The 115,343-nt window shown below is 45.0% G+C and carries 105 protein-coding genes, 1 pseudogene and 2 riboswitches (1 of these 108 cut by a window edge); of the genes and pseudogenes, 90 read left to right on the top strand and 16 right to left on the bottom strand.

The features are described 5' to 3' along the window. Positions 1-68 precede the first annotated feature (68 nt). The 14 genes from MKY97_RS16895 to glnA all read left to right on the top strand — a co-directional run bounded on the left by MKY97_RS16895 (position 69) and on the right by glnA (position 19,532). Positions 69-629, top strand: a complete 561-nt coding sequence (locus MKY97_RS16895) for an outer spore coat protein CotE (RefSeq protein WP_123065763.1) — start codon at positions 69-71, stop codon at positions 627-629. A 217-nt stretch (positions 630-846) separates the two neighbouring features. Further along, positions 847-2,097: a hypothetical protein gene (locus tag MKY97_RS16890; RefSeq protein ID WP_342551494.1), complete on the top strand. Its 1,251-nt coding sequence runs from the start codon at positions 847-849 to the stop codon at positions 2,095-2,097. 201 nt (positions 2,098-2,298) lie between these two features. After that, positions 2,299-5,145, top strand: coding sequence for a DNA mismatch repair protein MutS (mutS, locus tag MKY97_RS16885; protein ID WP_342551493.1), 2,847 nt, complete (start codon positions 2,299-2,301; stop codon positions 5,143-5,145). A gap of 22 nt (positions 5,146-5,167) precedes the next feature. Then, positions 5,168-7,510, top strand: a complete 2,343-nt coding sequence (gene mutL, locus MKY97_RS16880; RefSeq protein ID WP_342551492.1) for a DNA mismatch repair endonuclease MutL — start codon at positions 5,168-5,170, stop codon at positions 7,508-7,510. Between the two features lie 18 nt (positions 7,511-7,528). After that, a complete protein-coding gene (locus tag MKY97_RS16875; protein ID WP_342551491.1) occupies positions 7,529-8,314 on the top strand; it encodes a class I SAM-dependent methyltransferase in 786 nt (261 codons plus the stop codon). Beyond that, complete coding sequence (miaA, locus tag MKY97_RS16870; RefSeq protein ID WP_342551490.1) at positions 8,295-9,257, top strand: tRNA (adenosine(37)-N6)-dimethylallyltransferase MiaA; 963 nt, start codon at positions 8,295-8,297, stop codon at positions 9,255-9,257. Before MKY97_RS16875 ends, miaA begins: the two co-directional genes overlap by 20 nt. 559 nt (positions 9,258-9,816) lie before the next feature. Next, positions 9,817-10,059, top strand: coding sequence for an RNA chaperone Hfq (gene hfq, locus MKY97_RS16865; RefSeq protein WP_090916826.1), 243 nt, complete (start codon positions 9,817-9,819; stop codon positions 10,057-10,059). Between the two features lie 165 nt (positions 10,060-10,224). After that, complete coding sequence (locus MKY97_RS16860) at positions 10,225-12,882, top strand: PBP1A family penicillin-binding protein (RefSeq protein ID WP_342551489.1); 2,658 nt, start codon at positions 10,225-10,227, stop codon at positions 12,880-12,882. Between the two features lie 306 nt (positions 12,883-13,188). After that, positions 13,189-13,752, top strand: a complete 564-nt coding sequence (locus MKY97_RS16855) for a DUF402 domain-containing protein (RefSeq protein ID WP_342551488.1) — start codon at positions 13,189-13,191, stop codon at positions 13,750-13,752. 113 nt (positions 13,753-13,865) lie between these two features. Further along, positions 13,866-14,837, top strand: coding sequence for an AAA family ATPase (locus tag MKY97_RS16850; protein WP_342551487.1), 972 nt, complete (start codon positions 13,866-13,868; stop codon positions 14,835-14,837). A 113-nt stretch (positions 14,838-14,950) separates the two neighbouring features. Beyond that, positions 14,951-16,237, top strand: coding sequence for a GTPase HflX (hflX, locus tag MKY97_RS16845; protein WP_342551486.1), 1,287 nt, complete (start codon positions 14,951-14,953; stop codon positions 16,235-16,237). Between the two features lie 85 nt (positions 16,238-16,322). Further along, the gene (locus tag MKY97_RS16840; RefSeq protein ID WP_342551485.1) at positions 16,323-17,576 is read left to right on the top strand and encodes a methionine gamma-lyase family protein; all 1,254 of its coding nucleotides are present in this window, start codon (positions 16,323-16,325) and stop codon (positions 17,574-17,576) included. A gap of 83 nt (positions 17,577-17,659) precedes the next feature. Next, positions 17,660-18,073, top strand: a complete 414-nt coding sequence (locus MKY97_RS16835; protein WP_056689944.1) for a MerR family transcriptional regulator — start codon at positions 17,660-17,662, stop codon at positions 18,071-18,073. Positions 18,074-18,203: 130 nt separating this feature from the next. After that, positions 18,204-19,532: a type I glutamate--ammonia ligase gene (gene glnA / locus MKY97_RS16830; protein ID WP_342551484.1), complete on the top strand. Its 1,329-nt coding sequence runs from the start codon at positions 18,204-18,206 to the stop codon at positions 19,530-19,532. A gap of 69 nt (positions 19,533-19,601) precedes the next feature. Here the strand turns inward: glnA and MKY97_RS16825 are convergent, their stop codons facing one another. The 3 genes and pseudogenes from MKY97_RS16825 to MKY97_RS16815 form a co-directional block, all read right to left on the bottom strand. Further along, positions 19,602-20,333 carry a site-specific integrase gene (locus MKY97_RS16825; RefSeq protein WP_342551483.1) on the bottom strand — a complete coding sequence of 244 codons (732 nt, stop codon included), beginning with the start codon at positions 20,331-20,333 and terminating at the stop codon, positions 19,602-19,604. 379 nt (positions 20,334-20,712) lie between these two features. Further along, positions 20,713-20,868 (bottom strand): annotated as a pseudogene (locus tag MKY97_RS16820) (IS3 family transposase); the annotation flags it as partial. Positions 20,869-21,247: 379 nt separating this feature from the next. Next, a complete protein-coding gene (locus MKY97_RS16815) occupies positions 21,248-21,805 on the bottom strand; it encodes a hypothetical protein (protein ID WP_342551482.1) in 558 nt (185 codons plus the stop codon). A gap of 145 nt (positions 21,806-21,950) precedes the next feature. Between MKY97_RS16815 and MKY97_RS16810 the strand changes: the two genes are divergently transcribed. The 3 genes from MKY97_RS16810 (at position 21,951) to MKY97_RS16800 (ending at position 23,274) form a co-directional block, all read left to right on the top strand. Continuing rightward, positions 21,951-22,337 (top strand): hypothetical protein, encoded by a 387-nt coding sequence (locus MKY97_RS16810; RefSeq protein WP_342551481.1) that lies wholly within the window; start codon positions 21,951-21,953, stop codon positions 22,335-22,337. Beyond that, entirely contained in the window at positions 22,282-22,902 is a 621-nt protein-coding gene (locus MKY97_RS16805) for a metallophosphoesterase (protein ID WP_342556368.1), read from the top strand. The genes MKY97_RS16810 and MKY97_RS16805 overlap by 56 nt, the downstream gene beginning before the upstream one ends. 108 nt (positions 22,903-23,010) lie before the next feature. Then, the gene (locus MKY97_RS16800) at positions 23,011-23,274 is read left to right on the top strand and encodes a hypothetical protein (RefSeq protein WP_342551480.1); all 264 of its coding nucleotides are present in this window, start codon (positions 23,011-23,013) and stop codon (positions 23,272-23,274) included. Between the two features lie 1,536 nt (positions 23,275-24,810). Here MKY97_RS16800 and MKY97_RS16795 read toward each other — a convergent pair. Genes MKY97_RS16795 through MKY97_RS16785 form a run of 3 tightly spaced genes read right to left on the bottom strand, consistent with a single transcriptional unit; the run spans position 24,811 to position 26,057 of the window. Beyond that, positions 24,811-25,389 (bottom strand): TetR/AcrR family transcriptional regulator, encoded by a 579-nt coding sequence (locus MKY97_RS16795; protein ID WP_342551479.1) that lies wholly within the window; start codon positions 25,387-25,389, stop codon positions 24,811-24,813. 13 nt (positions 25,390-25,402) lie between these two features. Then, positions 25,403-25,714, bottom strand: a complete 312-nt coding sequence (locus MKY97_RS16790) for a multidrug efflux SMR transporter (protein WP_123067281.1) — start codon at positions 25,712-25,714, stop codon at positions 25,403-25,405. 1 nt (position 25,715) lies between these two features. Then, positions 25,716-26,057: a multidrug efflux SMR transporter gene (locus MKY97_RS16785; RefSeq protein ID WP_248064771.1), complete on the bottom strand. Its 342-nt coding sequence runs from the start codon at positions 26,055-26,057 to the stop codon at positions 25,716-25,718. A 370-nt stretch (positions 26,058-26,427) separates the two neighbouring features. On the opposite strand from MKY97_RS16785, the gene MKY97_RS16780 reads away from it, so the two are divergent. From MKY97_RS16780 to MKY97_RS16725, 12 genes are all read left to right on the top strand, one after another. Then, entirely contained in the window at positions 26,428-27,270 is an 843-nt protein-coding gene (locus MKY97_RS16780; RefSeq protein WP_123067279.1) for a PRD domain-containing protein, read from the top strand. A gap of 105 nt (positions 27,271-27,375) precedes the next feature. Further along, a complete protein-coding gene (locus MKY97_RS16775; RefSeq protein ID WP_342551478.1) occupies positions 27,376-29,319 on the top strand; it encodes a beta-glucoside-specific PTS transporter subunit IIABC in 1,944 nt (647 codons plus the stop codon). Between the two features lie 29 nt (positions 29,320-29,348). Next, complete coding sequence (locus MKY97_RS16770) at positions 29,349-30,779, top strand: 6-phospho-beta-glucosidase (RefSeq protein WP_342551477.1); 1,431 nt, start codon at positions 29,349-29,351, stop codon at positions 30,777-30,779. 31 nt (positions 30,780-30,810) lie between these two features. Then, positions 30,811-32,241, top strand: coding sequence for a glycoside hydrolase family 1 protein (locus MKY97_RS16765; RefSeq protein WP_342551476.1), 1,431 nt, complete (start codon positions 30,811-30,813; stop codon positions 32,239-32,241). Between the two features lie 272 nt (positions 32,242-32,513). Continuing rightward, complete coding sequence (locus MKY97_RS16760; protein ID WP_342551475.1) at positions 32,514-33,092, top strand: TetR/AcrR family transcriptional regulator; 579 nt, start codon at positions 32,514-32,516, stop codon at positions 33,090-33,092. Between the two features lie 98 nt (positions 33,093-33,190). Further along, positions 33,191-34,306, top strand: a complete 1,116-nt coding sequence (locus MKY97_RS16755) for an FAD-dependent monooxygenase (protein WP_342551474.1) — start codon at positions 33,191-33,193, stop codon at positions 34,304-34,306. 199 nt (positions 34,307-34,505) lie between these two features. Further along, positions 34,506-35,336, top strand: a complete 831-nt coding sequence (locus MKY97_RS16750; protein WP_342551473.1) for a MerR family transcriptional regulator — start codon at positions 34,506-34,508, stop codon at positions 35,334-35,336. 67 nt (positions 35,337-35,403) lie between these two features. After that, a complete protein-coding gene (locus tag MKY97_RS16745; RefSeq protein WP_342551472.1) occupies positions 35,404-36,582 on the top strand; it encodes an MFS transporter in 1,179 nt (392 codons plus the stop codon). Positions 36,583-38,126: 1,544 nt separating this feature from the next. Beyond that, the gene (locus MKY97_RS16740) at positions 38,127-38,264 is read left to right on the top strand and encodes a hypothetical protein (RefSeq protein WP_342551471.1); all 138 of its coding nucleotides are present in this window, start codon (positions 38,127-38,129) and stop codon (positions 38,262-38,264) included. A gap of 166 nt (positions 38,265-38,430) precedes the next feature. Continuing rightward, positions 38,431-39,012 carry a hypothetical protein gene (locus MKY97_RS16735; protein ID WP_342551470.1) on the top strand — a complete coding sequence of 194 codons (582 nt, stop codon included), beginning with the start codon at positions 38,431-38,433 and terminating at the stop codon, positions 39,010-39,012. Between the two features lie 132 nt (positions 39,013-39,144). Beyond that, complete coding sequence (locus MKY97_RS16730; protein ID WP_342551469.1) at positions 39,145-39,474, top strand: hypothetical protein; 330 nt, start codon at positions 39,145-39,147, stop codon at positions 39,472-39,474. 296 nt (positions 39,475-39,770) lie between these two features. Continuing rightward, positions 39,771-41,072 carry an aldehyde dehydrogenase gene (locus tag MKY97_RS16725; RefSeq protein ID WP_342556367.1) on the top strand — a complete coding sequence of 434 codons (1,302 nt, stop codon included), beginning with the start codon at positions 39,771-39,773 and terminating at the stop codon, positions 41,070-41,072. Positions 41,073-41,242: 170 nt separating this feature from the next. Here the strand turns inward: MKY97_RS16725 and lexA are convergent, their stop codons facing one another. Further along, positions 41,243-41,869: a transcriptional repressor LexA gene (gene lexA, locus MKY97_RS16720; RefSeq protein ID WP_056689962.1), complete on the bottom strand. Its 627-nt coding sequence runs from the start codon at positions 41,867-41,869 to the stop codon at positions 41,243-41,245. Between the two features lie 306 nt (positions 41,870-42,175). Between lexA and MKY97_RS16715 the strand changes: the two genes are divergently transcribed. The 8 genes from MKY97_RS16715 to MKY97_RS16680 all read left to right on the top strand — a co-directional run bounded on the left by MKY97_RS16715 (position 42,176) and on the right by MKY97_RS16680 (position 49,269). Continuing rightward, positions 42,176-42,553 (top strand): LysM peptidoglycan-binding domain-containing protein, encoded by a 378-nt coding sequence (locus MKY97_RS16715; protein ID WP_342551468.1) that lies wholly within the window; start codon positions 42,176-42,178, stop codon positions 42,551-42,553. 95 nt (positions 42,554-42,648) lie between these two features. Continuing rightward, positions 42,649-42,858 carry a DUF896 domain-containing protein gene (locus MKY97_RS16710; RefSeq protein WP_342551467.1) on the top strand — a complete coding sequence of 70 codons (210 nt, stop codon included), beginning with the start codon at positions 42,649-42,651 and terminating at the stop codon, positions 42,856-42,858. 128 nt (positions 42,859-42,986) lie between these two features. Beyond that, positions 42,987-43,499 (top strand): hypothetical protein, encoded by a 513-nt coding sequence (locus tag MKY97_RS16705; protein ID WP_342551466.1) that lies wholly within the window; start codon positions 42,987-42,989, stop codon positions 43,497-43,499. A gap of 28 nt (positions 43,500-43,527) precedes the next feature. Next, on the top strand, positions 43,528-44,319 hold the full coding sequence (locus MKY97_RS16700; protein ID WP_342551465.1) for an HAD family hydrolase: 792 nt from the start codon (positions 43,528-43,530) through the stop codon (positions 44,317-44,319). A 674-nt stretch (positions 44,320-44,993) separates the two neighbouring features. Then, on the top strand, positions 44,994-45,923 hold the full coding sequence (locus MKY97_RS16695) for an ABC transporter permease subunit (RefSeq protein WP_342556366.1): 930 nt from the start codon (positions 44,994-44,996) through the stop codon (positions 45,921-45,923). 12 nt (positions 45,924-45,935) lie between these two features. Then, on the top strand, positions 45,936-46,808 hold the full coding sequence (locus MKY97_RS16690) for a carbohydrate ABC transporter permease (RefSeq protein WP_342551464.1): 873 nt from the start codon (positions 45,936-45,938) through the stop codon (positions 46,806-46,808). 46 nt (positions 46,809-46,854) lie between these two features. Then, positions 46,855-48,489 carry an extracellular solute-binding protein gene (locus tag MKY97_RS16685; protein WP_342551463.1) on the top strand — a complete coding sequence of 545 codons (1,635 nt, stop codon included), beginning with the start codon at positions 46,855-46,857 and terminating at the stop codon, positions 48,487-48,489. Between the two features lie 105 nt (positions 48,490-48,594). Next, positions 48,595-49,269, top strand: coding sequence for a GntR family transcriptional regulator (locus MKY97_RS16680; protein ID WP_342551462.1), 675 nt, complete (start codon positions 48,595-48,597; stop codon positions 49,267-49,269). Positions 49,270-49,340: 71 nt separating this feature from the next. On the opposite strand, the gene MKY97_RS16675 is transcribed toward MKY97_RS16680, so the two are convergent. Continuing rightward, a complete protein-coding gene (locus MKY97_RS16675) occupies positions 49,341-49,886 on the bottom strand; it encodes a cupin domain-containing protein (protein ID WP_342551461.1) in 546 nt (181 codons plus the stop codon). 178 nt (positions 49,887-50,064) lie between these two features. Between MKY97_RS16675 and metH the strand changes: the two genes are divergently transcribed. The 27 genes from metH to MKY97_RS16540 all read left to right on the top strand — a co-directional run bounded on the left by metH (position 50,065) and on the right by MKY97_RS16540 (position 77,561). Next, positions 50,065-53,505, top strand: a complete 3,441-nt coding sequence (gene metH, locus MKY97_RS16670; protein WP_342551460.1) for a methionine synthase — start codon at positions 50,065-50,067, stop codon at positions 53,503-53,505. A 76-nt stretch (positions 53,506-53,581) separates the two neighbouring features. Next, positions 53,582-54,526, top strand: a complete 945-nt coding sequence (gene rnz / locus MKY97_RS16665) for a ribonuclease Z (RefSeq protein WP_342551459.1) — start codon at positions 53,582-53,584, stop codon at positions 54,524-54,526. 122 nt (positions 54,527-54,648) lie between these two features. Continuing rightward, a complete protein-coding gene (locus tag MKY97_RS16660; protein WP_342551458.1) occupies positions 54,649-54,777 on the top strand; it encodes a hypothetical protein in 129 nt (42 codons plus the stop codon). Between the two features lie 103 nt (positions 54,778-54,880). Next, positions 54,881-55,690, top strand: a complete 810-nt coding sequence (locus MKY97_RS16655) for a TIGR01457 family HAD-type hydrolase (protein ID WP_342551457.1) — start codon at positions 54,881-54,883, stop codon at positions 55,688-55,690. A 7-nt stretch (positions 55,691-55,697) separates the two neighbouring features. Continuing rightward, positions 55,698-56,519, top strand: coding sequence for a DNA-formamidopyrimidine glycosylase family protein (locus MKY97_RS16650; RefSeq protein ID WP_342551456.1), 822 nt, complete (start codon positions 55,698-55,700; stop codon positions 56,517-56,519). After that, a complete protein-coding gene (locus tag MKY97_RS16645) occupies positions 56,509-57,357 on the top strand; it encodes a deoxyribonuclease IV (protein ID WP_342551455.1) in 849 nt (282 codons plus the stop codon). The genes MKY97_RS16650 and MKY97_RS16645 overlap by 11 nt, the downstream gene beginning before the upstream one ends. 18 nt (positions 57,358-57,375) lie before the next feature. Next, entirely contained in the window at positions 57,376-57,717 is a 342-nt protein-coding gene (locus MKY97_RS16640) for a cyclic-phosphate processing receiver domain-containing protein (RefSeq protein ID WP_342551454.1), read from the top strand. Beyond that, a complete protein-coding gene (locus MKY97_RS16635) occupies positions 57,714-58,031 on the top strand; it encodes a thioredoxin family protein (protein WP_342551453.1) in 318 nt (105 codons plus the stop codon). The genes MKY97_RS16640 and MKY97_RS16635 overlap by 4 nt, the downstream gene beginning before the upstream one ends. Continuing rightward, positions 58,028-58,807, top strand: coding sequence for an ATP-binding cassette domain-containing protein (locus tag MKY97_RS16630; RefSeq protein WP_342551452.1), 780 nt, complete (start codon positions 58,028-58,030; stop codon positions 58,805-58,807). The genes MKY97_RS16635 and MKY97_RS16630 overlap by 4 nt, the downstream gene beginning before the upstream one ends. 6 nt (positions 58,808-58,813) lie before the next feature. Beyond that, positions 58,814-59,863 (top strand): SAM-dependent methyltransferase, encoded by a 1,050-nt coding sequence (locus MKY97_RS16625; RefSeq protein WP_342551451.1) that lies wholly within the window; start codon positions 58,814-58,816, stop codon positions 59,861-59,863. A gap of 187 nt (positions 59,864-60,050) precedes the next feature. Then, positions 60,051-61,535: a serine/threonine protein kinase gene (locus MKY97_RS16620; protein WP_342551450.1), complete on the top strand. Its 1,485-nt coding sequence runs from the start codon at positions 60,051-60,053 to the stop codon at positions 61,533-61,535. Between the two features lie 26 nt (positions 61,536-61,561). Continuing rightward, complete coding sequence (locus MKY97_RS16615) at positions 61,562-62,584, top strand: SAF domain-containing protein (RefSeq protein ID WP_342551449.1); 1,023 nt, start codon at positions 61,562-61,564, stop codon at positions 62,582-62,584. 97 nt (positions 62,585-62,681) lie between these two features. Then, positions 62,682-63,395: a hypothetical protein gene (locus tag MKY97_RS16610; RefSeq protein ID WP_342551448.1), complete on the top strand. Its 714-nt coding sequence runs from the start codon at positions 62,682-62,684 to the stop codon at positions 63,393-63,395. Next, complete coding sequence (locus tag MKY97_RS16605) at positions 63,392-64,222, top strand: hypothetical protein (protein ID WP_342551447.1); 831 nt, start codon at positions 63,392-63,394, stop codon at positions 64,220-64,222. Before MKY97_RS16610 ends, MKY97_RS16605 begins: the two co-directional genes overlap by 4 nt. A gap of 7 nt (positions 64,223-64,229) precedes the next feature. Then, positions 64,230-66,056 carry an ATPase, T2SS/T4P/T4SS family gene (locus tag MKY97_RS16600; RefSeq protein WP_342551446.1) on the top strand — a complete coding sequence of 609 codons (1,827 nt, stop codon included), beginning with the start codon at positions 64,230-64,232 and terminating at the stop codon, positions 66,054-66,056. Continuing rightward, positions 66,046-68,112, top strand: coding sequence for a hypothetical protein (locus tag MKY97_RS16595; protein WP_342551445.1), 2,067 nt, complete (start codon positions 66,046-66,048; stop codon positions 68,110-68,112). Before MKY97_RS16600 ends, MKY97_RS16595 begins: the two co-directional genes overlap by 11 nt. Positions 68,113-68,179: 67 nt before the next feature. Beyond that, the gene (locus MKY97_RS16590) at positions 68,180-68,665 is read left to right on the top strand and encodes an ABC transporter permease (RefSeq protein WP_342551444.1); all 486 of its coding nucleotides are present in this window, start codon (positions 68,180-68,182) and stop codon (positions 68,663-68,665) included. A gap of 16 nt (positions 68,666-68,681) precedes the next feature. Further along, positions 68,682-69,074, top strand: coding sequence for a hypothetical protein (locus tag MKY97_RS16585; RefSeq protein WP_342551443.1), 393 nt, complete (start codon positions 68,682-68,684; stop codon positions 69,072-69,074). 2 nt (positions 69,075-69,076) lie between these two features. Continuing rightward, positions 69,077-69,628 (top strand): hypothetical protein, encoded by a 552-nt coding sequence (locus tag MKY97_RS16580; protein WP_342556365.1) that lies wholly within the window; start codon positions 69,077-69,079, stop codon positions 69,626-69,628. Then, on the top strand, positions 69,615-70,637 hold the full coding sequence (locus tag MKY97_RS16575; protein ID WP_342551442.1) for a hypothetical protein: 1,023 nt from the start codon (positions 69,615-69,617) through the stop codon (positions 70,635-70,637). Before MKY97_RS16580 ends, MKY97_RS16575 begins: the two co-directional genes overlap by 14 nt. Before the next feature lie 53 nt (positions 70,638-70,690). Further along, entirely contained in the window at positions 70,691-72,244 is a 1,554-nt protein-coding gene (locus tag MKY97_RS16570; protein ID WP_342551441.1) for an ABC-F family ATP-binding cassette domain-containing protein, read from the top strand. A 39-nt stretch (positions 72,245-72,283) separates the two neighbouring features. After that, positions 72,284-72,392: riboswitch (TPP riboswitch) on the top strand. A 288-nt stretch (positions 72,393-72,680) separates the two neighbouring features. After that, positions 72,681-73,385 carry a thiamine phosphate synthase gene (locus tag MKY97_RS16565; protein WP_342551440.1) on the top strand — a complete coding sequence of 235 codons (705 nt, stop codon included), beginning with the start codon at positions 72,681-72,683 and terminating at the stop codon, positions 73,383-73,385. Between the two features lie 51 nt (positions 73,386-73,436). Next, complete coding sequence (thiO, locus tag MKY97_RS16560) at positions 73,437-74,681, top strand: glycine oxidase ThiO (protein WP_342551439.1); 1,245 nt, start codon at positions 73,437-73,439, stop codon at positions 74,679-74,681. Continuing rightward, positions 74,678-74,881: a sulfur carrier protein ThiS gene (thiS, locus tag MKY97_RS16555; RefSeq protein WP_342551438.1), complete on the top strand. Its 204-nt coding sequence runs from the start codon at positions 74,678-74,680 to the stop codon at positions 74,879-74,881. Before thiO ends, thiS begins: the two co-directional genes overlap by 4 nt. Positions 74,882-74,908: 27 nt before the next feature. Further along, positions 74,909-75,676 (top strand): thiazole synthase, encoded by a 768-nt coding sequence (locus tag MKY97_RS16550; protein WP_342551437.1) that lies wholly within the window; start codon positions 74,909-74,911, stop codon positions 75,674-75,676. Continuing rightward, complete coding sequence (locus MKY97_RS16545; protein ID WP_342551436.1) at positions 75,673-76,722, top strand: ThiF family adenylyltransferase; 1,050 nt, start codon at positions 75,673-75,675, stop codon at positions 76,720-76,722. Before MKY97_RS16550 ends, MKY97_RS16545 begins: the two co-directional genes overlap by 4 nt. Positions 76,723-76,862: 140 nt before the next feature. Beyond that, positions 76,863-77,561, top strand: coding sequence for a response regulator transcription factor (locus tag MKY97_RS16540; protein ID WP_342551435.1), 699 nt, complete (start codon positions 76,863-76,865; stop codon positions 77,559-77,561). 124 nt (positions 77,562-77,685) lie between these two features. Here MKY97_RS16540 and MKY97_RS16535 read toward each other — a convergent pair whose 3' ends face one another. Then, a complete protein-coding gene (locus MKY97_RS16535) occupies positions 77,686-78,180 on the bottom strand; it encodes a C40 family peptidase (protein WP_342551434.1) in 495 nt (164 codons plus the stop codon). A 338-nt stretch (positions 78,181-78,518) separates the two neighbouring features. Further along, positions 78,519-79,160 (bottom strand): thiamine diphosphokinase, encoded by a 642-nt coding sequence (locus MKY97_RS16530; protein WP_342551433.1) that lies wholly within the window; start codon positions 79,158-79,160, stop codon positions 78,519-78,521. Between the two features lie 194 nt (positions 79,161-79,354). Here MKY97_RS16530 and MKY97_RS16525 point away from each other — a divergent pair, with 194 nt between their 5' ends. Together MKY97_RS16525 and MKY97_RS16520 are read left to right on the top strand one after the other, a co-directional pair. Beyond that, positions 79,355-80,050: a trimeric intracellular cation channel family protein gene (locus MKY97_RS16525; protein ID WP_342551432.1), complete on the top strand. Its 696-nt coding sequence runs from the start codon at positions 79,355-79,357 to the stop codon at positions 80,048-80,050. Positions 80,051-80,056: 6 nt separating this feature from the next. Further along, on the top strand, positions 80,057-80,527 hold the full coding sequence (locus MKY97_RS16520) for a low molecular weight protein-tyrosine-phosphatase (protein WP_342551431.1): 471 nt from the start codon (positions 80,057-80,059) through the stop codon (positions 80,525-80,527). 209 nt (positions 80,528-80,736) lie between these two features. Here the strand turns inward: MKY97_RS16520 and MKY97_RS16515 are convergent, their stop codons facing one another. Further along, the gene (locus MKY97_RS16515) at positions 80,737-81,471 is read right to left on the bottom strand and encodes an alpha/beta hydrolase-fold protein (RefSeq protein ID WP_342551430.1); all 735 of its coding nucleotides are present in this window, start codon (positions 81,469-81,471) and stop codon (positions 80,737-80,739) included. A gap of 254 nt (positions 81,472-81,725) precedes the next feature. Between MKY97_RS16515 and pdhA the strand changes: the two genes are divergently transcribed. The 9 genes from pdhA (at position 81,726) to MKY97_RS16470 (ending at position 93,841) form a co-directional block, all read left to right on the top strand. After that, positions 81,726-82,793 carry a pyruvate dehydrogenase (acetyl-transferring) E1 component subunit alpha gene (pdhA, locus tag MKY97_RS16510; RefSeq protein WP_145401862.1) on the top strand — a complete coding sequence of 356 codons (1,068 nt, stop codon included), beginning with the start codon at positions 81,726-81,728 and terminating at the stop codon, positions 82,791-82,793. Between the two features lie 105 nt (positions 82,794-82,898). Next, positions 82,899-83,876, top strand: coding sequence for an alpha-ketoacid dehydrogenase subunit beta (locus MKY97_RS16505; protein ID WP_111271698.1), 978 nt, complete (start codon positions 82,899-82,901; stop codon positions 83,874-83,876). A gap of 176 nt (positions 83,877-84,052) precedes the next feature. Next, on the top strand, positions 84,053-85,375 hold the full coding sequence (locus MKY97_RS16500) for a dihydrolipoamide acetyltransferase family protein (protein ID WP_342551429.1): 1,323 nt from the start codon (positions 84,053-84,055) through the stop codon (positions 85,373-85,375). A 3-nt stretch (positions 85,376-85,378) separates the two neighbouring features. After that, on the top strand, positions 85,379-86,794 hold the full coding sequence (gene lpdA, locus MKY97_RS16495) for a dihydrolipoyl dehydrogenase (RefSeq protein ID WP_145331519.1): 1,416 nt from the start codon (positions 85,379-85,381) through the stop codon (positions 86,792-86,794). Positions 86,795-87,074: 280 nt separating this feature from the next. Then, positions 87,075-87,869, top strand: coding sequence for a thymidylate synthase (gene thyA / locus MKY97_RS16490; protein WP_342551428.1), 795 nt, complete (start codon positions 87,075-87,077; stop codon positions 87,867-87,869). Between the two features lie 87 nt (positions 87,870-87,956). Beyond that, a complete protein-coding gene (locus MKY97_RS16485) occupies positions 87,957-88,445 on the top strand; it encodes a dihydrofolate reductase (RefSeq protein ID WP_342551427.1) in 489 nt (162 codons plus the stop codon). 612 nt (positions 88,446-89,057) lie between these two features. Beyond that, positions 89,058-90,545 (top strand): glutamate synthase subunit beta, encoded by a 1,488-nt coding sequence (locus MKY97_RS16480; protein WP_342551426.1) that lies wholly within the window; start codon positions 89,058-89,060, stop codon positions 90,543-90,545. Between the two features lie 401 nt (positions 90,546-90,946). Then, positions 90,947-91,414 (top strand): Fur family transcriptional regulator, encoded by a 468-nt coding sequence (locus MKY97_RS16475; RefSeq protein WP_342556364.1) that lies wholly within the window; start codon positions 90,947-90,949, stop codon positions 91,412-91,414. Between the two features lie 126 nt (positions 91,415-91,540). After that, positions 91,541-93,841, top strand: a complete 2,301-nt coding sequence (locus MKY97_RS16470) for a DNA topoisomerase 3 (RefSeq protein WP_342551425.1) — start codon at positions 91,541-91,543, stop codon at positions 93,839-93,841. Positions 93,842-93,944: 103 nt separating this feature from the next. Here MKY97_RS16470 and MKY97_RS16465 read toward each other — a convergent pair whose 3' ends face one another. Together MKY97_RS16465 and MKY97_RS16460 are read right to left on the bottom strand one after the other, a co-directional pair. Continuing rightward, positions 93,945-94,706, bottom strand: coding sequence for an HAD family hydrolase (locus MKY97_RS16465; protein WP_342551424.1), 762 nt, complete (start codon positions 94,704-94,706; stop codon positions 93,945-93,947). Positions 94,707-94,758: 52 nt separating this feature from the next. After that, positions 94,759-95,679 carry an ArsR family transcriptional regulator gene (locus MKY97_RS16460; protein ID WP_342551423.1) on the bottom strand — a complete coding sequence of 307 codons (921 nt, stop codon included), beginning with the start codon at positions 95,677-95,679 and terminating at the stop codon, positions 94,759-94,761. A 213-nt stretch (positions 95,680-95,892) separates the two neighbouring features. On the opposite strand from MKY97_RS16460, the gene MKY97_RS16455 reads away from it, so the two are divergent. The 5 genes from MKY97_RS16455 to MKY97_RS16435 all read left to right on the top strand — a co-directional run bounded on the left by MKY97_RS16455 (position 95,893) and on the right by MKY97_RS16435 (position 101,521). Next, positions 95,893-97,083 carry an MFS transporter gene (locus MKY97_RS16455; RefSeq protein WP_342551422.1) on the top strand — a complete coding sequence of 397 codons (1,191 nt, stop codon included), beginning with the start codon at positions 95,893-95,895 and terminating at the stop codon, positions 97,081-97,083. A gap of 83 nt (positions 97,084-97,166) precedes the next feature. Continuing rightward, positions 97,167-97,892: an ATP-binding cassette domain-containing protein gene (locus MKY97_RS16450; protein WP_342551421.1), complete on the top strand. Its 726-nt coding sequence runs from the start codon at positions 97,167-97,169 to the stop codon at positions 97,890-97,892. Positions 97,893-98,004: 112 nt separating this feature from the next. Then, positions 98,005-99,318 carry a hypothetical protein gene (locus MKY97_RS16445; RefSeq protein ID WP_342551420.1) on the top strand — a complete coding sequence of 438 codons (1,314 nt, stop codon included), beginning with the start codon at positions 98,005-98,007 and terminating at the stop codon, positions 99,316-99,318. A gap of 14 nt (positions 99,319-99,332) precedes the next feature. Beyond that, a complete protein-coding gene (locus MKY97_RS16440; RefSeq protein ID WP_090916668.1) occupies positions 99,333-100,031 on the top strand; it encodes a response regulator transcription factor in 699 nt (232 codons plus the stop codon). Continuing rightward, on the top strand, positions 100,028-101,521 hold the full coding sequence (locus MKY97_RS16435; RefSeq protein WP_342551419.1) for a HAMP domain-containing sensor histidine kinase: 1,494 nt from the start codon (positions 100,028-100,030) through the stop codon (positions 101,519-101,521). The genes MKY97_RS16440 and MKY97_RS16435 overlap by 4 nt, the downstream gene beginning before the upstream one ends. 128 nt (positions 101,522-101,649) lie before the next feature. On the opposite strand, the gene MKY97_RS16430 is transcribed toward MKY97_RS16435, so the two are convergent. Continuing rightward, positions 101,650-102,876 (bottom strand): glucose-1-phosphate adenylyltransferase, encoded by a 1,227-nt coding sequence (locus MKY97_RS16430; protein ID WP_342551418.1) that lies wholly within the window; start codon positions 102,874-102,876, stop codon positions 101,650-101,652. 196 nt (positions 102,877-103,072) lie between these two features. Between MKY97_RS16430 and glgB the strand changes: the two genes are divergently transcribed. After that, positions 103,073-105,082 carry a 1,4-alpha-glucan branching protein GlgB gene (gene glgB / locus MKY97_RS16425; RefSeq protein WP_342551417.1) on the top strand — a complete coding sequence of 670 codons (2,010 nt, stop codon included), beginning with the start codon at positions 103,073-103,075 and terminating at the stop codon, positions 105,080-105,082. Then, positions 105,079-106,509 carry a glycogen synthase GlgA gene (gene glgA, locus MKY97_RS16420; protein WP_342551416.1) on the top strand — a complete coding sequence of 477 codons (1,431 nt, stop codon included), beginning with the start codon at positions 105,079-105,081 and terminating at the stop codon, positions 106,507-106,509. The genes glgB and glgA overlap by 4 nt, the downstream gene beginning before the upstream one ends. Positions 106,510-106,681: 172 nt before the next feature. On the opposite strand, the gene MKY97_RS16415 is transcribed toward glgA, so the two are convergent. After that, positions 106,682-107,857: a M20 family metallopeptidase gene (locus tag MKY97_RS16415; protein ID WP_342551415.1), complete on the bottom strand. Its 1,176-nt coding sequence runs from the start codon at positions 107,855-107,857 to the stop codon at positions 106,682-106,684. 198 nt (positions 107,858-108,055) lie between these two features. Here MKY97_RS16415 and MKY97_RS16410 point away from each other — a divergent pair, with 198 nt between their 5' ends. The 3 genes from MKY97_RS16410 (at position 108,056) to MKY97_RS16400 (ending at position 111,369) form a co-directional block, all read left to right on the top strand. Continuing rightward, positions 108,056-109,522: an ABC transporter substrate-binding protein/permease gene (locus MKY97_RS16410; protein WP_342551414.1), complete on the top strand. Its 1,467-nt coding sequence runs from the start codon at positions 108,056-108,058 to the stop codon at positions 109,520-109,522. Next, positions 109,509-110,231 (top strand): amino acid ABC transporter ATP-binding protein, encoded by a 723-nt coding sequence (locus MKY97_RS16405; protein WP_342551413.1) that lies wholly within the window; start codon positions 109,509-109,511, stop codon positions 110,229-110,231. The genes MKY97_RS16410 and MKY97_RS16405 overlap by 14 nt, the downstream gene beginning before the upstream one ends. 269 nt (positions 110,232-110,500) lie before the next feature. Further along, positions 110,501-110,695, top strand: a riboswitch (cyclic di-AMP (ydaO/yuaA leader). 2 nt (positions 110,696-110,697) lie between these two features. Then, positions 110,698-111,369 carry a 3D domain-containing protein gene (locus tag MKY97_RS16400; protein WP_342551412.1) on the top strand — a complete coding sequence of 224 codons (672 nt, stop codon included), beginning with the start codon at positions 110,698-110,700 and terminating at the stop codon, positions 111,367-111,369. 174 nt (positions 111,370-111,543) lie between these two features. On the opposite strand, the gene MKY97_RS16395 is transcribed toward MKY97_RS16400, so the two are convergent. Next, positions 111,544-112,350 (bottom strand): polysaccharide deacetylase family protein, encoded by an 807-nt coding sequence (locus tag MKY97_RS16395; RefSeq protein WP_342551411.1) that lies wholly within the window; start codon positions 112,348-112,350, stop codon positions 111,544-111,546. 155 nt (positions 112,351-112,505) lie between these two features. Between MKY97_RS16395 and MKY97_RS16390 the strand changes: the two genes are divergently transcribed. The 5 genes from MKY97_RS16390 to MKY97_RS16370 all read left to right on the top strand — a co-directional run. Next, a complete protein-coding gene (locus MKY97_RS16390; RefSeq protein ID WP_342551410.1) occupies positions 112,506-112,850 on the top strand; it encodes a hypothetical protein in 345 nt (114 codons plus the stop codon). A gap of 167 nt (positions 112,851-113,017) precedes the next feature. Further along, positions 113,018-113,689 carry a PspA/IM30 family protein gene (locus tag MKY97_RS16385; protein ID WP_342551409.1) on the top strand — a complete coding sequence of 224 codons (672 nt, stop codon included), beginning with the start codon at positions 113,018-113,020 and terminating at the stop codon, positions 113,687-113,689. 95 nt (positions 113,690-113,784) lie between these two features. Further along, entirely contained in the window at positions 113,785-114,186 is a 402-nt protein-coding gene (locus MKY97_RS16380; protein ID WP_342551408.1) for a DUF350 domain-containing protein, read from the top strand. A gap of 30 nt (positions 114,187-114,216) precedes the next feature. Beyond that, the gene (locus MKY97_RS16375; RefSeq protein ID WP_342551407.1) at positions 114,217-114,723 is read left to right on the top strand and encodes a DUF4178 domain-containing protein; all 507 of its coding nucleotides are present in this window, start codon (positions 114,217-114,219) and stop codon (positions 114,721-114,723) included. An 11-nt stretch (positions 114,724-114,734) separates the two neighbouring features. After that, positions 114,735-115,343: the 5' portion of a DUF4247 domain-containing protein gene (locus MKY97_RS16370; protein ID WP_342551406.1), read on the top strand. 141 nt of this gene lie beyond the right edge of the window; 609 of the gene's 750 nt are visible here — the first part of the coding sequence; the start codon lies at positions 114,735-114,737; its stop codon lies beyond the right edge, outside the window.

Here is a 115,343-nt window from a genome sequence, read left to right as displayed (position 1 = left end):
TAGTTGTCACCCTAGACGGATGTCCTGCATACACTTGTAGTGAATGATTGTATGGAGGAGGTTTAAAGATGTCATTGAGTCATAAACATCAATGTAGAGAGATTATCACGAAGGCGATCTGCGGCAAAGGTCGTAAGTTCTCTACCGTAACACATACCGTGACTCCGCCAAATGGTCCGACCAGTATTTTGGGGGCTTGGATTATCAACCACCAGTATGAAGCCGTATCAGCGGGGGACGGAATTGAAGTTATTGGTACTTACGATATCAACATCTGGTATTCCTATGACAAAAACTCACAGACGGATGTAGCCAAAGAAACGGTATCGTATGTAGAACATGTGCCTTTGTCCTATCTGGACCCGAAACACCGGACTTCCACAGTAGAGGTATCTGCGGATGCAACGCAGGAACCCAGCTGTGTGGAAGCCACAGTGTCCGCGGGCGGCGGCAGCGTAATTATCCGGGTTGAGCGGGAATTCGCTGTAGAGCTCGTGGCGGAGACTAAAGTATGTGTGAAGGTGTGCACGGATGGCTGCGGTGATTACGAAGACAAAGATTATGACTACGGCAGCGCTGATGGAGACTATGATGATCTCGATCCGGACCTGCTGGATGATGAGCTGTAAATCGCTTATTCAGGGTGATGCGTAATTCTCATAACCTAAGGTATCATATGCACCATACGGTGCGGTGAAGAGGGCGAAAGCCCTCTTTCTTTCATAAAGTACAAAAAATGGGTTGTGACGAGCCTGATGATGTGCCTGAAGAACCGAAACGGGAAGGCTCCGCAGCTGCGGAGTCTTTTTTTAATAAGCAGTGAGCGATGAAGAGAGGAGGGTCAGAATGAACGTCAAAGAAGAAGCGGAAGACGCAGTTCGAGCTTATACGAAGCTGAGTCCTGGCGATCGGATAGCGCGGCTGAAGCAGGCGGGAATTGAAGTGCTGTCCGCGAGTGAGCAGCGCAGACGGGAACCTGGACTTCGCGTACGATATGATGTAGATGTCAGCTGCCTTCAGGCCATTCGGATCAGACGCAGGGATACAAGTGGTATGGGAGCGAGGCAGGAAGGCGAGCTGGACCCGGAAGCATCTTCATCTGTGTATAAGCGAGTAGAGCGGCTTGCAATCAAAACGGTATATACTTTAGGACTGGATCATGGAGCCGTTCGCCTGGAAGCGTCGGGGAATCGCGGGTGTGCAGTCATTGCAGTCGATCCGAGCCCGTGGAAAGGGGTAACCGACCTTGCTGCACTGTACAGGGAAAGCTGGCATCAGCATCAGACTTTGCTTCATCAGGAGCAGCAGGAAAAAAGGATTCCTGTCATGGGTATGGACCCCGAATTTCTGCTGGTACAGATGCCTGAATCCAAAATCGTACCCGCTTCACGTTTTCTCGAACGTACGGGTGTCGCGGGGTGTGATTCCGTAACGATTGGCGGCAGACGTGTGTATCCCGTTGCGGAACTTCGCCCTGCACCGAGTGCGGAGCCCAAAGAATTGTTATCACATCTGATGCGAGCCTTTGCGGCTGCTTCACGCCGTATCAGCGACTCGTCTCTGATCTGGCAGGCAGGCGGTATGCCGCAGCGAGGGCTGCCGCTGGGGGGGCATATTCATTTTAGCGGCGTGCACTTGAACGGGAGACTGCTCCGTGCACTGGATAATTACTTGGCACTGCCGCTGGCAGTGCTGCAGGATCCGCGCGGGAAGGGGAGACGGCCAAGGTATGGGGCGCTTGGTGACTTCCGCTTGAAATCCTACGGCGGATTTGAATATCGCACCCTGCCGAGTTTTCTCGTTTCTCCGGTTGTGGCTAAAGGCGTCGTTTCCCTCGCGGGGCTGATTGCGTGCAGCTATAGTGAATTAATGCAGCGCCCTTTGAGCGAGGCGAACATTCATTCCGCATTTTATGAGGGGCGGCGTGAAATCATGATGGAGCATATTCCTTCACTGATGGATGATTTGATGCGGCTGCCTGAATATGTTCGTTATGAGCGGTATGCAGCTCCGTTAATGCGGCAATTCAAACGAGGACATACCTGGGATGAGAGCCGCGATATACGTAAACTTTGGAATATTCGGGTAGGCTCATGAAGAAGCGGCGTTTTTTTGTTATAATGAGTATAGGACTATTATTACGTTAAGATATGGAAGATATGAAGCAGTAAGCCCTTAAAGGAACAGGCGATTAGCCGAAAAATAAGGCGGAGGTGCGATCTTGGTGCCTGACCGCCTTATTGGCTTCCCAAGGACATTTCTTCCTGACATCATAGGAACGGATGGTGGATGGATATCATGGCTCAATATACGCCAATGATTCAACAATATTTGCAGGTGAAAGCCGAAGCACAGGATGCATTTCTTTTTTTCAGATTAGGTGATTTCTACGAAATGTTCTTTGACGATGCGATTAACGCTGCGAGGGAACTGGAGATTACGTTAACTGCACGAAACGGAGGAACAGACGACAAGATTCCGATGTGCGGTGTACCCTACCATTCGGCTGAAAATTACATACAGCGTCTGATTGAGAAAGGGTACAAAGTAGCCATTTGCGAGCAGATGGAAGATCCGACCGTGACCAAAGGTATGGTGCGGCGCGAGATCGTTCGTGTAGTTACGCCGGGAACGGTGATGGAAGGAAAGACGCTGGGAGACAAGTCCAATAACTATATGGTCTGTCTGACAGGAAGTCGGAACACAATGGCTCTTGCTGCTTGTGACCTGTCTACGGGGGAATTGTACGTCACATCGGTCCCTTATTCCAAAGAGTGGCTTAAAGACGAAATTGGCATCTATGAGCCTTCTGAACTTGTAGGGGATGCTGCCCTGCTGGAGCTCGTAGAATCCGAGTCATCTCCGATCGGACGCCCGGTGGTGTACACGGCCTGGACCAAGAGCAAAGAGGATCTCGTACGTCAGCAGTTTGGCGAGTCGGTATGGGCAAGATTGGAGCCGGAACGCCAGGCATGTGTAGCGCGCCTGTTTTCGTATCTGAGTGAAACGCAGAAGCGTTCGCTTGGACAATTAACACAAATTTCGGCGTATGAGCCGGACCATTATATGATTCTCGACCCGTTCACCCGTCGAAATCTGGAGCTTGTGGAAACGGTACGCGAGCGCTCCAAGAAGGGCTCGTTATTGTGGCTGCTGGATCGTACGGAGACGTCTATGGGTGCACGCATGATGCGCCGCTGGGTGGATAAACCGCTGCTGCAAAAAGGAAAGATCAATGAGCGGCTGGAAGCGGTGGATACGCTGTACAACCAGTTTATTCTGCGTGAGGATCTGCGTTCAGAGCTGAAAGACATCTATGATCTGGAGCGTCTCGTTGGACGGATTGCTTTTGGTAATGCGAATGGCCGTGATCTGAATGCGCTCAAATCGTCTCTGGACAAAATCCCGAGTCTGCGCCAGCACTGTGCGAATTCTACGTCAGATACACTTCGGCATATCGCCGAAATGATGGATGACTGCGCCGATCTGCGTGATGCCATCGGACAAGCCATTGTGGATGAACCGCCGGTGTCGGTCAGAGACGGTGGACTTATTCGCGAAGGATATCATGCGAGGCTGGATGAGCTGCGTGAGGCCTCGGTGAATGGTAAGCAGTGGATCGCCGAACTGGAAGCAAGAGAACGTGAGGCGACAGGCATTCGCTCGCTGAAAATCGGATACAACAAAGTATTCGGATATTATATTGAAATTACCAAATCGAATCTGGCTTCCCTTCCTGAAGGAAGATATGAGCGCAAACAAACGCTTGCTAACGCCGAACGTTATATTACACCTGAACTGAAAGAGAAGGAGACACTGATTCTTGAGGCTCAGGATAAAATGGTAGACATCGAATACAGCCTGTTCGCAGCACTGCGTGACCGTCTGAATCAGGAGATTGCAAGGCTGCAGAAGCTTGCCGAACAGGTGGCCGAGATTGACGTATATCAATCGTTTGCGGTAATTAGTGCGGAGCGTAATTTTGTGCGGCCCGTGCTGACGGATGGATACAATCTGGTCGTAGAGCAGGGACGTCATCCCGTTGTAGAGGCGGTGATGCGGGATGGGGCTTTTATTGCCAACCACACCGCGATGACCGAGGAAGAGGCACGTATTCTGCTGATTACCGGACCCAATATGGCTGGGAAAAGTACGTATATGAGACAAGTTGCGCTGATCTCGATTTTGGCGCAGATCGGCTGCTTTGTGCCTGCGGGACAAGCGGAAGTGCCGATCATGGACCGGATCTTCACACGTATTGGGGCTGCGGACGATCTCATCGGCGGACAGAGTACGTTTATGGTAGAGATGGCAGATATTCAAGTCATGACCGAAAAAGCAACTCCGCGCAGTCTCATCATCATCGATGAGCTTGGCCGTGGAACATCGACGAGTGAAGGGATGGCGATTGCGCAATCCGTTATTGAATATGTGCATGATGTGATCGGCTGTAAAGCGCTCGTCTCTACACACTTTCATGAGCTGGCCCACCTGGAGGAAAGTCTGGACAAACTGGCAAACTATTCGATGGCGGTCCAGGAGAGCGGCGATAAGGTAAACTTCCTGCGGAAATTGATTGCGGGAGCAGCAAGCAGCAGTTACGGCATCTATTGTGCGCGGCTTGCGGGACTGCCTGACAGCATCATTGAGCGTGCGAACGGACTGCTGCACGGATTCGAACAAGCCGCTTCACAAGTGGCCGTAGGCAGTGAGTTTGCGAGTGACCGGGGACAGCTGTCAAGTCAGCAGATGCAGACGCATGGTTTTAACTCGTCTGTTACCATGGAAGACCCGCTCATTCGGGAACGAAATACGAATGATGCTGCTGCGAACATGGATACAACGTTAACAGCGCTGAATGAAAAGGCAGATGCGGCCTCTCCAGAGAAGACGACAGGGCACGTTGACCATGAGGAAAATGCTGCGGCTGTTTCTAATCAGAAACAGCCGGAGGTTGTGCAGTTGTCCATCTTCGATGACGAGGAACCGACAGCTCTGCAGCCTTCACGAACGGTTGTGGTGGAGGATAAACCTGCACGTGAACTGATCCGTCATATGAAAGAGATTGATGTGATGAACATGACACCGCTGCAGGCGATGCAAATATTAAATGATCTTAAATTGAAGGCACAGCAATTATCCTGAGTAACCGGGAGGAGGAGAACCTGTGGCGAAAATTCATGTACTGGATGAACATATTGCCAACCAGATTGCGGCGGGTGAGGTTGTTGAACGGCCTGCATCCGTCGTGAAGGAGCTGCTGGAAAATGCAGTGGATGCGGGGGCCTCAAAAATTGAAGTCGCGGTGGAGGAAGGCGGTCTGCTCCGCATCCGGGTAAAAGATAACGGCTCGGGCATCGAGCCGGATGATCTGGAGACGGCTTTCTACCGTCATGCGACCAGTAAAATAACTCATGGACGTGATCTGTTTCAGATCACAAGTCTCGGTTTTCGCGGCGAGGCACTGCCAAGTATTGCAGCTGTCTCCAAGGTGGAGGTGCTGACCGCCAGCGGGGACGACGGGCGAGGACGACGGATCGTGATTGAAGGCGGTAAGCTCTGCACGCACGAGGATGCTGCATCACCACAAGGGACAGAATTTGTGGTGAAGGAGTTGTTTTACAACACGCCTGCGAGACTAAAATATATGAAAACCATTCAAACGGAGCTGGGGCACATCTCCGACGTGTTATATCGTATGGCGATGTCACATCCCCATATCTCGTTCACCCTTCGTCATAATGAAAATACGCTGCTGCAGACCCTCGGCAATGGTGATCTGCTTCAGGTGGTTGCAGCAATCTATGGAACAAGTGCGGCCAAAGCGATGCTGCCGATTCAGGGTGAAAACCTGGACTACAAGATCAGCGGTCTGATCAGTCTGCCAGAATGGACGCGCGCGAACCGTGCAGGAATGTCCACGATTGTGAACGGACGTTATATCCGCAATTACGGTCTGAACCAGGCGATTCTGAAGGCCTATCATACGCTGCTGCCGATCAATCGCTTCCCGCTTGTGGTAATGCAGCTGGAGATGCATCCTTCGCTCGTGGATGTGAATGTACATCCAGCGAAGCTGGAGGTTCGATTCAGTAAAGAGGCGGAGCTGTATGAATTTGTGGAGGCGACACTGCGCGGTATTTTGCGGCAGGAGGTACTGATTCCGCAAGTGCGGAAGCAGCAGATCAGGCGCGGAGATGACAGTTCTTTTATTCAGGAACAATTTCTTTTCCCGAGAGGGCCCGTGAAAGAGCAGGATGTTAGCGAGGGGTACGGGCAGCAGGGTCCGCTGGGGAAAGAAACGATTTCTCCCAAACCAGCTGTCTCATCCCCTCTCTCAGCATTAGGAAAAGTTGAGGATGATCATTCGGATCTGGATGCCCCTGCGGAACCGGGAACTTTACTGGAGCAGAATACTTCTGACGCAGCACAAACGGTTCCTTTGCCTGAAGCTCCGCCGGAGACATCTCAAGCTTCTGGACCAATGGACCAGTGGAATGATTCGCAGCTGATGCAAACTAGTTCTGCTGGTGAAGCGGGACAGATGGATGGGAAGTTATATAAGGAACAGATTGACACGGATGGAGAAATGAAGAATGGACGCCAGGATGCTGAAGTGTCTGGAAGCTCCGACAATAATTCGAGTTCAAGTGCAGATACAAGTGCGAGTACAGGCGAAAGTTCAGAAGTGAATACAGGCGGCGGGCCTGTGATGAATGCAGGCGACAGCAGAAATGCTGAACAGAGTCCTGCTGGACGCAGTCAGACCGAAGCGTATCGTTCAGCTTCCTACACCTCTCCCGTGAGGGAAAGCCGTACACTATACTCCTCCGTCTCTGGTCCAAGAGCAGACCGAAACTGGAAAAATACTTCGATGCCTGATCCGGTCAAGCTGGCGGCGGCGATTCAATCAGATGCTTCGATGCCTGCGTTCCCCGAACTGAGCCTGATTGGTCAGCATCACGGCACGTATTTGATTGCACAGAATGATGAAGGTTTGTATTTAATTGACCAGCATGCAGCCCATGAACGTGTCAATTATGAATATTATTACGAGAAGTTTGGCAATCCGGCTCAGGCTTCGCAGGAGCTGCTGCTGCCTATTACACTGGAGTTCACACCTTCGGAAGCGGAAAAGCTGAAGGCGAGACTTTCCTGGTTTGAACAGGCGGGGGTGTATCTGGAGCATTTTGGCGGGCAAACATTCCGTGTACGCTCTCATCCATATTGGTTCCCGAAAGGGGACGAAAAAGACATTATCGAAGAAATGTCCGAATGGGTTCTCAGTGAGCGCAGTATTGATGTAGCGAAGATGCGTGAAGCAGCTTCCATTATGTGCTCCTGCAAAGCTTCTATTAAAGCAAACCAGAAGCTTACTGATCAGGAGGCAGAGGTTTTGATCCAGCGTTTGGGTTCATGCCGGCAGCCGTATACGTGTCCGCATGGACGGCCGATCGTGATTTCATTTTCAACGTATGATTTGGAAAAGTTATTTAAACGAGTGATGTAGTTTTTTTAGGGGGAAATTATGTATATAACGACGGGTGACAAGGAGGCTGCCTCTCTGGTGGAGCGTGCGCGTGCATTGGCCGCTGCAACCGGGGGCACCTACGTACCGCGCAGCAGAACGTCTCTGCCCAAACTGCTTGAGCAGTATGGTATTCAGGAAATTCTGGTCGTGCTGAAAGGGAGGGCACGCTTGTTCCGCAAGGACGAGTCCGAGCTTGAATTTCATCCGAGTATGGGGTTTGTACGTGCCAAACGTGTGCTGCGGGGAGAATCTGACCCGATGCTGGAAGCGGGGGCTGTGGTTAAAGGTGATACGGTGGTGGACTGTACGGCAGGTCTCGGCTCGGATTCGCTTGTATTTGCGGTTGCTGCAGGTGATCAAGGACGTGTTATTGCTTGCGAAAGTTCCGAACCTCTCTATACGCTGCTGCTTGATGGGATGTCTCATTATGAAAGTAATGAGCCTGATGTAGACCGGGCGTTTCGACGGATTGAACTGCGAAATCAGGACCACCTGGAACTGCTTCGTTCCCTGCCTGACCGGAGCTGTGACACGGTTTATTTTGATCCGATGTTTCGTGAGCCGATGATGGATTCTAGTGCGATCAAGCCTTTGCGAAATTATGCGAATGCTCATGCACTGGCAGAAGAGAGTATTACAGAGGCAAAAAGGGTCGCCCGCAAGCGAGTGGTGATGAAAGAAAAGCGCGGCAGCGCAGAGTTTGACCGACTTGGATTTCAGGTGCTGGATCGGGCTAATGCAAAAACGTTGTACGGAGTGATTAATGTTGAGATCGGAAGTTAATACAAAACCGAAGCTGCTGGTGCTGGTTGGACCGACAGCTGTAGGCAAAACGAGACTGAGCATCGAGCTGGCACAGGCTTTTAACTGTGAGGTGATCTCCGGAGACTCCATGCAGGTCTATCGGGAGATGGATATCGGAACGGCCAAAATTACACCAGCAGAAATGAAGGGCATCCCCCATCATCTGATTGACATTCACGAACCGGAATATCCCTATTCCGTGGCTGAGTTCCAGGAAAGCTGCACCCGCTTGATCCCCGAAATTCAAGAACGTGGGAAACTGCCTTTCATTGTGGGTGGTACGGGACTTTACGTGGAATCGGTATGTTACGGGTTTCAATTTTCGGAAAGCGGTTCGGACGAGGCTTTCAGGGAAGAGCAGTTCAGCTATGCTCAGCAGCATGGTGCACAGGCTCTTCATGATCGTTTAAGGGAAGTAGATCCGGTTAGCGCAGATCGTCTGCATGCAAATGATCAGCGGCGCATCGTACGTGCGCTTGAAATCTTCCATCTCACAGGGGAGAAATGGTCAGATCAGCTGGCTGCGCAGAAAAAAGAGTCTCCGTATGATCTGCTTATCATTGGACTTACGATGGACCGTCAGAAGTTATATGCACGGGTCGAACAGCGCATTGATTTAATGATCGAGCAGGGCTTGGTAGATGAAGTGAAGGCGCTGCTGGAACGAGGCGTTGCGAGAGGCCATATTTCCATGCAGGGCTTGGGATACAAGGAAATTGCCGCCTATTTGCAAGGAGAGGTCAGTTGGGAGGCTGCTGTGGAATGGTTAAAAAGGGATACACGCCGGTTTGCCAAACGTCAGCTTTCCTGGTTCCGTCATATGAAGGATATTCAGTGGGTGGACATGACGGATACCGAAAATTATGAAAGTCAATATAATCAAGTGAGTGAATGGATTAAACTGAAATTTAACGGAGTTTAGCATTGGAAAACCTCTGCCTTTTCGAAGAAAAGCTGGAGGTTTTTTTAAATGTTTTTTAACACTATGAAAATGGAAAAAAACAACTTTTCAAAAATGTTTCAAGGAGGCTGTTTCAGGATAAAATTTAAGTGATCATTCTTCAACATTTTTAAAAATGAAAGTTTACAAAACAAGCTTCGAAGATAAGAAATCAGAGGTTAAAGCTCCGGCTCAGACCTTATGGAAAGCCTTGATTACTTCGAAGGATTTTTACCAAGCTCAATCTTTTTCTGCTAGAGTTTATTCACAATCTTGGCGTACGAGCGCTTAAATTGTACGAGTTGGATTTGGTTCGCCGTTATTACGTGAAATTTGTCCCTCTTTTGCAAATCTGTAAGGCAGTGTATAATGGATATGTCTTCTAGTTTCCAAGCCTCTTGGCAGGGGGATGCCAAACGGAGGACAAGGGGTTTTTGTGGATTATATGAAACTGTTCATGATATAATAGCACGAAAGCTACTCAGCGATATTGAATATTTCTTAAACTACGAATTCAAATGAACCAATGGGGGTACGGCTAATGAACAAGTCCATCAACATCCAAGATACGTTCTTGAACCAACTGCGGAAAGAAAATATTCCGGCTACGGTCTATCTGACTAACGGCTTCCAAATCCGCGGGACGATCAAGGCATTTGACAATTTTACGATCGTCATTGACAGCGACGGACGCCAGCAAATGGTCTATAAGCATGCCATCTCCACGTTCACGCCGCAACGCAGCGTATCGCTGATGCAGCAGGACAACGGCGGCGAAGCTTAAAAATTCCGAAACCTTTTATTAAACCATTTCGTCTAGATGTATAGGAAGTGAACAGAGCAACCTAATAAGGGTTGTTCTTTTCATTCCGGGCAAAATAGGTTTAATATAAGCTTGTGCTGTCAGAGAAATAGAAAACATGCAACTGAAAGGGAGTCAGGAGGGAACATGCCAAACGATCCGTTATCGAGGTCTAATAATCGCAACAACAATAGCAAGTCCAAACAAAAAGCGAAACCAAAGACCTCTAAAAAGAAAAAAATTACGGGTAAGCGCGTGGGGTGGACTTTATTTTTCACCATAGCCATCGCCATATTTTGTGCATTAGCTGGATATTTGTTTATTCTGATCAACGGTGAGAAATTGCTTAAAGCTAATATGAATAAAACGACGATTAATGAAACTTCAAAAGTATATGATCGCAACGGTAATATTATGGGCGAGCTTTCGATTAAAAAGCTTGAGCCCGTAGAATCGGATGATATTCCTGATTTGGTCAAAAAAGCATTCGTCGCAACCGAGGATAAACGATTCTACGAACACCAGGGTGTAGATCTCTGGTCCATTGGCCGTGCGGCGGTCAAAGATATTATGGCACGATCTATGGTGGAGGGCGGCAGTACGCTGACCCAACAGCTGGCCAAAAATATGTTCTTGTCGCGTGACAAGACATTTTTCAGAAAAGCGACGGAAGTATCTATCGCAACGGCTTTAGAACGTACGTTTACAAAAGATGAAATTTTGACAATGTACTTGAACCGGATTTTCTTTGGTCATCAGCGTTACGGGATCAAGGCCGCTTCGGAGTTTTATTTTGGACAAAAAGATTTAAATCGATTGGAGTTGTGGCAGATTGCAACCCTGGCTGCTATGCCAAAAGGGCCTTCTGCGTATAACCCGCTGAGCAATCCGAATGATTCAAAAGCACGCCGCGGTGTAGTCCTGCAATTAATGTTTGAACAAGGGTATATCACCGAGGCAGAGATGAATAAAGCAAAGGCAGTCGATTATAAGTACACACCGCCTGAGAAAGACAGAAAATATCAAGCCTTTATCGACTATGTGCTCCGTGAAGCGGAACGCGTAACAGGCATGACGGAAGACGATCTCAACATTGGCGGTTTCAAAATTTTCACAACGATGGACGCGCAGGCTCAAACGGCTATGGAGAGTGCCTTCTCGGATGACAGCTTGTTTGAGGCAAGTAAGGATGATCAACAGGTGCAGGGTTCAATGGTGATTATGAATCACGAGAACGGCAGTCTTGTTGCTTTGCTGGGTGGACGTGATTACCAGACGAAAGGCTACAGCCGGGTCACCCAGAGCCGGAGACAGCCGGGTTCAGCATTTAAACCAATTGTATCCTACGCTCCGGCGCTTGAGACAGGACAATACAGCGCGAACTCTGCGCTGAGCAACGCGAAGCAGTGTTTCGGCAATTATTGTCCAGGCAACCTGCACGGATATTCTTCCACGATCAGCATGACGGATGCTATCACGAAGTCGGAAAATATTCCGGCCGTGTGGCTGCTGGATAAGATCGGAGTGAATACCGGTGTTAACTTTGCGAAGAGTGTAGGCATCCAGTTAACGGATCAGGACAAAAACCTGGCGATCGCTCTTGGCGGTCTCAGCAAAGGCACGAATACGCTGGAGATGGCTCAGGCATACAGTGCATTTGCGAATCTGGGCGAGTACCAGCAGGCTTATTCGATAAAAGAAATTAAGGATAGTTCCGGTAAAACGACCTATAAACATGATAAATCGGATACGAAACGAGTCATGAGCGAACAGAATGCATACCAGCTTACACAGATGCTGCAGAATGTAGTTAACGATGGTACAGGGCGTTCGGCTCGTCTGGATCGTCCGGTTGCGGGTAAAACCGGAACTGTACAGAGCGGTATCGCTGGCAACAGTTCTAACCGTGACGTCTGGTTCGTAGGTTACACGCCGGAATGGACCGGTGCGGTCTGGATGGGCTATGATAATCCAGATGCAAAACACATGCTCAAGAACAGCAGTAAGCTGTCTGCAGCGTTTTTTGCCAAGGTTATGGGGGACGCATTAAAAGGCGTTCCTGTGAAGGATTTCAAAGCACCTGCGGGAGGGCAAGCACCTCCGCCTGTAGAAGAACCGCAGAAACCGGAACTATCGGTTAGCGGATTGAACGCATCTTATGATCCTAACACGCAGACTGTCTCGCTAAGCTGGACTGGAAATGGCGATTCGAGTACACAGTATCGTATATATCGAAAGGAGACTTCAGAAGCCGAATTTACACATTTGATTGATTCTGTAGGTTCAACCAGTGCTCAGGATTTAAGTGCGCTGCCGGGTCTCACCTACGAATATTATGTAACGGCTTTTGATCTGTCTACCGGACAGGAAACCGGCCCGTCCAATACCGTCTCGCTGATGATTGAAGCACAGGAGATCGAGCCGCAGCAGCCAGAGCCAACAGAACCTGAACCGGGTACAGAACCAGAAGTACCAGGAACGGATAACCCGGATAACGGAGGAACGGATAACGGGAACCCGAACGGCGGCAATGGCAATGGCAATGGAAGCGAGAATGGCAATAACGGGAATGGTAATAATGGAAACGGAAATGGAAACAATGGCGGTGGCCCTGAGAACGGTAACGGTCAGCCAGGCGATGGCAGTAATCCGCCAGGTCAAGGTACAACAGACCCCGGAAGCGATGGCCCAAGTGATGGGCCAGTAACGACCCCGGGCGAAATCGTCACACCTGAAAGTGGAACGAATGGAGATAGTGGGGGAACGGAGACACCTTCTTCACCTCAATCAGGTTCGGGAGGATAAAAACACGTTATTTCGTGATCCGCAATGAAAGATAAGCTTTGTCAAAACTGCTTCCCGGTTCGCCGGTGAAGCAGTTTTTGTTATGCAGCAAAGACAGGCTGATGCACGATATCTATAATCAAGCAGTACATGATAAAATGTACAGAAGGCGTGGTTTTGAGTGTATTCATGAAATATGGTAAGCTGTAACTATTCGTAATACGTTGTGAGGAGCAGGTGAGGTGTGCTTGCTCTTCAAGCAGACGTGTACTTGTTCACCAATCTAAATGCAGATCATGGATCTGTAGTCGGCAAAGAGGGGTTCGTATGAAACGGAAATTCGGGGATCGCGCAAACTGGCGCCGGATTACGAACCGACAATTTACATGCCGGTTCGTTCAGTCCAAAATTTTTACAGGTTATATTACGCTGTATACCATACAGGATTTGAAAGAACCTTTGTGGAAGACGTATGGAGGAACTACCTTTTGTATTGCGGACAAGGGATATTCCTGGCTGCAGTACTATCCAAAGGGAGAACACTTTGTTGTTACAGCCATGTTTGATAATCAGCAGCGGATCGTAGAATGGTACATTGATACCTGCCGCAGTCAGGGAATTACGGATCAGGGTGTTCCTTGGTTTGATGATCTATACCTGGATGTTGTTGTGCTTAAGGATGGAGAGATTTTTTTGCTGGATGAAGATGAGCTTGAGGATGCTTTGTCTCGTAAACATATCACAACAGCAGACTATGATCTCGCCAACAAAACGGCGAAGGAACTGCTGCACGCGATCGACGCACATGTATTTCCATACTTCCAATTATCATTGAAACATAGACAGACGCTGTTCGAGAACGGGGAGTTTCGCAAAAACATACAAGTCTAGTGTGCATTTTGCAAACGAGAACTTTTCTTGTACATCCTTCTAATATCTGGGCACCTGATAGAATACATTAATAATCAGGAGAGATCAGCCCGATAAAATAGAGGTGATGGCGAATGAACGGACGGGTCATGGCTGCGGGTGGGCAGCCGGGAGGCAGACCTTCCAGACAAATTAATGTGGTATTACGTAACCAGGAGCCTCAAATACTCGCTAAAGATGAAGCACTCTCGGTACAGGCAGCCAAAACGATAACGAAGCATGCACACTTTCAAGAGATTCAGGGTGAACTGGAGCAGCTGGTTGGACTTGAAAACATTAAGGAATTGGTATTTGAGATTTATGCTTTTCTTCAGATTGCTCAGATGCGCTCCGAGGCAGGTCTGCTGAGCGGGGCACACGTGTATCATATGGTCTTCAAAGGTAACCCGGGAACGGGCAAAACAACGGTAGCCAGAATTGTAGCCAAAATGTTTCAGAAGATGGGCGTGCTCAGCAAAGGGCATCTAATTGAAGTAGAGCGCGCCGACCTTGTCGGTGAGTACATTGGTCATACGGCACAGAAGACCAGAGATTTGGTCAAAAAAGCACTTGGCGGCATTTTGTTTATCGATGAAGCGTACAGTCTGGCTCGCGGTGGGGAGAAAGATTTTGGTAAGGAAGCGATTGATACTCTTGTTAAATCTATGGAGGATCATAAAAATCAGTTTATTCTGATTTTGGCGGGGTACTCGGAAGAGATTGATTTTTTTCTGCAGACGAATCCCGGCTTACCTTCCCGCTTTCCGATTCAGGTTGAGTTTCCAGACTATACGATTGACCAATTGATTCAGATTTCGGAAATTATGGCTAAAGAGCGTGATTATATTTTGATGCCGCAGACCATACTCAAGTTAAAGCAGCATCTGCTTCAGGAAAAGAATGATTCGCTGCATGCCTTTAGTAACGCAAGGTATGTACGGAACGCCATTGAGAGATCGATCAGGCATCAAGCTGTTCGGCTGCTGGAGCAGTACACGGATGGGAGTCCGGGGAAACTGGAGTTAATGACGATTCGTACGGAGGATTTGAAGTTTGAACGAAAGTAAGCGATAATAGCCTTTTAACACAGCCGGCCGGGTTAACCGGTTCGGCTTTAGCCATGCCGCGGGATCATGGTGGCTTTAGGCAGCAGAGATCGAACAGAGGAGTGAATCTATAGATGACAAATGGCACACATAATACGGATACAACCAAGAAAGACCGTGCGGTACTGGTCAGTTTGGTAACCGATGAAGTGAAGCGTTCAGGTATTAATCATGAATATTCATTGCAGGAGCTCGTGAAACTTGCTGAAACCGCAGGTGTCGAAGTTCTCAGTGTATTAACCCAAAACCGGGAAACGCGGGATACCAAATGGTTTATCGGTAAAGGAAAGGTGGAAGAGCTGCGCTTGGTTGCAGATGAACTGGGCGCAACGACGGCTATTTTTGATCAGGAATTGTCCGGAGCTCAGGTGCGAAATCTCGAAGAGACGTTGGACCTGAAAATTATTGACCGTACTCAGCTGATTCTTGATATTTTTGCGCAGCGTGCGAGTACGCGGGAAGGGATTATTCAAGTTGAACTGGCGCAGCACAGCTACCTGCTTCCTCGTTTGTCCGGACACGGCAAAAATTTGTCGCGGCTTGGCGGGGGGATCGGTACAAGAGGTCCGGGTGAGAGCAAACTGGAGACGGACCGCCGTCATATCCGGGGCCGCATCGATGACTTGAAACGTCATCTCGAAGAGGTTACACGCCATCGTAAACTTCACCGGGAGCGCCGTAAAAAAACAGGTATTGTTCAAGTGGCGCTGGTAGGTTACACGAATGCGGGCAAATCCACATTGTTGAAACAGTTAACCGCTGCTGATGTATACATTCAGGATCAACTGTTTGCTACACTGGACCCGACATCCCGTACGATGGAACTTCCGAGCGGTAAAGAAATCGTGCTCACCGATACGGTTGGTTTTATTCAGAATCTTCCTCATGATCTCGTTGCTGCATTCCGCGCTACATTGGAAGAAGTTAACGAAGCTGATCTGATTCTGCATGTTGTAGACGCTTCCTCGGAGATGCGTGAGGATCAGATGAATACGGTTAACGCGATTCTGCAGCAGCTGGGTGCAGGGGACAAGCCTCAACTTGTGCTCTATAACAAAAAAGACGCCTGCACGCCGGAGCAGTTAGAAATGCTTCCACTGGATGAAAAGCATATCAAAATCAGCGCACTTGATGAAGCGGATTTGATCAAAGTTCGTGAATTGATCCAGACGGAGCTGACGGGTGATACGAAACGCTTCCGCATTCCAGCGGAGCGCGGTGATCTGACTTCTGTACTATACAAAATTGGTGACGTTGTGGGAACGGAATACGATGAAAATGACGTCATTTATGAAGTAGAACTGCAAAAAGGCGAATATGAAAAATTCGGTTATTTACTTGAAGATTTCATCGATCTGTAATATTCATGACATATTAATGTGATAAGTTGACACGGGAATTGATAAGCTACGTCAGTTTCGTGCTATAAAAGGGGAATGAAGCAGGATGGCAAGTTTTGATTCAAACATTGTAGAACTTCAGCAGCGGGTAGAACGTCAGATTGAAGGACAGCTGCAGCAGGTGGATCGCATTGTGGATCACAACCAATGGAAGGTCATTGATGCGTTTCAGCGCAGAAAAGTGAGTGATTTTCATTTTGCAGGGTCCACAGGGTATGGCTATAATGATCGCGGACGTGAGGTGCTGGATGAGGTGTATGCGGATGTATTCGGTGCAGAGAGTGCACTGGTGCGTCCTCATTTTGCCTCAGGCACACACACCATCAGCACAGCGCTGTTCGGGGTGCTGCGCCCAGGTGACGAGCTCTTGTACATCACGGGTAAGCCTTATGACACGCTCCATAAAGTAATAGGCAGACCCGGTGACGGAACCGGGTCCCTGCGTGATTTCGGGATAGGTTATGCTGAAACAGCACTGACACCCGCAGGTGGAATCGATTGGAATGCGGTGGAGAAACACATAACTCCAGCAACGAAAGTTATAGGTATTCAGCGTTCCCGTGGTTACGACTGGCGGTCCTCTTTTACCATTGCAGAGATTGCTGAGATGGTGTCACGTGTCAAAGCATTGAAACCAGACGTTATTGTATTTGTAGATAATTGTTACGGTGAATTTACGGAAGAACGTGAGCCTACGGAAGTCGGGGTGGACCTCATGGCAGGTTCGCTGATCAAAAATCCTGGCGGCGGGCTGGCGGAAACCGGAGGATACATATGCGGTAAAGAGAAATATGTACAGCTGGCGGCGTATCGTCTTACAGCACCCGGCATCGGTGCGGAGGTAGGGGCCATGCTCGGAACAACGCGAGGCATCTATCAGGGACTTTACATGGCTCCGACAATTGTTGGACAAGCGATTAAAGGAAGTATTTTCGCGGCGGCGATGTTTGCTGCATCCGGATTTGTGACCAAACCCGCATGGGACGAGCCTCGAACCGACCTAATTCAGGCTGTGCAGTTTAGTTCGGCTGAGCATTTAATCGCCTTCGTACAAGGCATTCAGCAGGCAGCAGCAGTAGACAGCCATGTTGTGCCTGAGCCTTGGGACATGCCCGGCTATGAGCATCCTGTTATTATGGCGGCAGGTACCTTCATTCAGGGAGGAAGTCTGGAGTTGTCGGCTGATGCACCCATACGAGAGCCTTTTATCGGGTACATGCAGGGCGGATTGACCTACTCTCATGTTAAATATGGCGTTTTAATGGCATTACAAGCGATGAAAGATCGTAAATTATTGTGAGTTTATCTAACACGTCATTGACACTTTGTAACAACTAAATGTACAATAGGGTCAAGAATAGACGAACTGGAAGGTTGATGAACATGGGCGACGAAATTCGCAGAAATATGGCCTTATTCCCAATAGGTATCGTAATGAAGCTTACCGACCTGTCCGCAAGACAGATTCGTTATTATGAGCAGCACAGTCTGATTGTTCCTGCGAGAACTTCAGGTAATCAACGCCTGTTTTCTTTTAACGATGTCGAGCGACTGCTGGAGATTAAAGCCCTGATTGAAAAGGGAGTTAACATTGCAGGCATCAAACAGGTTATGAATCCTGTATCAAAAGAGTCTGAAGAAGCAACGGTAATTACACCGGATACAGAAGTGAAACGCAGGGAGCTATCGGATACGCAGCTGCACCGTTTACTGAAGCAGCAGCTTGTGTCTGGCAAAAGACCTGGGCAAGTATCTCTCATTCAAGGTGAACTATCTCGTTTTTTCAATAAAAAATAATGAATTCACCTAACGAGGCGGGTAAGGTAAATTACAAATTTCTCATGTCAGACTCCTTGACCCGTGGAACATTCTAATGTACAAATATAACAGGCAAGCCAAATACGCAGATAAGAAAGGGAGAGGAATCATGAGTTATACTAAAGAAGATATTCTCCGCATCGCAAAAGAAGAAAACGTTCGATTCGTTCGATTGCAATTTACCGATTTGCTTGGATCGATCAAAAACGTTGAGATTCCAGTAAGTCAGTTGACGAAAGCTCTGGATAACAAAATGATGTTTGACGGCTCTTCCATTGAAGGTTATGTTCGTATCGAAGAATCCGACATGTACCTCTATCCGGATCTTGACTCTTGGCTTATTTTCCCATGGGTATCCGATAATCGCGTTGCCCGTCTGATCTGTGACGTATATCTTCCAGATGGCAACCCATTCCCAGGTGATCCACGCGGCATCTTGAAGCGAAACCTGAGAGAAGCCGAAGAAATGGGATTCACTTCCTTCAACGTTGGTCCTGAACCAGAATTTTTCTTGTTCAAGACAGATGAAAAAGGAAACCCAACGAATGAATTGAATGACCAAGGTGGATATTTCGACCTTGCACCAACAGATCTTGGTGAAAACTGTCGTCGCGACATCGTAATTACACTTGAAGAGATGGGTTTTGAGATTGAAGCTTCTCACCATGAAGTAGCTCCAGGTCAGCACGAGATCGACTTCAAATATGCAGATGCATTGAAAGCGGCAGACCAGATCCAAACGTTCAAGCTTGTTGTTAAAACAATTGCACGTCAGCATGGATTGCATGCTACGTTTATGCCAAAACCTTTGTTCGGTATGAACGGTTCCGGTATGCACTGCAACCAATCCTTGTTCCGAGGCAGTGAGAACGCATTTGTTGACGAGTCAGACGAGCTGGGCCTGAGCAAAACTGCACGTCACTTCATGGCTGGAACGCTGAAGCATGCACGTGCGTTTGCAGCAATCACTAACCCGACTGTGAACTCATACAAACGTCTTGTACCAGGTTACGAAGCACCATGTTACGTAGCATGGTCTGCAAGTAACCGCAGCCCAATGATCCGTATTCCAGCTTCACGCGGTCTGAGCACACGTGTTGAGGTTCGTAACCCGGATCCGGCGGCTAACCCTTACCTGGCTCTGGCTGTTTTGTTGAAAGCAGGTCTGGACGGAATCAAACGTGAGCTTTCCTTACCAGCTCCGATTGACCGCAACATTTACATCATGTCAGAAGAAGAGCGTGTGGAAGAAGGCATTCCAAGCTTGCCAGCTGACCTGAAAGAAGCATTGAACGAACTGATCCGCAGCGAAGTCATCTGTGACGCTCTCGGCGACCATGCCCTGGCTCACTTCTACGAGCTGAAAGAAATTGAGTGGGATATGTACCGCACACAAGTCCACCAATGGGAACGCGATCAATATATCACGTTGTACTAATCGGAGAAACCTTGTAACTACGGGGTTTTGAAGGAATGAGCCGGGGGACGTTTTGAGGGAAGTACACTTCTATTGAGGTTGCGTCCCCCAAACGTCCCCCGGTTTTTGATTTTCTGATCCAAAAATACGGGAAGTGTACTCTTCATATTTATCAATGTTCCGCTTTTCTAGCTTTTTAGAAATATGAGCATACACATCGGATGTAATTTGCACACTGCCATGCCCAAGCTGCTCTTGTACAAATTTTATATCAGCTCCAGCTTCAAGCATGATCACGGCATAGGTATGTCTCAAGGAATGAATTGTTAATTCCTCACTTAAACCAGCCTTTCTCAAAATCCTCTTTGAAGCATTGAAGAGACTGGATTTAGGCATCGGACTACCATCATTCCTGCACAAGACCAGATTTAAATCGTGTCTGTACATGGATTCCCCTAAATTAATCTTATTTTGATTTTGCCATGAAGCATGATATCTTAAATCATTTATGAGGCCGTTACTTACACTAATGGTGCGGGTAGAATTTCCGGTTTTTGTATCTCCGAAAAGTTCGTCCCCGTCTTCAGCTTGAAAATCGAGTGTTTCATCCACGCGGATCGTCTTATCTTTGAAATTGATATCCGACCATTTGAGAGCGGCAGCTTCTCCTTTTCGTAATCCTGTTTCAATGAGCACTTTGAAGAAAATCCAATAAATGTACGCATCACCTCGAGCCGTACGAAGAAATTTGGGAATGTCCTCTGAATCAATGCATTGAATTGTCTTCTTCTTGTGCTCTCCTTTAATATTGAACCTTTGCAAGGATTGCGTAATATTTTCCCTTGAATCAATGCATGCTCCATGACTGAGTATACAGTAGAGTTGATGATCTCGACGGTACGTTTGCTGAGTCCCTTTTTAAATAGAGAGTCTAAAAAAACCTGATACATATCTGGTTTTAGATCTTTTAGCATCAGACGCTTAAAATAAGGTTTGATATGGGTGTTAAGGTTGTTTTCATGGTCAAGACCCCATTTAATAGACATTGAAAAAAGACCCTAAGCTATAAACTGTTTCCGGAACTCTGCCGGAGGAAGTTTATTTAGTTTTCGTTGTGGTCGATGTTTTTTGTGAAAATCGATATACGCTTCAATTCGCCTTTGTGCCTCGTCCAATTTCCGATATCATAAGGATAGAGCCCTTCCGTTTTGAGATGCGAGAAGAAGCTCTCCATCGAGGCATTGTCATAACAATTCCCTCGGCGAGACATGCTGATTTGGACGCCAACCTTTGGCAGCATGTCGTGGTAGGCATAAGACGTGTACTGGAATCCCTGATCTCTGTGAACGATCAGTCCCGTCACGTCTTTTGTCTTGTTAAAAGCATTCTCAAAGGTCAGCTAAACCTGCAGATTCTCATTTCTCAGATGGAAGATGGCTCGTTAACCAGGACGTCTGCGTTTGTCAATAATGAGGTGTACTCCCTAACCGGAGAGATGATTGATTCCCCTGCGGTGAAAAATCCTTCTTCAGACGATTTTTCTGTGATGAAGAATATTTCATATGGGACCGATTAATCGGATGAAAGCACGAAAATAGATGTATTCGTCCCTAAAAATCTGGGTATGTGGCAGTCAAAAAAGGTTCAGTAAATTTTTTGTTTTTTTTTGGACAACTGTCTTATGGAAGCCATGATAAACACCAAAAACCAAGGAGCTAAGCTGATTGCTTAGGATTTTATGAAAGCCCGTTCAGGTTCAATTTTGCAGTTGGGAGAGGAGACACTCTTGCTTTTTCTACATACGTAACGCCGGTATACTTTTTCAATTCGAGCTTTAAACTTGGCGAGTCGCTGTTTGGATTTCTGACCAGCCAGTGGTATATCCATACTTCTTTTGGAGGCTTGTTTCCATCTTTGATCGGGCATAGCAATCTGCCGTTCTTCACTTCCCGGCCTGCTGGGAATTTGGATGATTTGGGTATCCGGAATTTAACAGCTGCGCAAGATCCCGCTTTTATAGCAGGTGAAGAAGGGGAACTGCTGCAGCGTCCTTTCTGATCGCTACTCATAAAGGGTGTTTTACGGATCTCAATCGGTGTCACGGTAATAAGTTGGCGAAAAAGGTGGCCGGATTTCCTATTGATATTGTAATGCAATATAGTAACCGGGCCATTATACGTTTGCGAATTCAAACTTTTAGGAGAAACGAGAACGCCGTCATGCACTGCAGCCGGTGCACCCCTCGTAGTGAAATAAAGAATGCCGACGCAATCTCCAGCTTTGATTATACTCAAATATATCACTCCTTGACCTGATCCTGTATTCTATGAGTTCGATCAAGAAAAGTCTTGTGCGATTGCCAGCGAAATGGGCTAATGCCGTTTCACTACTGTCATCCGCCCCATAAAATTAGGTAAATCGACAGGGAAGGGTGACCAAATGAAATCCAAAAAACAGACGGCTCAAGTCAAAAGAACCGCGACAAGTCAGAAAACACTGTTCCAGACATCCAAAGCTCAATTATTCGCAAAGGTAAAGAAGTTGAAAGGCAATGAATACACTTTTATCGGTATGGGAGACGGCTGGGCTGGGAAGGGCCAGTCCAGCAATGCAATATTTACTTCGGCCTTATCCACCATCTCCAAATTGAAGAGAAAGCCTCTATTTATTCTGCATAACGGAGATGCCGTATTCACAGGAACTGACCAAGAATTCAAGACAGGCGGGACCTATTCAGGTGTACCAATAAAAAGCTTGCTGCAGATTCAGGATCCGAACAGAGGCGTACCTGATATCCCCTTTTTTTATCGTTCCCGGAAACCATGAACATACGGGGATCAACGGACCACTTACCAATTTTAGAAAATATATCGGACCAACGCATTTCGGAATCCATCTCCCCAAAATTAAAACTACGATCATTGGCCTGGATAACTCACAAGAGCTTAACTCCAATGCGAGTGGTCAGTCAGTCTACGGTTTTGCACCAGGGGAACTGGCTTTTCTGAGAGAGAAGCTAAAAAAGGCACAGAAGAATACAGTTGTGACCATGCACGTTCCCCCTAGGATCGGGAAATGGGCTAATCCCCGTTATTTTCAAGATCCCACATCGACGTTCGGAAACACCCGAGGACAACTGACCCGGTTCCTATCCAGCGTTCGCGGCAAGGTCTCTCAGGTTCTTGTTGGCCATGTGCATGCATTAGATCAACTTTCCTATCAAGGTACAAGGTATCAGCTGTCTGGGGGAGCCGGGGCGCCACTTGTCAAAAAGGGATTTCTCAAGGGCGCACCAACCCCAATCTTCCATTTTATCGAGTTTACCGTTAGAAATGGTGTTATTGTTAAACGTCGCGTCATTCCAGTAGGCGAGACTGCATTAGTCGCATAAGTCGATTTTATTTCTTTCATCTACTTAGGAATCTATCTACACTTCTGAGAGTCTTAGTGAATAGATTATTAACGTGTCCTATAGATTCCACAGAAATGAGGGGTTTCGATGAAGGGAACTAAACCAGGTAGAGTCGAAAATCAGGTATACTCCAGCCGGGTCTTGCGGTCAGAGTTTGACCGAAACTGGCGGACAGTAATTTCTAAGAGTGGCTATGTCATCTATATAGCTACTGCCAATCAAGCTAAAGTTGAAGTGCTGCTCAGTGGAAATATTACGAAACGTCTGGTGTTTAATAAGGGCGGGCGTGTTATCGTCGGAGGCGGCGGAACCAGTCATTACAGCAAGCCTCACCGTGCGATTACGTTGTAATTGAACTGAACAGAGAGAAGGCGCCGATGCTATGTCGGCGCCTTCTTAGCGTTTTAAGGCCTTAATCAATCGGGGGAGCTTCTATTTTATTAATTTGTTAAGCACGGGCGCAATTCATTTTTACTGTGGCGTCTTATACATCTCAATCAGTTGCGATACAGGTCAGAAGGAACACTCCCGATATTTTTGAAAAGTAGTAGTAGGGAGGATTTGATTATTTTGGTGCGGACGAACGATTCTCAAGTTCCACTTAATATTGCTCCAATAATTAGGGACTATAAAATCTAAAAGATGAATTGGACCTTCCTTGTTGTGTAAATAAGTCATTTTTTATGATCATATTTAAATATCCAACAGTGCTAGTGAATCCAATATATGTTTACACCTAAACGAAAATCACGTCCTTGCACTAGACAATCAAAAGCATGTTATATTCAATACTACGGATTGCACGTTCAGGCGCCGCAGCCGGCAGAAAGCAGGAATTTGGGATGAGGTGCTGTAGTATGTCGCCAAGGAAAACGATGAGAGAAGAGTCATTATTGATGTGCCACAATCGGGCTCTTTCATTAGCATGGGTCTGGCGCAAAAGGGGGACAAAGAAAGAGATCATATGTTCCTGTGTTGGGTTGAGTACTAAAATAAATGCCGTGTTGATGCGTTAGGCAATCCGCTTCGTTTTGAATTAACGGGCGGTGAAGCTCATGACTCTGTTCAGGGCTATGAATTTCTTCAAGCTATGAAACTGATGATGAAGCCAGTATTGGGCGATCGAGGGTATGATACCTAGCCAATTCGAGCGCTTTTGACGAACAAGAAGCTAATTCATTGATTCTAAGAGGAACTAGCTTCTTGATGCGAGCATGTTTAAGACTACATTTTATAAACCTATGCAATTAGAAGGTAAGATGATGGGTCAGGATTACACATTAAATCAATATAATATGTACATAGGATTTTGCCCAAAATTAAAGAAGCATTTTTAACTTTTATTATATTCGATACTATAGGACAGAATTATAGAGAGAAGCGGGAGAAGAGAAGATCAAGGAAACTCATAGAGATTTATTGTTCGATAGGTATTATCTTAAGTATGATGAGGGATTTGAAAACAGCAAACGGCAATGATCCTTTTTTGAAGATAAGTAAATTAAATATTGATTTGCATTATATAATTAAGTTTTCCAAGAGAAATAAAAAGGATCTTGCCTTAAAGGAAGTAAAAGAGCTTACATTAATGTTTTTGCGTAGAATCGAATCAGATTCAATCTTTGTAGGAGATGTTATCATATTTCTAGAAAGAGTAGAAACCCTGTTAAAGAGTTCAGTGGATTAAAAGTGATGAGTAGCCTTAGTTAGAGAAGGAAAGCTAGCATAAAAGTATAAAAAGCGTAACTGATGGTATCAGTTATGCTTTTTATGTTTTACACAAAATTATACTTAGTTCATATGGATTAGTTGTAATTTTAGAACACATGTGCTTATTTATCCCTACTGCATCAGGGACATCGTCTAATCCACCATATCAATTGAAGCTTATTTCTGGATTCCTCTCCAAAATACTTTCCAAGTTTCTTCTAATTTGTTTTCATACTCATCTTGTGAAAAGTTTAACATCTGAAAGATCATTCCATCTATAACACACATAAATGAAGCGATAACTGTATTAACAGGTATAAATCTCTCTGGTTCACTGTCTATAGCTTTTTCGATAATTTTTTTTATTTCCTCTTCAGTCTGTTTGTAGAGTTGAACAAATGTGCCCCTAAATGGATCTGGAGGGAAAAGAAAATATCTATTGATAAAGTGTCCAAGATCATTCTCGTAGACATATTCATTCAATGATCTCATTAGCGTGTATAACTTTTTTTCTACCGAGAAACTCGAAATTTCATCTGATTGATCACGTACAAAATTCAAATAATCATTAGTAACATAGTCACATACAATTCCAAACAATTCTTCTTTACTGGAACAATAGGCGTAAAGTGAAGGAGCTTTAATGTCCACTTCAATGGCAATTTCCCTCATAGAGGTTTGTTCATAACCCTTTGTTGCGAATAAATGAAGAGCACTTGTTATTATTTTATTTCTCGTTACTTCACCTTTATTCAAAAAATTCTCCACCTTAGACTAGTTTTAAGCCCACAATACTTACTATTATACCACCAACCATGATTAGCTTGCTCATGTTTCTAGGCTCTTTGAAAACGAACATTCCTAAGAGTACACTTCCTGAAGCACCAATACCAGTCCATATGCCGTAACCGATACTAAGAGGCACTTCTTTTAACGACACGGATAGAAAGATGAAACTGGATAGCATAAAAATAATAAAGAGGATGGTTGGCTTCAGTTTTGAGAAGCCCTCTGTGAATTTTAAGCTTATTACTCCGCCCACTTCCATCAAGCCTGCAATCACCAAAAAAAACCAACTCATATTAATTAACTTCCTCTCTTTCAGGCTTATTAGATATAAATTTTAAACCCATAATGCAAGTGATCAATGTAATGACAAAGAAAATTTTGAGTACACTCACTTCATCTCCAAGGAACAGCATTCCAACTGCTGCGGTTCCAAATGCTCCGAACCCTGTGAAAACTGCATAAGCTGTGGATACGGGCAAAACACTTAAGGCTTTGGAGAAGCAAAAAAAACTAAGTGCCATCAGTATTAAGGTTGGTATAACCACGCCTATTTTAGTGAATCCATCCGAATATGACAGACCTAACGCCCAACCGACCTCTAAAAGTCCTCCAATAATAAGATAAAGCCAAGCCATATTAACTCTCCTTCTGTTTATAAAATTTTTAAAATCTAACTAACGTTAGTTAGATTTTTTTTTAATCCTAATACAGATTTAAGTTATATGCAATATGTAAATGACGTATTATTCTGAACAAGGTAGTGACGTATAAAACGTAGGTAAAATGAAAAAACTAATATAAAAAAAATAATATAAAAAAAATAATATAAAAAACACTCTTGCTAAAACAAAAGGTCACGATTACAATGGAAGTGTAAGTTAAGGATAGTGATTGTTTAATTACAAGCTAGACCTGCTTGCACATCAAAATTAATTTACGCCATAGTTGCGTTTATTTTTGATGTGCAGACAGGTCTTTTTTATTTGGAAAATAGGGGGAAATGAGATGAATATCCTCAAAATCTTGAACAATAATGTGGCAGTTACTCACGACAAAATGGGTCAAGAAATTATTGTAATGGGCAAAGGGATCGCTTACCAGAAGAAGGTTGGCGATAGTCTGGATCAGCAAAGTATAGATAAAATCTATTCACTTTCTAATAAAGATGCCTTCGTGAAATTCCAGGAACTTCTGTCCGAAATTCCTATCGATTATTTTGAAGTGGCGGACCAAATTATAAACTATGCGAAGTTAACGTTAGGTAAAAAACTCAATGAGAGTATATATATATCGCTCAGTGACCATATTTTCTCGACGATAAGTCGATATAAAGAAGGAATATCGCTTAGAAATGCTTTGCTTTGGGATATTAAACGATTTTATGCAGACGAATTCCAGATTGGTTTGAAGGCGCTTCAATTTATTAAGGAATCTTTCGATATTCAATTTCCTGAAGATGAGGCAGGTTTTCTTGCATTGCATATTGTCAACGCTGAGACTCCCCAAGAAACTCAAGACATTTACAGAGTGACCAAAATCATTCAAGAGATCAGTGATATAGTTAGATATTTTTTTCAAATGGAGTTTGATGAACAATCCGTAGCATTTTTTAGATTTGTCACTCATTTGAAGTTTTTTGCTCAGCGATTAATCAGTGGAAACTTGCATGAGAGTGAGAGTGATACAGATCTATTAGATGTGATCAAAGAGAAACACCCGAATTCTTACCAGTGTGTAGGAAAAATCGAAACTTATATTAAGAATAACTACCAGTATAACTTAACAAACGAAGAGAAATTGTATCTAACGGTTCACATCCAACGTGTTGTGCACAAAACAAATTCATAGCAGTTTTCATTAAAGGAGGTGAGGTTTCTTGCAACGCAGGATGGTGACATTAAGTTGGCCAAACCCTTCACTAAGCTGTTTCAGCTAAATTTGGAGGAAAATAAAATGAGAAAATATCAACAGTTGGCCGAGGAAATTGTAAAGACAGTGGGTGGTTCCGAAAATGTTCTTGATCTCACTCATTGCATGACCCGGTTGAGATTTCAACTAAGGGACGGTTCATTGCCCAACGATGAAGTATTGAAGCAAATGGATGGCATCGTATCCGTCATGCGTTCTGGTGGGCAGTATCAGGTTGTAATCGGCAATCATGTTTCCGAGGTGTATTCGGAAGTTACCCAACTAACTAAAGTGGGCGAAAAACCAACTGCCCCAATAACAGATAAGGAGATCAAAAAGAAGAAACCCTTTGATGCCTTTATTGATGTCGTGTCAAACTTATTTCAGCCGATTTTGGGAATTCTGTGTGCTGCAGGTATGTTAAAAGGTTTTAATATTTTGTTTAACGCGATGGGGCTTTATACAGCTGATAGCGGAGCATACATGATCATCAATGCTATGGGAGATGCATTGTTTATGTTTCTTCCTGTGTTTTTAGGATACACCTCTGCTAATAAATTTAAAGTACAGCCTTTTACTGGGATTCTCATTGGACTGGCCATGTGTTACCCTGCTATTCAGTTGAATACCTTGGCAGCAACAAAAGAGCCACTGTATACATTATTTAGCGGTACAATTATAAGCTCTCCTGTCTATTTGGATGTGTTTGGTATTCCGTTGATTGGTATGAACTATACATCAACTGTACTTCCAGTCATCATCGTCGTATATTTTGCATCAAAAGTGCAGCGTGTGTTGGACAAGATTATTCCAAGTGTAATCAAATTCTTTATTGTACCGATGCTCACGGTCTTTATTTCTTTAACCTTAGGTTTTTTACTGATAGGTCCTTTGGCAAACTACGGATCAGAGCTTATAGCGCAGGGGATATTTGCTGTTCGAGATGCGAGCCCATTAGTAGCCGGATTTCTACTTGCATCCCTATGGCAGATTCTTATGGTATTTGGCCTGCATTGGGGAATTATCCCCGTCTATATTAACAACATCACAAGCCTGGGTTTCGACAACGTATTAACTATGGCTTTTGCCACCACGTTTTCTCAAATGGCTATTACTCTTGCCATCATCCTTAAAACAAAGGATAAAAATTTAAAGGCACTCGGCATACCGGCAGCTGTATCCGCTCTATTCGGTATAACAGAGCCTATTGTTTATGGTATTACCTTACCGCGAAAAAAATTGTTTATCATGAGCTGTATTGTTTCAGGTATTGCTGGCGGTTTTTACGGCTTCTATAACTTCAGAGAGTTTACATTTGGAGGACTGGGCATATTTGAATTTATGACCATGTTTGATCCCGAGAACCCAGGAATCACGAACCTCATGATTGGTATTATTGGTGTTGTTTTTGCTATGGTAGCTTCGTTTGTACTAACACTTTTCTTGTTCAAAGATGATAAATCCAAGCCAAGCTCTGACAAAACGATAAACGTATCATCTACACCAGAATCCAAACCAGAGTTGAAATCTGAGAAAAAGCATACGATGCATAGTCCGATGAACGGAGAAGTCATTCCTATTAAAGAGGTTCAAGACGAGGCGTTTTCGCAAGAACTTTTGGGCAGAGGAATCGCGATTAAGCCTGTGACCGGGGAACTATTTGCACCTTTTGATGGGAAGGTTGTTACATTGTTTCCTACAAAACATGCTTTTGGATTAGTGTCAGATGAAGGAATGGAAGTCCTTATTCATATCGGATTTAATACGGTTCGTCTGAAAGGTAAATATTTCGAGACCTTCGTACAAGAAGGAGACGTTGTTAAACAAGGACAGAAATTGGCTGAATTTAATATTGCCGAAATTGAGAGAGAAGGATATTCGGTTGAAACGCCAATGATCGTTACAAACACAGATAGTTATCTTGAGATTATTGAGACTAAAGGAAAACAAGTAAATGCAGGGGATGTTTTGCTTACAGGTTTGATTTAACAATTTTATCTTAACAGGGGATGAGAGAAATGGGATTCAAAGATGGATTTTTGTGGGGGGGAGCAACCTCGGCTAACCAATCTGAAGGAGCTTACAATGTGGACGGAAGAGGCATAGCAAATGTTGATTTATGTCCAACAGGTGATATCCGTGACAGTGTTCTTATGGGTAAAACGAAGATGTTTGATTTTGACGAGAACTATTTTTACCCTGGCAAAGCAGCAATCGACATGTATCACTATTACAAAGAAGACATCGCATTGTTTGCAGAAATGGGATTTAACGTATATCGGTTGTCAATTGCTTGGAGCCGTATATTCCCGAATGGGGATGAGCTGGAGCCAAATGAAGCTGGACTCCAGTTTTACGAAGACGTATTTAAAGAGTGTCAAAAGTATAATATTAATCCTCTGGTGACCATTTCCCATTTTGACGTTCCCATGCACCTTGTTAAGGAATATGGTTCTTGGCGTAACCGAAAAATGATTGATTTCTATGAAAGATTATGTAGGGTGATCTTTAAACGTTATAAGGGCTTAGTAAAATACTGGATTACGTTTAATGAAATTAATATGGTTTTGGAAGCTCCATTTTTATCATCCGGATTGTTCATAGAAGAACACGAAGATGCGGAATTAGTGAAATTTACAGCCAGTCATCATGAGTTGGTGGCCAGCGCGTTAGCTACAAAAATTGCCCATGAAGTAGACTCTGAAAATATGGTGGGATGTATGCTAGCTAGCATTGCCCCATATCCCAGAACATGTGATCCAAAAGATGTATGGAAAGCAAAACAGGTTGAAAACCAGAGCTATTTTTTCATTGATGTTCAGGTTAGGGGTGAATACCCGGCATACACCCTTAAAGAACTGGAACGAAAAAATATTGTTCTACCATTCAAAGAAGGTGATCGAGAGTTATTGAAACAACACACCGTTGATTTCATAGGGTTCTCGTATTATTCCTCCAGCGTAGTCAGTGCTGATCCGACACTCACGGATACAATAGGAGGAAACCTATTTCCAAGTTTGCGGAACCCGTATTTACAATCTAGTGATTGGGGTTGGCAAATTGATCCGTTAGGATTACGAATTACAATGAATAATATCTATGACCGTTATCAGAAACCTTTATTCATTGTTGAAAACGGCTTAGGGGCTGTAGATGTTCCTGATGAGAGTGGTTATGTAGAAGACGATTACAGAATTTCATATCTAAGTGAGCATATTCGTGCAATGCGAGATGCTGTAGATTACGATGGCGTAGACTTGCTTGGCTACACCGTTTGGGGACCAATTGATATTGTAAGTGCAAGTACAGGTGAAATGAAAAAAAGATACGGATTCATCTATGTAGATCGAGATAATCAAGGTCAAGGAACACTGAAGCGTTCGAAGAAAAAATCTTTTGAATGGTACAAAAAAGTGATTAAGTCAAATGGTCAAGATTTAAGTGTGTAACACTAATTTAATGATGAGAGGATAGATGAATATGGCGTCACCATTTCCGAAGGACTTCCTGTGGGGCGGTGCAGTAGCAGCTAACCAGCTTGAGGGAGCCTATAATGTCGATGGCAAAGGTTTGTCAGTACAGGATGTAACGCCAAATGGGGTTACAACACCAAGAACAGAAGGTCCCACCGAGGATAATCTGAAATTGATTGGTATCGACTTTTATAACCGATATAAAGAGGATGTTAAACTTTTTGCTGAAATGGGCTTTAAAGTGTTCCGCACATCCATTGCCTGGTCTCGTATTTTTCCGAAAGGAGACGAACTGGAGCCAAACGAGAAAGGTCTGCAATTTTATGATGATCTGTTTGATGAATGCCGTAAATACGGTATTGAACCGCTCGTAACGATTTCACACTACGAGACGCCGTTGCATCTGTCCAAAACGTATGATGGATGGGTGAATCGTAAAATGATTGAGTTCTACGAACGTTATGTTACGGTGCTATTTCATCGTTATAAAGGTAAAGTCAAGTACTGGCTAACGTTTAATGAGATCAACTCTATTGTGGAAGAACCATTCATGAGTGGTGGTATATATACACCAAAAGAAGAACTTTCCGACCAAGACTTATATCAAGCTGTCCATCATGAACTTGTTGCAAGTGCCCTTGCGGTTAAACTGGGCCATGAGATTATGCCAGATGCGAAGATTGGCTGCATGGTGCTGAGCATGCCAACATATCCGCTCACGCCAAATCCAGACGATGTTGTCGCAGCGATGCAAGCAGAGCAGCAAAATGATCTTTTTGCGGATATTCATGCACGTGGCTATTATCCGAAATACATGAATCGTTATTTCAAAGCCAAAAACATTAATATTAAGTTTGAGGATGGGGATGAGGAAATTCTCAAACATACCGTAGATTTTATCTCATTCAGTTATTATTCAAGTATTTGTAAGAGCGGCGATCCAGAGAAGGGTAAGGAGACTCAAGGGAATCTGTTTGCAGGTATCGAGAACCCATACTTGAAAGCAAGTGAATGGGGTTGGCAGATTGACCCTCAAGGCTTGCGCTTAACTCTCAACAAATATTGGGATCGTTATCAAAAACCATTGTTTATTGTTGAGAATGGTCTAGGTGCGATCGATCAGCTGATTACGGATGAAGACGGTAATAAGACTGTCAAAGATGATTACCGTATTCAATACATGAATGACCACTTGGTACAGGTTGGAGAAGCTCTCGAGGATGGTGTAGAAGTAATGGGATATACATCTTGGGGCTGTATTGATCTCGTAAGTGCGTCTACAGCAGAGATGAAGAAACGTTATGGCTTCATCTATGTAGATCGTAACGATGATGGCTCCGGAACACTGGAGAGGTATAAGAAAAAGTCCTTCCATTGGTACAAAGAAGTGATTAGAACCAATGGTGCAAATCTTATAGGAGTTACCGAGAAATTATAATTCATAGGCAAAACCTTAGGCAGGTAGCATTGTAACCTGTCTTGGTTTTGCTTTTTCCTAGTTGTATGGGCATATATTGTTTTCTAGTCGGTTTCCTACTTGAAGAATGAACACTGAATTCAGCCCTTTTATATAAACAAGCAGCTGCATGGTATTCATATCAAAAGAATTAGATTACAATGAAAGATACACCACAACTCTAAATGGACTTTTGATAATAACTTCGCATTATATTACTATAATAATTGTTAATAAACATAAGGAGTATTACGATGAGCGAACAGAAGAAAAAAATCATAACAGCAGCCAGGAATTTATTTCACACCAAAGGGTTTTCTGAAACTTCAATGAACCAAATTATTGAAGCTTCGGAATCTAGTAAGGGTAATTTATATCATCACTTTAAAAATAAAGAAAATCTCTTTGTTTTCATCCTTGAAGAGGATGCTAATCAATGGCTAGAAGATTGGAAACAGGAAGTTGAAAATACACAGGCTGATTCTGATCATATTTTATATGTTCTTGCAGATTATATAGCCAAGTCTAGGGGGAACCTTTATTATCATAAAACAACCGCAGAGTTCTACAGTAGTGCTTTTAAATCAGATGAGATCACGGAAAAAATCAAGGAAATAGACAAGTTATATCTTGATTTTTTTGTTAATATTATTAAAGAATGTCAGGCGGCAAAACAAATTAATCCAGTTGAAGATCCAAAATTGTTAGGATATTTTCTTATGTCCTTGTTATTTATAAGTAATGACTATAAACATTATAGTGATGATATTGAAGTAAAAGAGAATAATTATAACAAAAAAGCCATAGATATTTTCTTGAAGGGCGTAAATTAACAAAATTCTTTCAAAATTAAAAATAAAATTGATGTTTAATTTTTTTTGTATTATGATTAGACCGAACGGTCTGTCTGTAAAATAAAGGAGGCGAAATAATGAATCACAATCATGTCATTATTATCGGAAGTGGTGTAGCTGGGATAGCCACAGCTTTATTCTTGAGAAAGGCAGGAATTGCAAGCACCATTTATGAAGGTAGAACAGCTGAATTAGAAAAGGGAGCTGGTTTTTTACTTACTTCAAACGGTGTAAATGTCTTAGCTGAGATCGGATGTAAAGACAAAGTTATTTCAAATTCAACGATTATTAAAAGTATTTATCAAATAAATAGTGAAAATGAAGTTGAATCAATAACAAATAACTACAATGAAAAGCACTATAAATCCCCAATGATCAATGTCATGAGATCCAACATTGTTAAAGTCCTCTTGGAGGAAGCTCAGCGTCAAGGAATCGAAATCAAGTATGATAAAAAGTTGATTTCAGTAAATCAAAGTTCAAAATCAGTTGAAGCATTTTTTGAAGATGGAACCTCTGTCAAAGGTGATATTGTTGTCGGGGCAGATGGAACTTTTTCTAAAACGAGAGAAGCCGTAGCATCTGACGCTAAATTGGATTATAGCGGTATGTGGGGACTGCAGGGGGTATCGTATGTTGATGATTTCGAATGGGATGAATCAAGTGGTTATTTGTACTACGACGAGAATCTGTCCTTTGTCTTTGGCAAAGCGCACCCTACAAACAAGATGAATATCTTATGGCAAGCATTCTCAATAGCTCCTGAGAAACTACCAACAAAAGATTTTGAAAAAGCCTCCACACAAACGATCAGAGAGTTATTAAATAAAATGATGAAAGATTGGAAAGTCACGAACAATCTGTTTAAAATTGTTGAAAACACAGAGCAGATTTTCGCAAGAAGTATTCACGAAGTGAAGAATTTAACTACGTGGTCAAAAGGGCGCGTTGTTCTGGTTGGGGATGCTGTGCATACAGCTAATCCTTTTGTAGGTCAAGGAGCTTCATACAGCCTTGAAGATGCCATGGTTTTAGCAAAAAATTTAAGAGACCATGATTACCGGGATGCGTTTTACTATTATGAAAAGGACCGAAGAAAAAGGACAGAAGAATTAAATGCTTTGTTCCTGAACAAACACATGGAGTTCAATATGGATAAAAAGATTAATGAATACAAAATTACATGGGAATAAGTACGTTCTAATATATAAAATCAAGCACCTACAGACTGTAACATGCACTAATTTACTCAACATGTTAGCCATCTAATCAATCTGGTAGGTTACAAAAGCACCTATTATACTACCAAATCAATAAAAGTCGCTATGATATAGCGGCTTTTATTTTGATAAAAATGAACGAATACTCAAAGATAAAGGGGTTTTGTAATATATGTTACGGAAATATTTAACCATCGGAGAGTTTTCGAAGTTAACGGATCTTCCTAGTCGAACACTCCATTTTTACGATCAGAATGGTGTGTTAAAACCGGTGAAAGTCGATCCGAAAACGAACTACCGATACTATAGTGTAAGTCAAATATTAGACGCTAATTTAATCAAGGCATTTAAATTTTTAGGCGTACCTCTTAATCAAATAGAAGAAGTTCAAACCTATACACCGGAGGAACTACTTCGATTTCTAAGCAAACAAGAAGATGTACTTGAGGATAAAATCAGACAAATTAACGAAGTTCAAAAGAACTTGCAAATAATGAAGCAAAATTTCACACAACAATATACAGAGTCTGCAAGTAAAGAAGTATACATCAAAACATTTGAGAAGCAAAATTTACTGAAAATAACCATTAGAGAATCTTCTGAAATAGGCGTATGGAGTCAAGTGCTGAATAATATTGTTCAATCCCATGAGCAATTCAATAAGCAAACTATATTTGGAGGCATTTTTCCATTTGAATCCTATCAGTCCTATGAAGAAATTAAATATGATAGCATTTTTATACCTGTTATAACTGAGATTGAGGATAAGTATTTACCAAGTAATATAGAGCGGATTACATTAGAAGCCGGTGAATATGCGGTAATTGCATTCGCAATTCATTCAGATGAGTTTATGGAGATGTACAATAAATTGAGAAACTATGTAGAAAAACATAAATTAAACGCTGCTTCTCATATCTATGAGTATTTTTATCCGTTAAATTTCAAAATGAATAATGCATCATGTTTTGATATTGAATTAAAAGTAAAAATTTTAAAATAATCTCCTTGACCTTACATTAACTATAACCTTTAAAGTGTTTGATAGGTACTTTAAAGGAGGAATTGTTTTGGATAGGAATTCAAAATTAGTATTATCCATTTTATTAGGGAGCTTATTTATTGCTTTTATGGGAATCGGATTAGTTATTCCTGTTTTCCCGAAATTAATGGTCGAATTAAACGTTGGTGGAAAGACGGTTGGTTTATTAACAGCCATGTTTGCTTTAACCCAATTAATTGCTTCGCCCCTTACAGGGAAAGCGACAGATTACTTTGGTAGAAAAATAATGATTGTAATCGGTCTACTTATATTCGGTGGATCAGAGCTGCTATTCGCCATCGGAGATAATGTCACTGTACTATACATCTCAAGAGCCTTAGGTGGGATTAGTGCGGCATTCATTATGCCAGCGGTATCTGCATTTATTGCTGATATCACTACAGACGAAACAAGGCCCAAAGCATACGGATATATGTCGGCAGCAATCAGTACGGGTTTAATCATTGGACCAGGCGCCGGAGGGTTTTTGGCAGATTTCGGTATTCGGACTCCGTTTTATGTCGCAGGGTTGTTGGGGATTTTAGCAGGGGTTTTTGCATGGATTATTTTACGTGAGCCTAAAAGACAAGAAACATATGAACCCAAGATGGTGAAAAAGGGGAATTTACAAAAAATTTTAATGCCAATGTTTTTAATGGCTTTTATTGTTATTTTCATCTCAAATTTCGGATTAATGAGTTTTGAATCCTTTTACGGATTATTTGTCGATGTGAAATTAAATTTCACACCAAAAGATATTGCAATTGCGATTACTGGTGGTGCCATTGTTGGTGCAATTATTCAGATTACTTTGTTTGAACGATTAACACGTTGGTTGGGTGAAATTAAACTTATCCGATATGTGTTATTATTGTCGGCAATTAACGCGGCAGCCTTCCCATTTTTAAATAGCTATATCGTCGTACTTATATCAACCATGTTGGCGTTCATCTTCTTTGATCTGGTTCGACCAGCCGTTACCACGTATTTAGCAAGTATAGCTGGACCAGACCAAGGGTTTGTAGGTGGAATGAATTCATTCTTTACCTCCTTAGCCAATGTCATAGCCCCAATTATTTGTGGGATCTTATTTGATATTGAGATTGCATATCCATTTTATTTAGCGGCTATTACAATCGCTTTTGGATTCGTATTAGCGATATTTTGGAAAAAAACATCTAAAGTAACTCTTGGAGTCCAAGTTTAAATTCACCTCTTACCCTTTAAATTGCTCTGATCTTATCATCACATTTTTTGCCTAGGTCTAGCGTAGTGTAATGCTTTAAATGCTTAATTCCCAAGTTTAATATAAATGGCTGTTCTCTAAATGAGCAGAGGACGGCCTTTTATGTTAAAATTAGGAAAACATTTGTTTTCTCATTAATTATGACAACGCCCCCTTGGATTACTACAATAGGTTTTTGTCACACCTTTATTGAAATGAGTGGTGGTAAAAACTAACTTTGTTTCTTTTTACCAAAATAAAACATAATCTGCTTACAAGACATTGATTAAAGTTTCTGAAAATTACATAGTATTTAGTTCATCGTGTAGAGAGAACAATTCAGCAGAGTATGTCTGAGGTGTTCTCTTTTACTTATTAAAGTAGGGAGTGTCTTCAACCATTTAAACGGTTTGAAGACACTCCCTAACAAAATATTTATTATACCATAATTTAGTTTCCGCATGTATACTGTAAAGTGGACAAGAGCGGACTATAACTGACCTCCGTATGAGGGGAGGTGGTAATATGTCTACTTATGAAGCACTTATCCTTATGATCTCATTTGCTGCACTTGTAGTGTTAATTATTAGTAAGAAACAGAAATAACCGCCCTCTCGCCAAAGACTGCGGTTATTTCAGGCAAAGTATTACCGCTCTTGTCCGTTGTAAAATATAATTTACTAAAACAAGTAGCAATTCAATTTTAACTTCAAACGTAACGCATTACAATATAACTATAATAGTTATTTTTATTCTTTAAAAAAATGTAACACGTTGAATATAATTACACCACTAACCAGAACATGGATAACGGTGTTTTTCTTTTGACGGATTGCAATATGAAGTGAGACACCTGCTGGGAATTAATAAAAAAAGCCCAAATTCGGATTCGTTTTCTTTCAATTGCCGACCGATTTAGAATATCGCTTCTCCAGCAATACCTTTGTATGTGTTTATTTTAATGGTTAGCATTGGGAGATCGGAAAGAAAATCGTGAAATAGAAACATACGTTTTTTTATGCTGCTGTAACGGTGGAAATGATAAAATGGTTAAATATTTACATATGATCCGCTGGCGCTTGTACGTATTGTCCTTCAGCGGCATGTTGAAGAGAATATTCAAGGAAAGTTTTATAAAGCAAAGCAATTTGCTTGTTAAGAATACTTGTCTAAACTGTCGGATGAATCCTTTGGAAAATTTGCTCAGGGAATACATGAAACGACACCATCTTGAGTTCATCACGTTAGAGAATTGGAAGCAAGATGGGGAACTCATCTTCGAAATTATTTTGAACAAGAGGTTTATAGGCAGTTGGAAATTGACTTCAAGAAAAGAGGATTTGGGGCTACCGGTCTTGGTGTACTTGATATCGGGAATAACATTTTCTACGATTGTGAATTTGTCCAGCACTGGAGTACAATTCAATATATCGTGGAAAAGTCTTACCCAAGATATGCTAAAGCATTAGAAAAAATGTACATTTACGAAAGACTTGAGGAGTTTGGATGTTCCTGAAGAATTTGGAATGAACCGTCAGCTCATGGAAAGAGTCATGACCGATCAAGGATATCGGGATTTTCGTGAGTTTACTCGCCTAGATGATCTGGCGGCAGCTAATCATGTTGATTGGCTGCCTTCTTTTTTTGATCTTACGTTTCTTTAATCAAATTTATTAAAGAACGTTCAATTGTTTCTGCTGAGCGACCTTATGCTATATAGAGAGAGTTGAAATCAGAATAATACAGCCTTTCTTAAAAAATGAATCTAATCTTTATGCAATACGTTAATTATGGTAGGATTATCCTGAAATAGAAAGGAGTGCAACAACATTGAAGAGGTTACCATGGATATTAGGAATATCTTTAATATTAGCTGTTTTAGCGGCAGGCTGTAGTTCAAATTCACAAACGGTCACTGAGAACCTAGGAACTGAAGTGAAGAATCCAACAGATCCTTCAGTTAAAGAAAATCTAACTGAAAAATACATCAAAGCAGCTGGGGAATTCAAATTGAAGGAATATACGATTAGTGATATTCCTGAAAATCCTCCGTCTGAAGAAGAATCTGTTAAACGCTACGAGGTGATGGAGCCCTTTTTCGCTCGAAATTTCGAAGAAGAACCTGTCCACCTGAGTCATACATCACTAGTCCTACGAGCCGCGTCCAAACAACAAGCTTCAATGAAACCGGAGAACATGAAATTCTCAGTTTATCAAGAGTTAGAGGATTACGTTGATTTGGACTACACAATGGATCTCGTGCTTGAGAAAGAAAACGGTGAAAAACAGGTTGTTCCCTTGAAGGGAGTTCTTACACTCGTAAACAAAAATGATAAATGGCTTGTTCAAGCCGATGATTTTGACCAATCAGCTTTCAAAAAATTACTTCCGGATACTGAAGTATCTAAATAATAAGTTTTCATCTAAAAAGGACTTGAACAGCTTGTCGGAATTTAATACATCTTAAGCTTCCTCGGCCAAGCACTTAACAAAACATACAAGATATTCGGATAAAAATTAGATGAAGTACGATGGAGGTAAATTATGATCAGAAAATCCAGGTTAATAATATTGGCTGCTTTAACTTTCGGTGTCATTTTGTTAGGCAGCACATCCTTGATCCAAGCTAATGATCGTACTGAGATAAGCGATTACTCGAGTTCCATGGAATCAGTCCCTGCGAGCTTGATGTATGATTCTGAACATCCTGATGAGATCTATGTTAAAGATTGCGGTGTATTTGTGAAGATGGAAAGGCCGATTATGGATTACAGTGGTATGATTGTGGCACATGATTTGCAGCAGGTTACCAAAGAGACAGCAGTAATTTTCGCCAATGGCGATCAGTACTTAAAACAGAAAGGCTGGAACTAAAACATCGATAAGGTCAAAGCATGAAGGACGAGAGAAGGATGAGCACACAATGGCTTGTCCTTTTTACATTCATTCAATTAAAACGACTAAGAACATCCAATTCCTATTCAGAAGCTGAGAAAAAAGAACAACATTCAATTCTATAGAGCAGGGCGTTTTAAAAAAAAGTAGGAAAATTTCAGATTTTTACATCGGAAATGTTTCAATTATATGTTGATAGTTTCATATATAAAAGATATAATTAATTTAAATTTTGAACAATATAATTTCAAATAATTTAATTGGGGATGTTAATGATGAATCAAGCAAAACAACTTGTAAATACACAGCGCACCTTTTTTAATACAGGACGGACTAAAAATGTGGAATATCGTATTGATGCTTTGCAGCGGTTGAGAAAAGGAATTGAAAAGTACCAGCAGCGAATTCTGGACGCGCTCCATACTGATTTGAATAAATCTGAAGCAGAAGCGTATGGGTCCGAGATTCGCATCGTACTGGGAGAGCTGGATTTCACTTTGGAACATCTGCAGGAATGGGCAGCACCTCGCTCAGTACCAACAAGTTCGATTATGCCGGATGCAGTCAGCACGATCTATCCAGAACCTTACGGCGTTGCGTTAATCATCGCACCTTGGAATTATCCGTTTCAGCTGGCGTTTGGACCGCTCATTGGTGCGATTGCTGCTGGAAATTGTGCAGTTATCAAGCCTTCAGAGCTTACACCGGCTACATCTCATCTAATCCATGACCTTATTCAGGAAGTATATCCCCAGGAGTATATTGCTGTTATGGAAGGCGAGGTAGAAACAAGCACAGCACTGCTGAATGAGAAATTCGATTATATTTTCTTCACAGGCAGTACAGGTGTTGGGCGTATTGTGATGAAAGCTGCTGCAGAGCATTTAACTCCGGTAACTTTGGAGCTGGGTGGGAAAAGTCCGGCTATTGTGCATCAGGATGCTGATTTGCAGCTGGCTGCTCAGCGGATTGTACGGGGAAAATTTCTGAATGCGGGGCAGACTTGTGTTGCACCAGACTACTTGTTGGTACATGAGCAGGTGCATGATCAACTTGTTGAACAGATCAGAGCTGAAATCTCCGAGAAATTTGGCGCGAATGTCATGGAGAACGCGAGTTTCCCTCATATTGTCAATGCGCGCAACTTTGATCGTTTGTCTGCTTTCCTTACCAATGGCACGGCTGTCATAGGGGGACGATCAAATCGTGATCAGCTTATGATTGAACCAACCGTTCTTGAGGATATCTCATGGGATTCTCCTGTTATGCAGGAAGAAATCTTCGGTCCTATTTTACCAGTATTTACGTATAATGATCTTAATCCAATGCTTGATGAGATCGTACGTCGGCCTAAACCACTTGCGCTGTATCTGTTTACGGAGAGTGAGGCTTTACAGGAACAGGTCTTGACTCAAGTTTCCTTTGGTGGAGGATGTATTAATGAAACACTCTCCCATATGACCTCGCATTATTTGCCATTTGGCGGTGTAGGAGAGAGCGGAATGGGCTCATATCATGGAAAACAGAGCTTTGAAGTATTTTCACACCACAAAAGCATCCTTAAACGAAGTAAATGATGGATTGGATTTTTACGAGGATACAAGGGGTTATCAAGTTGGAGGGTCCTGTTCTAGCTGGAGATAAATAATTTATAGTAAAAAGAGGTTGTCCTGTAAACAGGGCAACCTCTTTCATATTAAAGTTAAGATCAAGCAAATGAAGCAAGCTAAATCAAAATAAAGGCAGCTTAATGAATGTCGCGGAAAAGGCCGATAACCTTACCTAAAATACTAACATGTTTCAACCGCAGCGGCTCGAATGTTGCATTCTCCGGTTGAAGGCGTATATGATCTTTTTCCTTATAAAATGTCTTAACTGTAGCCTCATCATCCTCAGTCATGGCAACGACAATATCCCCATTATCTGCGGTCTGCTGCTGACGAACAATGACATAATCTCCATTAACGATACCGGCTTCAATCATGCTGTCCCCGACAACGGAAAGCATAAATACTTTCTGTTCGCCTACATAATGAGTAGGGAGCGGGAAGTAATCTTCAATATTTTCAGTTGCTGTAATCGGAACCCCGGCAGTTACTTTACCCACGACTGGAATTCGTGCAACACTGTGGGCAAATTGATGAGAATGCTCGGACTCTTCCTGGCTCAAGAGTTCGATTGCTCTTGGCTTGGTGGGGTCACGTCTGATTAAACCCTTCTTCTCCAAACGATCCAAATGTCCATGGACCGTAGAACTGGAAGCCAGTCCAACGGCTTCGCCAATTTCTCGTACGGAAGGAGGATACCCCTTCAACCGGACTTCATTTCGTATAAACTCCAGAATAGCCTGCTGCCTGCTGGATATCTTCGACATACCGTATCAACCCCATTTTAGTAACGTTTGGGAAAATTATAACATAGAACCTCCGTTCGTACAAACATAAGTTCTAAAGAAATCGCATTATTTCAGTGATTTCTTCATTTTACTCTTTTTTTGTGGATACTCGAGTTAAATTTGAGGGCAAGGTCTTAATCATGCGTATGTTAATTTCGGATTAATGACGTTTTAATGTCGAAAAAAGGGCGAACAATTGTTCTAAAAAAGTTGTTGAACAAAACAGGTGTTCGTGTTATATTGTTTTCAACAGATAGGAACAAACGTTTGGAGGCGGGATGCAAAATGAGATATTCAACTTATCAGAGCATTTATGAACCGGTGAATTCGAAAGCTGTGAGGTCTAACATAGGGCAATTTAGAACATTAATATCACGATTCAAACTTTCGCAGGGGTTAATCAAATTAGCTATTGCTTCATTAATTATATTGATAGGCTGCAGTACTGTTCTAACCGTATTTGCTGGTAATGAGAAAGAGCTGCTTCCTGGAGGAAAGATCGCTGTATCTCAGGGGGAGACGTTGTGGAGTATTTCTGTGGAGCATAAACCAACTACGATGGATACGCGTGTATATATAGAAGCAATTAAAAAGGTGAACCAACTGGAATCAGCAACAATTCAGACAGGACAGGTTTTGGTATTACCTCAGTTTGCTAAATAAAATGCATTTGATCGTGCATTACCGCGCGCCAACTTGACAAGCTGCCTTTATCATGTCAAAGTTATTATGACTTTGTAATTTTGGAGGGGACAAGCTTGGATATTGATAGTCTGGTAGCACGTATTAACGAATTGGCTCGCAAGCAGAAATCCACTGGACTGTCAGAGGAAGAACTTACTGAACGTGCCAAGTTGAGAGAAATTTATTTGGGTAATATTCGTAACAATTTCAGACAGCAGCTCGATTCAATTGAAATTGTTGACGACGAGAATGGTCAGGGCCACCAAGGCAAACTCAAACATTAATTATAGAAACCTAAACATATCGTTATGATATTTAGGTTTCTTCATGCTATTTGGGATGCTTACTATAGGGGGATAAGAGCTTACACCGAGTTATGTAAGCCGATACAAGACACATAAGGGGGATTCACATGTCGCGGCGTTCGTTCGAGAGAACGGTTCGGAAAAATTCTAAGCAATTGAATCAACAGCGTAAAAAAAGCGGTCAACCTATTTCGGGAAATCCAGGTGAAGATATTTACAAAGGAAGAAGCTTGTTATTTCCTATCTTTCTAATTGGTTTGGCGTTTCTGTATCTGTTCATGAGTACTTTTTTGGTTAAAGCTCCAATGACCACATGGGATTGGGTAACGATGCTGCTTTATGTATTTCTGGCTGTTATTTTTATGCTTCGACGTCCTTACATTAAAATCAGCAGCAGCCGGATCATTACAACGAAGGGGAACCGCGAGCGCTCCATTGGCGTTGATGATATTATCAAGTTCAGATTTGAACCAGGCACGGTTGTCATTGAACATAACAGCCGCGGAAAAAGATGGGTTTTTACCAAGTTGTTAAATCGTTACGATACAGAAGCAATGACTGAGCGATTGATGAAATTTGCAAAAGCTCACCAGATCACCGTGGAAACCATTGATAAGTAATTAATGTATAAAGGGGCAGATGATCGGAATGGCATTGAAAGCGATTATGTTCGACCTGGATGATACTTTACTATGGGACGAGCGCAGTGTTCGAGAGGCTTTTCATGAAACTTGTTTAACTGCGGCAGCAGAAACAGGCGTTAATGCCGAGGCACTTGAAGAAGCTGTTCGTAACGAAGCACGTGAATTATACGAATCCTATGAGACATTTCCTTTTACCAAAATGATTGGAATCAATCCATTTGAAGGCCTTTGGGCCAACTTCAATGGAGGAGAACAGCCAGAATTCCGCCAGCTTGAACAGTTGGCTCCGATTTACCGGAAGGAGTCCTGGCGCCGCGGTTTGCTCAAGCTGGGTGTCGATCAAGAAGAGCTTGCAGAACGTTTGGCTTCACAGTTTGGGGCAGAACGCAGATCGAGACCTCATGTTTATGAGGAAACAATGGATACGCTGCGTCATCTGCAAGGAAAATACAAACTGCTGCTTTTGACGAACGGATGTCCTGCCCTGCAGCAGGAGAAGCTGGATGGTGTACCTGAGCTATCTCCTTTCTTTGATGAAATTATTATCTCTGGCAGCTTTGGTAAAGGTAAACCTGATCCATCCATTTTCGATCATGCTTTAAGTAAACTCGGTGTTAAAGCAGAAGAAAGCATCATGGTTGGCGATAAACTAACAACGGATATTCGCGGTGCGCTTTCTTCGGGAATCCGTGCGGTTTGGATTAATCGCGAAAACAAAATCAACAATGAAACCTATTCACCTGACCACGAAATCAAACATTTATCTGATTTGGAAGATATCATTGCGAATTTCTAAATATCTTTGAGAATATGGTTTTACGCAACAGCTACAATACTCATTTAACATTGGTTATGGCATGAAAGATGTGATCTTTCGTGTGTCATAACCAATGTTTTTTTGTTTATGAGCAAACAGAGGAGTGTTTCTAACAATCTGTTAGGAGCAGTTGTATATTTTTTTTGCGAAAAGATATTGAAATTAAGAAACTGCTGCTATAAAATACAACTAACATACTAGTATGACTAGTATTTAAATTCTTCGATGCGCAATCCATTTTCTTTTAAAATTCAATTTATATCACACTTTAAATTTAGTCAGGTTCTTATTCGGATGCCAAAGCAAACCTTGTGAACAAACATGATTTCATATGAAGGGGACCAGCATTATAAAGTGGTTTTCATTTGTTTGTATTGTAAGCGCTTCATATCCAAGAAATTTCAGTTAACATTCAAACAAAAGCAGAATTGTTCAAGCTCTACATTTCTGTATATGTTTGATTGTACATAAAACAAAGTTGGTACCGCTTACATGTTTATTTTGCAGTGGGGGTGAATCAAACAGCATAGAGGTCTTCTGGATCAATGTGATAGAGGACATGTCATCTAAGGGATACCATATCATTTCCTAATCAAGTCATGGATCGGAGTGAATGACACATGGAGTCAGAAACATCAAAGGCAGCAATACCGATGATATCTTCACGCAGAGAAAGCAGATTGCGGACAGCTGCTGCGTTAATTCGTAAGGATTGGCAGTTGTACTCGCTGTTAGTGCTTCCCATCATTTATCTGATTATTTTCAAGTACGGCCCGATGTTAGGTAATATCATCGCATTTAGACGTTTTGTTCCCGGTGGGAGCATTTTTGGGGAAACCTGGGTTGGCCTGCGTTACTTCAAGATGTTTATAGAGGACCCGACGTTCTGGCGAGTCTTCAGCAATACACTCATGCTGGGCGGGCTTGCGATGTTGTTTACATTCCCGGTGCCGATCATATTTGCGCTCATGCTTAACGAGGTGAAGAGCAAACGCTTCAAAAAGTTTGTGCAGACAGCCTCATATCTGCCTCACTTCCTGTCCATTGTTATCGTAGCCGGTATGATTCTGCAGCTCACAGCAGTAAACGGTTCAATCAACGGTCTTGTCGCATTTTTCACAGGAGATAACATTCCATTTATGCAGCGTGCAGAATGGTTCAGAACGATATATATTTCATCTGAAATTTGGCAGGGTATGGGCTGGGGAGCGATTTTATATCTGGCAGCACTGACCACCATTGATGATTCGCTGTATGAAGCCGCTCGAATTGATGGAGCGAATCGCTGGAAACAAACCATTCATGTAACGATTCCAGGTATTTTACCAACGATTGTCACGTTACTGATCCTGAATATGGGGAACTTCCTGGCTGTAGGTTTTGAGAAAATCCTGCTTTTGTATAATCCGCTGATTTACGAAACTTCTGATGTAATATCGACCTATTTGTATCGTGTGGGTCTTGAATCCAGCAACTTCAGCTATGCCACGGCCATTGGATTGTTTGAATCGATCATTGGGCTGACTCTGGTATTCAGTGTAAACGCTATTTCACGCAAACTGACACAACGCAGTTTATGGTAGAGGGGGAGCATCATGCAGGAATCCACATCATACAAGATATTTAAAGTGTTCAATGTCACGTTTTTGCTGTTTGTTGTTTTTATTACTCTGTATCCGTTCCTGAACGTTGTTGCTCAATCCTTCAGCAGTGAAGCGTATATCAACTCAGGTAAGGTAAGTTTATTTCCAAGAGGATTCAATGTAGATACGTATAAAACCATCTCAAAGGACAGCATGTTCTGGTTGAACTATAAAAACACAATCATTTACACGGTGGTAGGTACGTTAATCTCCATGTTTATGACGACTATTTTTGCCTACGCACTTTCTAAAAAAAGGCTGATGGGACGTAAATTTCTGACGATGTTTGCCGTGTTCACGATGTTCTTCAGCGGTGGTCTGATTCCTAACTACGTTCTGATCAATTCCCTTGGTTTCAATAACACCATGTGGGCACTGGTTGTCCCGGGTGCAATAAGCATATATAACATGCTGATTATGAAGTCCTTCTTTGAAAACATGCCGGAAGAGTTAGAGGAAGCCGCGTCTATTGACGGTTTGAATACGTACGGTATTCTGCTGCGTATCATTCTTCCTCTTAGTAAAGCGGTCATGGCGACGATGGTGCTGTTCTACGCTGTTGGACATTGGAACTCCTGGTTCCCGGCTTTCTTGTATCTGGACAAAAAAGAGCTGTTTCCGGTCACCATCTATCTGCGAAACATGATTGCCGGAGCAACAAGTGGAGCCACTGCCGGGGCAACCTCAGCGGATAACCTGACTCAGATTGCAGCTAACATTAAATCGGTAACCATGGTTCTGACGATCCTGCCGATTCTCACCATCTATCCATTTGTACAGCGTTACTTTGTAACCGGTATCATGTTGGGATCAGTAAAACAGTAAGTACCGCACACATGGTGTTAGAACACAATAAAAGGGGATGAATGTATTGAAAAGAAAGCCGCGTAATATGCTTGGCAAAATGATTTTGGCAATGACGATGTCTGCCGTACTCGCTGCGTGCAGTAGTGATGCTGGAACGGGTCCGGATATCTCAGATGTGGGTACGAAATCAGCGATGGAGAGTTATAATGCTGGTGATACGTTCAAAGCCACTGAACCGTTCAATCTTTCCATTTTATATAGTGACCAACCGACATATCCATACAAAAAAGACTGGCTTTTGTTCAAAAAAATTACGGAGATGACAGGCGTTACACTGGAGCCAACGATTGTGCCGATGAGTGACTATCCACAGAAAAGATCTCTTTTGATCAGTTCTGGTGATGCACCTTTGGTTATTCCGAAGACCTATCCAGGGGAAGAAGCTGCGTTCGTATCCTCGGGAGCAATTCTACCGATCAGTGACTATATCGATTTGATGCCTCACTTCAAAGAGAAGGTAGAGAAGTGGAAGCTTGAACCGGAACTTGAAGGACTTCGTCAGGAGGATGGCAAGTATTACGTCTTACCGGGATTGCATGAAGAAGTGTGGCCAGATTATACCCTGATTGTAAGAACGGATGTGTTTAAAGACAATAATATTGCTATTCCTACAACCTGGGATGAACTATATACGGCCGCGAAAAAGTTGAAAGAAATCTATCCCGATTCCATTCCGTTTTCCGACCGCTTCAAGTTTAACAGTACACTTGGCATTGCGGCAGCTGGATTTGGTACCAAAGCCGGCTGGGGTTATGGAAACGGCTTGACCTACAAAGCAGATACGGATGAATTTGTATCGACAGCTGCAACGCCGGAGTATAAGGAACTGCTAACGTTTTTCAACAAGATGGTATCCGAAGGACTGCTCGATAAAGAAAGCTTCACACAAGACGATGATCAAGCGACTCAAAAGTTCGTATCAGGCAAATCGTTTATGATTAACGGAAACTCACAGACACTTGTGCTGCACCGGAATGACATGAACAAGACACTGGGTGAAGGGAAATACTCGATTGCCAAGATTACCGTACCGGGAGGTCCAAAAGGACAGTTAATGTCTGGTTCGAGACTCGAAAATGGTGTGATGATCTCAGGTAAAATTAAAGATAACGACAATTTTAAAGCGATATTACAATTTATTGATTGGTTATATTATAGTGACGAAGGACAGGAGTTCACCAAATGGGGCGTAGAGAACGAAACGTTCACTAAAGAAGACGGCAAACGCAAATTGATGGATGATATTAATTACAACGGATTGAACCCGAAAGGTACAAAAGACCTGCGTGTTGATTTCGGATTCTCTGGTGGGGTATTTGCTTATGGAGGAACAACAGAGCTGCTTCAATCCATGTTTAGCGAAGAGGAGCTCGTGTTCCAGAACAATATGAAAGAGATAAAAGAAATTATTCCGGCCGAGCCGCCTATTCCGTATTCTTCTGAGGATCGGGAACGTGTAACGCTCCTCAGCACACCTTTGAAAGACTATACGGACCAGAATACGTTGAAGTTTATATTGGGTGAGCGGAAGTTGTCTGAGTACGATGCATTTCTTAAAGAACTGGAAAGCCAAGGTTTGTCCAATTATCTGAAATTGGCGAATGACACCTATAAGACCTACAAGGAAAATAAAAAGTAAGCCGCATGATTTGAAGCCGAGCTGCCGTTTCGCTGAGCATATTTAAGTGGAACGGCAGTTTGTGCTAATATGAAGGGAATATGGTTGGGAGAAAGAGGTCAAGGGATGGTATTAAATCAGAAAATGAGAGGCTCTACCAGGGCTTATTCCTATAATTTGGTAAAAGAAAGAATTCTTCATCTGCAGCTTGAACCTGGCACCAAGATTTCCGAAAAAGAGATTGCAGACGAATTGCAAGTGAGCCGCACACCGGTGCGAGAAGCTTTTATGAAATTGGCAGAAGAAGAGCTGCTGGACATTATTCCGCAGAGCGGTACGATTGTTTCGCATATTAACCTGGAGCATGTGGAAGAAGGCAGGTTCATGCGTGAGAAGATGGAAAAGGAAATCGTTCGGTTGGCATGTACATCGTTTCCTGATGAATATGTGTTTAAACTGGAAACGAACATTGCCATGCAGGAAGTATGTATGGGGAAAAACAACTTTTATCGCCTGTTTGAACTGGATGAAGAGTTCCACCAGATTTTGTTTCAGGGTACTGGAAAGCTGAGAACGTGGAAGATGCTGCAGCAGCTGAACATGCCATTTAACCGGCTGCGTCTGCTGCGTCTGGCAGAAGATTCAAACCTCGAAGTAATTATCTCTCAACACAAAGAAATTTTGCGGCTGGTTACAGAACGCCAGAGTGAGCAGGCTGTTCAAGTTATGGAAGCCCATCTCAGACTAGTTGTGGTTGAACAGGAGATGCTGAAGGACAAGTATCCTCACTATTTTATCTAACCACACAATCAACCCCCCTGTTCGTAGGAACAGGGGGGTATTAAGCGTAAAGCATTTAGGTTACAGCAGATTTACGCGTTTTTGATAAATGTTGGATCAGGATACGGATCGGCGATCCAGCCGTCTTTTTCAATAAACAGACGCACCGCGATGATTTGTTTGTTCTCCATTAATGTAAAGAAATGCGGTGTGTTTTCAGGAACGGAAATTACGTCTCCAGGAGACAACTCTACATTAAAGTAACCTGTATCGTCTGCCGCTTTAATAACGAAGATACCTTTTCCCGCAACAATCGCACGGATCTCGTCTTCCGCATGCGTATGAATCTCTTCGAATTTGGCCAACTTTTCTTCGATGTCCGGTGTCTGCTCTGAAAGCGTGATGACATCCCAGATTTGATAACCGCGGCGGGCCGCCAGATCTTTGATCTCATAATCGAAGGTTTCTAATACTTCCTGCTTTTGATCATCGGTAAGTCCAAAATTATTTTGCAGTTCAGCATTTAATTTGGAAGCATCCCACTTCTCATATAATACATCATATTTGTTCAGGAAAATTCGAACATTCTCGTCTCCAGTGATGCGTTCGTTCGTGTTTCGGATTACAATTTCAGCCATGTGCTTTCCCTCTTTTCCACTTGGATTAATTGAATTATATCGGATAGCTCATATTTTGTCGATTCACAAATTCGCTTTCATTCCTGCAAATTCGAGACCTTTCGGGAGCAAAACCGATCTTTCACATTAAGTAAGTTTCTGTTAAACTAAGATTTAACGTTTTGCGGGGGTGAAGATATTGGATAAGCTTAGTCTACACGATGCATTAAAACAACGAATATTAATCCTCGACGGTGCAATGGGGACAATGATTCAACAAGTGGATCTGACCAGCGACGATTTCGGCGGTGAAGATCTGGATGGATGTAATGAAATGTTGGTGCTAACCCGTCCAGACTTGATCCAACGTATTCATGAAGATTATTTGGAAGCTGGTGCCGATTTAATTGAGACCAATACATTTGGTGCAACTTCAGTAGTTCTTGCTGAATACGATATTCAAGATCGTGCACGTGAAATCAATCTGGAAGCAGCCCGGATCGCGAAAGCTGCGATTGACCGTTTTTCCACACCAGAGTCACCAAGATATGTGGTAGGAGCTATGGGGCCAACGACCAAAACACTGTCTGTGACCGGCGGGGTGACATTCCAAGAGCTGGTTGACAGCTATTTTGAGCAGGCTCTCGCTTTAATAGAGGGAGGCGTTGATGCGCTACTGCTCGAAACCTCACAGGATACCCTCAATGTCAAAGCGGGAAGCATTGGTATTCAGCAAGCGTTTGATCAGAGCGGTATGAAGCTGCCTTTAATGATCTCAGGAACGATTGAGCCGATGGGTACGACCTTGGCCGGTCAGAACATTGAATCTTTTTATATATCCTTAGAACACCTTAACCCGATTTCGGTGGGACTAAACTGTGCGACAGGTCCAGAGTTCATGCGTGACCATATACGCTCTTTGTCCGGCATGGCATCTGCAGCCGTGAGCTGTTATCCCAATGCAGGTCTGCCTGATGAGAATGGTAACTATCATGAATCGCCAGACTCGTTAGCTCAGAAAATCGGGGCTTTTGCAGAACAGGGTTGGTTGAACATTGCTGGAGGCTGCTGCGGTACGACGCCAGCTCACATCCGGGCCATGCGTGATACACTCGCCAAATACCCCCCAAGAGAATTGAACGGAACACACCCGCCTGCATTGTCCGGCATTGAGCCGGTATATGTCGAGCAGGATAATCGCCCCTACATGGTTGGTGAGCGCACCAACGTGCTGGGTTCACGGAAATTCAAACGCTTAATTGTCGAAGGCAAGTACGAAGAAGCTTCTGAAATTGCGCGAGCACAAGTGAAAAATGGAGCACATATCGTAGACGTCTGTGTACAGGACCCCGACCGTGAGGAAACGGAAGATATGATCAAGTTCCTCGAACTGGTTGTCAAAAAGGTCAAAGTTCCGCTGATGATTGATACGACAGACGCTGCGGTTATCGATACGGCACTTCAGTATTCTCAAGGCAAGGCAATTATTAACTCCATTAATCTTGAGGATGGCGAAGAGAAATTTGAATTGGTAACACCACTGCTCCATAAATACGGCGGAGCGGTCGTTGTCGGAACGATCGACGAGAGGGGCCAGGCCATCAGTCGGGAGGACAAGCTTGATGTGGCCAAGCGTTCGTATGACCTGCTGGTGAACAAGTACGGGCTGAAGCCGGAAGATCTGATTTTTGATACTTTGGTGTTTCCGGTAGGAACGGGTGACGAACAGTATATTGGTTCCGCCAAAGAAACGATAGAAGGCATACGAATCATTAAGGAAGCACTGCCGGAGTGTCATACGATTCTCGGGATCAGCAACATTTCCTTTGGTCTTCCTGAAGCGGGTCGTGAGGTGTTAAATTCTGTATTCTTGTATGAATGCACCAAAGCGGGTCTGGATTATGCCATCGTAAACACCGAAAAGCTGGAGCGCTACGCATCCATTCCGGAAGAAGAACGCAGACTCTCGGAGGAATTGCTGTATAATACCAATGATGAGACACTGGCAGCGTTTGTAGCGGCTTTCCGTAATAAGAAGGTAGAGAAAAAGGAGAAAATCTCGAATCTATCTCTGGAAGAACGTCTTGCATCGTACGTGGTAGAAGGAAGCAAAGAGGGGCTGCTGCCTGATCTCGAGCAGGCTCTTGCTAAATATTCAGCACTTGAAGTGATCAACGGCCCGTTAATGCGGGGCATGGAGGAAGTTGGACGGCTGTTCAACAACAATGAGTTAATTGTTGCCGAAGTGCTTCAAAGTGCGGAAGTCATGAAAGCTTCTGTAGCATATCTGGAGCAGTTTATGGAGAAGAATGAAACTTCCGTTAAAGGAAAAATCATTCTTGCCACCGTTAAAGGCGATGTGCATGACATCGGTAAAAATCTGGTCGAGATCATCTTGTCCAACAACGGTTACCGGATCATTAATTTGGGTATAAAAGTACCACCAGAGCGTATTATCGAGGCCTATAGGGAAGAAAAGGTTGACGCGATTGGCCTTTCAGGTCTGCTCGTCAAATCCGCACAGCAGATGATCCTCACCGCACAGGATTTGCGCACAGCCGGAATTGATGTACCTATTATGGTAGGGGGAGCGGCATTAACTCGCAAGTTTACTAAAAATCGGATTCGTCCCGAATATAACGGTATGGTTGTTTATGCAAAGGATGCAATGGACGGCCTGGATCTGGCCAATAAGCTGATGAACCCGGTTACGCGGGAAGCGATGCAGGCCGAGATGGATGCTGAAAAAGAAGCGGACGCTTCAAGTGCAGGAGAAGTTCAAGCACTTCCGGAGCTTACCAGGGTAGAACGCTCCGCTATTACAGCCGATCATCCGGTCCTGGTACCGCCTGATCTGGAGCGCCATACACTGCGTAATTACCCGCTGTCACACATTCTGCCTTATGTGAACATGCAGATGCTGCTTGGACACCATCTGGGGCTTCGGGGCTCTGTTGAGCAGCTGCTTGCTTCCGGTGATCCCAAAGCAGTGGATCTGAAAGCGGTCGTAGACGGCATTATGCAGGAAGCGGTTCGTGACGGAATCATTCAGGCTCATGCGATGTATCGTTTCTTCCCGGCACAGTCCAGAGGCAACAGCATCATCATTTATGATCCGCAGGATACAAGCAGCATTCTGCATACTTTTACGTTCCCGCGTCAAAAGGTAGAGCCATTCCTGTGTCTGTCGGACTTCCTGAAGCCGGTTGATTCTGGTGAGATGGATTATGTGGGCTTCCTCGTCGTTACTGCCGGACATGGTGTACGAGAGCTCTCCACGGCTTGGAAGGATCAAGGGGATTATCTTCGCTCACATGCGCTGCAGTCGGTAGCGCTGGAAGTCGCGGAAGGATTGGCGGAACGTGTGCATCATATGATGAGAGATATATGGGGCTTTCCGGACCCTGCAGATATGACGATGAAGCAGCGTCATGGTGCGCGTTATCAGGGGATTCGAGTTTCCTTTGGATATCCGGCCTGCCCGGATTTGGAGGATCAAGGTCCGCTCTTTAAGCTGATGCAGCCTGAGGATATCGGTGTTGAGCTGACGGAAGGTTTTATGATGGAGCCGGAAGCGTCTGTGTCCGCGATGGTATTCAGCCATCCGCAGGCGAAATATTTTAACGTCGAAAAAGCATAAATTCAGTAGTTTGTCAGGCAATCCCTCCGCATTGTCGGAGGGTTTTTGCTGGCAGCAGAAAGAGGTGCGATCCAGAATGGAATTATATTTCCTGGGAACGAATGCTGGTGTACCTACGCTTCAACGGAATGTAACGTCCATTGGACTCCGCATGTTGGATGAACGCAGAGCGTTGTGGTTGTTTGACTGCGGGGAAGGAACGCAGCATCAGATTTTGAGTTCACCGCTTAAATTAAGCAAATTGGAGAAAATTTTTATTACACATCTGCATGGCGACCATGTTTTCGGGTTGCCCGGACTGTTGTCCAGCAGAGCGTATCAGGGCGGAACAACGCCGCTCACCGTTTATGGGCCGCCAGGGACAGAACGCATGATTTCAACAACAATGGAGCTAAGTCAATCCCGTTTGAATTATGATCTGAACATTGTGGAGCATACGGGCGGGATTGTGTTTGAAGATGACAGCTTCCTTGTGGAATCAGCCCTGCTTGAGCACCGGATCGACAGTTACGGGTACCGGGTTACGGAGAAAGACCGTCCCGGCAGTCTAGATCCTGCCAGATTGGCAGCGTATGGCCTGAAACCTGGCCCCTTGTTCGGAAGGTTAAAGCGGGGAGAAACGATTACACTGGATAGTGGAGACATGCTGCGTCCTGAGGATGTCCTGGGAGCACCCAAACGAGGAATGGTCATTACCATTCTGGGCGATACACGTCCTTGCGATAACGTCCAGCCTCTCGCTCAGGATGCAGATGTTCTTGTTCATGAAGCGACGTTTATGCATGATCTGGCCGATACAGCCCATGAATACTATCACAGTACATCGAAACAAGCGGCGGAAGCGGCCCGAGCGGCGGGTGTAGGACAGCTGATTATGACTCACTTCAGCTCGCGTTATAAGGATGACGATCAGCTTCAACCGCTTCTGGAGGAAGCGAAGTCCATCTTCCCGAATACACGTCTTGCGAACGAGCACCAACTTATCCCTGTTGTTCACCGAGAGCATGATTCAACGCAATAAAGTGTAGTCTTTGACGGTGGAGTAGGCTGCAGTCAGCAGCTGGCGAATGAGACGGGACTGAGGGAGAAATATTCCTGAGGTCCCTTTTGCAATCTGGTCAAAAAGCGTGTAGGATGGGCAGTATGAGCAGGGAAATGATCCGAATTATTTTCCGGGAAAGCGCAGGAAATGACAAGCTTGTACAGCAGGCGCGCGAGTTAAACCGCCGGTCTTCGATCCGGTTCGACTTGCAGCATGCCCTTGTAAGTTAAGGCTATCCTACATGCTTTAATACATATAATACAGGTTATTTCCATCCATAAGTCCCGTTCAGGGCATGAAATGTTAATGTAATGAAGAAAGGAAGTGCTGTGTATGATAAAGGCCTATCTGATCGATCTGGATGGTACGCTGTATCATGGCAGGCATCGGATCGATGGAGCTGACCAGCTGATTCAGACGCTGAGAGAACAGGGGGTGCCTTATTTGTTCGTGACCAATAATTCTTCCCGTACCCCTCAAGGTGTTGCCGACCACCTGAACGGGATGGGCATATCTGCTGATGCCTCAGAGGTATGCACCTCCGCGGTGGCTGCGGCGGAATATGTTGCGGCAGCATCTCCCGGGGCGAGGGTGGCTTGTATTGGGGAAACGGGTCTTCTTCAGGCTGTGGAAGAAGCCGGTTTAATGATGACTGAGGACGAGCCGCAGTATGTTATTCAAGGCATCGACCGTGAATTTTCCTATCAAAAATTAACGAAGGCACTCCGCTGGATCAATGGAGGAGCAGCTTTTGTTATGACCAACCCGGATCTCCAGCTTCCGTCCGATGACGGATTGACACCTGGCGCAGGTACGCTTGGAGCAGCCATTGAAGCGGCAGCGGGAGTGCAGCCAACGGTCATCGGCAAACCTTCAAGCATCATTATGAGATCCGCGATTCGCAGATTGAACTTAAAAGCTGAAGAAGTGGCTGTTATCGGTGATAATATGCGCACAGATATTGCTGCAGGCGTGGCGGCGGGCTGTGAAACGCTGCTTGTGCTTACGGGTGTTACAACACGTGAAAATATGGATGGACATATTCAGGCCGCGAAAGCTCGTCCTGATCATGTTTTTGATGATTTGCATACACTTACTGCATGGCTGACCGAGCGGGCTGACCAGGCTTCCAAGAAGGAGTAGATTAAGAATGCCAGAGTTACCGGAAATGGAAAATTACCGGACGATATTGTCCGAGCATATACTTGATTTGCCGATTACAGGTGTAGTCGTAAACCGTGAAAAAACGATTAATACTACTTCTGACGTGTTCATACGTGAACTGACAGGCAATCGGATTATATTTGTTGAGCGGCGTGCGAAACATCTGATTTTTCACCTCGCAAACGGCAAGCGGCTTGTGCTGCACCTGATGCTGGGCGGCATGCTGTTCTGGGGCACAGAGGACGAGCGTCCCGATCGATCCACACAAGTAGAACTTCATTTTGGAGAACATATTCTGTTCTTTATCGGTCTGCGTCTCGGGTATCTGCATCTGATGACTTCCAAGGAAACGGAAGCAGCCATGTCCGATCTTGGTCCAGAGCCGCTGGATCGCCGGATGAACAAAGAACGATTTGCCGGACTGCTGAAAGGTCGCCGTGGAACACTCAAAACAACGCTGGTGAATCAACATATTATTGCGGGTATTGGTAATTGCTACTCGGATGAAATTGCTTTTGCGGCGGGACTTAGACCCAGCTCAAAAACGCAGAATATTGCTAACTCTCCAGAGCTGACTGAACGCTTGTACCATGCCATGCAGTCGGTACTGCGAGAAGCCGCGTCCGAGGGTGGCTATATGGAAATGCCGCTGATGCAGGGAGATACCAAAACAGGCAGTTTCGACGAACAGTGTAGGGTTTATGATCGGGAAGGCGAAGCTTGTCCACGCTGCGGGGGAACCATCGAACGAGTAGAAATTACGGGCAAAAAGGCATTTTTCTGTCCCAAATGTCAGCATGAGGCCTAAAACGGGTATCGGCGCACATGTCAGCACCAGAGGAGGTTTTTTACAGGCGGCTAGGAGAGCGCATGAGATGGGAGCAGCGGCTTTTCAGTATTTTCCGAAAAACCCGCGCAGTCTCAATCTGAAACGTCTGGATCTGAAGGATGCTGCACAGTGCAGGGATTGGTGCGAGGCGAATGGACTGGCTTCCATTGCACACTCGCCCTATCCCACGAATCCGGCACTTGGCATGACCCGTGGAGAGGCGGGATTCCATGCAGTAGTAAATTCCATTCGTAACGATCTCGAAATCTCTGACGCATGCGGTTCGGTGGGGACGGTTGTTCATTTTGGACATCTTCAAGCCAAAGATCCGCTGGAGGGATACCATAATGTGATTCAATGTCTGGACGCCGCACTCGAAGGGTGGCAGGGCAAGTCCAAGATTTTACTTGAAAATCAGGCAGGGGATCATGGCCCTATGGGAACAACGATGGAAGAAATGATACAGATTCGCAAACTGAGTCGATATCCGGAATGTATTGCTTTTTGTTTCGACACATGTCATGCTTTTGCTTCAGGGATGTGGAAATCCGGAGATGAGTCAGCTTTATTAGAAAAGGGCAGACAGCTGGGATATTGGGATGTTCTGGCGGCTGTTCATTTTAATGATTCCAAGTACGCATACGGTTTGAAAAAAGACAGGCATGCGCGAATTGGTCAGGGCCATATTGGCTGCGAATCGATGAAGACACTGCTGCAGTCGCCGGAATTTCAGCAAACGGTTGTTGTACTGGAGACGGAAACGGGAGAAGATGGAACGCATCGGGAAGATATTCAGCTCATGCGTTCCTGGTTATAAGTTGGGAGGTGCGAGACGATGCATGTTTTTCTGGATGACTATCGTTCTTGTCCAAAAGGGTTTGTACTGGCTGTCAATGCAGAGGAATGTCTTATGTTATTAAGAGAGGGCCAAGTAGACATTCTGTCACTGGACTATGAGCTGGGACCGGATTCGATGAACGGCGGTGAGGTTGCCGCAGCGATTGTAAGGGAAGAGCTTTATCCACGTGAAATCTATTTACATACGTCGAGTATGTATGGAAAACGGCAGATGTACGAGATACTGTACAGCAGTAAACCTGAATCTGTCGTTATTCATAACGGCCCGATGACAGGTGAAGTCATGCTTCGGATCGCTGCGGAGGCTGAGAAGTCATGAAGCCGATTACGTCTAAAATGTTAATGCGCGGTGTATGGGAAGGTGTACCTCATGCTGTATTTATCTATACGCCGTTATGCGGAACATGTGCAGCAGCCCGCCGTATGCTGGAAGTTGCTGAGCACCTGCTGCCGGAAAATACGTTGGTTGATATGAACATACATGACATTCCTGAGTTGGTACAGCAGTTTCAGATTTCAAGTGTGCCGGCTTTAATGCTGTTTGATGGAGAGCAGGACGTGCCCAGGATGGTGTATCGAATGAATTCGGTCGAGCACCTGCTTCATGAAATTCGGAAGGCGGTGTTGGAATGAGTGTTGTTATGATGGAGCAAATTTCGCTTCGCCGTGATGAGAATCAAATTCTGAAAGATGTTCATTTACGCATCGAAGCTGGTGAACACTGGGTTATTCTGGGCAGGAACGGATCGGGTAAAACAACGCTGCTGGAAATGATGAATGGTTATCTGTTTCCAACTGAAGGGCGCATTGAAGTACTCGGTAATGTGTATGGACAATGCGATGTTCGGGAAGTTCGCAAAGAGATCGGTTATATCAGTCAAACATTGATTGAAAAGCTGACATTACGCGATCCGGTATGGGAGGTTGTCGCTACGGGAGCGTATGCTTTTTTGCGTTTCTATCAGACTATTCCGGATGAAGTAAAAACAAAGGTGATGCAGCTGCTGGACGAGATGGGGTTTTCGAAACTGGCAGATCAACCGCTGGGGACGTTATCCCAGGGAGAACGCAAAAAAGTCATGTTGGCACGTTCGCTGATGGCTGAACCAAAGCTGCTTATTATGGACGAGCCTTGTGCCGGCCTTGATCTGTATGAACGCGAGAAGATGTTGATCGAAATAGATCGTCTGCGTCAGCGAAATATGACGGTGGTGTACGTCACTCATCATGTGGAAGAGATCGTGCCGTTGTTTACTCATGTCGCATTGATCCGTGATGGACGTATTGCCGCCGCGGGACCGAAACATGACATATTAACAGCAGATACAATTAAGCATACGTATGATATTCCGGTAGATATTCAGTGGTATGAAGATCGGCCATGGATACGCGTACGTTCTGGAGGGTAACACAAGTTGAGTACACAATCGTCTTGGGGAGAAGCAGACTTCTCCCGTTTTATATGCACCGCCAATCATGGCTTTGCGCCTTATGCGCAGGAGGAACTGCGCCGTACCTTTGGAGCAGTTAAGAGCACCGTGCTGATTCCAGGAGAAGTTCTGCTTGCCGGTTTGCCGGCTGCAGAGGAAGAAGTTTCGGCTAGGCTGCTGCAGGAGTCTCCAACGTTTCTACGTCATATTCAACCTGTTCAATTCCAAGAGAACACGGAAGATGCAGAGCAGTCTCTGGAGAAACTGATTGCATTTATTCTGAACCAAAAGGCATTGTCTGGTGCGAAGGTGGTCTTGCAAACTCGCAAAACGGAAGGTTCTTTCTGGCGTGAAAACGCGGCTTCATTGAAGCAAACGCTGACAGAAAAGCTGGACGATCTCGGATGTGAGTGGGTTATCCGGGGTGCGGACTTTGTCATTTCGGTATTTGCCGCCGATGATATGTTATATGCCGGAGTGTCCAAACCCGAACAGAATCTGTCCGACTGGAGCGGTGGAGCTGTTCGTTTTCAGAGAGAAGAGGGACAGATTTCACGAGCCAAATTCAAACTGCTCGAAGCGGAACAGACCTTTGGCATTGATTTCAGATCTTTTCACAAGGCTCTGGATATTGGGGCAGCACCAGGGGGATGGACATCATTTTTGCTTGAGCGTGGGCTTGAGGTAACCGCAGTAGACCCGGCGAAGATGGATGCATCTCTGCTCGCTTCACCCCAACTGACCTTTTTGAAAAAAAATGCAGGTGACGTCCGCTTCCGCGAAGGCGAATTCGATCTGCTTGTATGTGATATGAGCTGGAGTCCGAAGCTGATGAGCAGGTTGATATCTGATCTTCTGTACAGCCTTCAATCCGGTGGAACGGCGATTGTTACCGTAAAATTGCTTCATAAGAAACCGCTCGCGCTCATTAAAGACGTGATTGATACGTTTGAGCGTTCACGGATGCAGATTCAGCGTTCGAAGCAGCTGTTCCATAATCGCGAAGAGATTACACTTTATATGATTAAATATTAAGAGATACATCATAACGAATTTCAGCTTTACAACATATGCTTTGGTATACTATAATGGTACCAATATTAACCATAACATTACAAAATTTGAGGGAAAGCATCCCGAAGTGGACAGAACCGAATGATCCGGTTGGTTCAGCTTCGGTGAAGCTTTCCCTTTTTTGTGCTGTGTGGAAGGAGGCACTCTTATGAGACATCCGGCCAGGCTGGAACGCGGAAGCCTGCTGGGAGGAAGATACCGCATCCTATCTGTACTTGGTTCCGGTGGAATGAGCCATGTGTATGAGGCAGAGGATCTGAAGCTTCCGGGTAAAATATGGGCGGTGAAAGAAAGTATCACGCAGATGCCCTACGAAGGCAGTGTAGAGAGAGAAGCGGCTCTGCTAACCTCACTGCGCCATCCGAGGCTTCCACAGATTGTTGACTTTTTTGCTCCTGATGAAGCCGGTTATACGTATCTGGTCATGGAATATATTGAAGGTTTAACCCTAGGCGATTACTTCAAACAGTGCAGGGGGAGAATTCCAATCCAGCAGCTGATGGACTTTGTACTTCAACTGCTGGATGTGCTGAGCTACCTGCATAACCTGGACCCTCCTGTGATCTACAGGGATTTGAAGCCAGCCAACATTATGGTTACACCCGAGCATGAAGTACGTTTAATTGATTTTGGCATTGCTCGCAGTTACAAGACGCAGGGTGCTGAAGACACCGTAAAGCTTGGGACTGCCGGATTTGCTGCACCAGAGCAGTATGGTTCGGGACAAACAGATGCCCGTTCGGACTTATATGGTCTTGGTGCACTGATGTTATATCTGATGACGAGTGGAGCTTATACGGAATGGATTCAAGGTGTGGAGAGCTTTATACGAAAGGATATCCCGCGAACTTACCTTCCTGTTGCGAGAAGGTTGTTGAGGCATGAAGCAGATGAACGGTTTCAAAAAGCAGATGAGGTGAGAAAGGAATTGCTTCGCATACCGGGAAGGGCGGAACATACATCTCATTCAGATCCACAGTTGAGGCTTGGTGGAGGGACCCGGGTGATTGCACTTACCGGGGCCTCAGCGGGGGCCGGTGTTACCCATACAGCGATCGCGATCAGCCACTATCTGGAAAGGCAAAACTTCAAGGTTGCGGTCATCGAGATGTCGCCTCGTTCTCAGTCATTTGCACGTATTCAGCAGGCGGTTCAAGGAGGGAAACCAGTCTATTCAGGCAGACAGTTTGCAGTAGATGGCGTGCATTATTGGAAGCAGTCGGGCCGTGCCGATATTTTATCACTTCTGGGCGGCAGTTATCAGTTCATCGTAATGGATCTTGGGAGCGGACAGGATCAGAGCCGATTAGAAGAGTTTTTACGTGCCGATCTGCCCATCGTCATCGGTTCAGGAGCAGAGTGGAGACAAGTGGAGATTACTGCTTTTGTACGCTCGCATTATCGCTACCCCCGGGAGAAATGGATATACTGTATTCCACTTGCCCCGACAGATGCCGTGGAACGTATACGCAGAACATTGAGTACACCGAGTGTATACGGACTGCCGCTCCAGCTTGATCCATTTGACAAGGACCCGCATATGGATAAGATGTTCTCGCAAATTCTGGGGCACCTAATGGCAGCACAGCCTAGAAAGCGTTCATTTTTTTCGCGAAGAAAAGTACATGATTAGAGGAGATAACGAAAGGAGAGCCTCTTTTGTCCAGATTAAGAAAACAAAGTCGTCAACTCATTTATTCGGGATTGATTGGAGCCGGAGCCATGGGACTGATCTTTGGTGGATACGTGATTTATCAGCTCCAAACGGCAGCGGATGCCAGGTCAGCCATGGAGGACACTTATTTGTCAGCATATGAGGAGAAAGAAGCGTCGCTGCTGCAGCAGTGGAATTCCGGCGCTCAGGGATGGGTTACGATCAGGGATATTGAAGCAGGTGAATCAATCCTTCCCGAGGATCTGAAGCTGATTGCGATACCTGATGCGCAGGCACCGCGTAATCTGTGGTCCAGCACCAAGAAAATGGAAGGTCAAGCGGCGAAAATTGAACTTAAAAAAGGAACGGCCATTACAACCGAGATGGTATATGAGGACATGCCTGCTCCGCCCGATCTAAGAAATCGTGAACTGCAGGTGGTACTGCTGCCTTCCTCACTTGCGAAAGGAGACAGGATTGATGTTCGAATTCAGTTTCCGACAGGTCAGGACTATGTTCTTTTATCCAAGAAAAAAGTGGAACGTTTAAACGCAGCGACATTGTGGATTACGATGACAGAAGAAGAGATTTTGTCGCTGTCCAGCGCAATTGTAGATGCCTATTTACATAAAGCTTCAATTTACGCTTTAACGTATGTAGAACCACAATTTCAGACAGCGGCAATTCCAACATATCCAGCCAATTCCGAGGTGTTAAAACTGCTGGAGAGTGATCCCAACATTGTGCGCCATGCCGAACAGGAATTATCTCGACAAGTTCGAAGCTCGCTAGAAAGTTCGTTAGCTGCGTCGGTATCAGCACCATCCAGAGGGGTTGAGCAGGATGCAGCAGAATCCTCGATTACGTATAACAAAAGACTAGCGGCACAAGATTCCTCCCTGTCAAACGGTACGATCTGGAGGGATGGATCAGGCAGTACCGAAGGGGGACATGCTGGAGAAGCATCAAACTCCATTGAATCTTCAACCTTAAATGAGCAGCAGCAGGTACTGAACGGGAATGAATGATTTAATTTAACACAAAAGCAGGGAATGCGGAAAAATAGAGCCTGTAAATAATGAAATGCCTATAACAACGTAAACTTGAGGATAGGAGCGGTGAGCTGTGCATGTATGGATTTTTGCTGGTTTGTGTGAAAAAAATGATCTGATGCTGTACTTGTGTAAAATACTTGCTTCAACAGGTAAGCGGGTTCTGCTCGTGGATGGTACACTGCAGCAAAAATATGGATACAGTGTCGGGGATCATCAGCAGTCTTTGCGGGTTGTGGAATTTGAGGGGTTTGACGTTGCCTGTCACTTTGTTACTTCAATGGCGGTAGAACATCATCTGCACGTAAATGGTGAGCGTTTGGACAGTTACGATTATGTGATATATGACATGGAGACTTCACACTTTGCTTCGCGAAATCTATGGCTAACCGCAGATGTTCGTGTGTGGGTGAGTGATTATGAACGTTACAATCTGGAACGGGGGAGAGGATGGCTCGAACAGTTAACAGCGGAGCAGGAGCTGCCTAAGGATCTTGCTTTCCAGCGAATGCTGATCAACAGCGTCGATTGCAGACTTGAAGCGCACTATTTGTGGGCCTATCTGGAAGGAAGCCCTTTTCATTGGACGGGGGAGCCGATGATCCTCCCATGGGATGAACTCAGTGCGGCTGCCAAGCTTGAGAATGAACATCATCGCTGTGTACAGCTGGGCCCATTGTCAAGAAACTACAAAAAATCATTATGTCGTGTTGTGGAGCAGCTGACCGGTTGGGAACGTGTCCAAAGCCGCCGCGCGATCAAAAAAGCAGAGAGGATGAGGGCATGAGCACGATTACATTTTGGAGCCCTTTTGCGGAAACGGGCTGTTCTTCAAGCGCCTTGATCGGTGCTTATACGATAGCGATGCAGTATAGAACCAGAACGCTGTTAGTTAATACAGGTCATACAAATTCTGGTGTAGAAACAGGCATAGTTCAGGACGAGAAGGTTTCAGCTCAACTTATGTTTTCTTTCGAAGAAAATGGCTGGGACGCGGTCGAACGCTTGTATGTTAGCGGCAGTCTTAACAAACACAATTTAAGTGATTACACCAAGCCGCTGCTGCAGGACCGACTTGATCTGTTGACAGGGAGTAATAACAGGAACGAACGCTTTATAACTGATAGAGGGGAACTGTTAAAAAAACTGCTGGATATTGCGAACCAAAGTTATGATTTGGTTCTTTTGGATGCGGAGCATACAGGTGCTGATTCACAGTTTATGGTGAAGCAGACGGATCATGTTGTCGTTGTATTGAATCAGAATATGAGGAATCTGGAGCAATTTTTTGAAGAGATACTGCCTGAGCAGTTGAGTGAGAAAAGGCTTCATGTGCTTATCAATAAGTATGATTCTCATTCTCGTGCCTCACTTTCAAACATTAGACGTGGTTTTAGGTATAAGGGCAGTTTGTCGGCTATACCCTATGCATCGGCTTATCTGGATGCGATGAACCGCAGAGATGCGGCGAGATACCTGCAGCTTCAAAATATGAGTGAGAAAAAAGATGTTCGTAAAGGGAGTTTTGCCGCTGGCATGAGTGAACTCGCCCGTCTGGTGATGGAAGGTGCGGGATTAAGCACTGTGTTGAAAAGGCTGGAAAGGGGCGCCTGAATTTTTAATGATATGGAATACATTGGGGATAGTGATTATTTTAATGGCAGGCATGTGTTATGTCTGGTTTAAATACCGAGCTTTCATTCGGGAGAGAAAGAACCTCATACCTCAGCAGGAGTCTTTTACAATTGAAGCATTAATTCATCGGGTAAAAGTTTCACTGCATGAAATAAGCCACAGCCAGCTTGCTGATGCAGGTTTACATGAGGAAGAGTATCGCCGAAGGATTAATCAGCGTGCTGAGATGAGAAAAGCGTTGAAAGGATGCGTATCCGGCAGCCTCAGTGACAAAACGTACGTCAAAAATCTGATTGGTGACCTGCTGACACGAAGTATTGGCTTGAACAAAGCTAATGTGGACGAAGTCATAATGTTCGCCGAACCCGAACGGTTGACGGTACAGGACCGCTTCGAGATCATTTTTTATTTATATCGTCAACAATTTGGGGCAGACGCATTGTCTATGATGATTGACACTTATGATTTAGGTAAACTCAGACTGGATGAGGCCGCGCAGGATGGCGGAAGCTATTATATTTCCGAACAGGATGTCCAGTATGTTTTTGATTGTGAATACCGGGAATTGGGCTTCAGAGAAAAGGTAGAAATTATCGTGCAGCGTGTCTATCAGCATTACAAGGGGTTCTCGGTTGTGGATGAGATCAGGGATCAACGGATCGATGGTGTCAGTGGTGGGGTAAGCGGTATCCTTGAATCCCTCCCGCATATGGGCAGTCATATTCCTGTTTCATGGAATGATCTACTGGAGCACGCTTTTGAGGATGAGCCTTACGAGGAACCGCTCAGCGGCATGGAGAGTGTGTGGATTTTTTATAAAGGAAAATCTATTCATCTTCCGTTCTTGAGTTTCGGCAGCATTCGAGAGTTAAAGCGAGTATGTCAGAACATCTATAAATACAATTATCCGGGGCAGTTGTCGGAGGCGAGCGGCTACAAAGTCAACGAAATGAAGGATGGCTCACGAGTCGTTGTTGTGCGTCCTCCTTTTGCCGAATCATGGGCTTTCTTTGTTCGGAAATTTGATATCCCTAATGCTTCATTGGAACAGCTGATTACGGGTAACAACGCAGAATTACCAATTGAGATGCTGCAATTTTTGATGAAAGGGAGCCGAATTACTGCCGTAACGGGAGCCCAGGGGTCTGGTAAAACTACGCTTCTCATGGCTATGGTCAAACATATCTATGCTTCATATACCCTTCGTGTACAGGAAATGGCGTTTGAGCTGCAGTTAAGAAAAATCTACAGCCGCCGCAACATTCTCAGCTTTCGCGAAACAGAACATATATCTGGGCAGCAGGGGCTCGATCTGCAGAAAAAAACAGACGGTACGGTAAACATACTTGGTGAGATTGCGAGCGATGAGGTAGCTGCCTGGATGATTCAGATGTCACAGGTGGCAAGCTTATTCACCCTGTTTACTCACCATGCTAAAACATTCCGTGATCTGGTGTTTTCACTCCGGAATTCACTGCTCAAAACAGGTATATTTCAGCATGAACATATTGCGGAAGAGCAGGTTGTCAGCGTTATTAACTTTGATGTCCATATGAAGAAAGATGCAGAGGGCCGCAGGTTTATCGAGCGGATCACCGAATGTATTCCCCGTTTCAATAATACTGAGGTGCCGGAGGAAGAGGCCGGTTTCGCATTTCGGAATGTGGTGGAGTATCAGCAGGGTAAATATGTGGCGTCTGCGCCGATCTCCCTCTCGTGTATAACAGATATGAAGGAACAGATGACGGTTCAGGATGCTGAAAGATTTGGGCAGTTTATCGGGCAGCATTGGGGTGAGAGTTATGAGTATTAAATGGCTTCTGCTTCTTGTTATAGGCATCTGTGCATCTGGTCTACTCATTACACTAATGATGCTGCAATTAATAAGACGAAAAGAGACGGCGGCGGCATATGCTGCCGCAAATGTGATCAGCATATACGGCAGGAGGTATCGGGACTGGGGAAGTCTCCTGCTGCAGGCATATCAGCTTGGCATGAAGATACCGCTGCTCTCAACGTATATCATGCAGGTAAAAAAAAGAATCTCGTATCGCTATGCCAGAGATGAACCTACCCTGCGAAAACTAACGATGACTGTTGTTCTGATTATTGTCGGCGGGTATGGGGCAGTCAGTGCAGTACTGTTTTGGCTGCAGCCCGGCACCTCGTTTATTGTACTGTCCATTCTCTGTGCTGTTGTGCTGAACAGCCTTGTGGTGGATATGTGCCTTAGTCGTCTGGAAAAAAAGCTGCTGGTGCAAATGCTCGATCTGTTTGCAGATGTGAGACATCGGTATCATCAGCATGGAATGGTTGAGGAAGCGCTGTACGAAGTATCCGAGGCAGCGTCAGGTGAAGCTGCCGAGCAGGTAAGACTGATCTATGAAGCGCTGACCTCCCCTGATCCCAATGAAGCACTTGAGAGGTATTATGAAGTGGCGCCAAATCGTTTCCTAAAAGGTTTTGCCGGTATTTCTTATATGGTCATGGAGTTTGGAGACAAGGACAAGAAACAGGGTTCCATTTATCTTCAAGGATTAGGTAATCTTACACAGGAAATTCATCTGGAGATATTGAGGCGTGAGCGGCTTGATTATCTGCTGCAGGGTCTGAATGTAATTGCTCTTGCTCCAGTACTTTTTACGGGGCCGATTGAGCGCTGGGCAAAAGTCAGCTTTCCTACAATGGATGAGTTTTACCGCAGTAAACTTGGCTTCGTTACCAAAATATCCATCTATGTTATCATCATAGCCGCCTATCTGCTGCTGCAGCGTCTTCAGTCCTACGAAGAAACCCGCTATCGCTCCGGATATAAACAATCCAGACTGGATCGATTCCTGTATAAACAGCTCTTTTTACGAAAAATAGCTGTGCTGTTTGCTCCCAAACCAGGGAGCGTTCAATATCATCAGACAATCAGATTAATGAGAGAGAGCAGTACCGAGTTAAAGTACGAATGGCTGGCTGTTCGACGATTGTTGTTATTTATAAGCTGCACGGTTCTGACTACGGGCTTTTTTCTGCTGCTTCATCAGGTTGAACGTAATCATATTCTGCATGATCCAATCAGGGATGACCGCATGTTTGGAACGATGTCTGAGGCAGATCTGAAGGCAGCCGAAGATATGACTGCGCTTGACGCATTGGTCATGGAGCATGTTCGCATGAAGGCCGGAACTTCTTATAAAGATGTCTCCAATGCATTGACGCAGCTTGCACCAGTACAGCTGGACCAGGATACACAGGCGGCGGCGATAAAACGCATTACAGAGAAGATCGAGGCGTATAACAACCAGTATTTACGCTGGTGGGGAGTTGTTCTGGCCATAGCGATTGGCGTAGGAGGATACTATGTTCCGATTTGGCTCATGCTGTTTCAGCGTAAAATGCGAAGGTTGGACATGCGTCATGAAATCTATCAATTTCAGACCGTGATTTCCATTTTGAGAGAGATGGATCGGATGTCTGTTGAAGAGATTGTGGAATGGCTCAATCGATTTGCGGTCATTTTCAAAAGGCCGCTGCAGAAGTGTCTGCTGCATTTCGAACATGGACCCGAGGATGCACTTGAACAATTAAAGGAAGAAGTCGGCTTGCCTGAATTTCAACGTTTAATTGATAAATTACGGCTTGCTCTGGGGAAAATATCCATTCGTGAAGCTTTTGACGATCTGGAAAGCATGATGTCCTTCTATTTTGAACAGCGCAAACAGGAATACAGCAAAATCATTGATATCAAGGCAGGTTGGGGCAGGACAATCGGTTTTACTCCTATGTATGCTCTAATCTTTCTCTACCTGGTCATTCCTCTCGTTGGCATGAGTTTTGTGCAGATGAACACGTACTATGAACAAATTCAAAGGCTGTAGGTCATATTACATTATCGTGTAAAGTCTCAATAATAATTGAGGATATAACTTTAGGAGGGTGTTTATTATGAATAATGCTTCAAGTGCTTTGAAGGTAGCTGCGGGAATTTTTCTGACCATTGCTTTGATCACGATCGTCGTCTTGCTGTTTATTTCCGCTCAGGAGGCTACCAAAACGGCACAAAATAACTTTGCAGATATTCAGACAGAGCTTTCACAGGCTGCATTTACAGTGTATGACGGAACAACAATTAGCGGATCACAGGTGACCAATGCTCTGCGTAAGTATGCGGACAAGGATCAGTTTGGCATTCAGGTTATTACAGGGAAAAACAAAGATGGTCAATGGTACGGCAATCAGCTCAACATTTCTCAAGATCTAAACAATGCGGACTATGGTTCTGTCATTGCACCTGATGACAAGGTAGGAAGTATTAATCAGACGATGAGTGAAAAGGACAATCAATATGTTAATCCTAGTGGTAAATTCAAAGCTGTCATCGTCAAAGACCGATCCAATGTGGTTAGAGGTCTGATCTTCCAGCAATCTTGACTGGAGATGGTCCAACATGACCCGAAACACGCAGCATCTGATGCTGCTCTGTACGGCGGTTGTCTTTTTGGTGACAGCCTGCTTGTACGGACAGCGCAATCTTCGTATTCTAACAGACGCTTTGAACGAGAGGATGAACGCAAATACAGCTATGGAGGGAAGAGTTCATACGACACTGCGTATGAGCAGACTGGACACATATACCGGAGCTGAAGTGCTTCATACTGTGCGGCAGATGACGGGAACAGAAGTTCAGGTTGAGATAAATGGTTATGTGTACGTGGTCGATCCGCTTGTAAATCCATCAGTCATGATTCCGGTTGAGCTGGATGCGTACTATAGAGCTGAATACAGCCGGAATGTATCAGGAGAATTATTAAAGCTTTCATTTTGGAAGGAGGGAGGTTGACCGTGATCAATGCGGCATCCAAATTGTTGGCGGTATTGCTTGCCGTTCTTCTGCTTTATGTATATCCTGCGGCCGAAACTGCAGAACGTCAGGATGATATTGCACGTATGACTGCAGCTCAGAATGTCACACGGTTGGTCGATGCTGTGCGAACTAAAGGTTATATCTCACCACGAATGCTGATGGAGTTTGAAGAGCGGTTAGCCCGAACGGGTAACAACTATGATCTCTCAATGGAACATTTGCATAAAAAATACGTACCTCAATATACGGACCCGATGAATCAAACCAGCTTTACGGGAACCTATGAGGTTGTTCATGATGGATATTACTTGTCTCAAATCAGGGATCGCCTCTTTCCGCCGTCTGGAACATTGTCCATAGAAGATCCGGAGCGCCGATATATGCTAAACGTGGGTGATTACTTCACTGTGAGTCTCAAAAGCACCAATCGCACACCAGCTATGCTTTTACGAGAGTGGTCATTAGGTACAGCGCAAGCTTCTGCGGTTTTTGCCACACATGGGGGCATGGTGCTGAATGAAGATTACTGAACTTTCCATCGTATTTGTATTGATTTTTTTTCCGCTCTTTTATATATTCACACTCCGTACCCATGATGTTCAGAAAGCGAGTGAGCTTGCTTATCGTTACCAAAAAGCACTTCAAACCGCAGTGATGGATGCAGGCGCAGTTATGCATCAGAACGAGAAACAACATGCCGAGGCAGGGTACGAATCCATCAAATTTGTTAGGGCGGATAAGGAACTGGCGCTGTCTGCATTTACCCAAACGATGGCTTTGAACATGGGCATACAGAATGATCCGCCTGCTGTTCAGCATATGTTTGACTACATTCCGGCAATCGTGATACTCGATTATGACGGTTATTATATGTATGCCAAAGAGACCGCAATGACCGGGGAGACAGAAAGGTCTTTCAGACATGTGTGGAGCGCTAAAAAACCTTATACATACTCAGATTCGGACGGAAACAGCATTAATTTTACACTGGACGGTTATATTTATGCTTATGATGCCGGTATGGGAAAATGGATCGAAGGATTTCAGCAGGAACTGGCTGCAGACTCAACAATTACAGTCCTTCAAGACGCAGCGGTCTTTGAACAGGTGCGGCGCAGCCGGATCGTGACTCGTGTTCAGGATGATCTGGCAGACGTCATCAATCGTCATAATGAATTCGCCAGGAAAAATGGGATATCTTATCTGTTCACGATGCCCTTGATCTCACAGGAAGATTGGTACAATTCGATCAATGATACTGGCTTGATGGCTTTTATCCAAGGTATTGCTGCTGGAGATCAAAAAATTAACAATTATGCAATTGGCGGAGGAAGACTGGTTAAAAGAACAGCAGTTGTTGGCGGAATGGATTCCGCAACAGGCATTAAATATCATTATCCTGCGACATGTAATCCCGGTTTTCGTGCGGAGGAGGTATTTACGACTGCAAAGCAGGCAGCAGCGAGAGGGTATTTTGAGTATAACTGCTCTGCCCATTTTTCATTACTTTCAGAAAACACAGAATCTGTGCTAGAATAGGGGTTTGAAACGTGAACTAAAGTAATGTAAATAGATAGGAGCAGCCTCATCTTATGAGTTTATTGTCAGTAGAGAACGTCAGTCACAACTTTGGAGACCGAACGTTATTTAAAAATGTTTCTTTTCGTCTGCTTGCCGGAGAGCGTGTAGGTCTAGTCGGAGCTAATGGCGCCGGGAAATCAACATTAATGAATATCCTTACAGGAAAACTTCTTAAAGACAGCGGTAAAGTAGAGTGGACGCCGAAAGTTCGTTATGGATATCTGGATCAACACACCAAGTTAACACCAGGTAGGACGATTCGAGATGTTCTTAAAGATGCATTTCTGCCGCTGCTGGAATTGGAAAAGGAAATGATGGCCATCACCGACCAGATGGCCGATGCAGACGCGGACAAGCTGGAGCAGCTGCTTGAAGAAATGGGCGAGATCCAGGAACAGCTGGAACAGGGCGATTTTTATTTGATTGATGTCAAAGTGGAAGAAATGGCTAATGGTCTGGGATTGAATGCCATTGGGCTGGATCGTGATGTTGCTGCACTTAGCGGCGGACAGCGTACGAAGGTACTTCTTGCCAAGCTATTACTGGAGAAGCCTACTGCGTTGTTGTTGGATGAGCCGACAAACTATCTGGATGTAGAGCATATTGAATGGCTGACACGATATTTGAGAGACTATCCGCATGCATTTTTGCTGATCTCCCATGATACGGAGTTTATGAATGAAGTTGTGAATGTCATCTACCATCTGGAGTTTGCCAAATTGACGCGTTACGCTGCCAATTATGAGAAGTTCCTGGAAATGGCGGATATGCAAAAAGCACAGCACATTGATGCTTATGAGAAGCAGCAGGAGTATATCAAAAAGCAGGAAGATTTCATTCAGCGGAACAAGGCCAGAGCTTCGACCTCAGGACGGGCGAAGAGCCGGGAGAAACAACTTGGTAAGATTGACCGGATTGATCGTCCGGATGAAGCGGCAAAACCAACATTCAAATTCAAGGATGCCCGGGCGAGCAGTAAAACCGTTTTTGAAGGTATTGATTTTGAAATTGGTTACACATACCCGCTGCTGCCGAAAATGACAATGACGATAGAACGTGGAGAAAAGATTGCTATCGTTGGTTGTAATGGCGTTGGTAAATCGACACTGCTCAAGACCATTCTGGGTAAGATTGCGCCAATCAGCGGCAAAACATTTCTGGGAGATTATCTGGAGACAGCCTATTTCGAACAGGAAGTGCGTGCCGAAAATATTACACCGATCGATCATGTTTGGAATGAATTTTCACATCTGACACAGAACGAAGTGCGAGGGCATCTTGCACGCTGTGGTCTCAAAAATGAGCACATCACTCGCCCTCTTAATATGCTGAGCGGAGGAGAGCAGGCTAAAGTCCGATTGTGTAAACTGCTGATGCGGGAAAGCAACTGGGTTTTGTTTGATGAGCCGACGAACCATCTGGATGTCACCGCAAAAGCTGAGCTGCAGCGTGCATTGAAAGAGTATAAAGGAACCGTTTTGCTTGTATCGCACGAACCGGATTTTTACGAAGACTGGGTTACCAAAACGTGGAATGTAGAAGAGTGGTCCGAAAATGCACGATGACAAAAAAATTCGACTGTGGTAATATAGGCTACAACTTCATATGAACACTAGGGGGGCCGCACGAGCGGCTGAGATGGAAGAATGCGATTCCGGACCCTTTGCACCTGATCTGGATCATACCAGCGTAGGGAAGTGGCGCGTTTCAGCAAAAACGACAGTAAGTGATCCTCCAAAATATGAACAGGATCTCTACACTGCAGGTGATGCAGGCTTTCGATACCGGGCTAATAGTTAATGGGTATTTTAACTGTTAACAGGTATAACTGCATTTTCGTTATTGAACTGAATCTTTGTTTATACGCAGCCGCTCCCCTACGGGAGCGGCTTTTTTGATTTTTTATTAATATTTTTGGTTTCCGTATAAGCGATGTGAGGAGGGAGAACAAAGCTGCGTACAGTAAAATGCGAGAATGAAGCAGGGAGATTACGTGAGCAGATGAAGGAATTAGCCGAGCAGAAGAAATACCAACCGCAGAAGTTGGAAGAGAGCTTTAGACAGAGGTGTGAACAAGATCACTGCTCTTTTGAGCTGCATGCTGTATCCACAAATAAAGGGGAACAAGCGGCCATGCTGCGGGCAGCCAAGGAAATATGGCCTTGGGTGGATTATATTCACATCCGGGAAAAGCATCTCACGCTGCAGCAGCGGTTCAACTGGGCCAAGCAGATGGCAGCGTCCGGTATTCCAGCATCTCACATTGTAATAAATGGTGCGAATCCGTCGGAGTCCAGCCCCTTTTATCAAGGTGTGCATTGGAGTCGGGAGATGCTGCATAAGGCAGGAGTGGAGATGGCAGCCTGGCATCAGCATGATGTCCGAATGAGATTAGGCATATCCGTGCATTCCGCCGAGGAGGCGAGAATCGCTGAAGAGTTTGGAGCAGATTACCTTTTTTTCGGCCATGTGTACGCGAGTCAGAGCAAACCGGATACAGCACCAAGGGGATTGGCCGTATTGGCAGAGGTATGTTCAAGTGTTCGCGTGCCTGTTATCGCGATCGGAGGTATACAGCCAAGCCATATTCAGGCTGTCCGGTCATCTGGAGCCAGGGGGGCCGCTGTAATTTCAAGTATTTTAAAACATGAAAGCCCAGCCTATGCTGCCGCTCTTTTCAAACAAGCTGTGGAAGCCGGAATGTGAATGGTCGACAGCCAAGGAGATGTACAGCTGCGAAGTTAAGGAGATGAGAACGTGGAACAGAAAAGTATGAATCAATCTGAGGAGGCTTTCCCCTCATCGAGTAAATACGATAACCCTGAGCTTGACTCCATATGTAAACCATCAACTGAACCGTCAGAAGCTTTCCAAGCAGAAACCATTATTATTGGCGGGGGAATTATCGGCTGTGCGATTGCTTTTGAACTGGCATCCAGAGGCAGGGAAGTACTGCTTCTCGAACAGTCCGAGATTGCGAGTGGGAGTTCAGGTGCAGCCGCTGGTATGCTTGCAGCAGATAGTGAGGATTTTGCCCATCCTCTTATTGCACGGGCGGCGCGCGACAGCAGAGAACTGCTGCATCACCAAAAAGAGCAGCTGTACGCTCTTACAGGAATGGAGATAGGTCTTAGGCACACCGGTTTTATCACACCTTTTCGTTCCTATAGTGAGCTGAGTCGCTGCAAAGATAAACAAAATAATTCATCAGTTAAGAATCAGCTTTGGTGGGACAGAAGCACTGTGCAGCGGGAAGCGGCATGGCTGAACCGGGATGTGTACGGAGCTTATTACAGACCTTTGGAGAGCGAAGTGCTGCCTGTGTCGCTGACCAGAGCTTATGCGAGGGCAGCTCACATGATGGGAGCGCGGATTTGGGAAGGTGTGCAGGACATTCGTCTCGTTGTAAATAACAATGGAGTGCAGGGCGTGGCAGCTGCCAAGCGAGAGATAACCTGCAAACATGTGATTGTGGCTGCTGGATTACATGGAGAGCAGCTGATGAGTCAGGTAGGGGTAGCTCTGCCATCGTGTCCGGTGAAAGGAGAAATAGCCGCAATCCGATTTTCGGCAGAACAAGCAGGATATAGACCTGATCGTACAATCTATGCAGAAGACGTTTACGTTGTTCCCAAAGCCAACGGAGAAGTATGGATCGGTGCAACCAGTCTGCCTGGCCGAACAGATCGCAGTGTGTCTGCACATAGCGTTCAACGGCTGCTCACTGCGGCAGGTTATTGGGTTCCGGGAGTCAAGGAAGCGGAATTTTTGCGTGCATGGGCAGGAGTGAGACCTTCTACACCTGATGGGCTGCCGTATATCGGTCAATGTGAACAAGTTCCCGGCTTGTACGCTGCATATGGACATTTTCGGAATGGGATTTTACTTAGTGCGATAACCGGTCGCTGGATCGCGGATATGCTGGAAGGCAAAAGTGCGGAAGAGATGGGAATTGAAGCATTATCGCCTGAGCGATTGAACAGAAAGGGTGTTGTGCTGTGAACATCATCGTGAACGGTCAGAAGATGGAGATTGACGATGAACTAAATCGAGTGGATAAATTACTGCAATCGTTCAACCTGCAGGTGAAAACGGTAGTTGTGGAGTTAAATCGCAGTATTTTGACCAAGGATCATCATGAGATAACAATGTTAAGAGAAGGCGATCGCATTGAGATTGTTCACTTTGTAGGTGGCGGTTAATCATTATAGACAGGGGATGCGTGGAACATGTTAACTATCGGAAAATATTCGTTTGAATCGAGACTGCTGCTCGGAACAGGGAAATTTTCAGACCTGGAGATTCAAGGCCAGGCTGTAGAAGCTTCGGGTACGGAGGTGCTTACCTTTGCCGTACGTCGTCTGAATTTGGAGGAAACGGAGAAAAAACACTTTCTGGATACGTTAGATTTGAGCAAATACACACTGCTGCCCAATACTGCGGGTGCATCAACGGCAGAAGAAGCTGTAAGAATTGCTGAGCTTGCGCGGGCTTCGGGACTTTGTGATATGATAAAAGTCGAAGTCATCGGTGACGGAATAACGTTACTTCCAGATCCGATCGAAACGTACAAGGCCTGCAGTATTTTGCTGGAAAAGGGATTCACCGTACTGCCTTATATTTCGGATGACGTTATCCTGGCTAAACGGCTGCAGCTGCTGGGCGTACATGCAGTCATGCCTGGGGCTTCTCCTATTGGTGCGGGTAGAGGCATTATTAACCCGTATAATCTGGAAATCATCATAGAGCAGGCGGTTGTGCCTGTTATCGTTGATGCAGGTCTGCGTTCACCTAAGGATGCTGCCTTTGCCATGGAGCTTGGGGCAGATGGTGTGCTGCTTAACACTGCGGTATCTGGATCAGATGATCCCGTCTTAATGGCAAAAGCGATGCGGCTGGGGGTTGAAGCAGGTAGACTGGCTTACGAAGCAGGCATGATTCCTATGAAGCGTTATGCTGCAGCAAGCAGTCCGGTGGAAGGAATGGTTCATACATGACAGATCAGTTACAGCACGCGGAGCAGGCAGATCGTTATTCGAGACAGGAACGATATGCGCCGCTTGGCAGAGAAGGTCAGGCTAGACTGAGTGACAGCAAAGTTTTAATTATTGGAGCCGGAGCGCTTGGAACAGGTATTGCAGAGACACTGGTTCGTTCCGGTGTTGGTCAGATTACGATTGTGGATCGGGACTATGTGGAATGGAGCAACCTGCAGCGGCAGCAGCTATATGTTGAACAGGATGCGATTGACCGTATGCCCAAAGCAATGGCAGCCCTCAAACGTTTATCCGCCATTAATTCAACAGTCCGCATTGAAGCTAAAGTAATGGATGTGCGGGTGGATGAATTGGAAGACCTCATTCAGCATACCGACTTGATTATGGATGCAACCGATAATTTTGATACAAGACTGCTCATTAATGATATGGCACAGAAACATCAAATTCCTTGGATTTACGGGGGATGTGTTGGCAGTTATGGGATTACGTATACATTCTTGCCCGGTGATACGCCCTGTCTGAACTGTCTTTTGGGAGAAGTGCCGCTGGGTGGAGATACTTGTGACACATCGGGCATTATACCACAAGCGGTACAGATGGTGACGGCCAATCAAACGGCGGAAGCGATGAAGCTGCTGAGCGGTAACGAAGCAGCCCTCAGACGTAAACTGCTGTCATTTGATGTGTGGAGGAACGAGTACATAAGCATTAATGTAGATGGAGCCAAAAAGCACGATTGTGCCTCATGCGGCCCATCCGCAGCTTATCCGTTTCTTTCTGCATCCAATTTGGAGAAAACAGATGTGCTGTGCGGCAGAGATACCGTCCAGATTAGACCTGCCCGCCGCATGCAGCTGGACCTGCTGCATACAGCAGAGCGCTTGATGAAGCTGGGGGAAGGAAAAGTGGAAAACAATCCTTTTCTGGTGTCATTCACGATCGGCCATCATCGGTTGGTTATTTTTCAGGATGGCCGTGTTCTTGTTCATGGGACAAAAGATACGGCTGAAGCTCGAACATTAGTTCATCGCTATTTCGGCTGACTCACATGATCTTCTGATTTAATCACATTATGTCTGGCAAAGTCTGTTCCTGCGGGAATGGACTTTTTCTTTTTATGGCATGCTAACTGTACAATCCATGCCAAGCGGCGGCGGAATACAGACGGGCCGGGTGATAATAGTTGAAAACAGTCATTTGTTTAATAGGGGCAGGGGAGTTAGCGAGCCGGATCAAAGACTTCATAAAGGAAGAGGGCTATGAAATACAGGAGCTGGACTGGTCTGAATTACGCCAAAAAACGGACCGGAGGTCCACTCGTCCTCATTTAGTCCTGTTAGTTGACCGGGAACCTGAGCCTGTGCACTGGAGTGAGCCGGATAAAAAAGCGTTGAAAGAATGGATGAATCAGAGCTTACCCATACCGCTCATGGTTATCATCCCGGAGACTTCTCCGCAGCGGGTCATTGATTGGCTCGATTTTGGTGCGAATGACGTGATGGAGGAGCCTGTGCACTGGAAGGTTATGCTTGCCAGAATACGCAGTCTGCTTCGGCTGTTTGCAAATGGAGCACATGACGGAGAGGAAATGATTGTTGTTCAAGACCTTAGAATTAATTTGCGATCGCGAAGAGTAAGCCGTGCAGGGCAGTATCTTAATCTGACTCCTAAAGAGTATGAGCTGCTGGAGTTTCTGGCACTGCATCTGAACGAAGCCTGTACACGAAGTGATATTTTACGCGAGGTATGGGGATACGATTTTGCGATGGATACCAACGTCGTGGACGTGTATATTAAACATCTAAGGGTTAAAGTGGATAAGGGAAGAGAGATGAAACTGATCCATACGGTTCGGGGAATAGGCTATATGCTGCATGGTTAATGTAGAACAATTGGTTATGACCACCAGTCCCATCATTCACCAGTTTGAGAGCGGGCTTATTCCGGGTAAAACTAAAAAGACCGGATCAATTGATCCGGCCCGTTGGATTTTATCTTACGTTAGATTAGAGTACGCGGCGAGCTGTAATGTATGTTCTTTTCCACGTGCCTGAGTTCAGATCAGACAGTGTTACGCCAGGGGAACCGTACGTGTGAAGTATTTTGCCGTTTCCTGCATACACACCAACATGTGTAATGTTTGAACCGGTGGAGCGGCTGCCGCTCGAGAAGAAGACCATGTCGCCAACACGAAGATTGGCTTTGGAGACAAATTTACCTTCTTTAGATTGTTTAACGGAAGTGCGCGGAAGATCTACACCATACTTTTTGAAAATGTATTTCATAAAAGAAGAGCAGTCAAAGTACCTGGTAGTTGTTGTTGAAGCACCAAATTTATATGGAGTTCCAGTGAATTTTTTACCATAGTTTACAACTTGTTGTCCAGTAGATACAGATGCCGCATGTGCAGCAGGTGCATTAGTCATTGATACAGCTCCAAAACCTAGTACAGCGCACAACCCGACGGTTACGGCCTTTTGGATGAAGAAGTTTGTTTTCATGTTGTTAGTACCTCCAAAATTCGTTTTCGTTAAGTTGCTAGAGCGAGTATAACAGGTTTGTAACAACCTAGAAATTGGATACATAAGCAAAAAGCCTGATAGACCAGTCGTTTGGTCATGTTTATTAAAATACGATTAAAAATGTCAAAAAATTAATTATTGACGAATGGGAAAGTGTGTTTAAAACAAAAATCCCCTTGATAATCAAGGGGATTTCTTCGTTTGCTGCATTTTATATGCTCGAAAATCAGGTTACAAAAAAGTAATAATTGAACTCCAGCCTGCAGCTTTATCCACGTTAAATAAATTGAAATGAATCGCTTTTAGCAATCAAATATTCAGTCTTTGCTCTGGATAATAAGCAGCAAACCACTGTCAATCGTGACTGTACCCGATTCCCCAAGCAGCTTATTGCTGATTCCCAAAGATTGCCCCATGCGTATGGTCGCTTGATCCAAAGGGTACATAAATCCTTCGAGACAAATACCTGTCACCTCATGCGTTAATGGAAGCAGTGAAACATAGGTATAACCGCGCTGCCTAACGACAGCACTGGAGGTGGTTAATGTCATATAATTGTGCTCGTCCTGTAGGGCGCAGGAGATGTGATGCTGCATGGCCCGCACCATAATATGAACATTCGCAAGCGTATGGTCCATACGTGTCCCCGTGGCGCCAAAGATGAGAATATGCGTAGGTTCGTGATCCAAGGCCGTTTCAAAGGCCATTTCTGTATCGGTAAGGTCTTTATGGATCGGATCACAGGCAATGAACTCGACACTGCTGCTGCTTACGATCTCTCGTTCTTCTTCTGTAATAGAATCAAAGTCCCCCACAGCGATGTGCGGTTTGATCCCATTCTGGATTAAATACAAGGCACCACGGTCTGCCGCAATAATGAGGTCATCTGGCAGAATTTCATGCAGGAAATCCTTGGCGAGCACGCCTCCAGTGAAGATGATAATACGTTTATAGTCCATCTTGTTTCATCCTTCCTTATTTATAGAGGGAATTACATTTAATTGTTTATATGTACTTCTTTTTGGAGAACCAACCTTTAAAACAATATACCAAACCAGTATAATCGACAAAATGTGGTTGCACAATTTCTATACTCGCGGATACAATGGGGAGAGCGACATGGAGATGACTTGAAAAGTGAGGTTTGAACAGGTTGGACTTACACATTTTTGAAGTATTCAGCATTATCGGTACGATTGCATTTGCAATGTCCGGTGCATTTGTAGCCATGGAAGAGGAATACGATATTTTGGGCGTACTGGTGCTTGGCCTAGTCACAGCATTTGGAGGCGGGGTGATTCGGAACGTACTTATTGGTGTGCCTGTAACGACGCTGTGGAGTCAAGGTTCGCTAATCATGCTTGCGTTAGTCTCTGTAGCCGTTGCTTTTATATTACCTCTGAAGTGGATTGGTCACTGGAAACGGACAGAAGCTTTGTTTGATGCGATTGGACTAGCTGCTTTTGCAATTCAAGGCGGATTGTATGCAGCCAATATGGGCCATCCAATTAGTGCTGTGATCGTTGCAGCCGTGCTTACCGGCATTGGGGGAGGAATTATCCGTGATCTTCTCGCCGGACGTAAACCGCTCGTTCTGCGTGACGAGATTTATGCAGTCTGGGCAATGATTGCGGGATTTGTGATTGGAATGGGCTGGTTTACAACCAATATCGGCCTGTTGATCTGTTTTGCGACAGTCGTCTTTTTCCGGATGTGTTCTGTTCATTATAAATGGAAACTTCCGCGCCGTTCGCTGACCCCAAGCGAAAACGTCAATTTAAAGCCGGAGAAACTCATGCCGCACCATGCACCTACCGCCATTCAGGGGACATTAAGCAAGGGGGAATAATATCACATGATTAACGTTGTATTTGTATGTCTCGGTAACATCTGCAGATCACCTATGGCAGAAGCCGTTATGCGCCACAAAGTTCTGGAAAAGGGACTTGGAGAACAGATTCGGATTGATTCGGCTGGTACAGGTAACTGGCATGTGGGCAAACCTCCTCATGAAGGTACGCGGAAGCTGCTGGACGAGTATCAGATCTCGTATGCCAACATGACCGCGAGGCAATTTGTAAGTGAAGACTTTACTCAATTTGACTACATTATATGTATGGATAATTCCAATGCGGAAAACGTGCGAAGCCTGCCGGGCGGTGAAGAGGCAGAGATTATCAAATTCATGGACCTGCTTCCGAACGAAAAGTTGAGAGAAGTGCCCGATCCGTATTACACAGGGAATTTTGAAGAAGTGTACGAGCTTGTGAATGCAGGTTGTGCTGTGTTGTTGAACAGAATTGAAGAAGAGCAGTCGTTGTCCTGATCCATTGAGCCTGCATTGGTGGATTGGCAAAGAAGCAGGAATGGTATGAAACGGAACCTCCTGCTTTTTTTTCAGCTCACGAGTGTAAGCGTTAACATGGGACATGTGGTATAGGATATGAAGCTGTAAACAAAAAAGCGGCTGGGCAGCCGCTTTGTTCAATACTTCTTACTTATATATTATATTGTATGTTTTGAAATGCTTTTTGACTATCTTTCCTGCAAAAAGTAAAGCAAAGCATCCGGCAGTTCCTTTTGCCAGAAGCCCCACTGGTGATTCCCGTCTTTCTCCTGATAAGAGACGTGAGCACCGCGTTTCTCCAGCAAGTCACGGGTATCCCGGTTCAGCTGTACAAAATCATACGTTCCAGTATCGGCTTCAAAGGCCGTTTCCTGCAGACCGACGATCATCCAGATGGACAGCCAGGACAAATCTTGGGCAGCGGCGTAGATTTCCTGAGAAGCAGAGTAGAACGCACCAGACATGCTGATGACTCGGGTAAACAGTTCCGGGTACATCAGGGCCAGATGGAGTGAAACACTTCCGCCCAGCGAGTCACCGGCCAAAACACGTTCCTGAGGAGAGCGTCTTACGGGATATTTTTCTTCCACATAGGGAATAATCTCTTCTGCAAAGCACTTTGTGTAGGCTTCAAATCGGCTGCCAAAGGGAGCGTACTCTTGAGTTCGCACCGAGACATCCACCTGAACCCCTACAATAATGAAAGGTTCAGCTCCTTCATCCAGAATGATGCGGTTAGCAGTAGTGGCGATTCGGCCAAAGTTGAAAAATTCTTCTCCATCCTGACAGTAAACGACAGGGTAACTAAGCAGCTCGTTATAGCCTGGAGGAAGATAAATGCGAAGGGTTCGTTTCTCGCCGAGATAACGACTTTCAATCTCTTCCTTAACAATTGTACGTTTCAAATAGCGGGAATCCGTCATAAAACGTCACCTTTCCGGGTTATTTTTGCATTCGACCGCCCGATACGGTAAGATTAACCTCGTGCGGGGATGGGTCAAACACGCAATCATGTATTATGCTGTTATACCAATATTAGACCCCTGTTATACATACAATCCGAGAGTAAACATAAAAAAATTACGGATTTCTTTGACGTATGCAGTGAAACAGGTGTATAATAATAATATAACAGCGGAACTTGATATTCAAATTTTTTGTTGAGGTGAAGAAAAAAATGAGCAAGGTTCCTTATGAAGTATACACGGAGGATGTAGAAGCTCTGTCCGTGCTGTCTCCTGACGGCGAAATTGTTAACAAAGACATGATGCCTAAGCTTTCCGACGATCAATTAAAAGAAATTATGTATCGCATGGTATTTACCCGTACTTGGGATGACCGTGCAGTAAACCTCGGCCGTCAAGGTCGTCTTGGTTTCTATGCTCCAGTATCTGGTCAAGAAGCTACAATGGTAGGTAGTGAGTTCGCACTTGAAAAAGAAGATTTTATCGCTCCAGGCTATCGCGACATTCCGCAACTCGTGTGGCACGGACTTCCTCTTTATCAAGCATTCCTGTACTCCCGTGGACACCAACATGGTGGACAAATTCCAGACGGCGTTAACGTATTGATGCCGCAAATTATCATTGGTGCACAAATCCTGCACGCAATGGGTATTGCTATGGGTTACAAATTGAAGAAACAAAAACAAGTGGTTATCACATACACAGGCGATGGCGGTTCTTCCGAAGGTGACTTCTATGAAGGCCTGAACTACGCTGGTGTATACAAACTGCCTGTAATCTTCTTCGTACAAAACAACGGCTATGCCATCACTACTCCTTTTGCTAAACAAACAGCAGCCCTGTCCATCGCTCACAAAGCGGTAGCAGCAGGTATTAAAGGTGTTAAAGTTGACGGTATGGACATCTTCGCTGTTATCAAAGCCGTTCAGGAAGCTGCTGAGCGTGGACGTAACGGAGAAGGCGCAACGTTGATTGAGGCAGTAACCTATCGTTTCCGTCCACACTCCCTTTCCGATGATGCTTCCAAGTATCGTACGAAAGAAGAAGAGGCTGAGTGGAGCGTAAAAGATCCAATCGCACGTTTTGCTAAATATCTGGAGAAAAAAGGTCTGTGGACTGAAGAAGATACAGCGCGTGTGAAAGAAGAAGCAAAAGCTAAAGTGAACGAAGAGATCAAAAAAGCGGAAAAAACCGAGAAAATGACGATTTCAGGCTTGATCGACAGCATGTTCGAACAAACGCCTAAGCACTTGGAAGAGCAAAAAGCTGATTTCCAATAAGTTTTTTCCGATAAAGCATAAACATCCGGCGCCTGATCTGGTGTCTCGGTATACATGTATGAATTCAAATGTGAACTGTCAATGTTTAAGGAGGAAATGAAGCAAATGGCACAATTGAACATGAAAGAAGCAATTCGTGATGCGCTTCGCGTGGAGCTGAAACGTGATCCTAACGTTCTGCTTTTCGGTGAAGACGTAGGTAATGTAGGCGGCGTTTTCCGTGTAACGGAAGGCTTGCAAAAAGAGTTTGGCGAAGAGCGTGTATTTGATACACCGCTGGCTGAATCCGCAATCGGCGGTTTGGCTGTAGGTTTGGGTATTCAAGGCTTCCGTCCGGTAGCTGAGATTCAATTCGTTGGTTTTATCTTCGAAGCCCTTGACCAAATGGTCGTTCAAGCTGCTCGTATGCGTTTCCGCTCTGGCGGTAAGTATAATTCTCCAATCGTATTCCGTACACCATTCGGTGGCGGCGTTAAAGCGGCAGAACTGCACACAGACTCTCTGGAAGGTTTGCTCACGCAAACTCCGGGTATTAAAGTGGTAGTTCCTTCTAACCCTTACGATGCAAAAGGTCTGATGATCGCTTCCATTCGCGACAACGATCCAGTATTCTTCATGGAACACTTGAACCTGTACCACGCATTCCGTGCAGAAGTGCCTGAAGAAGATTATGTTGTTGAATTGGGTAAAGCGAACGTTGTTCGTGAAGGTTCTGATGTTACTATCATTACTTACGGTATGATGGTTCATACTTCTGTAAAAGCTGCAGAAGAGCTTGAAAAACAAGGTATTAAAGTTGAAGTTATCGACCTTCGCACGATCAGCCCGATCGATATCGATACAGTTGTTGCTTCTGTTAAGAAAACAAACCGTGCAATTGTTGTACAAGAAGCTCAAAAGAGCGCAGGTGTTGCTGCTGAAGTCATTGCACAAATCAATGAAAAAGCAATCCTGCACTTGGAAGCACCGGTACTGCGTGTAGCTGGTCCGGATACGGTATATCCTTTTGCACAAATCGAAGATACATGGCTGCCTAACCCGGCACGTATCGTTGCTGCGGTTAACAAAGTTATGAACTTCTAATTCGATCATCTGACATGCCGCAAGGCGCAGTATGGTGATTCACATCGCAGCGCACGCTGCACTGTAAACAGCCATTAGCCCCTTGATTGACAGTTATTTGCACTCGCAGTAACAGTTAGTTTTTGGAGCTAAGGGTTGTTTTCAGGATTGAGCAAATAATCAAGGAGGTTTTTCAGTTGGCTAAATTTGAATATAAATTCCCTGAACTGGGCGAAGGCCTTCACGAAGGCGAAATCATCAAGATGCACATCAAAGTTGGGGATAAAGTAACTGACGACGATATCATCATGGAAGTACAGAACGACAAAGCGGTTGTTGAAGTTCCTTGTCCGGTAAACGGAACTGTAACTGAAGTTTTCGCTAAAGACGGTCAAATCTGCCACGTTGGTGAAGTTGTAGCAGTTATCGATGCAGAAGGCGAACTGCCTGAGCAAGACGACGCTCCTGCTGAAGACCAAGGTGCACAAGAGAAAGACGCAGCGCAAGGCGGAGCAGACACTAGCGGTTCTTCTGCAGCAGCTTCAAGCTCCAATGCTGCTCAAGAAGGCGGCAGCAACAGCGTTCCTGCAGTTCCTGCAAAAGACGTTTTGGCTACGCCAAGCGTTCGCAAGTTTGCTCGTGAGCAGGGTGTAGACATCGCTCAGGTTAACGGCACTGGTAACAACGGTAAAGTAACCAAAGAAGATGTGGAATCCTTCAAAAATGGTGGCGGTTCTTCCGCAGCGGCATCTTCCGAAGCTCCGGCTCAAGAAGAGAAAAAATCCGCAGCACCTGCAGCTGCAGCAGCTGATCAACGCCTTGAAGAAGAGCGCGTACCATTCAAAGGTATCCGTAAAGCGATCTCCAATGCAATGGTTAAATCAGCTTACACTGCACCGCACGTTACAATCATGGACGAAGTGGACGTAACTGAATTGGTTGCATTCCGTACTCGCATGAAACCAATTGCAGAGAAAAAAGGCACAAAAGTTACTTACCTGCCATTCATCGTTAAAGCATTGGTTGCTGCTTCCCGTCAATTCCCGGCGTTAAACGCAATGATTGATGAAGAAGCAAATGAAATTGTGTACAAAAAATACTACAACATCGGTATCGCTACAGATACAGACAACGGCCTGATCGTTCCTGTAATCAAAGATGCTGATCGCAAATCCATCTGGATGATCGCTGATTCCATCCGTGATCTGGCAGCTCGTGGACGCGATGGTAAACTGAGCGCGAACGAAATGAAAGGAAGCACGATCTCCATCAGTAACATCGGTTCTGCTGGCGGTATGTTCTTCACTCCGATCATCAACTTCCCAGAAGTTGCAATCCTGGGTACAGGACGCATCAGTGAAAAAGCGGTTATCAAAAACGGCGAAGTTGTTGCAGCACCTGTAATGGCATTGTCCTTGAGTTTCGACCACCGTATCATCGATGGCGCAACAGCACAAAACTTTATGAATTACATTAAACAGCTGCTTGCTAACCCTGAGCTGCTTGTTATGGAGGTGTAAGATATGGTAGTAGGCGACGCTTCTCTCAATATCGACACATTAGTAATTGGTGCAGGACCTGGCGGCTATGTAGCTGCCATCCGTGCTGCACAACTGGGCCAAAGCGTATTGATCGTAGACAAATCCGAACTGGGCGGCGTATGTTTGAACCGCGGATGTATCCCATCCAAAGCTCTGATCTCTGCTGCACATCAATATGAGTCTGCTCTTCACGGCGATGCTTTCGGTATCTCCGCTGAGAACGTAAAAGTAGATTTTGCTAAAACGCAAGAATTCAAAAACGGCGTTGTTAAGAAAATGACTGGCGGCGTAGCTGGTTTGCTCAAAGGCAACAAAGTTGAAGTTTTCAACGGTGAGTGCATGTTCATCAACGAAAACGAAGCTCGTGTATTTAACGATCACGAATCACCACGTTACAAGTTCAAAAATGCAATCATTGCAACAGGTTCCCGTCCAATCGAACTGAAACCTTTCCCGTTTGGCGGACGCATTCTGTCTTCCACAGAAGCATTGAACCTGCCTGAAGTACCAAAAAGCATGATCGTAATCGGTGGCGGTTATATCGGCGCTGAGCTTGGTCAAATGTACTCCAAATTCGGTGCTAAAGTAACAATTATCGAAGGTTTGGATACAGTACTGCCAGGTTTCGATAAAGACATGACCAGCCTTGTAGCTAAAAACATGAAGAAAACAGGCATCGAAATCGTAACGGGTGCAAAAGCGGAAAGCGCTGAGCAAACGGATAAAGATGTAACTGTTAAATATTCTGTAAATGGTGAGTCCAAAGAAGTAACTGCAGATTACCTGCTCGTTACTGTAGGACGTCGTCCTAATACAGACGGAGAACTTGGTTTGGACATGATCGGTGTTGACGTTGACGAGCGTGGTTTCGTTAAAGTTGACCACCAAGGTCGCACAAGCATTCCACACATCTTCGCAATCGGTGATATCGTATCTGGTCTGGCTCTGGCACACAAAGCTTCTTATGAAGGTAAAGTGGCTGCAGAAGCAATTGCTGGACAACCATCTGTAGTAGACTACAAATGTATGCCAGCTGTTGTCTTCACAGATCCTGAGTGCTCCAGCGTAGGTTATACGGAGAAAGAAGCTAAAGAAAAAGGTTACAAAGTAAAAGCAGGTAAATTCCCTTATGCGGGTAACGGCCGTGCTGTATCTTTGAACCATGCTGAAGGCTTCGTGAAAATCGTTGCTGACGAAGAGAGCGGTCTTGTACTGGGCTGCCAAATCGTGGGTCTGGAAGCTTCCAACTTGATTGCTGAGCTTGGTCTTGCGATCGAAATGGGCGCAACATTGGAAGATCTGGCGCTGACTATTCACGCTCACCCTACATTGGGCGAAATCGTGATGGAAGCAGCGGAACTGGTAATGGGTCACCCGATCCACATCATCTCCCGCTAAGATCATCAAAGCATCGGATTCGTCCGGCATTATATGTAATTTCAAAAGAGGCGAATAGCGCAATAGTGCTGTTCGTCTCTTTTTTGATATGTTTTAATTGGGTTAGAGTGGGGTTTGATGATAGATTGCTGTGGCGCTCCTCAGGTTTGAACAGGTTTCTAGTCTCTTGCCATCATGAGCAGTATTTATGGTAAACTAATAAAATGATCAGACTCAAGAAGTCTGCGGCCCAGTCGGGTATGAGTGTGCAACATATATAGAGATGCGAGGAGATACCACAATGAAAAATTATCTCGATTTATTACAAGATATATTGGATAACGGCGTGCACAAAGGCGATCGTACCGGAACAGGAACACAATCCGTGTTTGGCAGACAGCTTCGCTATGACTTGTCCAACGGATTTCCGTTAGTTACGACGAAACGAATTCACCTGAAATCGGTCATTCACGAATTGCTTTGGTTTTTGAGCGGTGATACGAATATTGCCTATTTGAAAGAAAACGGAGTGAAGATCTGGGATGACTGGGCGGATGAGAACGGTGATCTTGGACCGGTGTACGGTTCACAATGGCGTACATGGGAAGCGCCGAACGGGGAAAAAATAGATCAGATCGCAGCTGTTGTTGATTCTATTAAAAATAATCCGGATTCCCGTCGTCACTTGGTGAGTGCGTGGAATGTAGCGGAGATTAACAACATGAAATTACCACCTTGTCATTTCGCGTTTCAGTTTTATGTGGCTGAGGGTAAATTATCCTGTATGCTGACGATGCGTTCCGTGGATACGTTCCTCGGTTTGCCATTTAACATTGCCAGTTATGCGCTTCTGACTCATATGATTGCACAGCAGTGTGATCTGGAAGTGGGTGACTTCATTTGGTCTGGTGGAGATGTACACATCTACTCCAATCATGTGGAGCAGGTGAAAACACAGCTGGAACGGGAACCTTTTGCTCTACCTAAATTGGTGATTAAACGTAAGCCTGATTCCATTTTTGATTACAAGTTCGAAGATTTTGAATTTGAAAATTATGAGCACCATCCAGGGATCAAAGCTCCAATTGCAGTTTAATCATTATGTGCGAGAGCGATTATCCGTGAAGGGTGAGAATCAAGCAGTGATGGTGTGACGGATTCAAATGAAAGGGGTGTGCAGGTTTTGAGTATTGAACTAGTATGGGCCATGGGAGAGAATGGCGTGATCGGACATAACAACGCTCTTCCTTGGCGATTGCCAAAAGATATGGCTTTCTTCAAGCAGCAAACGATAAACAAAACGATTATTATGGGGCGTAATACGTGGGAGTCGTTTGGGGGTAAGCCCCTTCCTCAGCGTCGTAACATTGTTGTAACCCGGGACTTGAACTACAGAGCGGAACAGGCGGAGATCGTACATACGATCGAAGAAGGACTGAAGGCAGCTCAGGGTGAAGAGCTTTGCGTAATTGGAGGTTCTCAGGTGTACCGGGAGTTTTTGCCGTTTGCAGATCGGCTCGTCGTAACCAAAATTCATGAGCAGTTCGAGGGAGATACGTTTTTTCCCGAAGTGGATTGGTCAGAATGGGAACTGAAAAAGAAAATCGAAGGTGAGCAGGACGAGAAGAATATATATCCTTTCACATTTGAATTCTACGAGCGAAAAAAGTAAATTTGGACAGAAAATAGTAATTTGTATTAGATTGAAAGGACATCCTTTGCGAGTGTACTCGTGAACGATGTCTTTTCTTGTTCGTATGAGATGGGAATGCAACAGGGGTATACATATAACATGTATGTAACACATGATTTGGATAATACTGCATGAAATTGAGGGGATCATTCTAAGCGAAATGGTCAAATAGTCTAAAAGCTGTCGGGATTCAACGTTGTGAAGCTTTAAATTAACCTTGTTTTACGGGTATAGGCAGCATTTTTACTAAAAACTTTGGTTTTAATGATAATTTATCTAACATTTATGTGACGTTATTTTGGTTTTTATTCGTATCTTTCGTCTGGAAGCAGGCGGCATGTTGTGATTTAAGACCAAATTTAAGCTATTGACCACACGTTATAGTGAACGATATGATGTATAAAATACAAATAATTATGCGGATAATCCATTTAATATTCACCGTCGTAAATGCTACTATAATTGAAATATCTTTGAGTAGATTTTGTGTTACAATAGACAAACAAAAACTCAGGTAAAAAGAGTAATCCATTTCATATAGAGCCATGCGCATGAAGGGATTAAGACAAGAACGGATGGGGGAAACGTAAGATGTCTACACCTACTGGATTTATGGAATATAAGCGGCAGCTCCCTGCCGATCGAGAGCCGGCGGAGCGCATCAAGGATTGGGAAGAGTTTCATAAACATATGGCTGAGGAAGAGCTCAGAACACAAGGTGCACGATGTATGGATTGCGGTACCCCTTATTGCCATACAGGAATAGATATGACTGGTGGTACGTCAGGCTGCCCGGTTCATAACCTGATTCCGGAATGGAATAATCTCGTCTATCGCGGTTTGTGGAAGGAAGCGCTGGAGCGCCTTCACAAAACGAATAACTTCCCGGAGTTCACAGGCCGCATCTGTCCAGCGCCTTGTGAAGGATCATGTACCGTAGGGCTTATTGGTCAGCCTGTAACGATCAAAACGATTGAGGAAGCGATTATTGAAAAAGGATTCGAAGAAGGCTGGGTAGTTCCGCAGCCACCGGAGAAACGCACAGGCAGACGTGTAGCTGTAGTTGGTTCAGGTCCGGCGGGACTTGCAGCAGCAGCTCAATTGAACAAAGCAGGACATACGGTAACGGTGTATGAACGCTCTGATCGCGTCGGCGGATTGCTGATGTACGGAATTCCAACGATGAAGCTGGATAAAAAAGTGGTGCAGCGCCGTGTAGATCTGCTGGAAGCCGAAGGTATCCAGTTTATTACGAATACAGAGATCGGAAAAGATATCCCGGCTCAGCAGCTTGTTGACGAATATGATGCTGTTGTTCTGTGCGGCGGCGCAACTAAACCGCGTGAGTTCAACATTGAAGGTGCAGATCTGAACGGGGTGCACTATGCAATGGATTTCCTGAATGGAAGTATCAAAAGTTATCTGGACTCCAACCTGGAGGATGGAAACTATATTTCTGCGCAGAATAAAGATGTAATCGTAATCGGGGGCGGAGACACGGGTTCTGACTGTGTTGCGACGTCGCTGCGCCACGGCTGCCGTACGATTACGCAATTCGGTACCCATACTCAAGCGCCGCTGGAACGTGACCGTATTAATAACCCTTGGCCGCAATTCCCGAACGTATATACACTGGATTATGCACAAGAAGAAGCCAAAGCATTGTTTGGTCAAGATCCGCGTGAATTTTCCATTATGACGACCAAATTTGTGGGTGATGACGAGGGCAATCTCAAAGAACTGCATACGATTCAGATCGAGCGTATTGTAGATGAGACAGGCCGCAAAATTTATCAGCCAATCCCGGGTACTGAGCGAGTATTCCCTGCTCAGATGGCGATGATTGCGATTGGTTTCGACGGACCGGAGCAAACGCTGGTTGAGCAGCTGGGACTTGAAACAGATCGCCGCACAAACGTGAAAGCACGTTATGGCAAATATAACACGAACGTGGATAAAGTATTTGCCGCAGGTGATATGCGTCGTGGTCAAAGTCTGGTCGTATGGGCTATCAATGAAGGCCGCGAAGCCGCTCGTGAAGTGGATAAATATTTGATGGGTGCAACAGTTCTGGCTTAGGCCTATTGAACGAATGATGCAGCCCAACGTATTCTCTACTGCCATTATTTTGTTTATATGATGAAATGTTAACTCCATAAATAAAGTGAACTGATAACCCTCACAGATGTGAGGGTTATTTGCTGTGCTTTTTTCAAAATGAATCACGTTAACACTCTTAAAGTGTTCCATTATATGTGAAATTGTGATTGAAAGCATTGCTTTTTATACGATAAAGACTTATTATTAGATTATAATTATTATAAATAAGAAGAAGTAATGATATCGACGCAAATCGAACTTTAATACAAAACGGAGTAATGAATACGATCTGAGTATATTAATGAAGATACGTTTAAGTAAAGATAAGTATGAAATTTTAACGGAGGTGCACCCGCATGGCAGGTAACCGGGACAAGTCCATTTCAGAGCAAATTCAACAAATAAAAAACCAATTGGTTGATAAAGGATATAAGTTAACCCAGCAGCGTGAAGTAACAGTACGTGTGCTGCTTGAGCATGAGAAAGATCATTTCAGCGCGGAAGAAGTATTTTTGCTGGTCAAAGAAAAATTTCCGGAAATTGGACTGGCAACCGTATATCGTACGTTGGAACTGTTAAGTGATCTTCAAGTGGTTGAGAAAATCAACTTTGGTGATGGAGCTGCTCGCTTTGATCTGCGGAGCACCGACGGCTCCCATCACCATCACCACTTGATCTGCACGGAATGCGGAAGCGTAGAAGAGATTATGGAAGACGGGCTGCTCCGTTTGGAACAGCAGGTACTGCGTCAGTACGGATTTGCTGTTACCGATCACCGGCTTGATTTTCAAGGTGTATGCAGAGAATGCAGAGCAAAACAGCAGCTGGATGAGCAGGCCGTTGGTTAATTCAAGCCGGGTAGGTGCTCTTGAATCCAAAATCTGATATAATAAGTTTCAGAAGCAAGGGGCTTCCGTCGGCGGAAGGCCCCTTTTTGCCGTCATACGAGGCGGTGAAGGAGGAGAGATGGACGGATGAAGACACTGGTTATCGCGGAGAAACCCGACATGGGTAGAACCATTGCCGCCGTCATAGAACCAAAAGCCAAAAATAATCGCACGTATTTGGAGGGTGAGCATTATATTATCACCTGGGCGATTGGGCATTTGCTTGGATTGGCTGAACCGGATGCCTATGATTCGAAATACAAGCGGTGGAACATTGCGGACCTGCCGATTATCCCGGATCAGTTCAAAATCGTACCGAATCCGCGGACCAAAGACCAACTCAAAATCATTGGAGATTTAGCGAAGCGGGCTTCGGCGATTGTTAACGCTTGTGATGCCGGGCGGGAGGGGCAGTATATTTTTGCCCTTATACAGCAGCAGTTAAAACTGCGTCAGCCTGTAAAACGCCTGTGGATATCCGATCTGACGGCAGAGAGTATTCGGCGCGGGTTCGATGGACTTAAAGATGCTGCCGAATTCGAGAATCTGACGCATGCTGCCCGTGCACGAAGTGAGGCGGATTGGCTGATTGGCATGAATGCATCCCGGGCGTTTACAACAAGACACAATGCGCTTTTGTCAGTGGGCCGTGTGCAGACACCTGTACTGGCGCTAATTTATGATCGCGAGATGGAGATCGAGGCTTTTCAGTCCCAAACGTTCTATGAAGTCGCGGCCTGGTTCAGGCAGGAAGGTGTAGAATACCGCGGGGTGCGTCAGGGGGACAAACTCACGGATGCAGAAGCAGCCGAAGCGATTGCATCAAGTGTAAAGGGGAAGACAGGGCAGATTATCAAATATGAAGCCAAACAAACGAAAGACTATCCCTACAGGCTGTATGATCTCACTCTTCTACAGCGTGAGGCGAATGCAAAGTACGGTTACGGAGCTAAAAAAACGTTGGACATCGCGCAGGCTTTATATGAAAAACATAAAGTAATCTCTTACCCGCGTACCAATTCCAACTATGTAACCGAACAGAACATCGAAGGTATGCACAAAACGCTGAACTTACTCAAAAATGGAACGTACAGCGAGCTTGCTTTGGGAGCCAAACCAGAACTGGTGCATAAAAACAATAAAGGGGTATGCAATCCGAGCAGGGTAGAGGATCACCACGCGATCCTGCCCACTCTGAAACGGCCAGGCACACTATCCAAGGATGAGCAGAACATCTACGATTTGATTGTGCGGCGTTTCTTGTCCCATTTCTATCCTCCGGCTGAATACAAGCAGCATACGGTGTTGACGGAAGTTGAAAAACACCAGTTCAAAACGTCCGTTAAGGAATTGTTATCGATCGGTTGGAAAGTGGTGCTGGGTGCAAATGAGACGGAGCAGAGCGCTTCGGGCAGGAAAAAAAGCAAGAAAAACAACAATGAAGAAGAGGATGCGGAGGAATGGACAGACAAAGCATTTGCTGTTCAGCCAGACCTGCCTGTTCAATGTACGAAGAGTGAGTTCAAAGAGAAAGCAACCCAGCCTCCGAAGAGTTACACCGAAGGAACGCTTCTCAAGGCAATGGAGAGCGCAGGGAAGCAGATTGAGAATGAAGAGCTTCGTGATGCGATGAAAGACAGCGGACTAGGAACACCGGCTACACGCGCAGCTACGATTGAACGTCTCAAAAACGTAGGTTATATCACTATGCAGGGCAAGAAAATGCAATTGACACTCAAAGGCCGAACAGCGATTGAACTCATTCGTCGTGCTGGAGTAGACCTGCTGACTTCGCCTGAGATGACCGGGCAGTGGGAACGCAGATTATATCAAATTTCCAAAGGTGAAGCTGGACAGGACAAGTTCATGGAAAACGTCAAGAAATTCACGCTGTCTATTATTGAAAAGGTTCGTGTGCAGGCTCCTGCTGCTGCCGACGCTTTTGGTGAAGACGCACGGGGAGGCAAAGGTAGAGGGAAAGGCAGAGCGGCCCGCAGCCAAGCAGGCAGTTCTCCTGCCGGTGGTACCAGAACGACCAAGCCATCCGCTGCAAATGCAGACTCCGGTAAACGTACAACAGCTGAAGCAAATACACGTTCCGGAGCGCGTGAAGTTCTGGCTTCATGTCCTTCACCTGGCTGTAGTGGGCATATTATCGAAGGCAAGAAGGGATATGGCTGCTCCCGTTTCAAAGAAGGTTGTGCTTTCGTGGTCTGGAAAGAATATGCTGGCAAAAAAATAACAAGCACTATGCTGAAATCTTTGATTGAGAAGGGCAGTACGCAGGTTCTCTCGTTCAAACGCAAGGATGGAAGTACGGTGAAAGCACGTATTATTTTGAAGGATGCTGTCACAGGGCAGTTATCCGGCGAGAAACAGGAAGCTTGATTCCAAGCTGTATAAAAAAAGAAACCCTTGACTCAGGTGAAATGTCCCTTACTTCAGGCACATTTTACAGGAGAGTGGGTTTCTCTATTATAGGAGAACTCTTTTAACCGAGGGTTCTTTTTTGCTTTAGCTGTAGATCCTCATGGATGACTTTGGGGACCTCTTCCAGAGCTGTGATCGTATACATCGAGGTTTCCGGGTTCGGCTGCAGCTCAACAATGTTATACTGCCACTCATTCGGCTGTTTAATATAAATGCTGTGAATGCCTGCGTTCACGGCAGGCATAATGTCTGTGCGAAGAGAATTGCCAATCATCCATGTTGCACGCCGCTCAAACGGTCCTTTGGACAGGATGCCTTCCAATGCTTGTATGTTTTTGTGCTGTCGTATATAGATTCGGTCGTCAAAATAGATCGACAGTTTCATTTGATCAATTTTTCGCTGCTGGATGACCGTTTCCCCGCCAGTATACAAATAGAGAGCGTGCCCGGCGGACTTCAGCTCCTCCAAAGTCTCGACCATATGCGGGTAAGGTTCAACTTCCTGGGTGTAAACACTCATACCCAGTTTGCTCAAGTACGTCTCTTCTTCAGCAGATGTTGCTCGGTTATACTTTTTTGAGAAATATCGATACGTATCAATGAGGGATTGCGGGAAATGATGACTCGCAAAACCCACTTTGTTCACGCCGGTAACATCTATTTCGAGCTGTTTCTCCCGGATCTGCTGTGTGGTCAGAGCATGTCCATCGAACCACTGCTGCATGTTCTCAAAAAATTCTCCCAGCACCAGATTGAAGTATTTGTTGCAGTACACAAGTGTATCATCGAGATCAAATAAAATATGCTGTTTGGTTAAAGCCATCGTTCGCTCACTCCTTGCTGCGCTTACTGCAGGTCATTCACTATCACATCACTTAGATGCGAATGTAGGATTCCAGAAACATGTTCAATTCAGATACGCCATCCGGCCGAATGCTGTATTTTTCTTTGCGGTTGCTTCCCAGTAGATGGGTTCGCAGCAGACCAGCAATGCGAAGGGCCATGACTTGATCCTTCACAGGATCTTCCTCTTTGCCAAGCTCTTCACACATCTCCGCGAGAGATTTTGGTTCATCCGATACATATCTTAACAAACGAAGTCTTTCGGGATCAGCCAAAGCATGTGTGAACCTCAGCAAACACGTTGGCGGCTCATCTTCGCTCTCTTCAGGCGCATCTACAGGATACTGCATAATCATCATGCCCTCATAAAAACAGTACATGTTAATTGGACGGTTATGCACGGTCGGAAATAATATGACTTCGTTCAAACCTGGCATCGGTTCAACAATTACACCTGCAGTCGCATATTCAATTAACAGTTCAGAACCCATCTTTTCAAGCAGAATGCGCTTTTCTTCAGCGTCTTCTTCAAGCCATACGCGGTGATCCTCGCTAATTGTCTGGCAGTAGTGCTGATCCCATAGTCGCAGTAATGGGACGTAGCTGTTCCGAATGCGCGTTGATTCTTCTATAGTAAGTTCAGGCATTAACGGAGATATGCGCGCAAACAGTTCATCAGGTGATAGCCCTGCGAGCATGTCCAAAAAATCCTGGTTCTCTGAAGTTGTATTCTGATAGGCTGCCCAGGCAAACAGGACATCAAAGTCGTCAAAAGGCCAAGCCGCGGCCGGTGCAAGCGCAGCTCGCACGTTGGAACTTAGCTTGCCTTCAACGTCCAGAATCCATTCAGGACCAATGTCCAAATGCTGAATCCACTTTTTCGTTACATAGACCAGAAAGCTGTTTAGCATCTCATATATCGGTGAGACATCAATTTTAACGTGATAAGTCATAATGATGCAGAATCCTCCCGTCACATCTAGATATACACAGCGACTTATGTACTATTATGGCTTGTTTTACCGGGCGTTGTCCACTATAATGTTCAAGTCCGGGGCTGTGCCGCGGTTCAATGGTGCAAGGATACACCTATATAAATGACAGACTAAAGATCGTCAGTGATGGCGATTTTTCTTTGTTTGCGCTTTCAGGAGGAATGAAATACCGTGGGATCTGTATTCAAATTTAAATTATCACCCTCAACCTTAAATTATCTGATTTTAATCACAGTGATCGTGGCAGCGGGGATCAGCCAGGGACTGCTGCTGCCTGTACTGTCGATTTTTCTGGAGCAGCAGGGTGTTTCTCCCGGATTAAACGGGCTGAATGCAGCTGCGCTCTATATTGGCTCGTTTGCGATGACGCTGGCGGCAGAGCGTTTGCTGGGACTGCTGGGGTTTAAAAAGCTGATTGTCGGCGGACTGATTCTCGTTATGCTTCCCTTGATTCTGTTTCCTTATTTTCCTGACATAAAAATCTGGTTTGCGCTGCGGCTAATTGTAGGCATTGGAGACAGTGCATTGCATTATGCTGCCCAGCTGTGGGTACTGCTGGTTACTTCGCCTGAGAAACGAGGACGCTACATATCGCTGTACGGCATGTCTTACGGGCTCGGGTTCAGTATCGGACCTCTCGGCATCAAACTGCTCACATATGGTGATGCCGTCCCTTTCATGGTACTGTTTGCAGGCATGGCGGCTGTGCTTGTTCTGGTGCTGGTGAAACTTCCGGATACCAAGCCAGAAAAGGCAGAACATGGTCAGCTGCCTGAACGGCGCTTCCGCCGCAGTTTCGCTTGGGCGTGGTATGCACTGATGCCCGCCCTTTTATACGGGTATATGGAAGCAGGCATGAACAGCAATTTTCCGGTTTACGGGCTTCGAATCGGATATAATGCAGATCAGATTGCTTCACTGCTTCCTTTTATAGGGATCGGAGGATTGTTCCTTCAGCTTCCGCTTGGCATGTTAAGTGACCGATATGGCCGAAAAAAAATTCTCATGACAGCCGGGATTGGAGGAGGTCTTGCCTTTATGCTGGTTCCCTTCGCGGGAACAAATTTTGGGCTGACACTTGTGCTGCTGCTCGCTGCGGGTGGCCTTGTTGGCTCCTTCTTCTCACTTGGGCTGGCTTATGCTGCAGATATTTTACCGAAAGTACTGCTGCCTGCAGCGAATGTGGTTGCTTCCTTTCATTTTACAATCGGAAGCATTATCGCACCCAATCTTGGGGGACAGTTAATCAACTGGGTGTCACCCGGAAGCATGTTTACGATGCTGGGCTGCATGTATTTTATTTTTGGCATCACAGGTGTATTATTTCGGCGTAAACGGGAAGCGGAATTTGTGTTAAAATAGAAGCTGGTGTTCGCATGGAAATTGATGTCCATTTCCGAGTACACTAGTAGTAGGGAAAAACATGGACAAGAGGAGACATCGCGATGATCAGAGTGGAGAACTTAAGCAAATCCGTTGGAGCGGATCGTATTCCGGTTCTGCGTGATATTCGTTTTGATATGCAGCAGGGAGAGATGATTGCGGTTGTCGGCTCCAGCGGGAGCGGTAAGAGCATGCTGCTGAAATGTTTGGCGTTGAAGGAGAAGTGGGATTCAGGACGGTTTACCGTTGAAGGCACTGATATTTTGAAGGAAGGCTGGTCCGGTAAACAGAAAATCAGGCGTGAATGGGCATACCTGGAACAGAATCCGCAGCTGTATCCTAGACGCACAGCACTGAAAAATGTGCTTATTGGACGATTTGGCCAGACACCATTATGGAGAATGGCAACGGGCATGGTACGCTCAGATGATTACATGGGGGCAATGGATCACCTCGAAAGTCTAGGTTTGCTGGATAAGGCTCATCAGCTTGCTGAAAAAATGAGTGGTGGCGAAAAACAGCGTGTAGCTATCGCAAGAGCACTGGCTCATGGCGCCAAAGTAGTCCTGGCGGACGAACCTGTCATCGGACTGGACCCTCATACGGCTGATGCTGTTCTGGAAACGCTTCGTAAGTTGTGTGAAGAGGAACGAGCGACGGTGATTGCCGTACTGCCGATTGAACTCGCCGAAAAACATGCTTCGCGAATCTGGGGAATCGCGGAAGGCAGTATTGTTTTTGACATAAGAGGACGGAGATTGACGCAGCAGGAAAAAAATTTGATTTGAGATTTTAAACATAATGAATGATGCCTAATAAGAAGCTTGTGGAGAGTGCTTGATCGATTAAGAATAAACGGCTGGAGAATGCTTAATGAAATGAGTGATATGAGGTTGTTTAATGAAAAGAGTGATGGGATTGTTTAATTCGCGATGGGGGCGCTGCGTAGCGGCAGGGACGACGGCTGTACTGCTTGGAACCATGCTGAGCGGATGTACGTTTATCAGCGATCCCAAGCTTCTGATGAAGCCGCCGATGATGTCTACAGACAAGGAAAAGCTGTATAACATTGTGCAAAAGGAAACACCGCCTGAAAGTAAATTGATTCGGCCCAAAGATATGAGCAACACGAGTATGATCCGGGTGGAAGACCTGAATGGAGACGGCATTCGCGAGGCAAGTGTCTTTTACGAGACACCAAATGAAAATGTGCGCATCCATGGCATGATTCTGGAAGAGCAGGGCGGTTCCTGGGTCAAAAAACTAACATTCGATGTGCCGGGCAATGAGCTGGAATCGTTCAAGGTTATGGATATTACGAATGACGGTAATCCGGACATTGTTGTCGGGGTCAGTCTGCAGGATCAAAAAGCTCTGACTGCTTATTCATACAAGGGCGGCGTATTGGAACAAGTGCTGGGCGGCGTACCTTATAATCAGGTTATCATTGATGATATGAAGGGGAATGCGCTGGATTTAAGCGGAGACGGCAAAAGTGATTTCGTCGTCGTTTCGCTGAATGGTAGCGGATTTGCAACCATTGCGCTGTATCAGTACCAGGATGACAGCTTCAAGGAAATGGATCGTGTCGTTACAGATTATACTGTCAAAGAAGTGTACAACGCACTTGGCGGTGAGATCGCCGAAGGAAAAATGGGGATAGTGCTTGACGCGGATCTCGACGACCGAAGTTCCTTCACGCAAATGATGTATGTGAAAGACAATAAACTCGTCAGCGCTTTTAAATCGCCAGATCAAACGTACAGAGATGACAAAATTTTAAGCGGTGATGTGAATAATGATGGTATTATTGAGTTTGGATTAAAGGAAACGCCAAAAGGCTGGGAGCATTACGTATTTGATTCGCGCATGTGGTTTTATACGTTTTACCAGTGGGACGGTAAAGAAGGCAAGAAGTTTGTTTCGTTCCAGTTCCGGGATGACGCAGATTTGTTCCATCTAAACTTAAAGCCTGAATGGTATGGCAAAATCACGATCGATACCAAATCGGAGAAGGAAAAGTATATCCGATTCAAAATGATCAAAACCGATGAAACCGTGGCGGAGATCAAATATTTTACGTTTTCTCAGTGGGATCTTGAAAAGGGGAAGAGCTGGAAGGAGATTACTCGAACGAAAGATCGGGTCATTGCATCGCGTGTCGCACAGTCGGAGGCGGGCAATGCATTAAGCAAAAACTTCTCAGCTGAATAGAAAGGAAGAACTTGATGAGTAAAGTACTTATTCTTGAGGATGAAGAATCCATCCGCAGTTTTATCGTCATTAACTTGAAAAGAAACGGATTCGAAGTGCTGGAAGCTGGTGATGGTCATGAAGCGCTTCGCATTTTACAATCCGTTCCGGATATTGATTTGGCACTGCTGGACGTTATGGTTCCCGGCATCGACGGGTTTGAAGTGTGCAGACGCATTCGCGAAACAAACGAACGACTGGGAATCATTTTCCTGACAGCAAAAGTTCAGGAGCAGGACAAAGTATACGCCCTGTCGGTAGGGGCAGATGACCACGTGAGCAAACCTTTCAGCCCGACCGAACTGATTGCACGAATTCAATCGCTGCTGCGCCGGGTTAACGTACATCGTGAAACGGCTGCGAAAGTAACGTTCCAGTCCGGACCATTTTCACTCGATCTCATCTCCAAACAGTTTAAAAAGAATAATGAAGCGATTGAGTTAACCCCGACGGAGTTTTCTTTGATTCAATTCTTCCTGGAAAAAGAAAACACACCTCTTAGCCGTGACCTTCTGCTGGACCACGTATGGGGCAAAGAGTACATGGGTGATCCCAAAATCGTCGATGTTAACATCCGTCGACTGCGTCAAAAAATTGAGAACAATCCTTCCGAGCCTGAATACCTGCAAACTGTATGGGGTCACGGGTACAAATGGAAGGGCCGGGATCAATGATAAAAAAAGGAATTACGCGGCAGATTGTACTGCACTACTTTATTGTCGTTTTCCTTGCTCTGGTGCTGGTTGAATTCGTGTTTATGCTGGCTGTGCAGCGGTTTTATTATGAGAGTATCTATAATACCATTAGTACTCACATTACCAATAACAGAGACTTCCTTGAGCCGATTGCCAGAGCTGGCAATGGAGAAGATGGCAATAACAACTTGTCTAGGCTTCTTGTGCGTCTTGCATTGGATAATACCGAACTGGAGATTTTGGATATGAATGGCCGCGTGCTGGCAAGTTCAACAGCGTTTGAATCGGATCGAGCGGTGCTGCAGACAAGTGATATTATGCAGGCATTAAACGGTGATATGGGACGGTGGATTGGCAGACAGCCTAACACCGGTGAATCGGTCATGGCTGTCGCGAACAAGTTTGATCTGGGCGGAGAAAATACGTACATTGTGCGTTATCTGACCTCCCTTGAATCCGTTAACTCCAAGCTGCTCGTTATGGGATTGCTTGCCATTGCCGTAGGAGTTGGCGTACTTGCCATCGTATTAATTATCAGTATTGGTATGGCCAATTCCATCGTCCGTCCGATTAACAGTATTACTGCTGTATCCGCGCAGATGGCGAAAGGGCGACTTGATGTCAGGGTGAAAGGGAACTACAAGCATGAACTAGGCGAACTTGCCTCAACCCTGAACTTCATGGCTCATGAAATTGTGCGCAGCAACCAGATCAAGGACGACTTTATTTCGTCGATCTCCCATGAATTACGGACGCCGCTGACCAGTATCAAAGGTTGGAGTGAAACGCTGGATTCAGGGGGATATGATCCGGAGGAAACACGTATCGGTATGGGCATCATTGCCAAGGAAACGGAGCGGCTGATTGGACTGGTCGAGGAGATGCTCGACTTCTCCAAGCTGCAGCAGAATCAGATGAAGCTGGTTAAAGGCACGGTTAACATTCGTGAGATTGTACAGGAGACGATGCTGAACGTTTGGGCCAAGGCGGAACAAAAGCAGGTGCATCTGAAGCTGGAAACCGACGAGACGCGAGCGTACAATGTATACGGAGACGGAAATCGGTTGAAACAGGTGTTTCTGAATATCGTTGATAATGCGATCAAGTTCTCTCACGAGAATTCCTGGATCTTCCTGTCTGTCAAAGAAGAGAAAGGTCAGATTATTGCGGCTGTGCAGGATACGGGCATCGGGATCAGTGAAGAACATCTCATCAAAGTACGGGACCGGTTCTTTCAGGTGAATCACCAGAACGGAGGCACGGGACTCGGGCTTGCCATCACGCAGGAGCTCGTAGAGCTGCATGAGGGCACCATTACGATGCAGAGTGAGCTGGGGTCAGGAACGACAGTTACAGTGTCATTACCGATGCTCCAAGAAGAGGACACACCGATTCAACATAATGTAACGAGCACAGAAGCGACTGCAGAAGTGATTCAAGAACCACCATCTGACGGTGAGAAGCTGTGATTCGTGGTCTGAAATACTCGTCAACACAGTGAACATACGTTTTTAATGATACGTTTAAAATGAAACGAGAAAAGGCGAGCCGTCATGGCTCGCCTTTTTTATGTTATATGCTCATTTATCCCATAAGATTAGGAGGAAAGTTCACCCGCACGGAGACGTCCGCTTTTCTCATATACTTCTTTGAGTATACGTACAGGCTGTGTGCGTACCGCTGGTTTAGGTGATACGACCTCATTCGGTCCTACCACGACAATTTCATCCGCTGTGCCTTTGACAATCGCACCATCTTTGATGATGGCTCCTTCGCCAATAATTGCCCGTTCGATGTGAACGCCGCGACCTACGCGGGCATTCGGCATAACAACGCTGTCCAGTACCTCAGAACCTTTGCCTACTTCAGCACCGCAGAAGATGACAGAGCGTTCAGCGCGGCCTTCAATGGCGCACGAGTCATGAACCATCGAAGCAATATGCTCCATTTTGCTCTGTCTTGCTTTGATTGCACTCGGTTTGGAGCGCCATTCGCGAGTGAACATGGGCCAGTCATCTCGCTGCAGACTCCAGTTCTCCTCATTATAAAGGAGGTCCATATGCGCATCCCAAAGGCTTTTTACCGTACCTACATCTTTCCAGTACCCATTAAAGTTATACACATAGAGTGAGTTATTTTCATTCAACATCTGTGGAATAACATCTTTACCGAAGTCGTGACTGGAGTTAGGATTCGCAGCATCCTTAAGGAGATGGCGTTTCAAATACTGCCAATTGAACATGTAAATGCCCATGGAAGCCAAGTTGCTTTTCGGTTCGGCCGGTTTTTCAGCAAATTCGGTCACGCGCAGGTTCTCGTCTGCAGCCATAATGCCGAAGCGATGTGCTTCGTCCCAAGGCACTTCCATGACAGAAATCGTTGCAACAGCATTGTTGGCTTTGTGAGCCTCAAGCATTTCACGGTAATTCATATGATAAATGTGGTCACCCGACAAAATTAGAACATTTTCGGGATTTTGCTGGTCGATATAGTCCATATTTTTATATATGGCATCCGCAGTTCCCAAGTATTCGTCATTTCCTGTATGATAAGATGGAAGCAAGGAGATTCCGGTCTCATTTGATTGGCCTTGTATCCATGGTTCTCCTTGACCAATATGTTCGTGCAGTGATTCCGCCTCGTACTGCGTCAGAACACCTACAGTGTCGATCCCAGAGTTGACGCAGTTACTGAGAGGAAAATCGATAATCCGGTAATGCCCGCCAAACGGTACAGCGGGTTTTGCAATCCTCGAGGTTAAAGGGGCTAATCGCTTTCCTTCTCCTCCCGCCAACAGCATAGCGATGCAATCTTTATTAAACATGATCGTTTCCCTCCCAAAATATTTGTGCAGTGTAGTACATTAGTAAACGAATGCGAAGCTTCTGAAACGATAATTACTGTAAAAATTCTGAAAAAATACATCAAAATTTAAAACAACGCATTTTTCTTTTCAACTTGGCTAGAATGGGGTAATGGTTAACGTTATATCTATTTTCTGGAGAAAAGAAGGTGATCTCTTGGCTGTTCAACCGCTAGCACAACCGGAAATTTTACCGGAGCATATTTATTTATTTCATGAAGGTAATCTTCATCACAGTTATCGAATGTTGGGCGCGCATCCTGAGACTCGCGATCACCGTCAAGGGTTCCGCTTTACCGTCTGGGCGCCAAACGCCGTAGAAGTCGGACTGGCTCTGGACCGTAATGGCTGGAAAGGTGAAAAGGAACCTTTATATAAGATACCCGAATCAGGATTTTGGAGTCGTTTCTTTCCGGAAATTGAAGAAGGTACTTTATACAAATTTCGCATTTTAACGGAAGATGGGACTGAATTCCTCAAAGCAGACCCTTATGCATTTCAGGCTGAAGTCCGCCCCCAAACGGCATCGGTCACAAGTTCCATTGAAGGTTACAAGTGGAATGACGGTGCATGGAGACGCAAACGGCGTACGATGTATAACAAACCTTTACATATTTATGAAATGCATCTGGGAACGTGGAGACGCAAGGAAGATGGCAGTCTCTATAGTTACCGTGAGATGGCAGATTTGCTCGTTCCGTATTTGCTTGAGATGAATTATACCCATGTTGAAATGATGCCCCTTAGCGAGCATCCGTACGACCTGTCATGGGGATATCAAAATACGGGTTTCTACGCGCCAACAAGCCGTTATGGGCAGCCCAAAGACCTCATGTATCTGGTGGATACACTGCATCAGGCGGGTATAGGTGTACTGCTGGATTGGGTGCCTGCTCATTTTGCCAAAGATGCACATGGCCTGCGTCTGTTCGATGGAACACCTCTGTACGAGTACGCTGATCCCATGTTAGCCGAGAAACCAGGCTGGGGCACACTCAGTTTTGACTATTCCAAACCGGAGGTGCGCTCGTTCCTCATTTCCAATGCACTGTACTGGATGGAAATGTACCATTTTGATGGCCTGCGTGTAGATGCGGTGACAAGTATGCTTCGCCTTGATTTTGAAAAACAGCCAGGTCAGTATCGAACCAACGATGAAGGTGGCCTGGAAAATAAAGAAGCGGTCGCTTTTTTACAGCAGTTGAACCAAACTATTTTTGAATACTATCCCTATGCTTTAATGATGGCTGAAGAGTCCAGTGCATGGCCAATGGTGACGATGCCAGTGGATAAGGGTGGTCTTGGTTTTAACTATAAATGGAACATGGGCTGGATGAATGATACGCTCGATTATATGGAATCTGAATTTCATGAACGTCCTTCCAAACATCATTTGCTGACATTCCCGGTTGTATACTCCTTTTCTGAAAATTATGTGCTTCCTCTTTCTCATGACGAGGTGGTACATGGTAAAAAGTCTCTTCTGAACAAAATGCCAGGAAGTTATGAGCAGAAATTTGCAGGTATGCGCGCGTTTCTCGGTTATTTCATGACATTCCCAGGCAAAAAGCTGTTGTTCATGGGTGGAGAGTTCGGCCAGTTTATTGAATGGAAAGATGAGGATCAACTGGATTGGTTTTTGCTGGATTATGACAGTCACCGCAGCCTGCACAAGTTTGAACGGGAGCTGTCTGAGCTGTACGTCCGTGAAAAAGCTTTATGGGAGCTTGATCATTCCTTTGACGGTTATGAATGGATCACTCCGGATGATCAGGGCCAAAGTGTCATTTCATATGTACGCAAAGGAAAAAAACCTGCGGATACACTCCTTGTGCTCATTAACTTTCAGCCAGTCAAAAGGGAGCGTTACCGGATTGGCGTCATGCGTCCCGGTATGTATACCGAAATTCTGAACAGTGACCATTCGGATTACGGTGGTTCAGGGATAACTAATGATATGCTGATCCCTACAGAAAAGATTCCTTTTCACGGGCATGCAAACAGCCTGGAAGTGGATTTACCCCCTCTGAGTGTCGTTATTTTAAAAAAGAATACACGTCGGAAAACGGAGCCCATCGCTGAAGGCAGCGCTTCCGTGAAATCGAATAAAAAAACAGTGAAAAAAGAGAGAAATACGCTTAAACCGAAAAGGGGGACGAACACATGAATATTTTATTTGCAGCGGCGGAAGCACATCCGTTTATCAAAACAGGGGGACTTGCTGATGTCATCGGTGCACTTCCCCAGGCGTTGAAGAAAAACGGGGCAGATGTGCGAGTGATTCTGCCGAAATACAAAGGGATTCCTGAAGAATACAAAGAGGCGATGAAGCCCGTACTAGTCACAGATGTTCCTCTAGGTTGGCGCAGACCCTATTGTGGAATAGAAATGCTGGAGTATCAGGGGATTCCGGTCTATTTTATAGACAATGAATATTATTTTGGGCGTGACGGAGTTTACGGGTACATGGATGATGGCGAGCGGTTTGCCTTTTTTAACCGTGCTGTGCTTGAGGTGCTTCCGCAGATCGAGTTCAAGCCGGACATCCTGCACACCCATGACTGGCATGCAGGCATGATTCCACTGCTGCTGAAAGCTCATTATGCTCATGATGCTTTCTATAGTGAAATGCGCTCGGTGTTCACCATACATAACTTGTTGTATCAAGGGGTGTTTCCGCATGAGCTGTTCAGCGAAATTCTGGAGCTTGATGACAGGTATTTCACAATGGAAGGCGCTGAATACTATGGAAATGTCAATTTCCTGAAATCAGGAATTGTGTTCTCGGATCATGTGACTACGGTTAGCCCGACTTATGCACAGGAGGTACAGACTTCGTACTATGGCTACGGCCTGGATGGTCTGCTCAGTTCATTGGGAGATCGATTCAGCGGCATCGTGAACGGTATTGATACCAAAAGCTACAATCCGGCATCGGATAACAAAATTGCTGTGAAATATAGAACCAGTCTGTCCAAGAAAACAGAAAACAAAATCGAACTGCAAAAGGAATTGGGACTGCCAGTTCGTCCAGATGCACCGCTTATGGTCATGGTAACCAGGCTTGTTGACTCCAAAGGACTGGATCTGGTGTGCCGGATTTTGGATGAGCTGCTCTATTATGATGATATTCAATTTGCTCTGCTCGGGACGGGAGATGCGGCTTATGAACATTGGTTCCGGGAAGCGGCCAATCGTTATCCGCTGAAAATGTCAGCACAGATCACGTTTAACGATGGGCTGTCCCGCCGTTTCTATGCAGGCAGTGACATTTTCCTGATGCCTTCGAAATTTGAACCCTGCGGGATCAGCCAACTGCTGGCAATGCGTTATGGAAGTGTGCCCCTCGTCAGAGAAACGGGTGGATTAAATGATACGGTACAAGCTTACAACGAGTTTACAGGGGAAGGAAATGGATTCTCATTTGCAAGTTTTAATGCACATGACATGATGAATACGATTCGTCGTGCAGAGGAGTTCTACCGCAAGCCTGAACATTGGAAGAAAATCGTCAAAAACGCAATGGGCGGAGAGTACAGCTGGGATGTATCGGCAGAGGAATATATGGATATTTATCGCCGAATTCAAGGGTGATTCAGGTTCGAGCGAGAATAATAAACGGGCTAAAGCCGCAGTGTGCACACTGCGGCTTTGCTGTTTCTTTTATTAAAACGGAGGGAGGACAGCAAACTTGTATTGGAGCACAAGCCGGTTAACCTAACTTTAAATTAACTTGTGACTGCCACCCCTTGGACAGCTTTTGAGGTTAACGAACTACTTTTTCGAACTCTTCACGGATTGCTTTCAACAGTTCAGGTTTGCTCAGAACATCGTAAGCTGTGGCGGCAAGCGCTTTGGCCCCCAAAATCATCCCGTCCAGTGCACGCTCCTGCAGCGCGAGATCACGGAATTCAATGGAATGCAGCGTATGAACTTCATCCACCACACGGATATAAGGATGAATGGACGGACATCTCAGGGAAACGTTGCCGATATCCATGGAGCCGTGGTCATTTCCGCTAACGATTTCTTCCTGCGGGATGCCAAGCTGCAGCAAATTCTGGCTGAACGCGTCAGAGAACGTCTCATTTGTAACCATTTCATCGTAAGACGTTTCATAGTTGGATGTTACCAATTTGCATCCCGTCTGGAGTGCTGCGCCTTGTGCAATCTGAATGACATGCTCAGTCAGTACGTTCAGTTCCTTGCGGCTGGCTGCGCGCACATAAAACTGTGCAGAAGCATAATCCGGGATGATGTTGGCGGCTTGACCGCCGCTGTTGATAATGCCATGAATACGAACGGTGCTCTTGACCTGCTGTCTGAACGCATTAATGCCGTTAAACGTTTGAATAACAGCATCCAGTGCGTTAATACCTTCATGCGGACTGGCTGCTGCGTGGGACGATTTGCCATGAAACTCGAATTGTACAGCATCAATCGCCAGGGAGCTGCCTGATTTTTCATAAGCATAGAATGGATGTGCCATAAGTGCGGCATCACAGTCATCGAATAATCCAGCTTCCGCCATTGGAACTTTAGCCCCGCGTGTCTCTTCTGCAGGGGTACCAAACACTTTAATTGTTCCGCCTACTTCTTCAACAACTGCTTTTAGTCCCACGGCCGCACCCAGACTCATCATGCAGATCAAGTGGTGGCCACAAGCATGGCCAATCTCTGGCAGGGCGTCATACTCACATAACAGAGCAATGGTAGGACCAGGCTTGCTTGAAGCATAGGTACCGATAAAAGCGGTGTCCAGCCCAAGAACCGGAGCTTCTACTTCGAATCCATGATAAGACAATTCTTCCTTTAGACGGGCTGATGCTAAATATTCCTCATTTCCAAGTTCAGGATGAGCGCCAATATATGATGAAATATCTTTGAAACGGGAAGCATATTGATCAATAACGTTAAATATTTGTGTTTTGTTGGGTGTCATAGGTAAACTCCTTAGGCAAAAATGAAAATAATTTATTGATTATAACATCTTTGCAGTATTTTTTCAGAAACAAGTCAGAATTCAATCTTGAAAATACATTGCATAATCATGCATTGTACTTTATAATGACTCAGTCATCAACATGACTGACGAATCAATATGTAAAAGTAATTATAGCATTGTAAGGGGAGAACAGGGTTGAAATTAATAAGTCGTTACACCGTAATGCTGTTAACATTCCTTCTTTTTCTAACGGCGGCTGCACCTGCAGCGCTGGCGAGCGGAACGGCAGACAGCAGCTCAAAAGGTAAAAAACTGGTGCTTGGAACGAGTGCCGATTTTGCACCATACGAATTCCACAAAGTCATTGACGGTAAGGATGAGATCGTCGGATTTGATATTGCGATCGCGAAAGAAATTGCGGCAGATCTCGGCGCCGAACTCGTTATTGAAGATATGGGATTTGACGGTTTGCTGCCTGCGCTGCAGAGCGGTCGCGTAGATTTGGTCATCTCAGGCATGACACCGACAGATGAGCGGAAGAAAAGTATTGATTTTTCTGAGCCGTACTACAAATCCAAACAAGTCATTATGATCCGCAATGTGGACAAAGACAAATTTCCGGACATGAAGTCTTTGGAGAATACCAAAATCGGTGTACAAAAAGGCTCCATTCAGGAATCGATTGGACAGAAAATTCCAGGCGCGAAGCTCACTTCTCTGGATAAAATCTCCGATATCGTGCTGCAGCTTCAAACGAAACGTGTCGATGCGGCGATTGTCGAGGATACGGTGGCTGCTGGTTATCTGGATGATATTATCGGTTTGGCAGCCGCAGTTCCGGATGAAGAGCAGGTTGAAGCGGCAATCGGGATTCGCAAAGGCAATACAGAGCTGCTGACCGCAGTGAATCAAACGCTGGAGCGTCTGAAAAGCGAAGATAAAATCAACCAGATGGTAACGGATGCGAGTCTCCTGATGGCGGATAAAGTGAACAAATCACAAAATATTTTTGAAGTATTCTGGCAGTATAAAAGCTTCTATGCAACAGGTGTGGGATATACGCTGCTGTTATCGGCTCTCGGTGTCCTGTTCGGGGTAATCATCGGTTTGATTATCTGCCTGTTCCGTCTTCATAATCTGGCCGTTCTGCGCTGGATTGGTACAGCTTACGTAGAAGTCATTCGAGGCACGCCAATGCTGGTTCAGCTCATGATTATCTACTATGGGGTGTCCTTGACCTTTGGCATCAACTTCTCCGCACTGCAGGCGGGGATTATGACACTCTCCATCAACAGTGGTGCGTACCTGGCCGAGATTTTCCGTGCAGGGATTCAAGGCGTGGATCGTGGTCAATTGGAGGCTGCTCGTTCACTCGGTATGGGCAGAGGTGATGCGATGCGTTATATCATTTTGCCGCAGGCTTTCAAAGCCGTACTTCCGGCAATCGGTAACGAGTTCGTGACCATCATTAAAGAGTCATCCATTATCTCCGTCATCGGTATGGTGGATATTATGTATCAGGCAAGTGTAGTTAAAAACATTACGTACCAAGGAATGAATCCATTCCTTATTGCGGCAGCGATCTACTTCGTCATGACATTCATTTTGTCCAAGCTGCTGGGTCGATTGGAAAGGAAGTTGGGTGCAAGTGATAGACGTTAGACAATTATACAAATCATATGGCAAAAATGATGTGCTGAAAGGCATCGACGTATCCATCGGTAAAGGTGAGGTCGTCGTAGTGATTGGTCCTTCGGGTTCGGGTAAAAGTACATTCCTGCGCTGTCTGAACCTTCTGGAGCAGCCGACATCGGGACAAATTAATTTTGAAGGTGTTTCCATTACCGATCCCAAGCACAATATTAATGCTACGCGAGAAAAAATGGGCATGGTATTTCAGCATTTCAATCTGTTTCCGCACAAAACGGTGCAGCAAAACATTACGATTGCGCCAATCAAGGTAAAGAAGCAATCTGCAGTTGAAGCAAACAAAATTGCCGATGATCTTCTGAAAACGGTTGGTTTGGCTGATAAAAAAGATGTATATCCTAATCAGCTGTCTGGTGGACAGAAGCAGCGGATCGCAATTGCAAGAGCCCTGGCGATGCAGCCGCATGTTATGCTGTTTGATGAGCCCACATCTGCACTGGACCCGGAGATGGTTGGAGAAGTACTGGAAGTTATGAAACGTCTTGCCGAGGGCGGCATGACCATGGTCATCGTTACCCATGAGATGGGTTTTGCGCGTGAGGTTGGTGACCGGATCCTGTTTATGGATGGCGGGGTTATCGTTGAAGAAGGTACGCCTGATGAAGTTTTCGGTGCACCGAAACATTCGCGTACACGTGATTTTCTCGCAAAAGTACTCTAAATCATCCCGCTTCCTGGAGTGGATTTATAGCAAAAGCAGCGTTAACGGCAGAGGTCCGCTAACGCTGCTTTTTTGCATTTCACATAAGAAGGAATGAAATCAGGGCTTCAAAACAAAATAAGTAACGTTTCTGTTACCCATGTAAGAGATAAACGGACTGATTAAAGGATGTGAAATTCTGGAGTTATCTTACAAATCCCGGAGGACCAAAGAAGATCGGTCGCTAATTGGTAACATTTACTACAGCTTAGGGTTACAAAATTGTGATATATTGAATGCTGCCGAAACTTCCGAAGTGGAAGTGTGGGGGATGTAACAGTGCAGACGTGTCAGTTCATAAGAACGGCGCGCCGCTAGGGGTGAATTAGGGTACATAATGCTTCAGCATGTGATTTACAGCCTATAGGGTGGATTCCTCCATCCGAATCCGACAACTAACTTCGCAGGCATAATGAGGAGGAAGACCATGTTTCACAAAAAACGTATAGCCAAGACAGCCATTGCATTACTGACATCCGTACTGTTGATTCAAACCGTTCCGGTTCACGCGGAATCGATTCATACAGCTAAAGAGGGGGATACGTTCTTCACCCTATCCAAACAGTATGGTATTGCCATGGACACATTAATTAAAGCCAATAAAGACATTTCACCGTATAACATCTATGGTGGTCTGAAAATTACAATTCCAGGTCAGGAAAATAAAGCGCAAGCAGCCCCGGTTCAGATGAAGTCAGAGGAAAAACCGGTTACAGCAGCGAGTCTGGATGTAAGCGCGGATACTAAAGTTGTCCAAGCCTGGGGTAAAACATTTGACTATAGTAAGACCTTAAACGTGAAAGCTACAGCATATTCCTCAGATGCTTCCGAGAACGGGGGCTGGGGAGCAGTTGATTATTTTGGCAACCCGCTGGAACTGGGCACGATTGCAGTAGATCCGAAGGTGATTCCTTTTGGAACCAAAGTTCTCGTGACGGGGCATACGCACCCGGGACTGCCTAAACAGGCTTTCGTTGCTACTGCTCTGGATGCAGGGAGTTCCATCAAAGGCAACCGCATCGACATTTTTATTCCGGGAAGTAAACAGTTCGTAAGTTCATTTGGTTTTCAGGATATTGAGCTTTACATTTTAAAATAAAAAGTAAAATTGACTTAACTCCCTAGATTCTTTGATGGGATTCAGAGAAAAATGATACGCTAACATATAGAGGGTGTTCTTTGGTTGTTGTCATGAATGAGTAAGATTCATGGTTACCGATAGGAACACCCTGTATTTTTATCTATACAATCAGCTTTAAGGCTGCCGGGTGTCTTATTGTTTTTCCTTAGGCAGCTGCAGCATCTCGTCCAGCGTGACCAGTTCATAACCTCGATGTCGCAATTCCTCAATGACATCTGGCAGGGCCTCCACTGTACCTTGGAGATTAGAGCCTGTACCTCCGCCTGCATGCTGCAGTACGATGGAGCCGGGTTTAACCGTTGACAGAATATTATGTTTCACTTGTTCCTTGGACAGCCCTTTCCAATCCAACGAATCCACATTCCAGTTGATAATGCTGTAGTGCTGCTTGGCGGCCCAGCGCAGCTGTTCCTCGTTAATATCTCCATAAGGTGGGCGAATCAATTTGGGTGTGTAGCCCGTCAGTCGCTGAATGATATCCCCGGTATGTAGAATCTGTCTGCGAAAAGCAGTCATCGATAACTTGCTGAATTCGGGATGGTTGTAGCTGTGATTGCCTACAATATGTCCTTCTTTCACCATACGTTTCACCAGATTTGGATGTTTTTCCGCCCGACTGCCTACCACAAAAAAGGTTGCGCGAACCTTATATTTTTTCAAGACATCCAGTACCTGCGGCGTAAACCTCGGGTCGGGTACGTCATCAAAAGTCAGTGCAACCTGTTTGGTCGACGGGCCATTTGTCTTGAAAGTATCCGCATATTTCTGACGCAGTTGACCTAAAGTCAGCTGTTCTTCTCGATCATTGGCGCTGGATGCAGGTGGATCAAGCTCGGGCAGATTAGGTATGTGATTTGCTGAAGCAGCCGCGGGAGGAACCAGGTAAACCCCAAAACATATAACCATAACGAGTGCTGGCATAACGAGGCGTTTAAACATTGGACGGCCTCCTTTTTTCAGAAATTTCGTTCTTTATGGTATGCCCTTCACGAGAACCATTTATGCGAATGTGAGAAGTTTCATTGTGTAGATCAGGTTATGAAAGTCATAATTCCACCATATATCATATAAAGAGAAGGCTAGGTGGAGAGACGATGAGTACATATGATTTGAAATCCATTCGTTTAGAGGTTTTTGAGGCAGGGCAGGACAAGGTATTTCTCGTTACAGGGGGGAAAGCTCATATCGGGGCTGTAGCTACGTTCTATGTCGACCATGAACGGGTAAGCGGTACAACGGTGCATATCCCGGGACATAAAGAACAGGAATTATGTGAGCGGCTTGCCCGCAAAGCGGCTCTGCAATTGAAAGTTACGGTAACCGTAATTATGGGTATCCACTTTGACAGCATTACGCGCTTGCAGATCGACGAAATTGTTCAGACGGCGGAGAGACTTGTGGATGAACATCTGAATAAAAAACAAGAATCCAATCATTAATATCATTTAATGGATGCACATCTGATATGCAGCATGATTCCGTATCATCCTCCTTATACTAAGATGCAGATCCGTTTTAATTTTTTTTCGCAAAATTGAAACGAGTTGCAGATTACTGCGTATGTATCTTTATATACAATGTAATATCCACTGGGAGGAATAACCTAATGTCCATTTTCAAAAGATTACGTGACCTTACAATGTCCAACATCAACGCTATTATCGACAAAGCCGAAGACCCGATCAAAATGACGGATCAATATATCCGTGACATGCAGGAAGATCTGGAAGATGCAGAGAAAGCCGTAGCTGCTCAGATTGCCATTGAGAAGAAGTTCAAGCAATTGTTCGAGGAACAGGAAGCGCTTGTCAAGAAACGTGAAGAGCAGGCTCACACGGCAGCTCGTGCACAGAACATGGATCTTGCCCGCCGCGCGCTGGAAGAGAAAAAAGCTGCTGAAGAGAAAATGCTTGAATACAAAGCCAGCTATGACCAAAACAAAGCTTCCGCAGACAATCTGCGCGGTAAACTCGATGAGATGCGTAAGCAGTTGACTCAGATGAAGAATAAACGTGAGACATTGGTCGCTCGTTACAATGCAGCCAAAGCTCAAACGGAAATCAACAAAGCGCTGAATGGATTCAGCTCTGATACCGCAAGTGCCGGCATGAAACGTATGGAAGAGAAAATGATGCAGATGGAAGCTCAGGCTGAAGCAAGCAACGAAATGTCTTCCAAAGGCAAATCGCTGGATGAAGAGTTCGAGAAGCTTGGCAAGGATGCTGCTGTCGAGGACGAACTTGCTGCACTGATGAAACAGTACGAAAATAAAAACTAACACCTTGGCGTTCAGCAGGGTTAAACAGCGGAGGAGAACAGTGTTTCTCCTTCGCTTTTAAATGCGGATCATGTTGATAAGTGGAGGCTGTGTAAATGGATTTGAACATTTTGGCGATGCTGGTCTGGACTGTTTCAGGTTCGGTTTTGCTGTTTGTATTGATGTATGTGGATTCGCTTTTTACAAAATATAAGGATTTTGCTGAAGTCAAGGCTGGTAATATGGCGGTAACCACCCGGATGGTCATGAAATTATTTGCACAGGGTTACGTGCTTGCAACTTCAATTTCGACGGCTGGTCATCTTGGAGAAGCGCTGCTTGTTTCCGTTGTATCTTTTGTTCTTTTGTTGATCCTGGAAAGTGTTGTTCACTTTATCATTCGCAAATGGGCTGCTCTGGATCTGGATACAGGAATACAGCAGGGCAAGACAGGATATGGATTGTTTTCCGGGGCACTGCATATTGTAGGCGCATTGATTATTGCAGCTTGCCTGTAAGCCATAAGATAAGGAACAGGGGTAATTTGCATGAGTGTATGGAAACGTATTAAAGGAATACTAACAAAGCCGGAGCCGCCTAAGGCGGAAAAAACAATGCTGCAGCTTGCACCTGGCGATATTTGCGAAGTTTCACTGGTCACCTACGAAGTTATAGGCAGAGTACAGAATCGTGCTCGTAATGCTGTCGTATTAACGCTGCAGGATGGAAGTGCATTCCGATATTTACACGTGGAGGAGCGTGAAATCACTCGGTATGCCTTATATACACCTATAGACGGAAGACTTGATGCCCCCGACGAAGTGCCAACGATTCTGGAACTGGATGACCATGTGTATCATTTGGAGGAAGAGTATGGTGGTATGGTTCAGACGGTGGGCAGAACACCTTATGGTCAGGCTGGCGAGCAGCTGGTATGGCAGTATCAATCGGATGATAACAAACTTCTTCGTGTGGAATGGCAAGACAGAAGGTTTAACCTGTATGAGGGTGAGTCCATTCTTCCTGCGGATATCAAAGTGATTCGTTCGAACTAGGAGAGGTTCCAATGAAAAAACGCTTGGCACATGGATTAAAATTAATGCTGGTCCTCAGCCTTGTGATGTCTCTGTTGTCTGCGTGCGGTGCAGCCCCTTCGGTTCAGGATACATATCCGCTTGAATCGGTAAGCGGCAGTGGTCAGTCTACCTCTTACGTTTATCGGGCTGCAGACCGTACTGTTCCAGAAGTGGCAAAGGAGCTGTCCGATCAACGAAAACCGGATCAGATTTCCGCGGAAAGTACGGAACGCATGTTCCTGGTGTACCAGGATCAGTATTATCATCTACAGCAGGACCCCAAGAAACCAGAAGATACGCTGGTTGAAGTAGATTCCAAGGAATATGTACGTCAAAACTACAGCTCTTCCTTCCTGCAGGGGTATCTGACAGCAACCTTAATTGGTAATTTGTTTGATACTTTCGGTGGGCGAGGATCAGGGAACTACCGGGGATATACGGAACGGGATACGTACAAACCAAAGGCTGGATCTTACCGAGCCCCAACCAATAATGATAAAAAATTGGCTCCGCCTCTTACCGTGGAGCGCAAAGGCTCGATTACACGTCGCGGCAGCGACAAGGATACAAGTGTTGGTTCTGGCGGCGGGTTGTTTAAC

The sequence above is a fragment of the Paenibacillus sp. FSL R7-0652 genome (assembly GCF_038595045.1).
Lineage (GTDB): Bacteria > Bacillota > Bacilli > Paenibacillales > Paenibacillaceae > Paenibacillus.
Note: the sequence above shows the minus strand (reverse complement) of the source record. Positions and strands in the feature narration are given on the sequence as shown.

Bases quoted from the DNA above. Each gene is read 5' to 3' on its own strand.
- mutS (WP_342551493.1), top strand. From the start codon at position 2,299: ATGGCTCAATATACGCCAATGATTCAACAATATTTGCAGGTGAAAGCC.
- MKY97_RS16605 (WP_342551447.1), top strand. From the start codon at position 63,392: ATGAGCACGATTACATTTTGGAGCCCTTTTGCGGAAACGGGCTGTTCT.
- MKY97_RS16545 (WP_342551436.1), top strand. From the start codon at position 75,673: ATGACAGATCAGTTACAGCACGCGGAGCAGGCAGATCGTTATTCGAGA.
- MKY97_RS16770 (WP_342551477.1), top strand. From the start codon at position 29,349: ATGGGATTCAAAGATGGATTTTTGTGGGGGGGAGCAACCTCGGCTAAC.
- MKY97_RS16620 (WP_342551450.1), top strand. From the start codon at position 60,051: ATGAGACATCCGGCCAGGCTGGAACGCGGAAGCCTGCTGGGAGGAAGA.
- MKY97_RS16790 (WP_123067281.1), bottom strand. From the start codon at position 25,714: ATGAGTTGGTTTTTTTTGGTGATTGCAGGCTTGATGGAAGTGGGCGGA.
- MKY97_RS16705 (WP_342551466.1), top strand. From the start codon at position 42,987: ATGTCGCGGCGTTCGTTCGAGAGAACGGTTCGGAAAAATTCTAAGCAA.
- MKY97_RS16380 (WP_342551408.1), top strand. From the start codon at position 113,785: ATGGATTTGAACATTTTGGCGATGCTGGTCTGGACTGTTTCAGGTTCG.
- MKY97_RS16600 (WP_342551446.1), top strand. From the start codon at position 64,230: ATGATATGGAATACATTGGGGATAGTGATTATTTTAATGGCAGGCATG.
- MKY97_RS16850 (WP_342551487.1), top strand. From the start codon at position 13,866: ATGAACGGACGGGTCATGGCTGCGGGTGGGCAGCCGGGAGGCAGACCT.
- MKY97_RS16385 (WP_342551409.1), top strand. From the start codon at position 113,018: ATGTCCATTTTCAAAAGATTACGTGACCTTACAATGTCCAACATCAAC.
- MKY97_RS16505 (WP_111271698.1), top strand. From the start codon at position 82,899: ATGGCACAATTGAACATGAAAGAAGCAATTCGTGATGCGCTTCGCGTG.
- MKY97_RS16570 (WP_342551441.1), top strand. From the start codon at position 70,691: ATGAGTTTATTGTCAGTAGAGAACGTCAGTCACAACTTTGGAGACCGA.
- MKY97_RS16565 (WP_342551440.1), top strand. From the start codon at position 72,681: ATGAAGGAATTAGCCGAGCAGAAGAAATACCAACCGCAGAAGTTGGAA.
- MKY97_RS16645 (WP_342551455.1), top strand. From the start codon at position 56,509: ATGAGGCCTAAAACGGGTATCGGCGCACATGTCAGCACCAGAGGAGGT.
- MKY97_RS16395 (WP_342551411.1), bottom strand. From the start codon at position 112,350: ATGTTTAAACGCCTCGTTATGCCAGCACTCGTTATGGTTATATGTTTT.
- MKY97_RS16595 (WP_342551445.1), top strand. From the start codon at position 66,046: ATGAGTATTAAATGGCTTCTGCTTCTTGTTATAGGCATCTGTGCATCT.
- MKY97_RS16895 (WP_123065763.1), top strand. From the start codon at position 69: ATGTCATTGAGTCATAAACATCAATGTAGAGAGATTATCACGAAGGCG.
- MKY97_RS16585 (WP_342551443.1), top strand. From the start codon at position 68,682: ATGACCCGAAACACGCAGCATCTGATGCTGCTCTGTACGGCGGTTGTC.
- MKY97_RS16755 (WP_342551474.1), top strand. From the start codon at position 33,191: ATGAATCACAATCATGTCATTATTATCGGAAGTGGTGTAGCTGGGATA.
- hfq (WP_090916826.1), top strand. From the start codon at position 9,817: ATGAACAAGTCCATCAACATCCAAGATACGTTCTTGAACCAACTGCGG.
- hflX (WP_342551486.1), top strand. From the start codon at position 14,951: ATGACAAATGGCACACATAATACGGATACAACCAAGAAAGACCGTGCG.
- MKY97_RS16775 (WP_342551478.1), top strand. From the start codon at position 27,376: ATGAGAAAATATCAACAGTTGGCCGAGGAAATTGTAAAGACAGTGGGT.
- lpdA (WP_145331519.1), top strand. From the start codon at position 85,379: ATGGTAGTAGGCGACGCTTCTCTCAATATCGACACATTAGTAATTGGT.
- MKY97_RS16435 (WP_342551419.1), top strand. From the start codon at position 100,028: ATGATAAAAAAAGGAATTACGCGGCAGATTGTACTGCACTACTTTATT.
- MKY97_RS16445 (WP_342551420.1), top strand. From the start codon at position 98,005: ATGAAAAGAGTGATGGGATTGTTTAATTCGCGATGGGGGCGCTGCGTA.
- MKY97_RS16590 (WP_342551444.1), top strand. From the start codon at position 68,180: ATGAATAATGCTTCAAGTGCTTTGAAGGTAGCTGCGGGAATTTTTCTG.
- MKY97_RS16695 (WP_342556366.1), top strand. From the start codon at position 44,994: ATGATATCTTCACGCAGAGAAAGCAGATTGCGGACAGCTGCTGCGTTA.
- MKY97_RS16680 (WP_342551462.1), top strand. From the start codon at position 48,595: ATGGTATTAAATCAGAAAATGAGAGGCTCTACCAGGGCTTATTCCTAT.
- MKY97_RS16650 (WP_342551456.1), top strand. From the start codon at position 55,698: ATGCCAGAGTTACCGGAAATGGAAAATTACCGGACGATATTGTCCGAG.
- MKY97_RS16460 (WP_342551423.1), bottom strand. From the start codon at position 95,679: ATGACTTATCACGTTAAAATTGATGTCTCACCGATATATGAGATGCTA.
- MKY97_RS16780 (WP_123067279.1), top strand. From the start codon at position 26,428: ATGAATATCCTCAAAATCTTGAACAATAATGTGGCAGTTACTCACGAC.
- MKY97_RS16400 (WP_342551412.1), top strand. From the start codon at position 110,698: ATGTTTCACAAAAAACGTATAGCCAAGACAGCCATTGCATTACTGACA.
- MKY97_RS16855 (WP_342551488.1), top strand. From the start codon at position 13,189: ATGAAACGGAAATTCGGGGATCGCGCAAACTGGCGCCGGATTACGAAC.
- MKY97_RS16655 (WP_342551457.1), top strand. From the start codon at position 54,881: ATGATAAAGGCCTATCTGATCGATCTGGATGGTACGCTGTATCATGGC.
- MKY97_RS16875 (WP_342551491.1), top strand. From the start codon at position 7,529: ATGTATATAACGACGGGTGACAAGGAGGCTGCCTCTCTGGTGGAGCGT.
- MKY97_RS16515 (WP_342551430.1), bottom strand. From the start codon at position 81,471: ATGACGGATTCCCGCTATTTGAAACGTACAATTGTTAAGGAAGAGATT.
- MKY97_RS16530 (WP_342551433.1), bottom strand. From the start codon at position 79,160: ATGGACTATAAACGTATTATCATCTTCACTGGAGGCGTGCTCGCCAAG.
- MKY97_RS16700 (WP_342551465.1), top strand. From the start codon at position 43,528: ATGGCATTGAAAGCGATTATGTTCGACCTGGATGATACTTTACTATGG.
- MKY97_RS16760 (WP_342551475.1), top strand. From the start codon at position 32,514: ATGAGCGAACAGAAGAAAAAAATCATAACAGCAGCCAGGAATTTATTT.
- MKY97_RS16800 (WP_342551480.1), top strand. From the start codon at position 23,011: ATGAAGGGAACTAAACCAGGTAGAGTCGAAAATCAGGTATACTCCAGC.
- miaA (WP_342551490.1), top strand. From the start codon at position 8,295: ATGTTGAGATCGGAAGTTAATACAAAACCGAAGCTGCTGGTGCTGGTT.
- MKY97_RS16660 (WP_342551458.1), top strand. From the start codon at position 54,649: ATGAGCAGGGAAATGATCCGAATTATTTTCCGGGAAAGCGCAGGAAAT.
- MKY97_RS16715 (WP_342551468.1), top strand. From the start codon at position 42,176: ATGAGATATTCAACTTATCAGAGCATTTATGAACCGGTGAATTCGAAA.
- MKY97_RS16550 (WP_342551437.1), top strand. From the start codon at position 74,909: ATGTTAACTATCGGAAAATATTCGTTTGAATCGAGACTGCTGCTCGGA.
- MKY97_RS16890 (WP_342551494.1), top strand. From the start codon at position 847: ATGAACGTCAAAGAAGAAGCGGAAGACGCAGTTCGAGCTTATACGAAG.
- MKY97_RS16520 (WP_342551431.1), top strand. From the start codon at position 80,057: ATGATTAACGTTGTATTTGTATGTCTCGGTAACATCTGCAGATCACCT.
- MKY97_RS16535 (WP_342551434.1), bottom strand. From the start codon at position 78,180: ATGAAAACAAACTTCTTCATCCAAAAGGCCGTAACCGTCGGGTTGTGC.
- MKY97_RS16450 (WP_342551421.1), top strand. From the start codon at position 97,167: ATGATCAGAGTGGAGAACTTAAGCAAATCCGTTGGAGCGGATCGTATT.
- glgA (WP_342551416.1), top strand. From the start codon at position 105,079: ATGAATATTTTATTTGCAGCGGCGGAAGCACATCCGTTTATCAAAACA.
- MKY97_RS16415 (WP_342551415.1), bottom strand. From the start codon at position 107,857: ATGACACCCAACAAAACACAAATATTTAACGTTATTGATCAATATGCT.
- MKY97_RS16640 (WP_342551454.1), top strand. From the start codon at position 57,376: ATGCATGTTTTTCTGGATGACTATCGTTCTTGTCCAAAAGGGTTTGTA.
- pdhA (WP_145401862.1), top strand. From the start codon at position 81,726: ATGAGCAAGGTTCCTTATGAAGTATACACGGAGGATGTAGAAGCTCTG.
- MKY97_RS16690 (WP_342551464.1), top strand. From the start codon at position 45,936: ATGCAGGAATCCACATCATACAAGATATTTAAAGTGTTCAATGTCACG.
- MKY97_RS16575 (WP_342551442.1), top strand. From the start codon at position 69,615: ATGAAGATTACTGAACTTTCCATCGTATTTGTATTGATTTTTTTTCCG.
- MKY97_RS16765 (WP_342551476.1), top strand. From the start codon at position 30,811: ATGGCGTCACCATTTCCGAAGGACTTCCTGTGGGGCGGTGCAGTAGCA.
- MKY97_RS16430 (WP_342551418.1), bottom strand. From the start codon at position 102,876: ATGTTTAATAAAGATTGCATCGCTATGCTGTTGGCGGGAGGAGAAGGA.
- MKY97_RS16470 (WP_342551425.1), top strand. From the start codon at position 91,541: ATGAAGACACTGGTTATCGCGGAGAAACCCGACATGGGTAGAACCATT.
- MKY97_RS16390 (WP_342551410.1), top strand. From the start codon at position 112,506: ATGAGTACATATGATTTGAAATCCATTCGTTTAGAGGTTTTTGAGGCA.
- MKY97_RS16635 (WP_342551453.1), top strand. From the start codon at position 57,714: ATGAAGCCGATTACGTCTAAAATGTTAATGCGCGGTGTATGGGAAGGT.
- MKY97_RS16725 (WP_342556367.1), top strand. From the start codon at position 39,771: ATGAATCAAGCAAAACAACTTGTAAATACACAGCGCACCTTTTTTAAT.
- MKY97_RS16630 (WP_342551452.1), top strand. From the start codon at position 58,028: ATGAGTGTTGTTATGATGGAGCAAATTTCGCTTCGCCGTGATGAGAAT.
- MKY97_RS16835 (WP_056689944.1), top strand. From the start codon at position 17,660: ATGGGCGACGAAATTCGCAGAAATATGGCCTTATTCCCAATAGGTATC.
- thyA (WP_342551428.1), top strand. From the start codon at position 87,075: ATGAAAAATTATCTCGATTTATTACAAGATATATTGGATAACGGCGTG.
- MKY97_RS16375 (WP_342551407.1), top strand. From the start codon at position 114,217: ATGAGTGTATGGAAACGTATTAAAGGAATACTAACAAAGCCGGAGCCG.
- glnA (WP_342551484.1), top strand. From the start codon at position 18,204: ATGAGTTATACTAAAGAAGATATTCTCCGCATCGCAAAAGAAGAAAAC.
- MKY97_RS16750 (WP_342551473.1), top strand. From the start codon at position 34,506: ATGTTACGGAAATATTTAACCATCGGAGAGTTTTCGAAGTTAACGGAT.
- MKY97_RS16480 (WP_342551426.1), top strand. From the start codon at position 89,058: ATGTCTACACCTACTGGATTTATGGAATATAAGCGGCAGCTCCCTGCC.
- MKY97_RS16810 (WP_342551481.1), top strand. From the start codon at position 21,951: ATGAAATCCAAAAAACAGACGGCTCAAGTCAAAAGAACCGCGACAAGT.
- lexA (WP_056689962.1), bottom strand. From the start codon at position 41,869: ATGTCGAAGATATCCAGCAGGCAGCAGGCTATTCTGGAGTTTATACGA.
- MKY97_RS16740 (WP_342551471.1), top strand. From the start codon at position 38,127: ATGAACCGTCAGCTCATGGAAAGAGTCATGACCGATCAAGGATATCGG.
- MKY97_RS16675 (WP_342551461.1), bottom strand. From the start codon at position 49,886: ATGGCTGAAATTGTAATCCGAAACACGAACGAACGCATCACTGGAGAC.
- MKY97_RS16465 (WP_342551424.1), bottom strand. From the start codon at position 94,706: ATGGCTTTAACCAAACAGCATATTTTATTTGATCTCGATGATACACTT.
- MKY97_RS16730 (WP_342551469.1), top strand. From the start codon at position 39,145: ATGATCAGAAAATCCAGGTTAATAATATTGGCTGCTTTAACTTTCGGT.
- MKY97_RS16860 (WP_342551489.1), top strand. From the start codon at position 10,225: ATGCCAAACGATCCGTTATCGAGGTCTAATAATCGCAACAACAATAGC.
- MKY97_RS16440 (WP_090916668.1), top strand. From the start codon at position 99,333: ATGAGTAAAGTACTTATTCTTGAGGATGAAGAATCCATCCGCAGTTTT.
- rnz (WP_342551459.1), top strand. From the start codon at position 53,582: ATGGAATTATATTTCCTGGGAACGAATGCTGGTGTACCTACGCTTCAA.
- MKY97_RS16785 (WP_248064771.1), bottom strand. From the start codon at position 26,057: ATGGCTTGGCTTTATCTTATTATTGGAGGACTTTTAGAGGTCGGTTGG.
- MKY97_RS16840 (WP_342551485.1), top strand. From the start codon at position 16,323: ATGGCAAGTTTTGATTCAAACATTGTAGAACTTCAGCAGCGGGTAGAA.